This is a genomic window from Streptomyces lincolnensis (assembly GCF_021173675.1).
In the GTDB taxonomy this organism is placed as follows: Bacteria; Actinomycetota; Actinomycetes; order Streptomycetales; family Streptomycetaceae; genus Streptomyces; species Streptomyces lincolnensis_B.
In genome coordinates this window covers 112132-227474 of the sequence record NZ_JAIHON010000014.1, presented here as the reverse complement: position 1 = coordinate 227474, position 115343 = coordinate 112132, and the positions used below count along the sequence as shown (strand labels likewise).

Genomic DNA, 115343 nt, shown 5'->3' with positions numbered 1-115343 from the left:
GCGGGAGAGATCGCCGTCGACAAGCTGAGCGTGGGCCGTACGGCCGCGGAGGACGGCAATCTCCTGCTGGTGCCGACCAGCCTCGGCTGGCCGCACCTGTCCATCCTGTACCGCACCGGCTGGCAGCCGGTGCTGCACTACCCGGTCGGCTCCCCGGAGCTGGCGGCTTCGTCCTCCGTCGAGCAGCTCGCCCTGCGGATGACGGCCCTGTCCCATCCCGTCCGGATGCGGATCTGCCGCTATCTGGCCCGCAGCGCGTACACCACGAGCGAGCTGGCCCAGGCGCACGGCATGACGGCCCCGGAGATATCCCGCCACCTGAGCGTCCTGAAGAAGGCCGGCCTGATCACCACGCGCCGTCGCGGCCGGTACGTCCAGCACCAGCTGGACATAGCCATCGTGGCCCGCCTGGGCAGCGACTTCCTGGAGGGAATCCTGCGCTGACCGGCCGGCTCAGTCGAACCGGATGTGCCGCACGCCCACCCGTACCTGCCGCAGCCGTGTCCGCAGCGCGCCCTCGCGGTTCGGCACGAGCGGCAGTCCGGCCAGGACGGCGATGCGGTCGGCCGTCTTGGGCACGGTCGAGTGGTCGGTCCACAGATGCTCGGCGAACTCCGGTTCGCGCAGCCGCTCCAGGCAGTGGTCGAGCTGCCCCACGGCCCAGCTCTCCCTGCCCGGACCGGAGTTCTTGCCGGAGACGAACTGAAGGAGGTGCCCGAAGCCCCGCTCGCGCAGCCGCCTCAGCACGGTCTCGCGCTCGGCGAGGAGAGTGAAGTGCCGTACGTCATGGCCGAGTTCCCGCAGCCGGCCCACGGTCTGGGCGAAGTAGTCGGAGTCCGTGACCGTCATGGGCACGATGACGACACCGTCGCGCCGGGTGAGGGCGAGGTCCAGCACCTCGACCACGCCCTGCCGCCAGGACGTCAGGTCCTGGAAGTCGCCGCGCAGTTCGGGAGGCATCATGCGGCGCAGACCGAAGCCGGCGTGCTCGGGATCGCAGACCACGCTGCCGGGCAGCCGCCGCTGGATCTCGTAAGCCGACAGCGTCTTGATGGATCGCCGCCCCCGAAGGGACCGTTGATCCACAGGAGCATGCGCAGACCCTAGTGGGAGCGGGTTACGCGCAGGTCACCTGCCCCCCTCAGCCCTGCCCGCCCTCAGCCCTGCCCGCCCGCGCGCACCAGCCCGGTCTCGTAGGCCAGGACGACCACCTGCACCCGGTCCCTGAGTCCCAGCTTGGTCAGGATGCGGCCCACATGGGTCTTCACCGTCGCCTCGGACAGCACCAACCGGGCCGCGATCTCGCCGTTGGACAGCCCCTGCGCGACGAGCATCATGACCTCGCGCTCACGGTCGGTCAGCCGCTCCAGCTCCTTGCGCTGGGGCTCCTTTCCGGTGGTCGGCAGCATCGGCGCGAACCGGTCCAGGAGCCGCCGGGTCGTGGAGGGCGCGACCACCGCGTCACCGCTGTGCACGGCACGGATGGCGCCCAGGAGCTCGCCGGGCGGCACGTCCTTGAGCATGAAGCCGGAGGCACCCGCCTTCAGCCCGGAGAAGGCGTACTCGTCGAGGTCGAAGGTGGTCAGGATCAGCACCTTCGGCGGGTCGGGCTCCGAGCAGATGCGGCGGGTGGTCTCCACGCCGTCCAGCTTGGGCATGCGCACGTCCATCAGCACCACGTCGACGGCGGTGGCGCGCAGCACCTGAAGGGCCTCGACGCCGTCGCCGGCCTCGGCGACGACCTCCATGTCCGGCTGGGCCGCGAGCACCATCCGGAACCCGGTGCGCAGCAGCACCTGGTCGTCGACGAGCATCACGCGGATCGTCATCGGGAGCCTCTTCCGTTTCCGTGGGGTCGTGCGGCGGGGTCGTTACAGGTGTCAACACAGAGCGTGCGGCGGTGTCAGTGCGCGGGTTTGAGCGGGAGCAGCGCGCTGATGCGGAATCCTCCGCCCGGGCGCGGGCCCGCGTCCAGGGTGCCGCCGACCATGCCGACGCGCTCGCGCATGCCGATCAGGCCGTGGCCCGCGCCGTCGGCGCCGCCCTCCTCGTACAGCTCGTGCGGGGCGCCCTTGCCGTCGTCCTCGACGAGCAGGCCGAGGCCGTCGTCGAAGTAGACCAGTCGCACGCTCGCGCCCGCGTTCGGCCCGCCGTGCTTGCGCGTGTTGGTCAGCGCCTCCTGCACGATCCGGTACGCGGTGAGTTCGACACCGCTGGGCAGCGGGCGCGGAGTGCCCTCGATCTTGAAGTCGACGGGCAGTCCGGAGCCCCGGCACTGCTCGACGAGGTCCTCGATCTGCTCCACGTCCGGCTGCGGGACGTACTCGCCGCCCTCCTGGTGCTCGCCGGTGCGCAGCACGCCCAGCAGGCGGCGCATCTCGGCGAGGGCCTGGCGGCCGGTGGAGGAGATGGTCTCCAGGGCCTTCTTGGCCTGGTCCGGGGCGGCGTCCAGGACGTAGGCGGCGCCGTCGGCCTGGACCACCATCACCGACACGTTGTGCGCGACGACGTCGTGCAGTTCGCGGGCGATCCGGGCGCGCTCGGCGGCCACCGCGACCTTCGCCTGCGCCTCGCGCTCCTTCTCCAGGCGCGCGGCCCGCTCCTCCAGCTGCGCGAAGTAGGCGCGGCGGGTGCGGATGGAGTCGCCGAGCACCCAGGCGAGGGCGAACGGCACGGTCATGAAGACCATGAGCGCGACGGTGCCGAAGACCCCGGCGTCCGCCTCCTGCCAGCGCAGCTGCGCCAGGGGGGCCGCGCCGAGACCGACGACCAGCGCCAGCCGTGAGGCCCAGCGGGCCCCGGTCGCCGCCACGGTGTAGGTGATCACCAGCAGCGCGAAGTCGGCGGGCATGGTCGCCACGTCCAGGACCAGCTGCCCGACGCCGAGGGCGATGCCCAGCAGCAGCATCTTCTCCGGCATACGCCGTCGCAGGGCCACCACCAGGCACAGCAGCAGGACGATCGGGAGGATGAGCGTCTCGGCCTTGGTGCCCGGCGTGTCGCTCGGGGTGGACCCGACGAAAACCACCGAAAGCCCGAGGAGGAAGACGGCCCAGAAGCCGTCGACCCATGTCGGGTGCCTGCGGAGGAAGTCGTAGAGGCTCTGCACGTAACCCAGCGTAGGGAAGCGTGATGCGTGCAGGGGTCAACCGGAGGACCGATCCGTATCCGACGCACGTACTCCCCAAGGTGGAGTTTTGGTTATTGCGGTCGCTTAGCCTGAGCCGGTGACGGCGGACACTGCGGGTGAGTGGCGAGGCTGGCGGGCGGCCACGGAGGCCGCCCTGTACGGCCCGGAGGGCTTCTATCGCAGGCCGGAGGGGCCGGCCGGGCACTTCCGTACGTCCGTGCACGCGTCGGCGTTGTTCGCCGGGGCCGTGGCACGGCTGCTGTGCCGGGTCGACGAGGCGCTGGGGCGGCCGGCGGAGCTCGGGTTCGTCGACATGGCGGCGGGGCGGGGCGAGTTGGCGGCCGGGGTGCTGGGCGCGCTGCCCGCCGAGGTGGCCTCCCGCGCGCGGGGGTACGCCGTCGAGATCGGCGACCGGCCCGCGGCCCTCGATCACCGGATCGAGTGGCTGGCCGAACCGCCGAAGGGGATCACCGGGCTGCTGTTCGCCAACGAGTGGCTGGACAACGTCCCCCTGGAGATCGCGGAGGTGGACCCCGAGGGGGTGCCCCGACGCGTCCTCGTACGGCCGGACGGGCACGAGCGGCTCGGGGAGCGGCTCTCCGGTGCCGAGGCGGGCTGGGTCGCCCGCTGGTGGCCGCTGCCGGCCGAGGAGGGGCTGCGCGCGGAGATCGGGCTGCCCCGGGACGAGGCGTGGGCGTCGGCGGTCGCGAGCGTGGAGCGGGGGCTCGCGGTGGCGGTGGACTACGCGCACACCAGGGACGCGCGCCCGCCCTTCGGGACGCTCACCGGCTTCCGGGAGGGGCGCGGGACAGCACCCGTGCCGGACGGGTCGTGCGACATCACCGCGCACGTCGCGCTGGACGCGTGCGCGCTGCCCGGCGGACGCGTTCTGACCCAGCGGGACGCCCTGCGCGCCCTGGGTGTCACCGGCGCACGCCCTCCACTCACGCTGGCCTCCACGCGACCCTCCGCATACCTGCGCGCCCTCGCGAGCGCCGGCGAGGCGGCCGAACTCACCGCACCGGGCGGACTCGGCGACTTCGGGTGGCTGCTCCAGCCGGTCGGGCTCGCGGGCGCGTCTCCCGATGCCCCGCCCGTCCTCGACGCGCTCCTTGCCGATGCCCTACTTGTCGATGTCCCCGACCACGAAGAACAGTGATCCCAGGATCGCCACCATGTCCGCCACCAGCGTCCCCGGCAGCAGCACCGCCAGCGCCTGGATGTTGTTGTAGGAGGCGGAGCGCAGCTTCAGCCGGTACGGCGTCTTCTCGCCCTTGCTGACCAGGTAGTAGCCGTTGATGCCGAGCGGGTTCTCGGTCCACGCGTAGGTGTGGCCCTCGGGCGCCTTCAGGACCTTCGGCAGCCGCTGGTTGATCGGACCTGGCGGCAGCTCGGCGAGCCGGTCCAGGCAGGCGTCGGCGAGGTCGAGGGCGTTGTGGGTCTGCGCCAGGAGGACCTCGAAGCGGGCGAGGCAGTCGCCCTCCGTCCGGGTCACCACGCCGAGCGTGTCCTGGAGCTCGCCGTAGGCCAGGTACGGCTCGTCGCGGCGCAGGTCGAAGTCGACGCCCGAGGCGCGCGCGATCGGGCCGCTCACGCCGTAGGCGTGCACCGCCTCGGGCGCGAGGACGCCCACGCCCCGCGTGCGCCCGCGGAAGATCTCGTTGCCGAGCACCAGGTCGTCGTGGACGTCCATGCGTGAGCGCACGGCGGCGACCGCGGCACGCGCGCGCGTGGTCCAGCCGGCCGGCAGGTCCTCCTTGAGGCCGCCGACGCGGTTGAACATGTAGTGCATACGGCCGCCGGAGACCTCCTCCATGACGTTCTGGAGGACTTCGCGCTCCCGGAACGCGTAGAAGACCGGGGTGATCCCGCCGAGCTCCAGCGGGTAGGAGCCGAGGAACATCAGGTGGTTCAGGACCCGGTTCAGCTCGGCGAGCAGGGTGCGCGTCCACACCGCGCGCGGGGGGACCTCCATGCCGAGCATGCGCTCCACGGCGAGGACCACGCCCAGTTCGTTCGAGAACGCCGAGAGCCAGTCGTGGCGGTTGGCGAGCATGATGATCTGGCGGTAGTCGCGCGCCTCGAAGAGCTTCTCCGCGCCCCGGTGCATGTAGCCGATCACCGGCTCCGCGTGCGCGATGCGCTCACCGTCCAGGACCAGCCTGAGGCGCAGCACTCCGTGCGTGGACGGGTGCTGGGGTCCGATGTTGAGCACCATGTCGGTGCTCTCCGCGGCGCCGCCGATGCCGACCGTGGTCTCCGTCGTAGGAGTCATGGACCAAGTCTCTCCTACGTACGCTGGCCCTATGGAGACGGGGAGCCCGGACGACACGCAGACCACGGGGAACGAGCCGGTGTGGACCGGGTTGCCGCCGAGGCTGCTGACCATGCGACGCCTGCTGCTGGTGGTGTGGCTGGGCCTGCTGGCCCTGGCCCTCGGCCTGCTGCTCGGGCTGCTCGCCGGGCCGGCCTGGTCCGCGTTCGCGCTGCTGCCGCTGGCGCTCATGGCCTGGGGCTGGGTGCTGCTCGGCCGCAACTGGGCCTCCTGGCGGTACGCCGAACGCGCCGACGACCTGCTGATCAGCCGGGGTGTGCTGTGGCAGGAGGAGACGGTCGTGCCGTACGGCCGGATGCAGCTGGTGGAGGTCACCTCCGGGCCCGTCGAACGGCACTTCCGGCTGGCCAGCGTGCAGCTGCACACCGCGGCCGCCGCGACCGACGCGACCATTCCCGGCCTCGACCCGGCCGAGGCGGAACGGCTGCGCGACCGGCTCACCGAGCTCGGCGAGGCCCGATCGGCGGGCCTGTGACGGCTCCGGGCGTCGACGACGCCGTACAGCAGAAGCCTCCGCCGACCGAGCGGCGGCTGCACCCCGTGACGCCGCTCAGGCGGGCGTGGGCGCCGGTCGCCGTGCTCATCGGGTGGGCCGTGCACGACCCCGACCAGACGCAGCGCCAGCTCGCCCGGCTGACCACCACCACGCTGCTGCTCGCGCTCGCCGTACTCATCCCCGCCGCCGCCCTCTACGGCTTTCTGACCTGGTGGTTCACCCACTTCTCAGTGACCGAGAGCGAGCTGCGCATCCGGACCGGGCTGGTGTTCCGGCGCACCGCGCACATCCGGCTGGAGCGGATCCAGGCCGTCGACGTCACCCAGCCGCTGCTCGCCCGGGTCGCGGGTGTCGCGAAACTCAAGCTGGACGTCGTGGGCGCGGACAAGAAGGACGAGCTCGCCTTCCTCGGGGAGCGCGAGGCGCGTGCGCTGCGCGCGGAACTCCTCGCGCGCGCCGCCGGTTTCGCCCCCGAGACGGCGCACGAGGTCGGGGAGGCTCCGGCGCGCGAGCTACTGCGCACGCCTCCACGCGATCTCGCGCTCTCCCTCGTGCTGACGGGCGCCACCTGGGGCACCCTGGCCGCCGCCCTCGTCGTACCGCCCCTGCTGTGGCTGGCCACCCACAGCGTGTGGTCGGTCCTGGCGACCGCGCTGCCCCTGCTGGGCGCGGCGGGCGCGAGCAGTGTGGGGCGGTTCGTCAGTGAGTACGACTGGACGGTGGGCGAGTCCCCGGACGGGCTGCGCATCGACCACGGCCTCCTGGACCGCACCCACGAGACGGTGCCGCCGGGGCGCGTGCAGACCGTACGGATCGTGGAGCCGCTGCTGTGGCGGCGGCGCGGCTGGGTGCGGGTGGAACTCGACGTGGCCGGCTCGTCCAACTCCGTGCTGGTGCCGGTCGCCCCGCGCGCGGTCGCCGAAGCCGTCGTCGCGCGCGTGCTGCCCGGTGTGGTCGTGCCGCCCCTGTCCGCGCTCTCCCGGCCGCCCCGACGGGCCGCGCGCTGCCTGCCGCTGTGGTGGCGGGGCCACGGACTGGCCGTCACCGACGCGGTGTTCGCCGCGCGCCAGGGGCTGCTGCGGCGGAGCCTGGCTCTCGTCCCGCACGCCAAGGTCCAGAGCGTACGGCTCACCCAAGGGCCCTGGGAGCGCCTGTGGCGGGTCGCGGACGTGCGCGTGGACACGGGAGCCAACAAGACCGTCTCGGCGCGGCTGAGGGACGCTCAGGAGGCCGCGGAACTGCTCGGGGCGCAGGCGGAGCGGTCCCGGACGGGACGGGAAGGGGCACGGCCCGACCGCTGGATGGTCTGACCGTGCCCCGTCGGGTACGTGTCGGCCCGTGTCGGTCCGTCAGGAGACCGCGCTGCGCAGCCCCTGCACGTCGATCTGCTCCGTCTCGTCGTGGGCCGTCAGGTCGATCACCTGGCCGACGCCGCGCGACTCCTCGTCCGCGGGCTTGAACTCCGCCTCGGACTCGGCCTTGTGGAGGGCGAGCGCCTCCTGCCCGACCACGTCGGCCAGGTCCTCGTTCTGGACGGCCTCCAGGGCGGCCGGCGCGGCCCCCGACTTCGTACCGAAGAAGTCGAAGCCGCCCTCGACCGAGGGGCGCCGCACGGGCGTCTGCGGGACGACCGCCACCGCGGTCGGCGCGATGAAGTGCCCGGAGGGCTGCTGGGCGGGGCGTCCCGTCCCGGCCGAAGTGGTGGCGGCCGCGCGCTCGTGCCCGTCGGCCGCCACGGGCTTCCCCTGCGCCTCGTCCTCCTGCGCGGCCTCCGGCCGGGCGGCGGCCGCGCGGGCCGCGCCCTCGACGGTGGTGACCTTCACCGGCTCACCGTTCGCGACGGTCTTCGGGTTCCCCGCCACGTGGGGGGAGTCGGTCTTCACGCCGTTCCTGGCCGCCGCCTTGGGGGCGTCGTCGGGCTCGTGGCGATCCGGGGTGCCGGGCCCGTCCCCGTCCTGAACCGTTTCCTCAGGTTCGGCCTCGGAGACGTTCTCGACCTCGGCCTCGATCTCGACCTCGGCCTCGACCTCGGAGACGTGCTCGCCGGTCTCGGCGTCGAGGTCCTCGGCGTCGCCGTCGTCAGCTGCGCCGTCGTCGGCCGCGCCCTCGCGGTCGCCGGCGAAGCGTGCCAGCGCCCCCTTGGCCCGCAGGAACAGCCGCGAGCCCTCGGGGGAGAAGATCGCGGGCCGGTCCGGAGTCTCCTCGACGGCCTCGGTCCGCGCACCGGCGACATCCTTGTCGCCGTCCGTCCCTGCGGCGGTCCCGGCCTCGACGTCGGTGTCGGTCTCTGCGTCGTCATCGGTGTCGGTGTCGGCCGGGGCAGCCACAGCCCCCGCCTCCTCCGCGGCGGAGACCTGTCCGGGCGGCAGCGCGCGCGCCGCCGGCCCGGACGTCTCTATCTCCAGCAGACGGCGGCCCTCCAGGGCGCTCGCCCGCTCGGTCTCCGCCGTGGCGTACCGGCGCAGCAGAGCCGCGTGTTCGTTGCGCAGCCCCGCCAGCTCCGTGCGCTTGGCGCGCAGCCGCTGCTCCAGCTTCACGCGCAGCTCACGCGACTCCTCGAGGTCGGTCTCCAGCTCGGCGACCCGTTCCTCGTGACGCCACTCGTCGCTCGCACGCGCGCGCGTGAGGTCGGCGACCTGCTTGCCCGCCTGGGTGTCCCAGCGGCGCATGACGGCCGCCCCGACAACCGCCGTCGCCGCGGCCACCGCGGCGACGACCCGGAGCACGCCCGGCTCGGAGAAAACCCAGGGGCCGAACGCACAGACGACGGAGACGCCTGCGATCGCCGACGGAGGCAGCAGCCTGTGCAGAGGTGGGGAATGACGATGACGTCCACGTGGCATGGCCAGAAACTTACCGCGCGTAGGCGAATGATGGCGCCCCGCCCCGTAAAAAGACAGCCATCCCGAAGCCTTCACACCTCATCAGGAATCAGACGGGCCCCTGAATTCGACAGAAGCGACAGGCCAACGGCGAGAAGAGCCACGACTATCTCCAAGATCATTTCCGCTGGTCGCCCAGCCGTCCGCTGATCCACTGGAGGGTCCCCGGAATCTCCCGCCTCCAGGTGTTGAAGTTGTGGCCGCCGCTTTCGAGGATGATCGACGAGATACGGGTCAGATTCGTGTCCTTCGCCCGCTCGATGAACTCCAGCGTGTCCTTGTAGTTCGACTCCCCGACCTTGCTGCTGGTGACGAGCAGTGAAGTGTCGGGCGCGGGCATGTGCTTGAGGTACCACAACAGGTCCGCGCGGTTGCGCAGCGCCTTGTCGCCGTGGAAGAGGTCGCCCGTCGTCGCGTCGATCGGCGCCTTGTAGTAGGCCGACAGACCCGCCCCGGCGGCGTACACACGGGGATGGTGCATGGCGATCTTCAGCGCGCAGTACCCGCCCGTGGAGTCGCCGATGATCCCCCAGGAGCCCGGCCCCCTGTTCACCCTGTAGTGGTCCCCCACGGCCTCGGGCAGGTCATGGGCGAAGAAGGTCTCCGTCTGCGGCCCGTCCGGGATGTCCACGCACTCCGTGTCCCGCGGGGGTGCCACCGTCGGCCGCAGCATCACCAGGATCATCGGCTGCATACGGCCTTCCTCGGCGAGCTTCAAAGCCGTCCCAGGGAAGCGGAGTTTGTCCACCAGGGCCCGGGCGGTGCCCGGATAACCGGTGAGGACGACGGCCGCGGGAAACGTGCGGTCGCGGTACTGCGGCCGGAAGTACTCCGGCGGCAGGTACACGTACGCCGGCGTGGCGATATGACTCTTGCGGCCGACGATGTCGACCTTCTGGACCTGCCCTCCGATGTGTGGCCGGAAGTCGCCCCCTTCTCGCGCCTTTCGCGTCTCGGTCACCCGCAGGGAACCCCCGGAACGGACGCCCGGAGTGTGGTCGACGACCACACCCTGGTCCTTCTCCTGCCCGAACAGGTCCGCCCAGCTCGCATAGAAACCGAAGGCCTGGTTGGCGGCCAGCCCCACCGAGGCGAACAGCATCAGCTGTGTGGCCAGCAGCAGGCCGACCCGCCCGCCGACCGCCCGCCAGCCGCGCCGGGCCAGCCGTGGCCAGCACCACACCGTGCCGACGAACAGCAGCACGGCGAACGCCACCGCCAGCACCAGAACCGTCGTACTCGTAAGACCCATTCCTGCTTCCTGCCTGCCCTTCCACCCGCGCCACGGCCGGTCCCGCGCACTCACCTCCCTCACACCTTCGCGAGGGCTTGCCCGGGACTTTCCACGGCCTTTGAACCGGCTTTGGGGACGTGAGTGAACCTCTCCCCCCAAGACACCGTCCTAGAGGGCGCAATGTCGCCGGATGCCCGAATGGGGCCCGGATCCAAGGTCTCTCGCAGAACTACGGGATGCGATGTCTGTCAGGACAGATGAGGAAATGTCGGGTGGGGTTCCTGCCCGATCACATCGGATGCGCCGCCTTCTGCGCGGTCCGCGGCCCGAGGCCGTACCCGCCCTCGTCGGCAGAGCCTGTGCCCTCGTGGGGCTCCTGGACATCGCCGCGGGCGTCTTCCCGCGCTTCCGGCACAGCCGGATGCACACGCTGGCCGAGGTGCTGCCGGGTGCGTTCGGCCCGTTCGCGGCCGCGCTCTCACTGAGCGCGGGCGTCCTGCTGCTCCTGCTCGCGCACGGGCTCAAGCGCCGCAAGCGCCGGGCCTGGCGGGCGGCCGTGGCCCTGCTCCCGGTCGGCATCGTGGCGCAGTTCACCTACCGGCACTCCCCGGTGGGCATGCTCATCTCACTCGTCCTGCTCGCGCTCCTGCTGATCCACCGCGACGAGTTCTCGGCCCTGCCCGACCCGCGCAGCCGGTGGCGCGCGCTGGCCAACTTCGTCCTCATGAGCGCCGGTTCCCTCGCCCTCGGCCTGGTCATCGTCAGCGCCCACCCCAAGACCCTGGTCGGCAACCCGAGCATGGCCGACCGCATCACCCACGTCCTGTACGGCCTGTTCGGCTTCGAGGGCCCCGTGGACTACCAGGGCAACACCTCCTGGACGGTGGCCTTCTCCCTGGGCGCCCTCGGCCTCCTCACCGCCATCACCACCATCTACCTGGCCTTCCGGCCCGAGCACCCGGCCGCGCGCCTGACCGAGGAGGACGAGTCCCGGCTGCGCGCCCTGCTGGAGAAGCACGGCGCCCGCGACTCCCTCGGCCACTTCGCGCTCCGCCGCGACAAGGCCGTCGTCTTCTCGCCCAGCGGCAAGGCCGCCGTCACCTACCGGGTCGTGTCCGGCGTAATGCTCGCCAGCGGCGACCCGATCGGCGACGTCGAGGCCTGGCCCGGCGCCATCGAACGCTTCATGGACGAGGCCAAGGCCCACTCCTGGACCCCCGCCGTCATGGGCTGCTCCGAGACGGGAGGCGAGGTGTGGACCCGCGAGACCGGACTCGACGCCCTCGAACTGGGCGACGAGGCGGTGGTGGACGTAGCGGATTTCTCCCTGGCCGGCCGCGCGATGCGCAATGTGCGCCAGATGGTCAAGCGCATCGAGCGGGCCGGTTACGAGACCCGGGTCCGGCGCGTCCGTGACCTCGGGGAGCTGGAGCTGGAGCGGATCCGGCAGGCCGCCGAGGACTGGCGCGGCACCGACACCGAACGCGGTTTCTCCATGGCGCTCGGCCGCATCGGCGACCCCGCCGACGGCGACTGCCTCATCGCCACCGCCCACAAGGCGGACGACCACCCCGGTCCCTACGGCGATCTGAAGGCGATCCTGCACTTCGTGCCGTGGGGCACCGACGGCGCCTCCCTGGACCTGATGCGCCGCGACCGCTCCGCGGACCCCGGCATGAACGAACTGCTGATCGTGGCCGCCCTCCAGGCCGCCCCGAAGCTCGGCATCACGCGCGTCTCGCTCAACTTCGCGATGTTCCGCTCGGCCCTCGCCCGCGGCGAGAAGATCGGCGCCGGTCCGGTGCTGCGCGCCTGGCGCGGGCTGCTGGTCTTCCTCTCGCGCTGGTTCCAGATCGAGTCCCTGTACAAGTTCAACGCCAAGTTCCAGCCGCGCTGGGAGCCCCGCTTCGTCGTCTACCGCGCCTCCGGCGACCTGCCCCGCATCGGCTTCGCCGCCATGCAGGCCGAGGGCTTCGTCAACCTCGCCCTGCCCCTCCCCCGCTTCCTGCGCCGCCGCACACACACCGCACGCGCGTGTGCCCACGCCGTCACGGAACGGGAGGCCCGCGCGGCCTGAGCGCCGAGGCGGCATCGGACAGGCCCGAGCGGACGCCCCATCCCCCCGGGGCTTCCGCTCGGGCCGCAGCTCTCGCGGCCCCACGCTGGGCCTAGGCTGAACGTATGAGCAAGCAGAACGGACGCGGGCGCGTCGCGGGCCTTCCGGAATGGGACCGCTGCGCGGTCATGGGAGTCGTGAACGTCACCCCCGACTCCTTCTCCGACGGCGGCCGCTTCTTCGACACCACCGCCGCCGTCAAGCACGGCCTCCACCTCGTCACCGAGGGCGCCGACCTGGTCGACGTCGGCGGCGAGTCCACCCGCCCCGGCGCCACCCGGGTCGACGAGGCCGAGGAGCTCAAGCGCGTCGTCCCGGTCGTCCGCGGCCTCGCCTCCGAGGGAGTCACCGTCTCCGTCGACACCATGCGCGCCTCCGTCGCCGCCCAGGCCCTCGCCGCCGGCGCCGCCCTCGTCAACGACGTCAGCGGGGGCCTCGCCGACCCCGCGATGATCCCGGTCGTCGCGGAGTCCGGCGCCCCCTTCGTCGTCATGCACTGGCGCGGCTTCCTGGAGGGCGGCAACGTCAAGGGCGTCTACGACGACGTCGTCACCGAGGTCGCCGACGAACTGCACGCGCGCGTGGAGGCCGTCCTGGCCGGCGGCATCTCCCCCGACCGCGTCGTCGTCGACCCCGGCCTCGGCTTCTCCAAGGACGCCGAGCACGACCTCGTCCTCCTCGCCCACCTCGACCGCCTGCTCGGCCTCGGCCACCCCCTCCTCGTCGCCGCCTCCCGCAAGCGGTTCCTCGGCCGCGTCCTGGCCGGCCCGGGCAGCGCCCCGCCGCCCGCCCGCGAGCGCGACGCGGCCACCGCCGCCGTCTCCGCCCTCGCCGCCCACGCCGGCGCCTGGGCGGTACGCGTCCACGAGGTGCGCGCGACGGCGGACGCGGTACGGGTCGCACGCGCCGTGGAACAGGCGCGCACCGAGGGGAACGCGCCGGGACCGGATGCCCCCGAAGGAGCCCGGTGAGCGCCCCCCACACCGACGTCGAACAGGTGGAAGCCGCCAACACCGCCTTCTACGAGGCCCTGGAGCGCGGTGACTTCGAGGAGGTGTCCTCCCTCTGGCTCACCCCCGCCGACCTGGGCGTCGACGAGCAGTTCCACGACCCGGCCGACGTCGGCGTGATCTCCTGCGTGCACCCCGGCTGGCCGGTGCTCACCGGCCGCGGCGAGGTCCTCAGGTCGTACGCCCTCATCATGGCGAACACGGACTACATCCAGTTCTTCCTCACCGACGTGCATGTGTCCGTCACCGGCGACACCGCCCTGGTCACCTGCACCGAGAACATCCTCAGCGGCGGTCCGGCCCCCGAGGGCGGCGAGGAGCTCGGTCCGCTCGTCGGGCAGCTGGTGGTCGCCACGAACGTGTTCCGCCGCACCCCCGACGGCTGGAAACTCTGGTCCCACCACGCCTCCCCCGTTCTGGCCGAAACCGACGAGGACGACGGCGACGACTCCCCCGCCTGAGTGGGTAGGCGGTCCACAGCGAGCAGGTGGGCCGCCCGTGGGGACGCAGAAGTGGTTGGAATCACGAACCCCTGGGTATGGGCGGCTACCAGCCCGTGAGCCGCCGGGTTCCCCAGGGGAAACGCAAGGTGAAACCTCCTGGCCCCGGCCCGGGCCCCGCTGTCGCGGCAGGGCCCTGTCAGTGCCCGCAGGTAGATTCGTGTGAGGCCGGTGTGCCGCCCGCACACGGTACGGACCGGCCGTGACCGACGATTGCAGGAGTGATTCGCGTGGATCGTGTCGCGCTGCGCGGCCTGAAGGCCCGCGGGCACCACGGTGTGTTCCCCAAGGAACGCGAAGAGGGCCAGACCTTCCTCGTGGACCTGGTCCTGGGCCTGGACACCCGGCCGGCCGCCGCCGACGACGACCTGACGAAGACCGTGCACTACGGCATCGTGGCGGAGGAGGTCGTGGCCGTCGTCGAGGGCGAGCCCGTCAACCTCATCGAGACCCTCGCCGAGCGCATCGCCCAGGCCTGTCTGAAGCACGAAGGGGTCCGGGAGGTCGAGGTCTGTGTCCACAAACCGGACGCGCCGATCACCGTCCCCTTCGACGACGTGACCGTCACCATCACCCGGAGCCGAGTATGACTGCCTTTGCCAAGGGTCCCACCGACCCGACCGTACAGCCGGTACCCGCCTCCGTCGTCGAGAAGGTCGACGCCGCCGACACCACCCTGCACAACCCGAAACGGGCCGTGATCTCCCTCGGCGCCAACCTCGGCAACCGCCTGGAGACCCTGCAGGGCGCCATCGACGCCCTGGAGGACACCCCGGGCGTCCGCATCAAGGCGGTCTCCCCCGTGTACGAGACGGAGCCGTGGGGCGTCGAGCCCGGCAGCCAGCCCTCGTACTTCAACGCGGTCGTGGTCCTGAAGACCACCCTGCCCCCCTCCTCCCTGCTGGAGCGGGCGCACGCCGTCGAGGAGGCCTTCCACCGCGTCCGCGACGAGCGCTGGGGCGCCCGCACACTCGACGTCGACATCGTCGCGTACGCCGATGTCGTCGCCGACGACCCGCACCTCACCCTCCCCCACCCGCGGGCCCACGAACGCGCCTTCGTGCTCGTCCCCTGGCACGACGTGGAGCCGGCCGCGCAGCTGCCCGGACGGGGCGCGGTCGCCGACCTCCTGGACACCGTCGCCCGGGACGGCGTGGAACCGCGCAAGGACCTGGAACTCCGGCTGCCCGAATAGTCGTTAAGGTCAAGACGACAGGGTCGTCACGACCACAGCCCGGCCCAGAGCGGGGACCCGGGGGAGCTGAAGGGACACCGTGAGAGAGCTGCGCATCAGGGTGCTGGCCGGCGTCTTCGCCGTCGCCGGCATCCTGTCCTGGGCGGGAGCCCGCCTGTGGAACTCGGTCGGGACCCTGCCGAGCGTCCCCCTGGCCGCCCCCATCGTCCTCGCCCTGATCGCCGCGGTGCTGCTGTCCACGGCCCTGTCGATCCGCACCCGCCTCAAGGCCCAGCGCGACCGCGTCCCCGGGGCCAAGGGCGTCGACCCTCTGATGGCGGCCCGCGCCGTCGTCTTCGGCCAGGCCAGCGCCCTGGTCGCCGCCCTGGTCTCCGGCATGTACGGCGGCACCGGGGTCTTCCTCCTGGAGTCCCTGGACATCCCCGCCCGACGGGACCAGGCCATCTACGCCGGCTTCTCCGTCCTGGCGGGCGCCGCCGTCATAGCGGCGGCCATCTTCCTGGAGCGCGTGTGCAGACTCCCGGAGGACGACGACCGCAACACGGGAGCCACGTCCACGGCGTGACGCGCCGACCGGCCGGCGGGGCGCCCAGCGGGATGTTCGGCAGGGCGTTCAGCGGGCCATGATGAGGCTCATCGCCTCGTTGCGCGTCGCCGCGTCCCGCAGCTGCCCGCGCACGGCCGAGGTGAGTGTCTTGGCTCCGGGCTTGCGGATGCCCCGCATCGACATGCACATGTGCTCGCACTCCACGACGACGATCACGCCGCGCGGCTCCAGGATCTCCATCAGGGAGTCCGCTATCTGCGTGGTGAGTCGTTCCTGCACCTGCGGGCGCCGCGCGAAGACGTCCACGAGACGGGCCAGCTTGGACAGCCCCGTGATCTTGCCACTGGTGGCCGGAATGTAACCCACATGGGCCACGCCCCTGAACGGCACCAGATGGTGCTCACAGGTGCTGTAGACCTCGATGTCCTTCACGAGCACCATCTCGTCGTGCCCCAGGTCGAACGTCGTGGTCAGCACGTCCTCGGGCTGCTGCCACAGGCCCGCGAAGATCTCCCGGTACGCCCGCGCCACCCGTGCCGGCGTCTCCCTCAAGCCCTCCCGGTCGGGGTCCTCTCCGACCGCGATCAGCAGTTCGCGTACGGCGTTCTCGGCTCGCTTCTCGTCGAATTCGCCTATGGAGCCCTCGCCGTCCAGCGTCACGGGGTCGGTCATCTGGTGCCTCGTTCCTCGATGTCCTGCATGCGCGGCTGAAAAACGCCGCGCCCCCCAGGCTAGATCCTGGGGGGCACGGCATCCATTCCGGGCCTGATGGGGTCACCGGGGTCCGAGAGTCAGCTCTCGGGGCGATCCTCGGGGGCCGGTTCGGCCACCGGGGCGGGCTCCGCCGCGGTGGACTTCGCGGTGGTGATCGCCGGCGTCGCGCCGTTGGCGCCGTTCGTCAGTGCGAGCTCCTTGGGGGAGAGCACCGGCGGACGGGTGGACGGCGTACGACGGGACGAACCGGTCCAGGCCGGCCGCGGGGGACGCTTGACGATGGGGGCGAAGATCTCGGCGATCTCCTCCTTGCCCAGCGTCTCCTTCTCCAGCAGCTGAAGCACCAGGTTGTCGAGGACGTCGCGGTTCTCGACCAGGATCTCCCAGGCCTCGTTGTGCGCCGTCTCGATGAGCTTCTTGACCTCTTCGTCGACCAGCGCGGCGACCTCTTCCGAGTAGTCGCGCTGGTGAGCCATCTCACGTCCGAGGAACGGCTCGGTGTTGTCGCCACCGAACTTGATGGCACCCAGGCGCTCGGTCATGCCGTACTGCGTGACCATCGCGCGGGCCGTCGCCGTGGCCTTCTCGATGTCGTTCGCGGCACCCGTGGTCGGGTCGTGGAAGACCAGTTCCTCGGCCGCGCGACCGCCCAGCATGTAGGCGAGCTGGTCCAGCATCTCGTTGCGCGTGGTCGAGTACTTGTCCTCGTCCGGCAGGACCATCGTGTAGCCCAGAGCACGGCCCCTCGACAGGATCGTGATCTTGTGGACCGGGTCGGAGTTCGGGGAGGCCGCCGCGACCAGGGCGTGTCCGCCCTCGTGGTACGCGGTGATCTTCTTTTCCTTGTCCGACATGATCCGGGTCCGCTTCTGCGGGCCCGCCACGACGCGGTCGATCGCCTCGTCCAGCATGTGGTTGTCGATCAGCTTCTGGTTGCTGCGCGCCGTGAGGAGCGCCGCTTCGTTCAGCACGTTCGACAGGTCCGCGCCGGTGAAGCCCGGGGTGCGGCGGGCGACGGCCGAAAGGTCGACGTCCGGTGCGACCGGCTTGCCCTTCTGGTGGACCTTGAGGATCTCCAGACGGCCCTGCATGTCCGGACGGTCGACCGCGATCTGGCGGTCGAAGCGGCCGGGACGCAGCAGCGCCGGGTCGAGGATGTCCGGACGGTTCGTGGCGGCGATGAGGATCACACCGCCCTTGACGTCGAAGCCGTCCATCTCGACGAGCAGCTGGTTCAGGGTCTGCTCGCGCTCGTCGTGACCACCGCCGAGGCCGGCGCCGCGGTGGCGGCCGACCGCGTCGATCTCGTCGACGAAGACGATCGCCGGGGCGTTCGCCTTGGCCTGCTCGAACAGGTCACGGACTCGGGAGGCACCGACACCGACGAACATCTCGACGAAGTCGGAACCGGAGATCGAGTAGAACGGCACGCCGGCCTCGCCCGCGACAGCTCGCGCGAGCAGCGTCTTGCCGGTGCCGGGAGGGCCGTACAGCAGTACGCCCTTGGGGATCTTCGCCCCGACGGCCTGGAACTTCGCAGGTTCCTGGAGGAACTCCTTGATCTCGTGCAGTTCCTCGACGGCCTCGTCCGAGCCCGCGACGTCCGAGAACGTCGTCTTCGGGGTGTCCTTGGTGATGAGCTTCGCCTTGGACTTCCCGAAGTTCATGACCCGGGAGCCGCCGCCCTGCATCTGATTCATCAGGAACAGGAAGACGACGACGATGAGGACGAAGGGGAGAAGGGACAGCAGGATCCCGACGAAGGCGTTCTGCTTCGTCGGCGAGACGGTGTACCCGTCCGGGATCTGCTTGTCCTGGTACTTGTTCTGCAAGGTGCCGGCGAGGGTCGCGCCCTGGTCGCCGATGTAGCTCGCCTGGATCTTCGAGCTGCCCTCGACCTTTTCGCCGTCCTTGAGCTGAACCTTGATGGTCTGCTCGTCGCCGGTGGTCAGCTTGGCCGAATCGACCTTGTTGTCATTGATCGCCTGGATCACCTGGCCGGTGTCCACCGTCTTGTAGCCACCGGACGAGCCGACGACCTGCATCAACACGACCACGGCAAGGACGGCCAGCACGATCCACATGACCGGCCCACGGAAGTATCGCTTCACGTCCATCCATACGGAGCGGTGCCGCCCCGTCCCTCCTGCCATAGTGAGTTTGATAAGACAGTTCTTCTGACGGTACCCCAGCATTGTGGCCCGAAGCCGCACGGAGCCGCTCGGGACGGCTGGCAAATCCCGTCTCTTCATGCTCCAACGCCGCGGAGCCCGCTGGGGTTCCCGATCGTCCTACAGGGCTTGGGCCGTCAGGCTCAGCCCGGTTCAGCCACCGTAGACGTGGGGCGCGAGCGTACCGACGAACGGGAGGTTGCGGTACTTCTCGGCGTAGTCGAGGCCGTAGCCGACGACGAACTCGTTGGGAATGTCGAAGCCGACCCACTCCACGTCGATGGCCACCTTCGCGGCGTCCGGCTTGCGCAGCAGGGTGCACACCTTCAGCGACTCCGGCTCGCGCGAACCGAGGTTCGACAGCAGCCAGGACAGCGTCAGACCGGAGTCGATGATGTCCTCGACGATCAGGACGTGCTTGCCCTTGATGTCGGTGTCGAGGTCCTTCAGGATCCGCACCACACCGGAGGACTGGGTGCCCGCGCCGTAGGAGGACACGGCCATCCAGTCCATGGTCACGGGGGTGGACAGCGCCCGGGCGAGGTCGGCCATGACCATGACCGCGCCCTTGAGGACACCGACGATCAGCAGATCCTTGCCCGCGTACTCCGCGTCGATCTTCGCGGCCAGCTCGACCAGCTTCGCGTCGATCTCTTCCTTGGTGATGAGCACCTCTTTGAGGTCGGTGCCCATGTCTTTCGCGTCCACCCGCATCACTTTCGGTCGTCCAACCGGCTGCCCCCGGCCTCCGAAGGAGTCCGGATCCCTCACCCGAGGGGAGGAGATTCAGCCTTGCCGAATCACCAGTCTGCCACCCTGCCGCTGGGCGACGACTTTGCCGGGGAGATTGATGGCCCCCTGGCCGCGCCAGCCGGTGATCAGCCGGTCGACTTCCTCGATGTGACGGGCGAACAACGAGCCGGCGGGGGCGCCCGCCTCGATGGCGGCCTGGCGCAGGACACGGCGGCGCACGGCGGGCGGCAGGGCGTACAGCTTGGCGCACTCCAGCAGGCCCGCGGCGTCGCGCACCGAGGCCTCGGCCTGGCGGGCCCAGGTGTCGAGGGCGTCGGCGTCGTCCCGGGAGAGCTGGGCCGTACGGGCGAGCGCCTCCACGACGCCCTTGCCGAGCGCCTTCTCCAGGGCGGGCAGGCCTTCGTGGCGCAGCCGGGAACGGGTGTAGGCCGGGTCGGCGTTGTGCGGATCGTCCCAGACGGGCAGAGACTGGACCATGCAGGCCTTGCGGGCGGTCTGCCGGTCGATGAGGAGGAAGGGGCGGCGGTAGCGGCGGGCGGCCCCCGGTCCTCCGGAAACGGCCGCCATTCCGGACAGGGAGCGGATGCCGGAGCCGCGGGCGAGGCCGAGCAGGACCGTCTCGGCCTGGTCGTCGCGGGTGTGGCCGAGCAGGACGGCGGCGGCGCCGTGTCGTTCGGCGGCGGCGTCGAGGGCGGCGTAGCGGGCGTCGCGGGCGGCCGCTTCGGGACCGCCTTCGCGGCCGACGGTCACGGCGGTGGACTCGACCGGGTCGAGGCCGAGTTCACGCAGGCGCAGGACGACCTCGTCGGCGCGCAGGCCGGAGCCGGGCTGGAGGCCGTGGTCGACGGTGATGCCGCCGGCCCGGATGCCGAGTTTGGGCGCTTCGAACGCGAGCGCGGAGGCGAGCGCCATGGAGTCGGCGCCGCCGGAGCACGCCACGAGCACGAGCGGCGACGGCGGGCGCTCGTGCGGGGTGTCGACGGAGGCGGGGAGCTCTCCGGTCGCTCCGGTCGTACGGCTGTACGCCACCGTACGACTGGCTTCGTTGAGGATGTCGTGGAGGACGCGGCGGACCGCCAGGCGTATCGCCGCGACCGCAGGATGGGGACCCATGTCCGGTTCCCTTCATGAAGTTGTCGGGGGGTGAGCCCGAGTTTCGGTCACTCAGAGTGTGTAGATGGTGACAGAAACGGGCCGTTCCCCGAGCATTGCACGCCTACCGATCGCTCACGCTCCCTCGGACGGGTGATTGCAGGGGCGTTCGCCTGCCGTCGGCCGGATTCGTTTCACGACGTACGCGCCGCGTTCGCGACGCGTCCCGCCGGTTTCACGACTCCGCCTTGCGGTGCACCCGCGCGATCCAGTCCGCCGGTTTGGCGATCTCCGTCTTGGTGGGGAGGGTGTTCGGGGACGTCCACACGCGGTTGAAGCCGTCCATGCCGACCTGGTCGACGACGGCCCGCACGAACCGTTCGCCGTCCCGGTACTGCCTGAGCTTGGCGTCCAGGCCCAGCAGCTTGCGCAGGGCGAGGTCCAGACGCGAGGCGCCCTTGGCGCGGCGCTGCTGGAACTTCTCGCGGATCTCCCCGACGGTCGGGACGACCGAGGGACCCACGCCGTCCATCACGAAGTCGGCGTGGCCCTCCAGGAGGGACATCACGGCGGTGAGTCGGCCGAGGATCTCCCGCTGGGCGGGCGTCTGCACGATCTCCACGAGGGAGCGGCCGCCGTCGTCCTCCTCGCCCTCGGGGCGTCCGCCGGCCAGCGACTGGGCGGCCTCGCGAATGCGTTCGAGGACGGTCATGGGGTCGACCTCGGTCTCCCCCAGGAACGACTGGATTTCGCCCTCCAGGTGGTCCCGCAGCCAGGGCACGGCCGTGAACTGGGTGCGGTGGGTCTCCTCGTGCAGGCACACCCACAGGCGGAAGTCGTGGGGCTGTACGTCGAGTTCGCGCTCCACGTGCACGATGTTCGGGGCGACCAGGAGCAGGCGGCCGCCGCCGTTCTCCCCGGCGGGGAGTTCGCGGGTGGACGGGGCGAAGGTCTCGTACTGCCCGAGGACCCGGGAGGCGAGGAAGGACAGCAGCATCCCCAGCTCCACGCCGGTGACCTTGCCGCCGACGGCGCTCATGACCGCGCCGCCGGGAGTGTTGCCGCGACGTTCCTGCATCTTGTCCAGCAGCGGCTTGAGGATCTCCCGGAAGCCGGCGACGTTCGCCCGGACCCAGCCGGGGCGGTCGACGACCAGGATCGGGGTGTCGTGGATACCCTCCGTACCCATACGGGTGAAACCGCGGACGTGTTCCTCCGAGGCCTTGGCGTGCCGACGCAGTTCCGCGACGACGGCCCTGGCCTCGTCTCGGCTCACGTCGGGGCCCGGCCGTACGAGCCGGGTCGCGGTCGCCACCGCGAGATTCCAGTCGACCATCTCGGCACCACCGATGCTCGTCATGCGTCAACCGTACGTGGTCGCTCCCGCTTGGGGCAGGCCGTGGAGCTGTGCGGTGCTGAAGCTTGGTGTTCACGGCACCCGGTGGTGCAGGCCGTGCCCACCCGTTCCGCCCTGCGGAACGACTGCCCACGGTGGCAGGAGCGGCAGCCCTCGGCGGTGGGAGGGGCAGCTCTCGGCGGTGGGAGCGGCACTCGGTGGCAGGCCGGCCGGCCTCGGTCGTCGTGTGGTCGGCTCCGTGATTAGCGGCAGCCGCAGGCCGCCAGGGCCGTTGCCGTTCTGTCCAGGGCCGACTGGGCCGCGTCCTTGTTCGTCGTGCCGGAGGCGAGGAAGGCGAAGGCGAGGAGGCGGCCGTTCTGGTCGACGACCGTGCCGGCGAGGGTGTTCACGTTGCTCAGCGTGCCGGTCTTGGCCCGGACGATGCCGGCCGCGCCGTCGGCGTAGCGGGTGGTGAGGGTGCCGGTGAAGCCGGCGACGGGCAGGCCGGTGAGGGCGGGGCGCAGGTCGGGGCGGGCGGGGTCGCCGGCCTTGGCGAGCAGGGCGGTGAGGAGGTCGGCGGTGAGGCGGTCGGTGCGGTCGAGGCCGCTGCCGTCGTGGAAGGCGACGCCCCTGACGGGCAGTCCGAGTTTCTTCAGCTGGGCGGCGATCGCCCGGCCGGCGCCGTCGAAGTCGGCGCGTTCGCCGGTGGCGACGGCGGTCTGGCGGGCGAGGGCCTCGGCGATGTCGTTGTCGCTGTTGGTCAGCATGCGCTCGACGACGGCGGAGAGCGGCGGCGAGGAGACCGCGGCGAGGTTCTCGGCGCGTCCGGTCGCCTTGGAGGGGCCGGGGGCGGTGGTCCCGATGCCGCGGGCCGCGAGGAGGCCGGCGAACTGCCGGGCGGCCTGCGCCGCCGGGTCCTCGAAGCGGTCGGCGGTACCGCTCGTGGAGTCGTCCGTGCGGCCCTCGTCCACCATGAGGGCGGTGACGGGGGCGAGGTTCTCGTTCTCCCCGATGGGGTGAAGTTCGTCACCGGCGTAGAACGTGGTGTCGTAGGACAGCGTCACCTGGCGGATGTCGCGCTTCTTCAGGGCGGCGGCCGTCCGGTCGGCGAGGGTGCGCAGGCTCGCCCAGCCCTCGGAGTCCCGGTGGGCGGTGAGCGTGGGGTCGCCGCCGCCGACGAGGACGAGCTCCTTGGTGTCGGCCTCGAAGGCGGCCCGGGTGGTGAGCCGGTGGTCGGCGCCCAGGGCGCCGAGCGCGGCGACGGCGGTGGCGATCTTCGTGGTGGACGCGGGGGTCAGGGGCCGGTCGGCGCCCTCGCCGTAGAGGCGCTTTCCGGTGGCGACGTCCACGACGACGGCCGAGCGGCTGGTGCCGAGGGCAGGGTCCTTCAGGAGCGGGCCCAGGACCGCGGCGAGGGCGGGGCCGGTCGGGGCAGACCGAACGGTGTTCGACGCGCCGCCCAGTCCGACCAGCACGGACGCGGCGCTGGGGGCGGGCTCGGGCGCCCCGTCCGCCGTGTCGGACGAACCGTCGTGATCTGCGCCACCCGTGTGGTCCAGGGCAACCGCCCGGTCCCGCTCGGCCGTACGCTGACCGGTGGAGTCCCAGGGGCCGGCCACGGTCACCACGGAGGCGGCCAGTGCCAGTCCGGCGGTGGCGGCGCCCGCGGTGTAGTGCCAGGTCTTGGCGGTCTTCGGCCTCGGAATCCGACCGAGCTGCGGCTTCACAGCCTGCGCAAGCCGTGTGACCTGCGGTTTCGCGGCCGTCGTGGCACGGACGAGACGAGGCCGTACGACGTCCGCGGCTCGCGTGATCCGAGGCCGTACGGCGTCGGTGGCGCGCGTCAGACGCGGTCGTACGGCGTTCGCGATCCGCGTCATACGCGGTCCCGCGGCTCGCCAAGGCCTCAGCTCCGGCACGACCACCAGCCCCTTTCGCGATCACACACCGGCGTGAGGGACACTTAACCACCAGAACTATGTGTTGATCATGGAGGAGCCACCGGTGGAGTTCGACGTCACGATCGAGATCCCGAAGGGTTCGCGGAACAAGTACGAGGTGGACCACGAGACCGGTCGGATCCGCCTGGACCGTCGACTCTTCACCTCGACCGCCTACCCGACCGACTACGGCTTCGTCGAGAACACTCTCGGCGAGGACGGTGACCCGCTGGACGCGCTCGTCATCCTGGACGAGCCCACGTTCCCGGGCTGCCTCATCAAGTGCCGTGCGATCGGCATGTTCCGGATGACGGACGAGGCCGGCGGCGACGACAAGCTGCTGTGCGTCCCGGCGACGGACCCCCGGGTGGAGCACCTGCGGGACATCCACCACGTGTCGGAGTTCGACCGCCTGGAGATCCAGCACTTCTTCGAGGTCTACAAGGACCTGGAGCCGGGCAAGTCCGTCGAGGGTGCCGACTGGGTGGGCCGTACGGAGGCCGAGGCCGAGATCGAGCGCTCCTACAAGCGGTTCAAGGACCAGGGCGGCCACTGATCACCGTTGTGCCCCGCGGGCCGCGTGACCTCGTGCGAGGTGGCGCGGCCCGTTCGCGTATCTGTGCGCATACTGAGGCGGGCTGAACGTGTCGTACAGGGAGCGCTACGCAGTGACGCAGGCGGAGGACCGCAAGCCGCAGACGGACGAGGCGAGGGGCGTCTTCGACCCCGAGATCACGTCCGAGTTCGCCCTTCCCGACGGGCTCGCCGTGCCCAGGACGGGGGCCGAGCCGGAGACCACCTCCGAGTTCGCGCTGCCCGACGGGCTCGACGTGCCGCACACGCCCGTCGCCGAGCCGGAGGGCTCGGCCTTCACCCCGCCGCGCACCTACAGCGCCCGGCACGCGCCGCCCGCCTTCACACCGCCGACCGGCATCCCCGTGGTGAGTTTGACCAAGGACCTGCCCTGGCAGGACCGGATGCGCACGATGCTGCGGATGCCGGTGGCCGAGCGGCCCGCCCCCGAGCCGGTGCACAAGGCGGAGGAGGAGGGCCCGGCCGTTCCGCGCGTGCTCGACCTGACGCTGCGTATCGGCGAGTTGCTGCTCGCGGGCGGTGAGGGCGCCGAGGACGTGGAGGCGGCGATGTTCGCCGTCTGCCGGTCCTACGGGCTCGACCGCTGCGAGCCGAACGTCACCTTCACCCTGCTGTCCATCTCGTACCAGCCGTCGCTGGTCGAGGACCCGGTGACGGCGTCCCGGACGGTGCGCCGCCGGGGCACCGACTACACGCGGCTCGCGGCCGTGTTCCAGCTCGTCGACGACCTCAGTGACCCCGAGGCGCACATCTCCCTGGAGGAGGCCTACCGGCGGCTCGCCGAGATCCGCCGCAACCGGCACCCGTATCCGGGCTGGGTGCTGACGCTGGCCAGCGGGCTGCTGGCGGGCGCGGCATCCGTGCTCGTCGGCGGTGACCTGATCGTCTTCGTCGCGGCGGCGCTCGGCGCGATGTGCGGCGACCGGCTGGCCTGGCTGTGCGCGGGGCGCGGGCTGCCGGAGTTCTACCAGTTCACGGTGGCCGCGATGCCGCCGGCGGCGATAGGGATCGCGCTGACGCTCGCCCATGTGGACGTCAAGGCGTCCGCGGTGGTCACCGGTGGGCTCTTCGCTCTGCTGCCCGGACGGGCGCTGGTGGCGGGCGTGCAGGACGGTCTGACCGGCTTCTACATCACCGCCGCCGCGCGTCTGCTGGAGGTCATGTACTTCTTCGTGGGCATCGTCGTCGGGGTACTGCTGATGCTCTACGTGGGCGTTCAGCTGGGTGCCAGCCTCGACCCCGACGCGGCCTTCGGCGACAACAACAGGCCCCTGTGGCAGATCTCCGCGTCGATGCTGCTGTCGCTGACCTTCGCGGTCCTGCTCCAGCAGGAACGATCCACCGTGCTGGCCGTGACCTTGAACGGCGGTGTCGCCTGGTCGGTGTACGGCGCGATGCACTACGTGGGCGAGATCTCGCCCGTCGCCTCCACGGCGGTGGCGGCGGGGCTGGTGGGGCTGTTCGGGCAGTTGCTGTCCCGGTACCGGTTCGCGTCGGCGTTGCCGTACACCACGGCGGCGATCGGGCCCCTGTTGCCCGGTTCCGCCACGTACTTCGGACTGCTGGCCATCGCTCAGAACAACGTCGACGCGGGGTTGGTGTTCCTGTCGCAGGCTGCGGCTCTGGCGATGGCCATCGCCATCGGGGTCAACTTCGGGTCGGAGATCTCCCGGATGTTCCTGCGGGTCGGCTCCGCCGAGAAGCGGAAGTCCGCGAAGAGGACGCGGGGGTTCTAGCGAGGGTGCCCCAGGGGGTGCTCCGGTTCTAGTAGCCCTGGTTGTTCGGGTACTGCTGCTGGTTGTTCGGGTACTGCTGGTTCTGCCCGCCGTAGCTCTGCGGGTACTGCTGGGCGTACGGCTGCTGTTGCTGCGGGGGCTGGCCGTAGTACTGCTGGTCGTGGCCGTTCTGCTGGTGGCCCGGCCGGCTCTGGTTGCCGTGGTTGCCGTAGGGCTGCTGCGGCTCGTCGGAGGACGGGATGCGGCGCAGCTGGGTCGTGGCGTCGTCCATCATCTGGGGGTACTGCTGGGCCGGGGGCGGGGCCGCGGCGCGCTTCTTCTTTCCGCGCTCGCGCAGGTACTCGATGATGATCGGGACGACCGAGACGATGACGATCAGGACGAGGATAGCCTCGACGTTGGTCTTGATGAACTCGATCTGGCCCAGCCAGTAGCCGGCGAGGGTGACACCGCAGCCCCAGGCCACACCGCCGATCACGTTGTACGTGAGGAAGGTGCGGTACTTCATGCGGCCGGCGCCCGCCACGATCGGGGCGAAGGTGCGCACGATGGGCACGAAGCGGGCCAGGACGATCGCCTTGGGGCCGTACTTCTCCATGAACTCGTGGGCCTTCTCCAGGTTCTCCTGTTTGAAGAGCTTGGAGTTGGGGCGGCTGAAGAGCTTCGGCCCGAAGAACTTGCCGATCATGTAGCCGACTTGGTCGCCGATGACGGCGGCCAGCACGATCAGCGTGCAGACCAGCCACAGGGGCTGGCTGATGAAGTTCCCCTCGGCCACAAAGAGACCCGCCGTGAACAGCAGGGAGTCTCCGGGCAGGAACGCGAAGAGACCCGACTCGGCGAAGACGATCAGCAGGATGCCGGGCAGGCTGAAGGTCTCGATCAGATAGTCGGGGCTGAGCCACTCGGGGCCGAGCGCGAGCGTGGTCACGGGAATGTGGCTCCTGCGTGTGGGGGTCGGGCTGGGACTGGCTGCCCAAAACTATCAACGCAGCCGCGGTGACCCAGGTTCCATGGGCGCCCACAGGATGCACTGTGGACGCGCTGGGACAAAGCTGTGGGCCATGGGTATCGAAGAATACGGCGGTGGTCAGGGGCCCCGGCCCGACGTGCTCGTGGTGACGACGAACGACGTGCCCGGCCATCGGGTCCAGGAGGTGCTGGGGGAGGTCTTCGGGTTGACCGTGCGGTCCCGGCATCTCGGCAGTCAGATCGGGGCCGGCCTGAAGTCGATGATCGGCGGTGAGCTCAAGGGGCTCACCAAGACGCTCGTGCAGACCCGCAACCAGGCCATGGAACGGCTGGTGGAGCAGGCCCGCGCGCGGGGCGCGAACGCCGTGCTGATGTTCCGCTTCGACGTCACGGAGGCTGCGGACGTGGGGACGGAGGTGTGCGCCTACGGCACGGCGGTGGTCCTGGTCCGGGAAGAGAAGTGATCCAGGCCCGGGAGGAGGGGGTACCGGCCCGGGAGTGAGAGTGGTCCCGGCCCGGGAGGAGGCCGTCCTCCCGGGCCGGGTGTCACGCGGCGCGGCGGGCGGCGTTCGCCAGGATCGCGTCCTTGAGGTGCTCGGCGAGCCCCGGGCGCATGGAGTCGTAGAACGCCTTGAAGCGCTCGTCGGACACATACATCTCGGCCAGGCACCGGTGCATCTCGTACGGGCATTCGTAGTACCAGGTGCCGATGTGCTGCCGGTGCTCCTCGGCCAGCTCCATGGCCCGCTCGCCGTCCGGCGATTCGCCCTCGGCCATCAGGGCCGAGTAACGCTCGGCCCAGTCGTTCGCCTCGGCCTGAAGGCGCTTCCAGTCCTCCTTGGTGTAGCGGGCCGCGCGGCGCTGTGACTCGGCGTACGCCTCCGTGCCGCCCCAGCGTCGCTCCGCCTCCTCGGCGTACTGCTCCGGATCCTTGTCGCCGAAGACCTCGAACCGCTCCTCCGGCGTGAGATTGATCCCCATCCTGCGTGCCTCCATGGCGTGCTCCACGGCCTCCGCCATCTGCCGCAGCTTCTCGATCCGGGCGGTCAGCAGTTCGTGCTGGCGGCGCAGGTGCGCGCGCGGGTCCGCGGCCGGATCGTCGAGCAGGGCGGCGACCTCGTCGAGCGGGAAGCCGAGCTCCCGGTAGAACAGGATCTGCTGCAACCGGTCGAGGTCGGCGTCGCTGTAACGCCGGTGTCCCGCGTGGTTGCGCTCGCTCGGGACGAGCAGGCCGATGTCGTCGTAGTGGTGCAGTGTGCGCACCGTCACTCCGGCGAAACCGGCGACCTGTCCCACGGGATAACTCACTTCTCCGCTCCCTTCTCGGTACGCACTCCACGGTGGATCCTCACGCCGCGTGAGGTGCAAGCCCGCTGCCCGGTCCCTGCGGATGTGGGGCTCCTTGTGCCCGCTTATCGTGAGCCCGTCGCCCAGGACACCGCGCGGCAGGACGGAACCCCGGGCCGTCGAGCGACGTCGATCCCTTCAGGAGGCACGCACATGCCGCTGCACCAAGGGCCGGAGAAGCCCGACGAGCGCCCGTTGTCCGTCAATCCCTTCTACGGCGAGGCCGACCCGGTCGGAGGAATGGCCGAGGCCCCGCCCAAGCACCGGCTCCCCGCCGTCCCGCTGCCGCCCTCGACCGCGTATCAGCTCGTGCACGACGAACTGATGCTGGACGGCAACTCCCGGCTGAACCTCGCCACCTTCGTCACCACCTGGATGGAGCCCCAGGCCGGCGTCCTGATGGATGAGTGCCGGGACAAGAACATGATCGACAAGGACGAGTACCCGCGCACCGCCGAGCTGGAGCGGCGCTGCGTGGCGATGCTCGCCGACCTGTGGCACGCGCCCGATCCCTCGGCGGCCGTGGGCTGTTCCACGACCGGGTCCAGCGAGGCCTGCATGCTCGCCGGGATGGCGCTGAAGCGGCGCTGGGCGCGGCGCAACGCCGACCGGTATCCGTCCAGGGACGTCCGCCCGAATCTGGTCATGGGTGTCAACGTCCAGGTCTGCTGGGAGAAGTTCTGCACCTTCTGGGAGGTGGAGGCCCGTCAGGTCCCCATGGAGGGTGACCGCTTCCACCTCGACCCGCAGGCCGCCGCCGAGCTGTGCGACGAGAACACCATCGGGGTGGTGGGCATCCTCGGCTCCACCTTCGACGGGTCCTACGAGCCGATCGCCGAGCTGTGCGCCGCCCTGGACGCCTTGCAGGAACGGACCGGCCTCGACATCCCGGTGCATGTCGACGGGGCGTCCGGCGCGATGATCGCGCCGTTCCTCGACGAGGACCTGGTGTGGGACTTCCGGCTGCCGCGGGTGGCCTCGATCAACACCTCCGGGCACAAGTACGGCCTGGTCTACCCGGGCGTCGGCTGGGCGCTGTGGCGTGATCAGGAGGCCCTGCCCGAGGAGCTCGTCTTCCGCGTCAACTACCTGGGCGGGGACATGCCGACCTTCGCGCTGAACTTCTCCCGGCCGGGCGCCCAGGTCGTGGCGCAGTACTACACGTTCCTCAGGCTGGGGCGCGAGGGCTACCGGGCCGTGCAGCAGTCCACGCGGGACGTGGCCCGGGGGCTCGCCGGGCGGGTGGAGGCGCTCGGCGACTTCCGGCTGCTGACCCGGGGCGAGGAGCTGCCGGTCCTGGCCTTCACGACCGCGCCCGGTGTGGAGGCGTACGACGTCTTCGACGTGTCCCGGCGGCTGCGCGAGCGGGGCTGGCTGGTGCCCGCGTACACCTTCCCGCCGAACCGGGAGGACCTGTCCGTCCTGCGGGTGGTGTGCCGCAACGGGTTCTCCGCCGACCTCGCCGAGCTGTTCGTGGAGGACCTGGGCCGCCTGCTGCCCGAGCTGCGCCGCCAGCCGCACCCCCTGACCCGGGACAAGGAGGCGGCCACCGGCTTCCACCACTGAGACGGCCGCCGCCACCCAGCCCCTGATCCTCCCGACCCCGCTCATGGAACCCTCCCCCGACGCGTCCTGCGCGATGCACTGTCATCTCTGGTACACCGCTCACCGCGCCGGGGTTCCCGTTCCAGCCGGACGACTTCGCGACCGGCCGACCACATCCCCGGCCGACCACGTGCCCGGCCGAGCCCTCAGCCGTACTACGACGTCCGGCCCTACTTGTTCAACGCCCCGAACCTGCGCACCGCCAGCGGAAGGAACACCGCCAGCAGCGCCAGCGGCCACAGCACCGCCGGCCAGACGTGCCCCGGCTCGCCGCCCTGCCCGCCGAACAGGTCCCGCACGGCGGTGGCCGTGTGGGACATGGGGTTCCACTCGATCACCGTGCCCAGCCAGCCGGGCATGGAGTGGGGGGTCGCGAAGGCGTTGGAGAGGAACCCGACCGGCCAGACCAGGATCTGCACGGCCTGCACCACCTCGGGTTTCCCGGCCACCATCGCCAGGTGGATGCCGATCCACAGCATGGCGAAACGGAACAGCAGCAGAAGCCCCAGGGCGCCGAGGAACCCCCCGGCCCCGCCGTGGGCCCGCCAGCCGAGCGCGAGGGCCACCCCGGTCATCACCAGCAGGCTGACCGCCGACTCCAGCATGTCGGCGACCGAACGGCCCACCAGGACCGCGCCGTTGGCCATCGGCATCGAGCGGAAGCGGTCGATGACCCCCTTGTTGAGGTCCTGCGTGACGGCCAGCATGGTCCCTTCGAGGCCGAACGCCATGGTCAGCGCGAGCATCCCGGGGACCAGGTAGTCGACGTAGTCCCCCTCGACGCCCCGGCCGCCGCCGACGAGGTAGCCGAACATCAGCAGGAGCATGACGGGGAAGGCGAGCTGGACCACGACCTGCACGGGCTGCCGTGCCCAGTGGGCGAGTTCGCGGCGGGTCATGGTCCAGGAATCGGTCAGCACATACGTGCTCACACGGCCTCCTTCACTCGGTCGTCGCCCGTGAGGTGCAGGAACACCTCGTCCAGCGTCGGGCGGCGCAGGGCCACGTCCTCCGCCTCGATACCGGCCTCCTCCAGCGCCCGTACGACACCGGAGAGCGCGGCCATCCGGTCGGTGACCGGGGCGCTGAGCAGCCGGCGGTCGGTGTCGACGGACACCTCCGACGCGGGCAGCGGCAACAGGGCCACCGCCGCGCCCAGCTGACCGGCGTCCCGCAGCACCACGTCGATGCGGTCGCCGCCGATCACCGCCTTCAGCTGGTCCGGTGTGCCGTCGGCGACGATCCGGCCCAGGTCGACCACGGAGACGCGGTCGGCGAGCTGGTCGGCCTCCTCCAGGTACTGGGTGGTCAGCAGGACCGTCGTACCGCCGCCGACGAGGGAGCGGACGGCGGCCCACACCTCCGTGCGGCCGCGCGGGTCGAGGCCGGTGGTCGGTTCGTCCAGGAAGAGCACCTCCGGTTCGGTGATGAGGGAGGCCGCCAGGTCCAGCCGGCGCCGCATGCCGCCGCTGTAGAGCTTGACGGCCTTGCGGCCGGTGTCGGCGAGGCCGAAGCGCTCCAGGAGCTCGTCGGCGCGCACGCGCGCGTGCCGGGCGCCCAGGTGGTAGAGGCGGCCGAACATGTCCAGGTTCTGCCGGCCCGAGAGCCCCTCGTCGAGGGCCGCGTGCTGGCCGAGGAGGCCGATGCGGAAGCGGACCGCCTGGGCCTCGGCCACGGCGTCGTGTCCGGCCACCTCGACCCGGCCGGCGTCGGGCCGCAGCAGGGTGGACAGGATCCGGACCAGGGTCGTCTTGCCGGCGCCGTTCGGGCCGAGCACGCCGTGGACGGTGCCGCGCGCCACCCTGAGGTCGAGTCCGTCCAGGGCGGCCTTGTCCCCGTACCGCTTGCGAAGGCCTTCGGCGACGATCGCGTCGGTCATATGGCTCCCTTCGGATCACGGAGCCTTGGTAATCAAGTTTGACTACCGGCATCCGGTGACGGAGAGTACGCCCGCGCGGGCGATTGGTCAAACTTGATTAGAAGTCGTCCTCCGGATGCCGCGCCCCCGTCGCGTACGGGTTCGGATCCGGGGTGCGGACGTCGACGAACGGATCGCCCTCGTCCGCGAAGGTGTAGGCGCCGCCCTCGATGCGCTCGATCAGCCCGTGGGTCCACTCGGCCTCGGAGTCGGCCGTATGGACCCACATGTTCATGATCTCGCCGATGTGCCCGAGCTGCTCGGGCCCCTCCTCGGGCACGTAGTGCTCGAGAACCCCGGACCGCCACTCCACGATCCGCCGGGTGCGCTCCTTGAGCAGGGCCACCGCCTCGGCCCGCGGCAGGTCTACGAGGAAACCGACGGCCGCCGTCTTCACGTCCCCGCGCTGGTCATAGGTGACCAGCGCCTCGCGCAGCATCCGGTAGTACTCCTCGATGCCCTGCTCGGTGATCTCGTACTCGGTGCGCGGCGGCCCGCCGACCGTGGACGGTGCGATCTCGTGCGCGTGCAGCAGACCCTGCTTGGCCATCTGCTTCAGGGCGTGGTAGATCGAGCCGGGCTTGGCGTTGGACCACTCGTGCGCGCCCCAGTACTCCAGGTCGCCCCGCACCTGGTAGCCGTGGGCCCGCCCGTGCATACGCACCGCGCCGAGCACGAGGAGACGGATCGCTGACATGCGGTCCAGCGTAGAACCAGAGGCCTCACCCCCAGTCGCTGCCCTGCTCCTTCGCCACCAGTTCGAAGGCCGTGGCGCCGTCCAGGGACTCGCGGACGATGTCGGCGTGGCCGGCGTGCCGGGCCGTCTCGCGGATCAGGTGCAGGACCAGCCAGCGCACGGAGACCGCCTCGCCCTGCGGGAACCAGGGCTCGTCCGGGAGCGGGAAGGTGTCGTCGAGGCTGGGCGCCGAGCGGACGAACGCCTCCGTCTCGGCGGCCACCTTCTCCCAGTACGCGAGCTGCTGCTCGACACTCTCGCCGTCGACCAGGGTGAAGCACTCGTGCCAGTTCGACTCGTCCCGCTTCACCGCGGGCGGCTCACCCTTGGCCCGGGCCACCCAGCCCTGTTCGACCTCGGCGACGTGCTTGAGCAGTCCGGCCAGGGACAGCTCACTCGCGCTGGGCCGGGACGAGGCCTGCTCGTCCGTGAGACCGAGCACCGACCGGCGGATGCCGCCGCGCTGCTCGGCCAGGAAGGAGAGCAGTGCGCCGCGCTCGTCGCCGTACGCCTCGGCTCGCACGTGAGTGACCATGACCGGCCGCCTTTCATGGGGTCCGTTTCCCTGACACCCATGACGTTACGGACCCTTGCGGTCAGGTTCTGTCCGCAAGGGTCCGAAGGCGTGCCGTCAGAACGGGAACCCGCTCCGCCCGTGCTGTACCGAGATCCACTTCAGCGTGGTGAAGGAGTCCGCGGTCGTGTCGCCGTTCAGGCGGCCGACGCCGGAGTGCTTCTCGCCGCCGAAGGGGACGAGGGGCTCGTCGTGGACGGTGCCGTCGTTGACGTGGAACATCCCGGTGTCGATCTGCTTGGCGAAGGCGACACCGCGCTCGATGTCACCGGTGTGGACGGCGCCGCTCAGACCGTACGGCGTGTCGTTGACGAGGCGGACGGCCTCCTCCTCGCCGTCGAAGGGGATGAGGAAGGCGACCGGGCCGAAGACCTCCTGCCGCAGCAGGGCGGAGTCGGCGGGGACGCCGGTGAGGACCGACGGCTCGACCAGGTTGTCGGTGGTGGTGCCGTGCACGAGGGCCGTGGCGCCCTCGGCGATGGCCTGCTCGACGACGCCCGACAGCGCGTCCGCCTGCGAGGAGTTGATGACCGGGCCGATGACGGTCTCGGGGTCGCGCGGGTCGCCCGTCTTGAGGGTCTTCACCTTGGCGACGAACTTCTCGGTGAACTCCTCCGCGACCGAGCGGTCCACCAGGATCCGGTTGGCGGCCATGCAGACCTGGCCCTGGTGGACGTAGCGGCTGAAGACCGCCGCGTCGACCGCGTAGTCGACGTCGGCGTCGTCGAGGACCACCAGGGCGCTGTTGCCGCCCAGTTCGAGGACCGAGCGCTTGAAGTTCGCGGCGCAGACGGTGGCGACGTGGCGGCCGACCTTGTCGGAGCCGGTGAAGGAGATGACCTTGGGGACCGGGTGCTCGATGAAGGCGTCGCCGATCTCCGCGATGTCGGTGATGACGACGTTCAGCAGACCGGCGGGCAGCCCGGCGTCCTCGAAGATCTTGGCGACCAGGGAGCCGCCGACGATCGGGGTGTTCTGGTGCGGCTTGAGGACGACGGCGTTGCCGAGGGCGAGCGCCGGGGCGACCGACTTGATGGAGAGCAGGAAGGGGAAGTTGAAGGGGCTGATCACGCCCACGACCCCGACCGGCACCCGGTAGAGGCGGTTCTCCTTGCCGTCGGTCGGCGACGGGAGGATCCGGCCCTCGGGGCGCAGCGCCAGGTGGATCGACTCGCGCAGGAACTCCTTGACGAGGTGGAGTTCGAAGGCGGCCTTCAGCCGGGTGCCGCCGAGCTCGGCGATGATCACCTCGGAGATCTCCTGCTCGCGCTCCTCGACGAGCCGGAGTGCCTTCTCGAACACCCCCCGGCGGGCGTACGGGTTGGTCGCGCCCCACGCCTTCTGGGCACGGGCGGCGGCCCGGTACGCCTCGTCGACCTCGTCGACCGTGGCTATCGTGATCGACGCCAGCTTCTCGTTGTCGTACGGGTTGAAGTCGATGATGTCCCAGGAGCCGGTGCCCGGGCGCCACTCACCGTCGATGTACTGCTGGGCCAGGTCGGTGAAGTACGACGACATGTGATCCCCAAATCGCTAGCAGACGCACGATCGACGTCACGGTCTGATCACGCGTCATCGTACTTGCGCGGCAAGCGAGTTGGGGACGCCGAGCAATGTTCTGGGGAGAACCCTAGGAGAGTTGGAGGAGACCGCGTAGAAGATCGCGGCTCTCGTCCGGCCCCGGACTGTCCTGCTGGAGCTCCTTGAGCGCCTTCTCGTACTGGGTGACGTCCTCGCGCTTGTCGAGGTAGAGCGCGCTGGTGAGCTGCTCCAGGTACACGACGTCCGACAGGTCGGAGTCCGGGAAGGACAGGATCGTGAACGCGCCGCTCTCGCCGGAGTGCCCGCCGAAGCCGAACGGCATGATCTGCAGGCGCACATTGGGCCGCGCGGAGATCTCGATCAGGTGCTGGAGCTGACCGCGCATCACCTCGCGGTCGCCGTAGGGCCGGCGCAGCGCCGCCTCGTCCAGGACGATGTGGACCTCCGGCCCGTTCTCGTCGACCAGGTACTTCTGCCGCTCCAGGCGCAACGCCACCCGGCGTTCGACGTCGGCCTCGCTCGCGCCCTGCATACCGCGCCGCACGACCGCGCGCGCGTACGCCTCGGTCTGGAGCAGACCGTGCACGAACTGCACCTCGTACGCCCGGATCAGGGCGGCGGCGCCCTCCAGGCCCACATAGGTGGGGAACCAGCTCGGCAGGACGTCCGAGTAACTGTGCCACCAGCCCGCCACATTGGCCTCCCGGGCGAGAGAGAGGAGAGAGGTGCGCTCCTGCTCGTCCGTGATGCCGTACAGCGTCAGCAGATCCTCGACGTCCCGTGTCTTGAAGCTCACCCGGCCCAACTCCATCCGGCTGATCTTCGACTCGGACGCGCGGATCGAGTAGCCCGCCGCCTCGCGCGTGATGCCCCGCGCCTCACGCAGTCGCCTGAGTTGCGAGCCGAGCAGCATGCGTCGCACCACCGATCCGGGCTCTCCCGCGCTCACGTTCGCCAGCCTCCCCAACCGTCTTCAGGGCCCGAAGTCTGCCACTAAAACACTCCGAGCAGTACTCGTCCGATTACAGAGATGGAAAGAAGCCAAAGTTTCCGCACAGGCCTGGGACAGGTTGTGGGAAGGAAAGGGCAAGAGGTAGGGGAGAGAGTGGCGGAAAAAATGACCAACAAGCGGTACGGGAGGGTCCAATTCGGTCGCGTGCACGTGCATCTGCCCTTGCATCTGCCGTACGCATCAGAAACCATGGTCTCGCGCCACCGCTGCATCGCAACGACCGCGAATTCCCGGGAGTGCCACGCATGGCTACGAATGGATCGACCATGCTCAAGCCGTTACGGCAGGGCCTTCCCCCGCTGGATCCCGCGGCCGTCTCCAGCGCCGCCTCCTGTGCTCTGCCCGCCCGCTACGAAGCGGTGCGCGAGGCACGGCAGTTCACCCGCAGAACGCTGGACCAGTGGGACCTGGGCGACCGCTTCGACGACGTGTGCCTGGTGGTCTCCGAGCTGGTCACCAACGCCCTGCGACACGCGCTGCCCGCCAACACCCCGCGCCCGGCCGAGCAGAGCGCGCCCGTTCGGCTGCATCTGATGCGCTGGACCGAGCGGTTGGTGTGCGCGGTGCGCGACCCCAGTGACGAGAGTCCCGTGGCGCGCGACACCGACGACTTCTCGGCGGAGTCCGGCCGCGGGCTGTTCCTGGTCGACTCCTTCGCCGACAGCTGGGGCTGGCACCCGCTCGCGGGCACGATCAGCGGCAAGGTCGTGTGGGCGATGTTCCGGCTCCAGCAGCCGCCGTCGGCCGAGTGAGGCCCCCGGGCGCTTTTTCGCGCCCGGGTTCTACGCGCGTTACGTAGCGCGAGGTGCCGATCGCCCTTTGTTACCGGGGGTGTTACCGGTCGGTCAGCCCGCTATGAGGTGATCGAACTCGCCGTCCTTGATCCCCAGCAGCATCGCCTCGATCTCGGCCCGGGTGTAGACGAGCGCGGGACCGTCGGGGAAACGCGAGTTGCGGACGGCGACGTCACCGCCGGGCAGCCGGGCGAACTCCACGCAGGAACCCTGCGAGTTGCTGTGCCTGCTCTTCTGCCACGCCACCCCGTTCAGCCGGGTGGCGGCCATGCCGTTGTACACGCCGGACGCGTCAACGTCGTACACGTCGTGGTCCACAGGTCGCTCCCCGGTGGTGCACTGGCTGGTGAGGCCATTGATGCCATTGAAACGGTGGTCAACTGATCCGGATCATAGCTCTGTTCATGTGCTGATGCATGGGCAGATGCACTCGCAGATGCACGTGCACGCGGGGTGTTCCCGCGGTTACAGCTTTGACGGGCGCTGTGCCGCTCCTACGCGCCTCTCAGGGAAGAGACGCGTAAGAGCCCGATCCTGTTCCACCTACTGCTCTGCGTGGGGGCCTCGGGGCCTGCGGCCGCGGGGGTCTTCAGCGGCTGGAGCTGGAGTACGGCAGCAGCGCCATCTCCCGCGCGTTCTTGATCGCTCGGGCCAGCATCCGCTGCTGCTGGGCGCTCACCCGGGTGACCCGCCGGCTGCGGATCTTGCCGCGGTCGGAGATGAACTTCCGCAGCAGATCGGTGTCCTTGTAGTCGATGTAGGTGATCTTGGCCTGGTCCAGCGGGTTGGGACGGTTCTTGACGGGCTTGCGCTCGGGCTTGCGGGGCATGGCGGGGTCAGACCTCCAGGAGGGTGTCGAAGGCGGGCGGCAGCTGCTTCCAGGCGTCGCGGCCCGCGGCGTACTCGGCGTCGGTCAACAGGCAGGACTCCAGCAGCCGTTCGAGTCCGTCGCGGTCGAGCCCGGGGGACGTGAAGACCAGGTGCTGGCAGCAGTCGCCGTGCTCGGCGTGCCAGTCCATGGCGGCCGCCGCCCGGCGCACGGGCGGGACCATCTCCCAGGCCGCGTCCGGCAGGGAGGCGAGCCAGGGGCCCACGCTCTCCACGCACAGGGCGCCGCCGGCCGCGTCCCAGTGCAGCAGGACGTCCGGCTTGTCGGCGAGCCAGAACCGGCCCCGGCTGCGGGCGGCGGCGCAGGTGATGTCCTCCAGGGCCGCGTAGAGCCGCTCCGGGTGGAAGGGGCGGCGGCGGTGCCAGACGAAGGTGGCGACGCCGTGCGCGTCGGCCTCGGCCGGGAGCAGGGCGCAGGCCGGGTGCTGGGCGGCCGCCGCGGCCTCCACGTCGAAGCCGGCCAGGGCGGCCCGGACCAACGGCGGTTCCGCCGGGCCGCGCCGCGGGTACCGGGTGCCCGCCAGGTCCGTCGGGTGGCCGCTCCCGATCGGGACCTGGCGGGCGGTCGGGTGCAGCTGGGCGAGCAGCTCGCGGTCCTCGTCGTCGGCCTCCGGGGAGTCGGCGATCGCCAGGACGGGCGCGTACTCCAGCTGGCGTGCGAAGGTGTCGGCGACCGTCCGCTGGTCGGTGGCCGCGGCGGCCAGGCCGCCCTCGGCGAGGTCGTCGCCGTTGGCGAGGTAGGGCAGCACGAGCGCCGGGTCGACGGCGGTGATCACGCCGGTGACGATGAGCCCGCCGGCCGCGACCACCTCCGCCATCGCCTTGGGCTCGACGGAGTCCCACAGCTCGACGATCGCGAGCCGGGTCGTGCCGTCCTCGGCGAGCAGGCGCAGCTCGGGCACCAGGTCTTCCCTGAGCGCACAGCACGCGCAGTCGTTGACGAGGGGCGTCTCGCCCGCGGACAGGACGCCGCAGGCGTCGCGAATCGTCCGTACGACCGTGCCGGCCGCGGCCGTCGACAGGTCGTGGTGGAGTACGACGCTGCCCGGGACGTCGGCGAGCAGCTGCTCGACGGCTGCCTTGCGGGCGTCGGCGTGCAGTCCGCCGACGATCACGACGGAGAGCATCAGCCCTTCTTTCCGTACCGGCGCTCGAAGCGCTCCACGCGGCCCGCGGTGTCCAGGACGCGAGCCGTGCCGGTGTAGAAGGGGTGGCTGACGTCCGAGATCTCGACGTCGACGACCGGGTAGGTGTTGCCGTCCTCCCACTCGATCGTCTTCTCGCTGGTCATCGTGGACCGGGTCAGGAAGGTGTAGTCCGCGGCACGGTCACGGAAGACGACCGGACCGTACTCGGGGTGGATTCCCTTGCGCATGACGGATCAGCGCTCCTCTCGGAAGTCGACGTGACGGCCGACCACCGGGTCGTACTTGCGCAGGGTCAGCCGGTCCGGGTCGTTGCGACGGTTCTTGCGCGTCACGTAGGTGAAGCCGGTCCCCGCGGTGGACCGCAGTTTGATGACCGGACGGAGTTCGTTGCGTGCCATGCTGCTATCTTACTGAAAATGAATTCCATTTACGACACCGGCTCAGGAGAGGTGCATCACCCGTGTCCGCCCACTGCATGCTGACCGGAGCCCAGCCCGGCTTCGGCAACCGCATCTCGCACTCCCACCGGCGCACCTCGCGCCGCTTCGACCCCAACATCCAGTCCAAGCGCTACTGGCTGCCGAGCGAGGGCCGCCACGTACGGCTGAAGCTGAGCACCAAGGGGATCAAGACCGTCGACACGATCGGCGTCGAGGCGGCCGTGGCCCGGATCCGCGCGCGGGGGGTGCGTGTCTGATGGCGAAGAAGAGCAAGATCGCGAAGAACGACAGGCGCCAGGAGGTCGTCGCCCGGTACGCCGAGCGCCGCGCCGAGCTCAAGGAGATCATCCGGCGCCCCTCCTCCACGGAGGACGAACGGCTCGCCGCCCAGCAGGAGTTGCGCAAGCAGCCACGCGACGCCAGCGCCACCCGGGTACGCAACCGCGACCAGGTGGACGGACGGCCGCGCGGCTACTTCCGCACGTTCGGACTGTCCCGGGTGAACCTGCGCGGACAGGCGCACGCCGGGTATCTGCCGGGGGTGCGCAAGTCGTCCTGGTGAGGACCGGCGCTCGGGGGCTCCGCCTTCTAAAGGTGCCCTGGTAGCTTGCTGCGGTCCTCCCGGTCATCGGGCGACCGCAACAGCTTGGGGGCTTCCATGACGTGGGCGACTTCGGATGCGCGCCGGCGGGTGCGGGTCGTCGCGGCGGCCGCGGGGCTCGCCGGTGCGCTCGTCCTGACGGCGTGCAGCGACGACGGCGGTTCCGACGACGGCAAGGCCTCGGCCACGCCCAGTGCGTCCGCCTCCGCGAGCGCGGACACCGGCGGCGGGAGCGTGTCCGGGTCCGGCGGCTCGGACGGCTCCACGGGCGCCGCCGGAAAGCTGGCCGGGAGCTGGGTCACCACCTCCGGCGGCAAGATCGTGGCGCTCGTCGTCAACGGCAGCGAGGCCGGGCTCTTCGCCACCGGCGGCAGCGTGTGCAGCGGTACCGCGGGCACCGACACGGTCCGCCTCACCTGCACGGACGGCAGCAAGGACCGGGCCGACGGCACGGTCGACTCCGTCAGCGGTACGACGCTCAAGGTGACCTGGAAGAGCGGGCTCGGCACGGAGACGTACACCAAGGCGGAGGGCGGGTCACTGCCCAGTGGGCTGCCTACGGCGAGTTCGGGGTCGTAGGCGGGCAGTTGGACGGGGGGCGGCGGCCGTCTCGCGCGCTTTGTGCGTGATGATCCTCGGGTACCGCCGTTTCGGATGCTTCGGAGACCCCCATGCGCGCCACTTCCCTCGTCGTCACCGCTCTCGCCGCCGCACTCCTGCTGACCGCCTGCGACAGCGGCGGCAGTGACGACAACGGAGGCGGTGGGAGCGGCGGCGGAGGTGCCAAGAAGGACGGCGGTGCCTGCGCGATCGGCACGATGGGCGTCGAGGTCGGGCCGGCCGACGTCGCGCCGGCCGTCGGGGACACGGGCAACGTCCCCGTGTCGCTCACCAACCAGAGCGCGCCGTGCACGCTTCAGGGCGTCCCCGGGGCCACCCTCAAGGGTGGCGGCACCTCCGTGCTCGTCGGGGCCGCCGCGGGCGCCGGGAAGGAGAAGGTGACCCTCGCCAAGGGCGAGAGCGCCACCTTCACCCTCACCTACGTCAAGGGCGGCGGCGCAGACGGCAAGAGCCTCGCCGCGACGAGCCTGCGGATCGGCCTCCCCGGCACCGACGAGGTGAAGGACTTCCCGTGGAAGTACGGCGCGGTGGCCCTGAAGTCCGGCACGCCGCAGGCACCGGACGCGTCGGTGGGCCCCTTCACGCGCGCGGGTGACTGAGCGGGTCGCCGAGGACGTGCGGGTCGCCGAGGACGTCAGCGCAGCGGTCGTCGGGCCCTGACCTGGGCCCGGTCGGCCGCCTCCGTGCCCTCAGTCCAGCCGGCCTCGTCGCTGACGCCGCGCAGCCGGGTGGTCGTCGTCTCGGGGAACATGCGGTCCAGGCGGTCGGTCACGGCGACCTCGCGGGTGGCCAGGACGGGCAGCAGGTCCTCGCTCACGGGGGTCTCGGCGGCGGCGCGCAGCCGGGTGCCGACGTGGTGGGCGTAGGCCGCGAGGAACGACTGCCGGAAGGTCTTGGTCCGCCTGCGGCCGCCCGCGCGCTGTGCCGCCTCCGCCTTCGTCATGGCGGACTGCGCCTGCACGAGCAGCGAGGTGTAGAGCAGTTCGACCACCTCCAGGTCCGCCTCGAAGCCCACCACGGTGGAGAAACCGAGGGGCTCGTTCCACACGGCTCGGCAGTGGTTGACGGTGGCGACCGCGTCCAGCAGCACCGCCTTGGCCTGTTCGTACGGCGGTTCGACCCCGATACGGCAGGCTCCGGGCGCGTCGTGCGTGGGCGCCCGGGCGTCCAGCAGCGCCTCGTCCACGCTGTAGCGGGCCGTCAGCTCCTGTGCCTTGGCGGTGAGCGCCTCGGCCTCCTCGGGGAAGCCGGTGGCCTCCGCCTTGGCGAGGAGCGCGCGGATGCGGGCCAGCATGCGGGAGTCGCCGTGCTCCCGCCGCGCTCCCCGCCCCGGCTCCGCCGGCGAGTCCTCCAGCGGCTCCAGCGCGGGCAGCCGTAGCAGCAGCCGGTACAGCTCCAGGACCGCGGTGGCGTGGGAGAAACGGTCGGCGCGGGGCGCGGTGTCGGGCGTGAGCGCCTCCAGCTGCGCCCTCCAGCGGGGCCCGCGCGCCCGGTCGTCCGCCGCCTGCGCGCGGATCAGCTCCGACACCAGGCGCAGGTGTACGTCGTCCAGCTCGCGCCGCACGATCCGTACGACGTCGGCGGGCTGCCAGCCGCGCCGCCAGGCCGCCGCCACGAACTCCCGGCCCCGGCGGGCGAGTTCGGCGTCGCAGGCCGGGTCGGCGGCGAGAAGGGAGGCGCCGGTGTCGAGGGCGCTGTCGTCATCGGCGTAGAGGCAGGCCTCGAAGGCGCGGTCGACGGTGCTGGTCACGGACCGATCGTCTCACTCCTCGAAAATCGGTCGCTCCCCCATACCCCGGCTCGAAACATGGCCCGCATGGTGGACATGAATCTGTATGTGGCGTTCCTGGTCGCCGCCTTCGCGCTGTGCATCACCCCCGGCCCCGACATGATGTTCATCGTGGCGATGGGCGGACGCGGCGGCCCCACCGCCGGGGTGATGGCCGCGTTCGGGGTGGCCTGCGCCATGCTCGTGCACGCGATCGCCGCGGCGCTCGGCCTGTCGGCGCTGTTCCTGACGCTGCCGACGCTGTACCACGTGCTGCGCTGGGCGGGTGCGGCCTATCTGCTCTATCTCGCCGTGAAGGCGTTCCGGGACCGGTCGATGCCGGGCGAGGAGGGGGCGCCGGCGGGGCCGGGGATGCGGCGGGCGTTCTGGCAGGGGGCCGTCACCAATCTGCTCAACCCCAAGGTGATCCTCTTCAACGTGGCGTTCCTGCCGCAGTTCGTGGACCCCTCGCTCGGTCACGTGCGGGGCCAGTTCCTGGTGCTCGGCGTGACGATCGTCGTCATGGGGTTCCTGTGGGACGGGTTCGTGGGACTGCTGTCCGGGCGGCTGGCCGGGCTCCTGCGGCGCAGCAGGCGGGTCAACCGGGCGCTGAACATCGTCTCGGGGACGGTGTTCGCGGGGCTGGCGGTGCGCTTGGCCGCGACACCCAAGTAGAGGCAACCTCTGGTTGACACCCTTCCACTGTCAACCTAAGGTTGACAGCATGACGAACTCCGACATCACGTCGTCCGTACGGCTCGACGACCTCATCGCGGCCATCAAGAAGGTGCACGCCGAGCCCCTCGAACAGCTCCAGGACGCGGTGATCGCCGCGGACCACCTCGGGGACGTGGCCGACCACCTGATCGGCCACTTCGTGGACCAGGCCCGTCGCTCGGGGGCCTCCTGGACCGACATCGGCAAGAGCATGGGGGTGACCCGGCAGGCGGCGCAGAAGCGGTTCGTGCCGAAGGAGTCGGCGGACCTCGATCCCAGCCAGGGCTTCCAGCGGTACACCCCGCGCGCCCGCAACGTCGTCATGGCCGCCCACAACGAGGCCGTCGCCGCCCGCAACCCCGAGGGCCGCCCCGAGCACCTCGTCCTCGGCCTGCTCGCCGAACCCGAGGGCCTGGCCGCCAAGGCGATCACCGCGCAGGGCGTCCTCCTCGACGCCGTACGCCAGGCCGCCGCCGCCGTGCTGCCGCCGGCCGCCGAGGAGGTCCCGGAGCTCATCCCCTACGGCACCGAGGCCAAGAAGGTCCTGGAACTCACCTTCCGCGAGGCTCTGCGCCTCGGCCACAACTACATCGGCACCGAGCACATCCTGCTGGCCCTGCTGGAGTTCGAGAACGGCGAGGGCGTCCTGTCCGGCCTGGGCATCACCAAGCCCACGGTGGAGGAGAACATCACGGCGGCGATCGCCAAGATCCAGGTGAAGTTCGAGAACGAGAGCTGAGACGCGTCCACGAGGGCCGTTGTCAGACCCCCCTGCCACACTCGCCATCATGACCGACCGGTGGGCTCTCGCGCCGGCCGAGGGCGGTGGCGTGGAGTTCGGCCCCCTCGGCCCCGACGGGCTGCTCGCCGGGCCCGTACACCGGGCCCCGGACGCCGCCGAGGCCGTACGGGGCCTGCCGGAGGTCATGCGCTGGGTGTGGCGGTCGACGGCCGAGACGTATCCGCGCCTGCTCGCCACGGGGGTGCGAGTGGAGCGGTGCTACGACGTGGAGGACGCCGAGACGCTCCTCCTCGGTCACGAGGGTCGCTCCGGCGAACCCCGGTCGGCGGCCGCCGCCCTGGCCCGGCTGCGCGGCGGACCCGTCCCGCCGGACCCACCGCAGCGCTCCGCCGAACCGGGCGCCCAGTCCTCCCTGTTCGAACCCGAGGACGTGCATCTGCCGCTCACCGACCTCGTCGCGGTGTACACCGAGCAGCAGCGCCGCCACGACGCCACCGCGCACCCCGACCGGATGCGCCTGCTGACGGCCGCGGAGTCCGCGGGGATGCTGGTGGCCGCCGAGATGAACCGCGCGGGGCTGCCCTGGAGCGCGGAGGTGCACCGCCGGGTCCTGCACGACCTGCTCGGCGAGCGGTACGCGGGCGGTGGCGAGCCCCGGCGGCTGGCCGAACTCGCCGACGAGGTGTCCGCCGCCTTCGGCCGCCGGGTCCGCCCCGACCTGCCCGCCGACGTCGTCAAGGCCTTCGCGCAGGCCGGGATCAAGGTCCGGTCGACCCGGCGCTGGGAGATCGAGTCGATCGACCATCCGGCCGTGAAACCCCTCGTCGAGTACAAGAAGCTGTACCGCATCTGGGTCGCCCATGGCTGGTCCTGGCTCCAGGACTGGGTGCGCGAGGGCCGTTTCCGGCCCGGCTTCCTCGCGGGCGGCACCGTCACCGGCCGCTGGGTCACCAACGGCGGGGGCGCCCTCCAGATCCCCAAGGTGATCCGGCGGGCCGTGGTCGCCGACCCCGGCTGGCGGCTGGTGGTCGCCGACGCCGACCAGATGGAGCCGCGCGTCCTGGCGGCGATCTCCCGCGACCCCGGCCTCATGGAGGTGGCCGGCCGCGAGAGCGACCTCTACCAGTCGGTGTCCGACCGCGCCTTCTCCGGCGACCGCGCCCAGGCCAAGCTCGCCGTGCTCGGCGCGGTCTACGGCCAGACCTCCGGCGACGGCCTGAAGAACCTCGCCGCGCTCAGACGCCGCTTCCCGAAGGCGGTGGCCTACGTCGACGACGCGGCCCGCGCCGGCGAGGAGGGGCGGCTGGTGCGCACCTGGCTCGGCCGCACCTGCCCTCCGGCCGCCGGAGCGGGCGAGGACATGGCGGACGAGGCCGGCATCCCCACGGCCGAGGACGACTCCGAGCAGCGGTGGGTGCCCGGCTACGCCTCCACCGACGCCCGTGCCCGGGGCCGCTTCGCCCGCAACTTCGTCGTCCAGGGCAGCGCCGCGGACTGGACGCTGCTGCTGCTCGCCGCTCTGCGGCAGTCCTGTGCCCAGATGGCGGCCGAGCTGGTCTTCTTCCAGCACGACGAGGTGATCGTGCACTGTCCCGAGGAGGAGGCCGAGGCGGTCGTGGCGGCGATCCGGGAGGCCTCCGCGCTCGCGGGACGGCTGACGTTCGGGGAGACGCCGGTGCGGTTCCCGTTCACGACGGCGGTGGTGGAGTGCTATGCGGACGCGAAGTGATCAGCGTGGTGGGTGGGGCGGGTGGGTGAGCAGGTCTCGGAGTTCCTGAAGGACCGTGTTCTCGTCCGTGCCCTCCAGTGCGTCGAGGGCCGCGCGCCACTGCTCCCGTGCCTCCCGGGGGCGTCCGCGCTCCCACAGCAGAAGTCCGTGCTGGTGGCGGGCGAGACCGCCGGTGTAGCCGTCGCCGCGGGCGTCCGCGCGGCCGAGCAGCTCGGCGCACTCCAGACCGGCCCGTTCGGTACGGCCGAGCAGGCGCAGGGCGCGGACCAGGCCGAGCCGGGTCTGCGACTCGCCGGGCCAGTCGCCGTGCCGCCCGAGGATGCGCAGGCTCTCCTCGAAGTGCCCGGCCGCCTCGGCCGGTTCGCCCAGGGTGAGGTGGGCGTAGCCGATGTTGCAGTGCGCGGAGTGCTGCACGATGACGTTGCCGATCTCGTCGCCGATCGCGAGCGAGAGGCGGTGCTGCTCGATGGCGGCCCGCGGGTCGGTGTGCTCGTACAGGTTGCCGAGGTGGCTGTGGGTCACGGCCTCCCCGTACCGGTCGTCCAGCCGCCGTGAGTACGCGAGGCTCTGGCGCAGCGCCCGCTCCGACTCGGGGTGTCGGCCGAGGCCTTCGAGGAGCAGCCCGCGGTTGTTGAGGCACCGGCGGATCCAGGAGACCGCGCCGAGCCGCCGCCAGATCGCCAGAGCACGGTCGTTGAGGTCCAGGGCCTCGCTCTGCCGCCCGGTCAGGAAGTGCAGGCCCGCGAGGTCGCCCAGCGCGTACGCCTCGCCCGACTCGTCGCCCAGCCGCCGTGCGAGCCCCAGGGCGGCCTCCCCGAGCACCTCCATCTCGGCCACGCGGCCGGCGCGTTGGAGGAACGGCACGAAGAGGCGGAGCAGGGTGGAGAGGTGGGCGGCCGTGCGCTCGTCGGGCGCGTCCGCGTACCGCTCGACCAGGGCGACGATGTTCTCCAGCTCCGACTCGCCCCAGGTGAAGGCTTCCTCGGAGGAGGCGAACGGCGGTACGGACAGCACGTGGGCCACGTGCTCGGGCGGCTGGACCGCGGTCGGCCCCAGGCGGTCGTCCCGGTCGAGGCCGGGTTCGACGATCGCGGTGAGGGTGCGCTCGGCGACGGCCGTGTACCAGCGCACGGCGGTGCGGGCGATGTCGGGGGCGTGCCGTGCGTCGGCCAGTTCGCGGGCGAAGTCGCGGACCAGGTCGTGCGGTGCGTAGCGGCCGTACGCCGTCTCCTCCAGCAGCGCCACGTCGACAAGGCGGTCCAGCGCCTCCTCGGCGCGGCACTCCTCGGCGCCGAGGAGACGGGCGACGAGCGGGACGCCGTAGGTGGGGAGGTCGAGGGCGCCGATCCGGCAGAGGATCAGCGCCGCGTCGCGGTCGGTGCGGCGGCCCGAGGCGGCGAGCGCGTCGTGGGCGACGGCCAGGGAGCGGCGTACGGACAGGTCGTCGTACTCCAGATGCCGCAGCCTTCCCTCCGTCGCGGCCAGTTGGTCGGCGAGCACGTCGGGGGTGAGGGCGCGGCGTGCGGCGAGGCGGGCGGCGACGATGCGTAGGGCGAGGGGGAGGCGGCCGGTTAGTTCGATGAGGGGGTGGGTGGCGTCGATCTCGTCGCCGCCCTCGCCGTCCTGACCGTCGCCGTCCTGACCGTCCTGGCCGTCGTCGCCGCCGCGTCCGGAGGCCGCGCGCAGCAGGGCCGCGCTCTCCTCGTGCGAGAGCGGGGCGAGCGGGAAGCGGTGGGCGCCGTCCAGGGCGGTCAGGGGGGAGCGGCTGGTGACGATCACCGCGCAGCCCGCCCCGGCCGGCAGCAGCGGCCGCACCTGCGCGGCGCTCTCGGCGTCGTCCAGCACCATCAGCGTGCGCGTCGGCGCGAGCAGCGAGCGCAGCAACGCGGCGGCCGCGTCCGGGTGTTCGGGGATGCCGCGAGGATCGGTGCCGAGGTCGCGCAGCAGCGTGGTGAGGGCCTGGGCCGCGGTGAGGGGGGTCATGCCGGGGGTGGCGCCGTGCAGATGGACGTAGAGCTGGCCGTCAGGGAAACGTTCCCGCAGGCCGTGTGCGGCGTACAGCGCGAGCGCGCTCTTGCCGACGCCGGCCATGCCGCTGATCACGGCGATGGAGGGGGGCGCGGTGGGCGTGAGGAAGGAGATGGGGGTGAGGGCTTGGTACAGGTCGTTCAGTACGGCTGTGCGGCCGGTGAAGTGGCCCGGGAATGGGGGGAGTTGGGCGGGGCGGGGTGGTGGTTGAGGGGGTGAGGGTGGGGGGTCTTCTTCGCGCGTAGCGTCGGGGCCGGAGGGGGGCGTGGGAGCAGGGCTGGGAGTGAGAGCTGTGCTCGGTGTGGACGCGGGGGCGGAATCGGGCGTCGGGGAGGAGGCCGGAGCGGCGGTCGGGGCGGGGGTCGGTGCCCCGCTCGCCGTGCCGGGCTCGGATGCCGAGGTCTCACGTGCCGTCGCGGGCATGGGCGCCGGAGTCTCACCCGCCGTGCCGGGCTCGGATGCCGAGGTCTCACGTGCCGTCGCGGGCATGGGCGCCGGAGTCTCACCCGCCGTCCCCGGCGCGGACGCCCGGGCCTCCCCCGCCGCCGTGTCCGTCACCACGCCGCGCAGCACCTCGACGTGGGCCTCGCGTACCGCGGGGCCCGGTTCGATGCCGAGTTCCTCGACGAGGCGGGTGCGCAGGTCGCGGTGGACGGCGAGGGCCTCGGGCTGGCGGCCGGTGCGGTGCAGGGCGAGCATCAGCTGACGGTGGTAGGCCTCGCGCAGCGGATGCTCGGCGGCCAGCGCCGCCACCTCCGGTACGAGGGCGCCGAGCCGGGCGCCGCCGAGGGCGAGTTCGGCGTCGTAGCGCCACTCCATGAGCAGCAGCCGCGCCTCCTGGAGGCGCTGAACGAAGGCGTATCCGCCCACCTCGGACGGCAGCCCGCTCAGGGGCGTGCCGCGCCACAGCGCGAGCGCCGCCGTGCTCTCGCGCACCACCCGCTCCCAGTTCTGCGCGGCGTGCGCGCCCCGCGCGGCGGCCATGTGCCGTTCGAAGACATGGACGTCCAGCTCGCCGTGTTCGACGCGCAGCAGATAGCCGGGCGGTACGGCCCGCAGCCGCCCGGAGTCGTCGAGCAGCCGGCGCAGCCGGGTCACGTGGTTGTGCAGCGAGGCCTGGGCGGACGCGGGCGGAGCGCCGCCCCACAGCGCGTCCTTGAGCGACTCGACGGAGACGGTACGGCCGGCCTCCAGCAGCAACGCGGCCAGCAGGGCACGTGCCTTGGGACTCCGCACGGTCCGGACACCGAGGTCGTCGGTCCGGACATCGAGGTCGCCGGTCCGGACGCCGAGGCCGTCGAGGTCGCCGCGCCCGCCACCGCCCTGACGCTCGTCGTCGCCCCGGCCGTCGTACAGCACGGGCGGCCCGAGCAGTCCGAACCGCAGCTCGTACCGCAGTCCGCAGCACCCCCTCACGCCCACTGCCTTCCCGCACGCCGCGCCCGAGCGCGCTCCGGGGAGTTCCTCGGAACCCCGCCGTCCTTGGCGGATTTCCGCCCTGCTTACGACGGTTTCCCGCCACACTCCCCTACGGGGGTTTCCGCCGGAACCCGCTACAGTTCCGCCATTCACCGCCACCGCCCGGCGATTTCGGGCCACCCTCACATCGAGCGGCCGATAGCTGAACGCGGAACTGTTGGCCATATGTTAGCGATTCGTTGGCGCGGCCTGATGTGATCACTACATCGGATCTGGCCCGAGGGGGCGCGCGCAGAGCGCGCAACTCGGGGGAGTGTCACCGTCGCGGCCGGATCCGAGGACGTGTGCGGGTCCCGGTCGGCGGAGGTGACCGACCGGGCCCCCCGTCCGTCGCATCCCGTGCCGGGCTCAGATGACGGGCGGTCGCCCCAGCCGCGTCAGCCGCCACACCGTCCCCCACCGCATGGGCCGTCGTTCGCCCGCGGACTGCCGTACGCCTTCCACGAACCCCCCGACCCAGGCGCGCAGTCCGGCCGCCGACCGCATCCGCAGCAGCGTGAGCAGTGTCCAGACGCCCAGGTGCACCGGGATCAGCGCGAGCGGGAGGCGGCGGCGGACCAGCCAGACCCGGTTGCGCGCGTTGACCCGGTAGTAGATGGCGTGGCGGGCGGGCGAGGTCCTCGGGTGCTGGAGCAGCAGTTCGGGCGTGTACAGGATCCGCCAGCCCCGGTCGACGGCCCGCCAGGACAGGTCGATCTCCTCGTGGGCGAAGAAGAACTCGGCCGGCCAGTCCCCGGTCTCCTCCAGCATCGCCGTACGGAAGGCGTGCCCGCCGCCGAGGAACCCGGTGACGTACCCGCCGCGCAGCGGGTCGGAGGAGCCGACCCGCGGCACGTGCCGCTGCTGTGTCTCCCCGTACTCGTCGGCGATGCGGAAGCCGACGATGCCGAGGCGCGGGTCGGCGGCGAACAGGTCCCCCACGTGCCGCAGCACGTCGGCGTCGACCAGCAGCCCGTCGTCGTCCAGCTCCACGACGATGTCGACATCCCCGAACTCCCTCAGCCGGGCCAGGGCCACGTTCCGTCCGCCGGGGCAGCCGAGGTTCTCGTCGAGCTCGACCGGCGTGACCTCGCCGGGCAGCGAGAGCCGCTCGGCGAACTCGGGCAGCGGGGAGCCGTTGCCGACGATCACGATGCGGGTGGGCGGCAGGTCCTGCTTGGCCACGGACCGCAGCAGCGCGTCGACCTCCTCGGGCCGATTGCCCATGGTCACCACGGAGACGGCGATCCTCGGCGTGCCCAACGTCCTCACCCCGCACCCATCACGCACCACGGCCGGCCACTGAGTCAGTGATGCTAGCCGTTCACGACAACGACGTCTTGAGTACGCTCCCGCGCCCCGAGACCGCTCAGTGTCGAGGGCAACTTCACAAGAACCACCCGTGTCGTCCGGCACGTCCTGATCTACGGTGCCACCAGTCACCTACGACGGGGAGAAGCCGTGGAGGACACAAGGACAGCGCTCGCCCAGCGAATCGCCGAGCGGAGAAGGGGAGCCGGTGACCCTCGCGCGCTGATCGGCGAGATGCGGCGCTCGGTCCTCCTGGTGCCGACGACCGGTGGCGGCCTCTGGTCGGCGCGGTCGGGCGGGGTGCGGTGGATCTGCGGATTCACCGACGAGACCGCGCTGGCCCGGTTCGCCCTGCACCACGCCCCCGGCGACCGGCCCACGGACTACGCGGCGCTGCTGGGCGCACGCATCGTCGACGAGGTCGTGCCGTCCCTGCACGAGCCCGCCGGACTCGCCGTCGACATCGCCACCGAGGACGGGTCGATGTTCTTCCCGCCGGTCGTCGGTGTCGTCCCGGCCGGCTTCGCCGTCGATTCCGACGAGGCCGGGGAGGCCGACAAGGCCGGGTCGACTCCGGCCAGGACCGAGGAGGGGCGCGGCCATGGGCGGTGAGCTCCAGTTCGACAAGGCCGCCGTAGCGAAGTTCACGCAGGGAGTGGGCGCGACCATCGACGCGCTCGGTGATCTCGGCGGCGCCACCGGCTCGGTGATGGGCAAGGGCTTCTCGGAGCTGTCGATGACCGGGATGGAGGCCGGGCACCACGGCCTCTCGGTCGACTTCGAGGACTTCTGCGAGCGCTGGGAGTGGGGTGTGCGCGCCCTGGTGAAGGACGCGAGCGAGATCGCGAACCGCCTCGGTCTGGCGGCGGGCACCCAGTGGGAGCACGACCAGTACGTCGAGGGTGCGCTGAAGGTGGGCGTCAACTCCGTGATGGGCGGCAACCCGCACGCCACCGAGGAGGAGATCGCCCGGCAGGACTGGGGAGACGTGTTCACGCCGGACGCCCTGAACCCGGACTACAGCGCCGAGTCGTTCGAGCGGGCCGGCCAGGACATCGAGCAGACCTGGAAGGACACCGGCCGCACGGTCCTCACCGAGGGCCAGGGCGGGCAGCGCTCCGAGGTGCTCAAGGACACGCTCGGCATCTCCGACGACCGGTGGAACCAGGCGCTGGACGACACTTTCGGGCCGTCGCCGGAGGAGCGCGCCCAGCAGGCGCAGGAGACACCGCAGGCACAGCAGCAGGGTGAGTCCGGGGGGAACTGACCATGGGCATCGGCGACTTCATCAGCGACATCACGCCCGACTCGGTCGAGAACGCGGTCGAGGACGGCGTCGAGTGGGTCGGCAACCGGATCGAGGACGCCGGGAACTGGACCGCCGACCGGCTGGACGACGTCGGCTGGGAGTCCGGCGCCGACTGGGTGCGCGAGCAGTCCCGTTCGATCGCCAACCGCATGGGCGCCGAGGTCGACGAGATGGACCTCGGGCAGACCGAGGACAAGACCAAGCTGGTCCACGGCAGCGCGAGCAAGATCAACGACACCGCCGCGAAGCTCCGCACCTTCCAGTCGGCCTTCGACGACACCGGCGACGGTCTCAAGGGCCTCGACTCGTCCCGGCTCAAGGGCGAGGCGGCCGAGGCGCTGCGCACCGCGGTGAGCACCCAGCCGCCCAAGTGGTACGCCGCCGCCGATGCCTCCGCGAAGGCGATCGGCGCGCTGGAGGCCTTCGCCTCCACCGTCACCTGGGCGCAGGGACAGGCGCAGACGGCGATCGACAAGTGGAAGGAGGGGGTCAAGGCCTCCGAGGAGGCCGCCGACGCCCACCGCAAGAAGGTCGACGACTACAACGGCGCCGTCGACCGCTACAACGCCCAGCCCGCCGACAAGCGCGACCCCGCCTCGCTTCCCCCCAAGCCCGCGGCGACGTTCGACGACCCCGGCAAGAAGCTGATGCAGGACGCGCAGGACATCCTCGCCGAGGCGCGCACGCAGCGGAACTCGGCGGCGGAGACCGCGCGCACCGCGGTCCGCGCCGCCCGCGACATGGCCCCGGAGAAGCCGTCGTACGCCGAGCAGTTGAACGACGGTGTCCAGGAGCTCCAGATCATGGGCGACCACGTCGGCGGCGGCATCATCAAGGGCACCGCGGGGATCCTCAACTTCGTCCGCAGCGTCAACCCTACGGACCCGTACAACCTGACGCACCCGGCCGAGTACGCCACCTCGCTCAACAGCCTGGCCGCGGGCCTGGTGGTCGCCGCCAACGACCCGGTCGGCACCGGCAAGCAGATGCTCGACACCTTCATGAAGGACCCGGCCGAGGGCTTCGGCCGGCTGGTTCCCGACCTCGCGCTGACCCTCGCCACCGGTGGCGGCGGCGCCGCGGTGAAGGGCGTGCGGGTCGCCGAGGAGGCCGCCGACGCCGCACGGCTGCGCAATCTGGTCGACGAGGCCCCGGACGGAACCCACAACACCCCGGACGGCGACCGCAAGCAGGGCGGCGACCCGGTCGACCTGGCCACCGGCCGGATGTATCTGCCCCAGACCGATGTCGTCCTGCCCGGCATCCTGCCGCTGGTCTTCAGCCGGCGCACCGAGTCGGGCCTCGCGATCGGCCGCTTCCTGGGGCCCGCCTGGACGTCGACCGTCGACGAGCGTCTGACGATCGACGCCATCGGTGTCGTCCACGCCACCGCCGAGGGCCTCCTGGTCACCTACCCGCACCCGGTCCCGGGCGCGCCCACCACCCCGGAGAGGGGCCGGGCCCGCACTCTGCTGGCCCGCGACACCGACGGCGACTACACGCTCACCGACCTCGACAGCGGCCTGGTGTTCCGCTTCACCGCCCCGCCCGGCGGCGAACCGGGAGGCGACGGAATCGCCTGGCTGACCTGCGTCACCGAACGCAACGGCCACTCGATCACCATCGACCGGGGCGCGGACGGCCTGCCACTGGCCCTGGTCCACTCGGCGGGCCACCAGGTGAAGCTGTCCGTCGCCGACGGCCTGGTCACCGCCCTGTCCCTGGCGGGCGCGGGCGAGGGCGGCGCGGACCAGCCCTTGATGGGCTACGGCTACGAGGACGGCAACCTCACCACGGTCACCAAGCCCTCCGGCGCCACCACCACCTTCGAGTACGACGCACGCCGCCGCGTCACCGCCTGGACCGACTCCAACGGAAGCCGCTACGACTACGTCTACGACGACAGCGACCGTGTCGTGGCGGAGGGCGGCGAGGCCGGCCACGTCCGGATCACCCTGGCCTACACCGGGCCCGACCCCGAGACGGGCCGCCGCACCACCACGCTCACCACCGCCGACGGCCACACGACCCGTCACCTGTTCGGCCCCGGCTGCCGCCTCCTGGCCCTCACCGACCCGCTCGGCCGCACCACCCGGTTCACCTACGACCCGCGCGGCAACCTCCTGACCCGCACCGACCCGCTGGGCCTGACCACCGTCTTCTCCTACGACGAGGACGGCCGGGTGGTCTCCGCCGCCCGCCCCGACGGCAGCGAACTGCGCACCGTGCGCGGCCCGTTCGCCCTGCCGGTGGAGGTCGTCGGCCCGGACGGCACCCGCGTGCTCCACGCGTACGACCGACGCGGCAACCGTACGGCGGTCACCGACGAGGCCGGCGCCACCACCCGCTACACCTACGACGACGCCGGCCGGCTCACCTCGGTCACCGACGCCCTCGACGCCACGACCCACGTGGTGTGCGACGCGGCAGGACTGCCCGTGGAGGTGACCGCCCCCGACGGCGCCGTCACCCGCACGCAGCGGGACGCCCTCGGCAGACCGGTCCGCATCACCGACCCGGTGGGCGGCGTCACCCTCCTTCAGTGGCACCCCGACGGGCAGCTCGCCCGGCGCACCGGCCCCGACGGCGCCACCGAGTCGTGGACCTACGACGGCGAGGACAACTGCCTCACCCACACCGACCCGTCCGGTGGCGTCTCCCGCTTCGAGTACACCCATTTCGACCTGCCGCTCGCCCGCACCGGACCCGACGGCGCCCGCCACGAGTTCGAGCACGACGCCGAGCTGCACCTCACCCGCGTCGTCAATCCGCAAGGGCTGACCTGGAGTTACGAGTACGACGCCGCCGGCGACATCGTCTCCGAGACCGACTTCGACGGCCGTACCCTCACCTACCGGGTGGACGCCACAGGCCGGCTCGCCGCCCGCGTCGACGCCCTCGGCGGCACCATCGCCTTCGAGCGCGACCAGCTCGGCCGGGTGGTCCGCAAGGACGTCGACGGCAGTGTGACGACGTACGCCTACGACCGGGCGGGACGCCTGACGGAGGCGATCGGACCGGACAGCGAACTCCGTTACCAGTACGACCGGCGCGGCAAGGTCAAGACCGAGCTGGTGAACGGCCACCCCGTCTCCTACTCCTACGACGCCCTCGGCCGCCGTACGAAGCGCACCACACCCACCGGCCACGTCACCTCCTACGCCTACGGCACCGACGGACAGCCCCGGCGCCTGACCACCGGCGGTCACCGCGTCGACTTCACCCACGACGCCGCCGGCCGCGAACTCGCCCGCGTCTTCGGCGACTCGGTCACCGTCTCCTCCGCCTGGGACGAGGCGGGACGGCTCACCGCGCGGCACATCACCGCCGGAACACGCGCTGTCACCGGCCGCGCCTACACCTACCGTGCCGACGGCCACCCGATCTCCGTGGCGGACCAGCTGTCGGGCACGCGCGCCTTCGATCTCGACCGCGCGGGCCGCGTCACCGCCGTCCACGCCCGCGGCTGGACGGAGCGCTACGCCTACGACGACGCCGGCAACCAGACCTCGGCCTCCTGGCCGTCCCGCCACCCCGGCGGCGAGGCCACCGGCCCCCGCGCCTACACCGGCACCGCGCTCACCCGCGCCGGGGACGTCCGCTTCGAGTACGACGCCCTCGGCCGGGTCACCCTGCGTCAGAAGACCCGCCTCTCCCGCAAGCCGGACACCTGGCGCTACACCTGGGACACGGAGAACCGTCTCACCTCGGTCACCACCCCCGATGGGACCCGGTGGCGGTACCGCTACGACCCACTGGGCCGCCGCACCGCGAAGCAACGCCTGTCGGCCGACGGCGAGAGCGTGGCGGAGGAGACCCGCTTAACCTGGGACGGTCTGACCCTGTGCGAACAGACCAGCCACCACCCGGACGCCCCGAACACGGTCGCCCTCACCTGGGACCACCGCGACGTCGTCCCGCTGGCCCAGACCGAACGCATCCTCACGGCCGACGACCGCCAGGAGGAGATCGACCGCCGGTTCTTCGCCATCGCCACCGACCTCATCGGCACCCCGACCGAACTCGTCGACGAGACGGGCGACATCGCCTGGCGCAGCCGCAGCACCCTCTGGGGCACCACGGCCTGGTCCCGCGACAGCAGCGCGTACACCCCGCTCCGCTTCCCCGGCCAGTACCACGACCCCGAGACCGGCCTCCACTACAACTACTTCCGCCACTACGACCCGGAGACCGGCCGCTACACCTCACCGGACCCGCTCGGCCTCGCCCCCGCCCCGAACCCCGTCGCGTACGTGGGGAACCCGCTCAGCGTGTGCGACCCGCTGGGCCTCATGCCCAAGTACACGAAGGAGGAGAAGGCACAGAAGCGGATCGACAAGATCCTGGACACCATCTCCGCGAGGGCGGAGAACGGTGAGATCAACAAGCACGCCAAGTACCACGGGGACTCGGGGCACGGCTTCTCCGACGAACGGGTCCTGGAGATCCTGAAGGAGCCCGATGCCGTCTACCAGTCGTCGGGCCAGGCGGGAAACTTCATCTTCCGCAAGGACAACGACATCGCCGTGGTCTACGGGCCCGGCTCCAAGCAGGGTCAGGCCATCACGGCCTACGGAGAGTCCGGCATCAAGGGCGACTCCGGTGCGAAGGCACTCGGCGGCAGTCCGACCGACCCCGGCAGTCCGGTGACCCACGACGACATCGTGCAGGGCAGGATTCCCACCGAGGACGGTTATCTGGCCCCGGCGAAGCAGATCAGATGAGAGCCGATGATCGGTTGAGGGCAGATCAGGTGCGGGCAGCTCGGACGAGGGCAGATCACATGCGGGCAGATCAGATGAGGCAGGAATGACCACGAACGTGTCGTTCGACGGCGACTGGCGCGCAACGGTGACGGACGAGCCGCTCCCCGTCACCCCCCGTTTCACGGGTGACTCCGTGGACATCGCGCCGTACGCGGACAGGGAGGAGCGTGAGCGCTTCCTCGCGGCCACCTTCGGCAGCGACGAGTGGCTGTGGGACACCCCTGACACCCTCCGGTTCGACCCGGACAGCCGGAAACTGGTCGGGGCCGAACTCCGCTTGCCGTACGTCTCCGCGAACGCCGAGACCACCTTCCGCGTTCCCGCCCTGCCCCCCGTGCGCCAGGGCGGGCTCCGCGCGGACGAGGTCCGGGACTTCCGCCACGAGATGTGCGCGGTGCTGTGCCGCGCCCCCGAAGACGCCGAACTGGCGTGCCTGCGCGACCTCGACGTCCTGGACGCCCCTCTGGACGCCCGCATCGGCATCGCCCCCGACCTCGCGCTCCTCGTCCAGCACGGCACCGTCGTCGGCTGGAGCCTCACCGACCCCGCCCGCCACCTGACCACCCCCTTCACGGAGCCCTCCCCCACTCCCCCGTCCCCCGCCACCCGCCGTCTCCTCACCGAGTGCCTGAACCTGGTCACCCAGCCACTGTTCGACGCCCTGGAGGACGACGACCCCACCGCCCTCGCCCGCCTGCACGCCACCGCCCAGGCCCTCCGCACCCAACCCACCGACCGCCCCCGAGCCGACACCCTCCTCACCCTCATCGCCAACCTCCTCGAGGACCACCCCGACGGGACGACCGGGCGGAACCCCTGAGAGCGTCACCACGTCCAGACACGAAAAACCCCAGGTCAGGAGTGCCTGACCTGGGGTTTCATTGGAGCCGCCTTCGGGATTCGAACCCGAGACCTACGCATTACGAGTGCGTTGCTCTGGCCATCTGAGCTAAGGCGGCGCGCTGTCCGCACCATGGTGCGATCAGCAACGCCGGTAAGTCTACACAGTTTCGGAGGGTGCTCCGAACCAGCCCGGACCAGCCCGCCGCCCCCGCTACGAGCAGCGCTTGCCGTCCGTCGGAGGGGTCCCGCGGAGCAGGTACGCGTTGATCGTGGAGTCGATGCAGGCGCTGCCGCGGCCGTAGGCGGTGTGGCCGTCGCCCTCGTAGGTGAGGAGGCGGGCGGAGGTGAGCTGGCGGGAGAGGGCGCGGGCCCAGCGGTAGGGGGTGGCCGGGTCGCGGGTGGTGCCGACGACGACGATCGGGGCGGCGCCCTCGGCCTCGATGCGGTGCGGTTCGCCGGTGTGCCGCACCGGCCAGTACGCGCAGTTCAGGGAGGCCCAGGCGAGGCCCTCGCCGAAGACGGGGGACGCCTTCTCGAAGGCGGGGAGGGCTTCGCGCACCTCGTCGGGGCTGTCGAAGGCCGCCGGGAGGTCGAGGCAGTTCACGGCGGCGTTGGCGAACATCAGGTTCGCGTAGCGGCCGTCGGCGTCCCGCTCGTAGTAGCTGTCGGCGAGGACCAGCAGCCCCGCGCCGTCCTTCTCCTTCATCGCCGTCGACAGCGCCTCGCGGAGTTGGGCCCAGGCACCCTCGTCGTAGAGCGCGGCCGTGACGCCGGTGGTGGCCAGGGCCTCGCCGAGCCGGCGCCCGTCGGCGTCGCCGGTGGGGATCGGACGGGCGTCGAGCTTCCGGAAGAAGGCCTTGAGGTTCCTGCCGACCTCGGCGGGCGTGGTGCCCTTCGTGCCGAGCGGGCAGTCCGGCTGCTGCACGCAGTCCTTCGCGAACGACTGGAACGCCGTCTCGAAGCCCGCCGTCTGGTCCAGGTTCAGCCGGCGCGCGGGCAGCGAGGGGTCCATCGCGCCGTCCAGCACCAGCCGGCCGACCCGGTCCGGGAAGAGTCCCGCGTACGTCGCTCCCAGGAACGTCCCGTACGACGCCCCGACGTAGTGGAGCTTCCTGTCGCCCAGCACCGCGCGCACGATGTCCATGTCCCGGGCCGTCTCCACGGTGGAGACATGCCGCAGCAGCTTCGGCGACCGGGCGCCGCAGCCCTCGGCGAACCTCTTGTACGCGTCGACGACGGCCGTCCGCTCGCGCTCGTCGTCGGGCGTGAGGTCGGTCTGCGTGTACGTGTCCATGGCCCGCCCGTCGAGACATTCGACGGGTTCGCTGCGGGCGACGCCGCGGGGGTCGACCGCGACCATGTCGTACCGCGCGCGGATCTCGGCCGGGTAGCCGATCCCGGCGTACGCCTGGAGGTAGCCGATCGCCGAGCCGCCCGGTCCGCCCGGGTTCACCAGCAGCGAGCCCAGCCTCTTGCCCGGACCCGTGGCCTTCTTGCGGGCGAGGGCCAGGCGGACCGCGCCGGCGCCCGGCTCGGCGTAGTCCAGCGGCGCCTTCACCGTGGCGCACTCGAAGCCGGGGACTCCGCAGGAGCGCCAGCTCGGCTTCTGTCCGTAGTACGACGCGAGGGCGGCCGGTGTGGCCCTCGGCAGCGGGTCGAGCGCCGCCTCGGCCACCGCGCCGCCGGAGCTCGTCGCGCTCCCCGAGGAGCAGGCGGAGACGAGCAGCGCGGCCGCCGCGAGGAGGGCGCCGCCGGTGCGGAGTCCGCCCGGTCGGGAGCTGAACAGTGAGGTGCGCCTGGTGTGCATCGATCGAGCGTAACTCTGCGCAGCGATCCGAATGCTCTCAGTGCACGCCATTCCCCGTACGAGGGACACCGTCAACCTCCTGTGATCGAGCCCCGCCTTCCTCCCGCGCCCCGACGACGCCGTGCCGACGGTCCCCGGTCAGCCATCGGCCCGTCAGTCCGCCAACCGGCGAACCCGTCAGCTCGCCAGTCCGCCAGTCCGCCAACCGACGAAGCCATCAGCCCGCTCTGAGCGCCATCGTCATCGCCTCGACCGCCAGCAGCGGCGCCACATTGCGGTCCAGGGCCTCGCGGCAGGCGGCGATCGCCTCGATGCGGCGGAGCGTGGACTCGGGGGAGCCGGCGCGGGCGAGTCGTTCGAGGCTGTCCTCGACGTCCGCGTTGGCGATCGCCACCCGGGAGCCGAGCTGGAGGGCGAGGACATCGCGGTAGAAGGCGGTGAGGTCGGTGAGGGCCAGGTCGAGGCTGTCGCGCTGCGTCCGCGTCCTGCGCCGCTTCTGCTTGTCCTCCAGGTCCTTCATCACGCCCGCGGTGCCGCGCGGCATCCGGCCGCCCTGGGAGGCGCCCATCGCCGCCTTGAGTTCCTCGGTCTCCTTGCCGTCCCGCTCCTCGGCGAGCTGCTTGGCGTCCTCGGCCGCCGCGTCCACCAGCTCCTGGGCGGACCGGAGGCAACCGCCGATGTCGTCGACGCGCAGCGGCAGCTTGAGGACGGCGGCCCGGCGCTGGCGTGCTGCCGGGTCGGTGGCCAGGCGGCGGGCCCGGTCCACGTGGCCCTGGGTGGCGCGGGCGGCGGCCATGGCGGCGGCGGGCTCCACGCCCTCCCGGCGGACGAGCATGTCGGCGACGGCGTCGACGGAGGGCGTGCTCAGGTTCAGGTGGCGGCAACGGGAGCGAATGGTCGGCAGGACGTCCTCGATGGAGGGTGCGCACAGCAGCCACACGGTGCGCGGGGCGGGTTCCTCCACGGCCTTGAGGACGGCGTTGGCCGACTTCTCGTTCAGCCGCTCGGCGTCCTCGACGAGGATGACCTGCCAGCGGCCGTTCGCCGGCGAGGTGAACGACTTGCGGACGGTGTCCCGCATGTCGTCGGCGAGGATCTGCGTACCGACGGCGGCCACGGTGCTGACGTCGGCGTGGGTGCCGATGAGCGCCGTATGACAGCCGTCGCAGAAGCCGCAGCCGGGGGCTCCCCCGAGGGCGCGGTCGGGGCTGACGCACTGGAGGGCGGCGGCGAAGGCCCGAGCCGCCTGGTTCCTGCCCGCGCCGGGCGGGCCCGTGAACAACCAGGCGTGGGTCATCTTCGACGCCTCGGGCGGCGGTGTGTCGGCGGTGACCGAGGTGACCAGGGCGTCGGCGTCCCGAGCGGCGGCGCCGAGCTGCGCGCTCACCCTCTCCTGGCCCACCAGGTCGTCCCAGACGCTCATCGCTCACCCCGCCCTTCCGTCACGCCCCATGTCACGGAACCCATTGTGCGGGCTGCCACTGACAACCAGGTCGGCGGCGACCGCCGGGCGGGCCTCAGCGCCCCCGGCCCCGGCGGCGCCCGCGGTCGCCCTCGTCGCCCTGCTCGTCCCCGTGCGGTCCGAGCAGCTCGTCCGCCAGCGTGGGCAGATCGTCCAGCGGCGTCTCCTCGGCCCAGTCGGACCGGGGCCGCCGCCGAGGCGCCGGCGCGCCCGTCTCGTCGACCTGCGGCAGCTCACGCGTACGGTCCTCGGTGCCGTCCGGCCTGGCGATCGGCCGCTCGGTCCCCGGCCGCTCGGTCCCCGGCCGCTCGTCCCGGAAGTACCCCGGCGGCACCCGGTCCGAGGGGCCCTCGTCCCGGACGGGCGGCAGCACGGCCGTCTCGTCGGCGGCACCGGGCGGCACCACCGGAGGCAGCACCGCGGTCTCGTCGGCGGCCCCCGGCGGAACCGGCGGCAGCACCGCCGTCTCATCCGCGGCGCCCGGCGGAACCGGCGGCTGCGGCGGCACAGGCGGCTGCGGCAACTCGGCCGTCACCTCGGCGTCCGACCCGCCCGGAGCGGCACCCTCGGAAGAAGCACCCTCAGAAGAAGCACCCTCGGAAGAAGCACCCGCCGAACGGCCGTCGGCCCCCTCCGCCCGCTCGTCCCGCACCCGAGGCAGCACCGCCGTCTCGTCCACCGGCCCGCCCGACGCGTTCGTCGGTGTCACCACCGGCGTGGGCACGGTCATCGCTTCCGTCGCGGTTCCCGCGGCCGTGGATCCGGGTCCGGGCTCGGGGCCCGCCTCGGCCGCGGCCGCCGCCTGCTCGGCGAGGCGCCGTGCCTCCTCGGCACGCATCAGCGCCTGCTCGGCCTTGCGCTGCTTCTCCAGGCGCCGCGCCTCGGCCTCGGCGCGCAGCCGGGCCTCCTCCTCGGCCTGCTTGCGGAGCCGGTCCGCCTCGGCCTGCCGACGTGCCTCCTCCTCGGCCCGCGCCTTCTCCTCGGCGAGGAGCCGGGCCTGCTCCTCCTCGGCCCGTCGACGCGCTTCCTCGGCGCGCAGCCGGGCCTCCTCGGCCTGCCGTTCGGCCTCGCGGCGCTGCGCCTCCTCCAGCTCGCGCTGCTTGCGCTCCTCCTCCTCGGCACGCAGCCGGGCGAGCTGCTCCTGGCGCTCACGCTCCAGGCGCTCCTCCTCAGCCTTGCGGCGCGCCTCCTCCTCGGCCTTGCGCCGGGCCTCTTCCTCGGCCTTGCGGCGCGCCTCCTCCTGGGCCTGGATCTCGGCCTCGGACAGCGGCAGCATCTGGTCGAGCCGATGCCGTACGACGGTGGTGACGGCCTCGGGCTCCTGGCCCGCGTCCACCACCAGGTACCGGCTGGGGTCGGCGGCGGCGAGCGCGAGGAAGCCGGACCGCACGCGCGCGTGGAACTCGGCCGGCTCCGACTCCAGGCGGTCCGGCGCCTCGGTGAACCGCTCGCGCGCGATCTCCGGCGAGACGTCGAGCAGCACGGTCAGGTGCGGCACGAGGCCGTTCGTCGCCCATCGGTTGATGCGGGCGATCTCGGTCGGGGACAGGTCGCGGCCCGCCCCCTGGTAGGCGACCGAGGAGTCGATGTAACGGTCCGAGACGACCACCGCGCCGCGCTCCAGCGCGGGCCGCACCACCGTGTCCACGTGCTCCGCGCGGTCCGCCGCGTACAGCAGGGCCTCCGCCCGGTGCGACAGTCCGGCGCTCGACACGTCCAGCAGGATCGACCGCAGCCGCTTGCCCACGGGGGTTGCCCCGGGCTCGCGGGTGACGACGACCTCGTGTCCCTTGGCGCGGATCCACTCGGCGAGCGCCTCGGCCTGGGTGGACTTCCCGGCCCCGTCGCCGCCCTCCAGGGCGATGAAGAAGCCGTTCGACGCGGGCACCGTCTCCGGGTCGTCCCCGCCGAGCAGCGCGTCCTTGAGGTCGCTGCGCAGCGGTACGCCGGAGCGGTCGTCGATCTTGGCCAGCACCAGCGCGGCCACCGGCAGCAGCAGCGCGCCCACCAGCATCAGCGTGAAGGCGGCGCCGCCGTGGGCGAACACGAACTTGCCGTTGTCCAGGCGGTGCGGGCCGATCGCCGCCGCCACCACGGGCGCGATCACCGCGCCGAGCGCCACGCACACGCGTACGACGGCGTGCAGGTGCTCGGTGGTCCGCGCCCGCCGGAACTCCTCGGCCTCCTGGTCCAGCAGCGTGTGCCCGGTGTTGGCGGCCACGCCCGCGCCGGCGCCCGCGAGGGCGAGGATCAGCACGACGCTGGTGACGTCCGGGACGAGGCCCGCGGCCAGCAGCGCGACACCGGTGAAGGCGATCGCCAGCGCCAGCAGCCGGCGCCGCGACAGCGTCGGCAGGATCCCCGGCGCGGTACGGATGCCGACGACGACTCCGCCGGTCAGCGCGCCCACCAGCAGGCCGTACAGCACCGGCCCGCCGCCCAGGTCCTTGGCGTGCAGCACGGCCGCGGCGACCGCGGCCGCCACCGCCCCGGCGACGGCCGCGCCGGAGAGCACCAGCAGCGGCATGGCGCCGGTACGGCCCTTGTCGGCACCCGTGCCGCTCCGGGGCCGACGCAGCCCTTCCAGCGGCGAACGCGCGCGCGGGGTGCGGGTGTCGGGCAGTTCCAGGAAGGTCAGCACCGACAGGGACGCGGCGAACAGCCCGGCCGCGACGTACGAGCCGAGGGCCGCCTGGTGCTGGGCGAACCAGGCGATCCCGGAGCCCAGCAGGTTGTTGAGCAGACCCGCGGCGACCAGGACGGCGGCGGCGAGCGGGATCGCCACGAAGCCGGTCCGCAGCGACAGGCGGCGCAGCGCGTCCATGTGGTCCGGCAGCGGTCGTACCGTCGCGCCCTCCGGCGGCGGGGCGGGCAGCAGCGCGGGCGCCGCGCTCTCCCGGCACACCGTCCAGAAACGCTCGGCGACCCCGGTCACGAAGGCGGTGACCAGCACGATCGCCAACGCGTCCTGGGGCGTCCAGTCGATCCACAGGGGCGCCACGATCAGCACCACGACCCGCAGTCCGTCCGCGCCGACCATGGTCCAGCGGCGGTCGAGGGGGCCCTCCTGGGAGGTGAGCGATGTCAGCGGGCCGAGCAGCACCGCGCCGAAGAGCAGCGTCGCCAGGATGCGCACACCGAAAACGGTCGCCACTGCGAACGCCACGCCCCGGTACCCACCGCCGAACGAGCCCTCGGCGATCGCCGCCTGGAGGGCGAGCACGACCAGCACCAGAAGGGCGAGCGTGTCGCCGATACCGCCCACGAGTTGGGCGCTCCACAGCCGTTTCAGCTGCGGTCGGCGCAGCAGGGCGCGGACGGCGCGCTCGCGGGAGTCCGCGACCAGGGCGTCGTCGGGGGCCGGGTGAGGGGCCGTTGGCTGCTCGGCTGGGGTCATGCTTTCAGCCTATCGGGAGCCACCGACAGCCTGGAGCGCCCGTCCGAACGTGCGCACGCCCCGACACCAAAGTGATGCCGGGGCGTTCGTTTCGCGAAGCCTGCGTGATGGAAGAGGGCTCGGCTCAGTCCTCGGACGCCGTCTTCGAAGCCGTCGCCTTCTTGGCGGTGGTCTTCTTCGCCGTCGTCTTCTTCGCGGTCGTCTTCGCGGCCGTAGTCTTCTTCGCCGCGGTCTTCTTGGCGGCCGTCGCCTTCTTGGCCGGGGCCTTCTTCGCGGGCGCCTTCTTCGCCGTCTTCTTGGCGGGGCCCTTCGCCCGCTTCTCGGCGAGCAGTTCGAAGCCGCGCTCCGGGGTGATCTCCTCGACGCTGTCGCCCGAGCGCAGGGTCGCGTTGGTCTCCCCGTCGGTCACATACGGCCCGAAACGACCGTCCTTGACCACCACGGGCTTCTCGCTGACCGGGTCCACGCCCAGTTCCTTCAGCGGCGGCTTGGCGGCGGCCCGGCCGCGCTGCTTGGGCTGGGCGTAGATCGCCAGCGCCTCTTCGAGGGTGATCGTGAAGAGCTGCTCCTCGGCCTGGAGGGAGCGCGAGTCCGTGCCCTTCTTCAGGTACGGCCCGTACCGCCCGTTCTGCGCGGTGATCTCCTGGCCCTCGGCGTCGGCGCCGACCACACGCGGCAGCGACATCAGCTTGAGCGCGTCCTCGAGCGTCACCGTGTCCAGCGACATCGACTTGAACAGCGAGGCCGTACGCGGCTTCACGGCGTTCTTGCCGGTCTTCGGGGTGCCCTCGGGGAGCACCTCGGTGACGTACGGGCCGTAACGGCCGTCCCGGGCGATGATCTGGTGGCCGGTGACCGGGTCCGCACCCAGCTCGAAGTCGCCGCTCGGCTTGGCGAGCAGTTCCTCCGCGAACTCGACGGAGAGCTCGTCCGGGGCCAGGTCCTCGGGCACGTCGGCCCGCTGGTGGTTCTCGGAGTCCTTCTCGCCGCGCTCGATGTAGGGGCCGTAGCGCCCGACCCGCAGCACGATGCCACTGCCCACCGGGAACGACGAGACCTCGCGGGCGTCGATCGCGCCCAGGTCGGTCACCAGCTCCTTGAGGCCACCGAGGTGGTCCCCGTCGCCGTTGCCGGCCTCGGCCGCGCCGCTGCCTCCCGCGGCGAAGCCGCTGTCGGGCACGGTCTCGCCGAAGTAGAACCGCCTCAGCCACGGCACGGCCTGCGCCTCGCCGCGGGCGATGCGGTCGAGGTCGTCCTCCATCCTGGCCGTGAAGTCGTAGTCGACGAGCCGGCCGAAGTGCTTCTCCAGGAGGTTGACCACGGCGAAGGACAGGAAGGACGGCACCAGGGCGGTGCCCTTCTTGAAGACGTAGCCGCGGTCGAGGATCGTGCCGATGATCGACGCGTACGTCGACGGGCGGCCGATCTCGCGCTCTTCGAGCTCTTTGACCAGGCTGGCCTCGGTGTAGCGGGCCGGGGGCTTGGTGGCGTGCCCGTCGACCGTGATCTCCTCGGCGGACAGCGCGTCGCCCTCGCTGACCTGGGGCAGCCTGCGCTCGCGGTCGTCCAGCTCGGCGTTCGGGTCGTCGGCGCCCTCGACGTACGCCTTGAGGAAGCCGTGGAAGGTGATCGTCTTGCCGGAGGCGCTGAACTCGACGTCCCGGCCGTCGGCGGCGGTGCCGCCGATCTTCACCGTCACGGAGTTGCCGGTCGCGTCCTTCATCTGCGAGGCGACGGTCCGCTTCCAGATCAGCTCGTAGAGCCGGAACTGGTCGCCGGTCAGGCCGGTCTCGGCGGGCGTGCGGAAACGATCACCCGAGGGGCGGATCGCCTCGTGCGCCTCCTGCGCGTTCTTCACCTTCCCGGCGTAGGTACGCGGGGAGGAGGGCAGGTAGTCGGCGCCGTACAACTGCGTGACCTGGGCACGAGCGGCGGCGACGGCGGTGTCGCTGAGCGTCGTGGAGTCGGTACGCATGTACGTGATGTAGCCGTTCTCGTACAGCTTCTGGGCGACCTGCATGGTCGCCTTCGCGCCGAAGCCGAGCTTGCGGCTGGCCTCCTGCTGGAGGGTCGTCGTACGGAACGGGGCGTACGGCGAGCGGCGGTACGGCTTGGACTCGACCGAGCGGACCGCGAACCGCGTCTGCTCCAGGGCGGCGGCCAGGGCGCGGGCGTTCGCCTCGTCGAGGTGGAGGGTGTTCGCGCTCTTGAGCTGTCCCAGGGAGTCGAAGTCGCGGCCCTGCGCGACGCGCCTGCCGTCGACGCTCTGGAGGCGGGCGATCAGCGACGACGGGTCCGAGGGGTCCCCCGCGCGGCCGGTCGCGAAGGTGCCCGTCAGGTCCCAGTACTCGGCGGAACGAAACGCGATGCGGTCGCGTTCCCGCTCCACGACGAGCCGGGTGGCGACGGACTGGACACGGCCCGCGGACAGCCGCGGCATGACCTTCTTCCACAGGACCGGCGAGACCTCGTAGCCGTAGAGGCGGTCGAGGATACGGCGGGTCTCCTGGGCGTCGACCATGCGCTGGTTGAGGTCGCGCGGGTTGGCGACGGCCTCGCGGATCGCGTCCTTGGTGATCTCGTGGAAGACCATCCGCTTGACCGGGACCTTGGGCTTGAGCACCTCCAGGAGGTGCCATGCGATGGCCTCGCCCTCGCGGTCCTCATCGGTGGCGAGGAAGAGCTCGTCGGAGTCGCGCAGCAGGTCCTTGAGCTTCTTGACCTGGGCCCGCTTGTCAGCGTTGACGACATAGATCGGCTGGAAGTCGTGTTCGACGTCCACACCGAGGCGACGGACCTCGCCGGTGTACTTCTCGGGTACCTCGGCGGCGCCGTTGGGGAGGTCGCGGATGTGCCCGACGCTCGCCTCGACGACGTATCCGGGGCCGAGATAGCCCTTGATCGTCTTCGCCTTGGCAGGCGACTCGACGATGACGAGTCGGCGGCCGCCCTGTGCGGTCTCGCTGGTCGGGGACAACTTCGCTCTTCTCTCCGGTCGACGCTGGGATCTCTCCCCAGGCCTTGGATCCCGGGGTCGGGTCATGCTGACGCTGCGGAGTGTGACGGTACATCCCGCCCCCGTGTCAAACGGGAAAAGCCCGCAACGGCCACTCGAACGGTAACCCGACTACCGCCATTCCTGCCGCCCGGAGTACCCACCGGCCTTTTCGCGCCCATCCGGAGGGTGATCTCCCAGTTACCGGCGCGTCCGCCTCGCCGTGACCCCCGTAGGGGGTTTCACAGGCGGCTGAAGCACCACGTTCCGAGGGCGAGGGCGAGCAGCGCGAAGAGGGTCGCGAGGGTCGCGGATGCGACAGGGCTCACACCGAGGGCCACCGGTTGGCGGTGTCGTACACGGATCACCGTCCACACCAGCAGGCCGCCCCCGAACAGGGAGAACACCACGCCCGCGAAGATCGCCGGTCCGCTCTCCATGGCCTGTGCCGCCCCTTCGCTCTCCGACCGCGAGTGTCCAGTGCGTGGAGGCTGACACGCGTGGGCGGCGCCCAGGAGAACCCTGGGTGAACGGGGGATCGACAAGGTCGCGGACTCCCCCGTTCCGCCCCGGGAGCATCCCGCGCGGCTCGGCCAGAGGCGCCTCGGACCGAGCCGGGCGCACGTGTATTTCCGGTCGTCCTACCGTTGTCGGCCCGGCTCACGGTGCATCTCATGGTGCATACGGCCTTGGTGAAGCCCTTCTCGTAGCTCATGTCCGGGGGCGCCTCCTCGTAGTCCCAGCAGTCGCCGACGCTCATCCGGCCCACCCCCATATTCGTGCCGGCGTCGCGGAAGCGGCCCGCTTCGCCGCCTGTCGCGGCATGGCGGCCGAGTACGAGACAGAACCGGGCGTGCCGAGGATGCCGGCGGTGGCGGTGAGCCGGGGCTCGTGGGACTCGGGCCGCAGTGCGATGCCGTAGTCGGTGAGCAGCACGCGCGCGCAGGGGTCGCCCGAGGAGGCCGGTGCCAGAGGAATGGAGGGATGTTGGCCGGTTTCACATCCCGGTGAAGGATGCCGACGCGGTGTCCCGGCGTGAGCGCGTCGAGGACGGCGAGTCCGATCCGCGCCACCTCGGACGGCGGCAGCGGCCCCGGACGCCGTACGACGACCTGGAGGCCGAGCGCGTCCGGGACGTACTCCATGACGATCCACGGCAGCCGCTCGTGCACCTCCACGTCGTGCACCGTCGCCCCATGCGGATGGCCGCGCAGCCGTGCCGCGTGCCGGGCCTCGCTGCGAGCGGGGGCGCGGGCACGCGCGACGCGGTGTGCGGGCTGGCCCGCGTCCATCGCCCCGTCCGGAAGCGCGATCTCCTTCAGCGCGACTTCGCGGGCCAGTTCCTCGTCGTGCGCGAGTCATGCGTGAGTCATGCGCGGGCCATGCGCGAGCCGCACCCGGCCCATGCCACCCGCGCCCAGGGCCCGCGGCAGCCGGTACCGGCCGTCGACGACCCTGCCCCCACCTCGGCGAGGTCACGCCGGCTCGATGAACCCCTGTTCCACCAGCAGCCGGATCTGCGCCGGCGTACGGTCCCGCAGCAGCACCGGATCCTCGCCGACCAGTTGGGCGATCGCGTCCAGAATGCGGCCGGCGCTCAGCGAGCCGTCGCACACGCCCGCGAAGCCCGCGCCGACGGTGTCCACCTTGGTGGCCCGGCGCATCCCGCGGTTCTGACGCAGCACCACATGCTCCGGGTCCTCGGCGCCGGGCAGCCCGACCTGCTCCTGGACGACCTCGGTAACGAGCCTGAAGTGCGCTTCGAGCAGCGACGCGTCGTCGTGCGCCCGCAGGTAGTCGAGGCGCTCGAAGTGCGCCCGCACCGCGTCCCCGAGCGGCTGCTCGACCGGATGCGGCCACTCCTCCACGGTGACGGAGGGCACGGCGGCGCCGGTCTTCCGCAGGGTGATCCAGCCGAAGCCGACCGCCTTCACCTTGCGCGCCTCGAACTCGTCCAGCCAGGCGTCGTAGCGCGCCTGGTACTCGCTCACGTCACCGCGGTGGTCGCCGGAGTCCCGCAGCCACAGCTCGGCGTACTGCGTGACGTCCTGCACCTCGCGCTGCACGATCCACGCGTCGCAGCCGCGCGGCACCCAGGACCTGAGCCTGTCCTGCCAGTCCTCTCCTTCCACGTGCTGCCAGTTGGCGAGGAACTGCGCGAACCCGCCTTCGACCAGTCGCTCCCCCGCCCCCTGAACGAGCGAGCGGCACAGATCGTCCCCGCCCATGCCCCCGTCCCGGTACGTCAGCCGCGCACCCGGCGAGATCACGAACGGCGGGTTGGACACGATCAGGTCGTACGTCTCGTCGTCCCGGACCGGCTCGAACAGCGAGCCCTCGCGCAGGTCGGCGGCGGGAGCGCCGGACAGGGCCAGGGTGAGCGCGGTGATGTGCAGGGCACGCGGGTTGAGGTCGGTCGCCGTCACCCGGGTGGCGTGCTGGGCGGCGTGCAGCGCCTGGATCCCCGAGCCGGCGCCCAGGTCGAGGGCGGCCGAGACGGGCGTACGGACGGTGATGCCGGCCAGGGTCGTGGAGGCGCCGCCGACGCCGAGGACGACGCCCTCGTCGCGGCTGCCGATGCCGCCGGCGCCGCCGACCGCGCACCCCAGGTCGGACACGATGAACCAGTCCTCGCCACCGGGTCCGCCGTACGGCCGTACGTCCACGGCCGCCGCCACCTCGTCGGCGCCGGCCGGAACCAGCCACCCGGTCTCCAGGCACGCGGCGACCGGCAGAACGTCCGCCACGCGCGCGTGCGGCACGGGCTGCTGCAGCAGGAACAGCCGTACGAGCGTCTCCAGCGGCGTGTCCCCGCGGGTCGCCCGGAGCGCGGGCACGGTCTCGCTCCGGGCGAGCGCCGCGTACGCGGGCGCGCCGAGGAGGTCGAGCAGCCCGTCGGCGGTGAAGGACGCCCCGAGCAGGGCGTCCCTCAGCCGGGCGCTGACGTCGGGGCGGTCGGAAGCGGGCAGGGCGTGCAGGCCGGTGTCACTCACGCCCCCATTGTGACCCGCGGACCGGCCGGAGCGCTCGGCCCGCCGGCCGGCCCGGGACGGTGGAGCCGCGCCGCCTCAGCCGGTGCAGGCGCGCCGCCTCAGCCGGTGCAGGCGCGCCGCCTCAGCCGGTGGTCGCCGACGGCGTGGAGGAGGCCGACTTGCAGCTCTCCTGCTTGGCCATCGCCTTGCCGACGTCACCCTCCTCCAGGGTCTTCAGGGCGTCGTTCCCGGTCTGGCTCAGCTTGTCCAGCGAGGTCGCGATGTCCTTGAGGCCGTCCGCGAACTTCGCCTGGTCCTTGGTGTCGAGCTTGTCGACCTGCGCCTTGAGGGAGGCGTACGACGTGGACAGCCCGTTGAGCTCCTTGACCGCGTCCTGCTGCTTCTTCTCGCCGTTCTCGACGTCCGGCGCCCCGGCCTTGGTCACGGCGGCCCCGATCGCCTTGTAGGCGTCCGACATGTCCTGGAAGGCCTGCGCGTCGGTCTTCTGGACCTGGTCCGGCGTGCTGTTGTCCGAGGTCTCCTTCTGGATCGCGGCGTTGGCGGCCGCGATCTTCTTGGCCTGCGGCTGTACGGCGTCGCAGACGTCCTTGGCCCAGGAGTTCAGCTTTTCGCTGCTGTCGTCACTGCTGCATCCGGACAGCGCCAGTACCAGTACCGCACCGCCGGACAGTGCGGCCGCGAGCTTCTTGTTCACCGGATTGGTCCCTTCCATGGCTCTCGGCCCCGGAACATACACGCCAAGGGGACGACACCCTCACGCCGAGCATCCCTTATGCCCATCATTGAAGCCATTTGCACCAAGAGAGAGAAGGCTCACGGCCAGGGCGCGCACACGCACAAGGCGGGCGGGCGGCGCGTCAATTCGCGCCGCCCGCCCGCCCCTTGAACTGGGCCTCGGAAGAACCCGCCTACGAAACCACTGCCGGATCGGCCGACTTGGACTTCCGGTCGGCGTTGTCTTCGTCACCCATGGCGATCCCGCGCCGTTTGGAGACGTAGACCGCGCCGGCGATCACCAGGAACGCCAGCACGGCGATGGTGATCCGCACACCGAGGTTCTCGTCGTCGCCGTAGCTGAACTTGATGACCGCGGGCGCGATGAGCAGCGCCACCAGGTTCATCACCTTCAGCAGGGGGTTGATCGCCGGACCCGCGGTGTCCTTGAAGGGGTCGCCGACCGTGTCGCCGATCACCGTGGCGGCGTGGGCCTCGCTGCCCTTGCCGCCGTGGTGGCCGTCCTCGACGAGCTTCTTGGCGTTGTCCCAGGCGCCACCGGAGTTCGCCAGGAACACCGCCATCAGCGTGCCCGCACCGATCGCGCCCGCGAGATACGAGCCGAGCGCGCCCACGCCGAGCGTGAACCCGATGAAGATCGGCGCCATCACGGCGAGCAGCCCGGGCGTGGCGAGTTCCCGGAGCGCGTCCCTCGTACAGATGTCGACGACCTTGCCGTACTCCGGTTTCTCGCTGTAGTCCATGATCCCGGGATGCTCGCGGAACTGCCGCCGCACCTCGTAGACCACGGAACCCGCCGACCGCGACACGGCGTTGATGGCGAGCCCCGAGAAGAGGAAGACGACCGCCGCGCCCGCGATGAGCCCGACGAGGTTGTTGGGCTGGGAGATGTCCATCATCAGACTCATGGGCGCGCCGTCGCCGGACACCTTCTCGCCGACGTCCCGCGCGCCCGTGAGAATCGCGTCACGGTACGACCCGAAGAGCGCCGCCGCCGCCAGGACGGCGGTGGCGATGGCGATGCCCTTGGTGATGGCCTTGGTGGTGTTGCCCACCGCGTCCAGGTTGGTGAGCACCTGCGCGCCCGCGCCCTCGACGTCGCCGGACATCTCGGCGATGCCCTGCGCGTTGTCGGAGACGGGCCCGAAGGTGTCCATCGCGACGATCACGCCGACCGTGGTGAGCAGGCCGGTGCCGGCCAGCGCCACCGCGAACAGCGCCAGCATGATGGACGTACCGCCGAGCAGGAACGCCCCGTAGACACCGAGGCCGATCAACAGGGCGGTGTAGACGGCCGATTCGAGGCCGACGGAGATACCGGCGAGGACAACGGTGGCCGGGCCGGTGAGCGAGCTCTTGCCGATGTCCTTGACCGGACGGCGGTTGGTCTCCGTGAAGTACCCGGTCAACTGCTGGATGACGGCGGCGAGCAGGATGCCGATCGCCACGGCGACGAGCGCGAGGACCCGCGGGTCGCCGGCGTGCCCGATGATGTCCCGGTCCGTGACGCCGTCGAGGTCCGCGTACGACGACGGCAGATAGACGAAGACCGCGACCGCCACCAGCACCAGCGAGATCGCCGCGGAGATGAAGAACCCGCGGTTGATCGCCGACATGCCGCTGCGGTCACTGCGGCGCGGTGCCACGGCGAAGATGCCGATCATCGCGGTGACCACACCGATCGCGGGGACGAGCAGCGGGAACGCGAGCCCGAAGTCGCCGAAGGCCGCCTTGCCGAGGATCAGCGCGGCGACGAGCGTCACGGCGTACGACTCGAAGAGGTCGGCCGCCATGCCCGCGCAGTCGCCGACGTTGTCGCCCACGTTGTCGGCGATGGTCGCGGCATTGCGCGGATCGTCCTCCGGAATGCCCTGCTCGACCTTGCCGACCAGGTCGGCGCCGACGTCGGCGGCCTTGGTGAAGATGCCGCCGCCGACCCTCATGAACATCGCGATGAGCGCCGCGCCGAGACCGAAGCCCTCCAGGACCTTCGGCGCGTCGGCCGCGTACACCAGCACCACGCAGGAGGCGCCCAGCAGACCGAGCCCCACCGTGAACATGCCGACGACGCCGCCCGTGCGAAATGCGATCTTCATCGCTTTGTGCGAGACGGCGGTGAGATCTTTTTCCGGTTCACCTTCCGCCGGAGTCGCCTCGCGTGCGGCGGCGGCGACGCGCACATTGCTCCGTACGGCGAGCCACATGCCGATATAACCGGTGGCCGCCGAGAACGCCGCGCCGATCAAGAAGAACACCGATCGGCCGATGCGCTGATTCCAGTCGTCCGCGGGCAGCACCATGAGCAGGAAGAACACGACGACGGCGAATACGCCGAGCGTGCGCAACTGCCGTGCCAGATAGGCGTTCGCGCCTTCCTGGATCGCGGTCGCGATCTTCTTCATGCTGTCGGTGCCCTCGCCCGCCGCGAGTACCTGGCGTACCAGGACTCCGGCCACCACCAGGGCGGCCAGGGCCACGACGCCGATCACCGACACCATGACCCGGTTGCCGTCGGTCAGTACCGCTGCCGCGAGGGCTGTGGAGTGGTCAAGCTGATCTGGGGAAGAAAGCCCCGCCATTCGTCCTCCTTGACGCTTGGGCTGAGCTCAAGATGTGGACGGAGTCTAGAGATCTGTTCCTGATCAAAACAGTACGCGGTAAACGGAATCTGCCACACCCTGCGGACAGACCGGAGATCAGATCGGAGATCAGACCGGCGGGCATCCCGGTAACGCCTCGAACGCATTTTCACCCGATCGGCTGATCAACTGATCAGAAATTGATCGTGAATTCCTTCACGAATTCAAAATGCTCTTGAAAATGCAACGAGGGCCCCTGCTGAGCAGGGGCCCTCGCAAGCGACGGGAGACGGAAGGTACAGCCTCAGGGAAGCACCGCGACCGGCGGTGTGGTCGGCCAGGTCATCCGGATCGACCCGCCGTGTTCCCCTGCCGTGACCTCCACGTCGTCGACGAGTCCGCTGATGACGGCGAGACCCATCTCGTCCTCCTCCATCTCCGCGTCCGGGTCCTCGCCCGCGGCACCGGGGGCCCGGTCGCCGGGGGCATGACGCGGCGCTTCGTCGCCGACCTCGATGGAGAACTGCTTCTCCTCCTCGATCAGCAGCACCTTCACCGGCGCGGTGATGCCGCCGTTCTGGTGCAGTCCGACGGCACGGGTGCAGGCCTCACCGACGGCGAGCCTGACCTCGTCGAGGACAGCCTCGTCCACCCCGGCCCTGCGCGCCACCGCTGCCGCCACCAGTCGGGCGGTCCTGACGTGCTCGGGCAGCGCGCTGAAACGGAGTTCAACGGTGGCCATGCATCCCCCTCGGTACTACGGGCGTGCGGTCGGGGGACCGGGCTGCCGAAAGCCCGGACCCCCTTGTTTCAACGTCGGCCGTCCGGGCGTGGACCCTTGCGCCACGCCCGGAGCGGTGGTCAGTCGGTTGCCGCAACCGCTTCCTCGACCGAGGTGTGGATCGGGAACACCTTGGTGAGGCCGGTGATACGGAAAATCTTCAGAATGCGCTCCTGGTTGCAGACCAGGCGCAGCGAGCCCTCATGGGCGCGCACCCGCTTCAGTCCGCCGACCAGGACGCCGAGACCGGTGGAGTCGAGGAAGTCCACGCCCTCCATGTCGACGACAAGGTGGAAACTGCCGTCATTCACCAGCTCGACCAGCTGCTCGCGCAGCTTGGGCGCGGTATATACGTCGATTTCGCCACCGACCCTGACGATCGTGCGATCGCCGATGGTCTCGGTCGACAGGGACAGGTCCACGGATCCTCCAGCACCTTGCTATCGAGCGGTCGCCCCTCGGGACACCTCGGCTTGAAGCCCCCAGGACGGTTCGCCAGCCGCGATGGCATTCAATCACTTACCGGCAGGCGTGCACGACGCCTTGGTCCCATTGTCCGTCACGCCGGTGACACACTCGGTGCCGATGGCCAAGAATCACCGATCCGATCAGCCCTCGGCGGACCCCGTGTCCCGCCTCGCACCGAGCACGGTCCTCGACCGGCTCGCCGCGGGGCCGAGCCGGGCTTCGCGCATCACTCATACGGAGCACTTGCCCCCGCGCGAGGGCCGCCATGCCGTCTGGCCGGACCGGATCCGAGCCGAGGTCATCGCCGCCGTGCAGGCATGCGGTATCGCGCATCCCTGGGCCCATCAGGCCCTCGCGGCCGAGCACGCCCTGGACGGCGACTCGGTGGTCGTCGCCACCGGAACCGCCTCCGGCAAGTCCCTGGCCTACCTCGTCCCGGTCCTGTCGACCCTCCTGGACGGCTCCGAGGCGCCCAACGGCCGCGGCGCCACCGCCCTCTACCTGGCCCCCACCAAGGCGCTGGCGGCGGACCAGTGCCGTTCCGTGAAGGAACTTTCACAACCTCTGGGCACCGCGGTGCGCCCCGCCGTGTACGACGGCGACACCCCGGTCGAGGAACGCGAGTGGGTCCGCCAGTACGCCAACTACGTCCTGACCAACCCCGACATGCTGCACCGGGGCATACTCCCGTCCCACCCCCGCTGGTCGTCCTTCCTGCGCTCTTTGAAGTACGTCGTCATCGACGAATGCCACACCTATCGCGGCGTCTTCGGCTCCCACGTCGCCCAGGTGCTGCGCCGTCTGCGCCGCCTGTGTGCCCGCTACGGCGCCTCTCCCGTCTTCCTGCTGGCCTCCGCGACCGCCGCGCGGCCCTCGGTCGCCGCGGGCCGTCTCACCGGCCTCCCGGTGGTCGAGGTGGCCGACGACGCCTCGCCCCGCGGTGAACTGGTGTTCGCCCTCTGGGAGCCCCCGCTCACCGAGATGCAGGGCGAGAAGGGCGCCCCGGTCCGCCGTACGGCCACCGCCGAGACGGCCGATCTGCTGACCGACCTCGCCGTGCAGGGCGTCCGGTCGGTGGCCTTCGTCCGCTCCCGGCGCGGCGCCGAGCTGATCTCGGTGATCGCCCAGGAACGCCTCGCCGAGGTCGACCGCTCCCTGGCCCGGCGCGTGGCGGCCTACCGCGGCGGCTACCTCCCCGAGGAGCGCCGCGCCCTCGAACAGGCCCTCCATTCCGGCGAACTCCTCGGCCTCGCCGCGACGACCGCGCTGGAACTCGGCATCGACGTGTCGGGGTTGGACGCCGTGGTGATCGCCGGCTACCCGGGCACGCGCGCGTCCCTGTGGCAGCAGGCCGGCCGCGCCGGACGGGCCGGACAGGGCGCCCTCGCCATCCTGGTCGCCCGCGACGACCCCCTGGACACCTTCCTCGTCCACCACCCCGAGGCGCTGTTCCAGCAGCCCGTGGAGTCCACGGTCCTGGACCCCGACAACCCCTACGTCCTGGCTCCGCACCTGTGCGCGGCTGCCGCCGAACTACCCCTCACCGATGAGGACTTGGAGCTGTTCGGCCCGGCCTGCGAGGAACTGCTCCCCCAGCTGGAGGCCGCGAAGCTGCTGCGTCGCCGGACCAGGGCCTGGCACTGGACCCGCCGGGAACGGGCCGCCGACCTCACCGACATCCGCGGCGAGGGCGGCCGACCGGTCCAGGTCGTCGAGACCGGCACGGGCCGGCTGCTGGGCACGGTCGACGCCGGCGCCGCCCACACCTCCGTCCACGAGGGCGCGGTCCACCTCCACCAGGGCCGTACCTATCTCGTCCGCTCCCTCGATGTGGAGGACTCCGTCGCCCTGGTCGAGGAGGCGAGCCCTTCGTACTCGACGATCGCCCGCGACACGACCTCGATCTCCATCCTGGAGACGGACATCGAGGTCCCCTGGGGCGACGGACGCCTCTGCTACGGCTCCGTCGAGGTCACCAACCAAGTGGTCTCCTTCCTGCGCCGCCGGCTCATCACCGGCGAGGTACTGGGCGAGACGAAACTCGACCTCCCTCCTCGTACGCTCCGCACACGCGCCGTGTGGTGGACGGTCACCGAGGACCAGCTCGACGCCGCCCGGATCAACCCGGAGATCCTCGGCGGCGCCCTGCACGCCGCCGAACACGCCTCGATCGGCCTGCTGCCCCTCTTCGCCACCTGCGACCGCTGGGACATCGGCGGGGTGTCGATCCCCCTCCACCCCGACACGCTGCTGCCCACCGTCTTCGTCTACGACGGCCACCCCGGCGGCGCGGGCTTCGCCGAACGGGCCTTCCACACCGCCCGCGAGTGGCTCACCGCCACCCGAGAGGCCATCGCCTCCTGCGAGTGCGACGCCGGCTGCCCGTCCTGCATCCAGTCCCCCAAGTGCGGCAACGGCAACGACCCGTTGCACAAGAGGGGCGCGGTACGGCTGCTCACGGTGTTGTTGCGGGGGGCTCCGGGGGAGAAGCCGGGGGAAATGCCGGAGGAGAGGCCGGGAGAGCAGGTCAGGGAGGAACCGGAGCCGGAGCGGGAACCCGCGCGGGAGCCGGTGCAGCGGCCGGGGCGTCCGCCGGAGACGGCTCCGGCGCCGGGAGCGGGTCCTGCGCCGGGACCGAGCCCTGCCCGGGGATCGAGTCCGACGCCTGGGCCGAGTTCGACGCCAAGTCCGAGTCCGGCCCCGGAGGTCCCGCCCGGGCCCTGACCTCCGTCACGAACGGTCCCCCTCCCGCCGCCGCCGTCACGTCGGAGGTCTCGCCGACGAGCACGCACCGCACGAGCCGGGTCCCCTGAGCCCGCGCCACCCGGTCCGCCCGGGCGCAGGCCCCCGTGGTGCCGTCCGCCCAGTGGTCCGCCGCGGCGAGGGCCGCGAGGTCGGCACCGCCGGCGGCGCGATGCCGGTTCACCACGGCCTGCCCGAGGGCGAGGACGACGACGAACACCACGCCGAAGACGGCGATCACCCCGAGACTCCAGACGGTGGCGGACCCACGGTCCGAGGAGTCGTCCCTCCGCCAACCGGCCCTCCTCCAGCGCGCCTTCTTCCAACCGGCCCTCATCCGACCCCCTCCGGGGTCTCACCCGCGGTCCGGGGCGCCGCCTCGACGGAGGCCACGGCCTCCTCCCGTACCTCGAACGGCAGGCCGTGCAGAAGCGGGGGCTTCGCCTGCACAGCGACCCGGACCTGGCCGCCCTCCCGGACGACGGTGACCTTCGCGCCCCGCGGTGCCGTCCCTCGGGCCACCGCGACGACCGCACCGTCGGGATCCTGCCGGGCCGCCGCGCGGGCCCCGGTCCTCGCCGCGTCCACGCACTGGATCTGCGCGGCCACCACCAACAGCGTCCACACCAAGGCCGTCGCGACCATCACCAGCGCGGGCAGCACCATGGCAGACTCCATCGTGACGAACCCGGAGTCCGAGCGGTGACGCGATCCCCGTCCCAGGCCCGCGCCGCCCCCTCTCCCCCGCTCACACGCCCGCATCGAGCGCCCGCTTCACGATGCCCTGCAGCTCCGCGCTGACCTGACCGCTCGTCACGACCTTGTACAGGACCACCGCGAACGCCACCGCCGCGACGATTCCCATGGCGTACTCGGACGTGACCATCCCCGCGTCCTTCCGGGCCGCACGCACCCCGAACACCGCCCATACCAGCGCACGCAGCCGCGCCCATCCCGCCTTGTACATCGCGGTGTTCGTCGCCCTGTTCCTTGCCCTGTTCGTCGCCGTGCGCATCGCTTCGTTCATCGCCCTGCTCATCTCAACCCCCGTGGGTTTCCGTTCCGTTGATTGACCACTTGCTCGACCGACTCCCTGCCGACCGACGCACTCCCGACCGACCCACCCCCGTCATCCACCACCCCCTCCGCCTCCCAGCGCTCCCCCCGCCAGCCCGATCACCACGGGCACCACACCGACCGTGATGAAGGCGGGCAGGAAGCACAGCCCCACCGGCGCGGTGACCATCACGGCCGCCCGCCGTGCCCGTGCCGTCGCGTCGCGTGCCCACGCGGCGCGGGCGTCGGAGGCGAGCCGGGCGACGGGCCCGGCCGCGGGCAGCCCGGAGACATCGGCTCGTTCCAGCAGCCGCGCCAGGTCGCCCGCCCCCGGTGTCGCGGCGAGCCGTCGCCACGCCTCTCCCGGTTCGCCGCCCAGCCGTACCTCCGCTGCGCCGCGCGCCAGCCCTTCGCCGACCGAGCCGCCGAGAGCCTCACCGACGGCTTGCGCCGCGATCACCGGCCCTGCGCCAACCGTGATGCAGGCGGCCAGCAGATCGGCGGCGAGCGGCAGTTGCCGAGCGGCCTCACGGGCCTCGGTCTCCCGAGCGGCTCCGGTCACCGCCTGCCGAAGGTGCCACCGCCACAGGCCCGCCGCGACAACCGGTCCGACCACCGCGCCGATGACACCGCCGACGAGCATCCACACGGCAGCCGCCACGCACACCACCGGCAGCCACCGCCGGACGAGCTCCCGCACCTCGAAGCGCGGACCGGCCCGATGCACCTCCGCGACCGCCACCACCGCGGCCAGCCGCCGCCGTATCCTCCGTTCGCCCCGCGCCTCCGCCACCCGGCGCACCAACCACCCGAGGACGAGCACCGCCCCCAGAACAACCCCCAGCCTGTGGACAACTTCCCCGTTCACACCGCCTCCTGCCACGAACCGAACCGAACCGAACCGAACCGAACCGAACCGAACCGGAACCCGAGCCGGACCCGAACCGACTCCGCCGACGCCCACACGCACGCCCACCCCCGCACGCCCACCCCCGCTCCCCGCCCGCCCGTCACACCTCCTCGGCCCCCCGCACGATCCGCGCCGCCCACCACACCCCCAGCCCCTCCAGCACCCCACCCACGAGCAGGCAGCCGACCCCCGCACCGGTGTGCAGCAGCACGTGCAGCGGATCGGCGCCCAGAGCCGTGCCCAGGGCCAGGCCCAGGACCGGCAGCCCCGCGAGCATCACCGCCGTCGACCGCGCACCCGCCAACTGGGCGCGCAGATCCGCACGCTGGTCCCGCTCGACGCGCAGGGCTCCTTCGAGCCGGTCGAGTCCGGCCGCGAGGCCGGCGCCCTGGTCCACGGCCACCCGCCAGCACGCGGCGAGGCCCAGCAGTCCCTCGGCGCCCGGCTCCCGCGCGGCCGTCGCGAGCGCACCCGGCACATCGCCGCCGAACCGGGCCGCGGCCAGCACGGCCGCTTGTACGTCACCGAGCCCGCCGGAGTCCCGGGCGGCCGACAGCAGCGCCTCACCCGGCTGCCGTCCGGCGCGCACCTCCCCGGCGAGTGCCGCGCACAGCGCGATGACCGCGTCCCCGCGCCGTTCCCGCGCCCGTCTCGCCTCCCGGGCCAGCCGCACGCGCCGCAGCAGCGGCACCCCGGCCAGCCCCGCGACGGCCGGCAGGACCGAGGCGCCGAGCACGGCCAGCACCAGCCCGGCCGCCGCCGACCACCACTCGGCCCGCAGTCGCCCCCGGATCCTCCGCAGCTCCCCGACCAGGTGCCGCCAGGGCGGCGGCCCGGCGCCCACCACCCCGCCGCCCGCGAGCAGCAACTGCGCCCGCCGCGCCCCGGAGTGCCGTCCGCCCAGCAGCCAGACGGCGGCTCCCACGCACACCGCGGCCGCCCCCATCGACATCTCACTCGCCCCGCTCATCGCGCCGCCCCCCGTCCAAGAAGTCGGTGTCGGTGCGCAGCAGCCCCCGCAGCCGCTCCCACCCCCGCTCGGAGACGAACGCCCGCGCGCCCCACCGCAAGGCGGGCACCGTCCGGACCAGACCCGACGGATCCCGCTCCAGCACATGCACCTCGGCGATCCGCCGCCGTCCGGCCCGGTCACGCACCAGATGCAGGACGACCGCCAGGGCCGCCGCCACCTGGCTGTGCAGCGCGGCCCGGTCGAGGCCCGCGGCCGTGCCCAGGGCCTCCAGCCGGGCCGGCACATCGGCCGCCGCGTTCGCGTGGACGGTGCCGCAGCCGCCCTCGTGGCCGGTGTTCAACGCGGCCAGCAGGGAGACCACTTCGGGCCCGCGCACCTCACCCACGACCAGCCGGTCCGGTCGCATCCGCAGCGCCTGCCGGACAAGGTCCTGGAGGGTGACCAGTCCTGCGCCCTCCTGGTTGGCGGGCCTGCTCTCCAGCCGTACGACGTGCGGGTGGTCGGGCCTGAGCTCCGCCGAGTCCTCGGCGAGCACGATCCGCTCGTCCGGCCCGACGAGCCCCAGCAGCGCGCTCAGCAAGGTCGTCTTGCCGGTGCCGGTGCCGCCGCTGATCAGGAAGGACAGCCGTGCCTCCAGCAACGCCCGCAGCACCCGGTCCCCGCCCGGCGGCACGGTCCCCGCCGCCACCAGTTCGTCGAGCGTGAACGCCCGCGGCCGGACGACGCGCAGCGACAGGCAGGTGCAGCCGACGGCCACCGGAGGCAGCACCGCGTGGAGCCGGGTCCCGTCGGGCAGCCGGGCGTCCACCCAGGGCCGCGCGTCGTCCAGGCGCCGTCCGGCCACCGCGGCCAGACGCTGCGCGAGCCGCCGTACCGCTGCGGCGTCCGGGAAGGAGACCGCGGTCAACTCCAGTCCGCCGCCCCGGTCCACCCAGACCCGGTCCGGGGCCGAGACCAGCACATCGGTCACCGACGGATCGGCGAGCAGCGGTTCCAGCGGGCCGCTGCCGACCAGCTCGGACCGCAACTGCTCGGCCGCGCCGAGTACTTCGGCGTCCCCGAGGACCCGCCCCTGTTCCCGCAGCGCCTGCGCCACGCGCGCGGGCGTCGCCTCGGCCCCGCTCTCGGCCAGCCACTGCCGCACCCCGTCGAGCAACCCCGCCGAGGTCGTCCCCCGTCCTGCACCAACCCCTGTGCTCGTCCTCACGCCGCCCTCGCCTCCAGCAACGCCCGCTCCCAGAACTCCTTGCAGAAGCGCGCGAGGGGTCCGCGCGGGGCCGAGGCGGGAGGTTCCTTGCCGCCGTGCGGACGCAGCAGGGCGGTCTCCACGGGCATCTCGCCGGCCAGCGGCAGCCCGAGCAGTCGGGCCACCTCGCGGTCGTCGAGTCCGGGGGCGTACGGCCCGCGCACCACCACCCGCAGGTCGCGCAGGACCATGCCGACGGCGGACGCCATACGGCCTGCCGCGGCGACGGCACGCAGTTCCGCGGGGACCACGAGCAGCCCCACGTCGACCTGGGCGAGGACCTCGGCGACTCCGTTGTCCATACGGCGGGGCAGGTCGACGACGACCGTGCCGCCCCGGCGCCGGGCCGCGGCGAGCACCGCACGGACCGCCTGGGGCGGGACGGCGACACAGTCACCGCGGTCCCAGCTGAGCACCCGCAGCTCGTGCAGCCGCGGCAGGGACTCCTCCAGGGCTCCGCCGCCGACCCGTCCGCGAGAGGCGGCGAACGCGGGCCAGCGCAGCCCCTCGGCCGTCTCCCCGCCGAGCAGGACGTCGAGACCGCCCCCGAGCGGGTCGGCGTCCACGAGGAGCGTGCGCAGCCCTTCGCGCGCGGAGGTGACGGCGAGGGCGCAGGCCAGCGTGGACGCCCCGGCCCCGCCGCGGCCGCCGATGACGCCGACGGTCAGCGCGGGCCTGCCGACGCCCTCGGCCACGTCGGCGATGCGGTCGACCAGCCACTGTTCGCCGTCGGGCAGCATCAGGACGTGGTCGGCGCCGATCTCGACGGCCCGCCGCCAGATCCCGGAGTCGTCCTGGTCACGGCCGACCAGCACCACGCCGTCCCTGCGCGCGGTCCCCCGCACCCGCCGGGCGGCGTCGTCGCCCACCAGGACGAGCGGTGCCGTCTCCCAGCCGGCCCTGCCCTCCGGTACCCCGTGGTGGACCTCGGGTGTGGCGCCCGCCGCCGCGCACAGGCGCAGCAGGTCGTCCAGCAGTTCGGTGTCCTCCGTGACGATCAACGGCCTGCCCTGCCGCCCTCCGGCGGTGGGCGGCGGATCGTGTGTGACGGCTGCGGCCATGATGTCCATCCCCCTTCGCTGCGCCCCGCGCGGCCACTGCGGACCCCGCGAGTCGTTCCGCTCGCGCGGCCCCTGCGGTCACGCGATTCCCAGCCATGTGGAGAACCGGCAACCGGCCTCCATATGAACGGCCGATACGAACCGGCCAAACCCGCCCGCCCAATCGGAACCAGCCATGAAGTCGGCCCGAGCGGGGCGTGCTGGAATCACGGTGCAGCGATCCCGGAAATCGTGTGGATCTTGGTCGATAACTGTGGACAACTCGGCGGTTGTGAATATCGCCGTCACCCATACCGGTGACCCCTGTACCACCCCCTGTGCGACCTCCGCAGAGCAGCGCGACAGCTACACAGAGTGACGGATCATGGGTATGCGAAAGAGGCGGCCGCAGCCGCCTCATCTCGGCCTCACGACCGCCTGCAGAAGAGGAAAAACCCATCCGGACATGCGACGACCCCCGCCGGGGGGGAGAGCGGGGGTCGTCTCCACGGCCGACTCGGGGGGGGAGGAGTCGGACCGGGTTAGCACGGTCGCGAACGATCCGTGACTTCCATGGTGTACCCGAGAGCCCTCTCAGGCAAACCCACGCGCCCACCTTACGCCGAATGGGCTGCGCCTATGCTCGGGGTTGTGGAAAACCACTCGTTGCCCCGCACAGCCGCCTTCTTTGACCTGGACAAGACGGTCATTGCGAAGTCGAGCACGCTCACCTTCAGCAAGTCCTTCTACCAAGGCGGGCTGATCAACCGCAGGGCCGCCTTGCGTACGGCGTATGCCCAGTTCGTCTTCCTCGTGGGCGGCATGGACCACGACCAGATGGAGCGGACCCGCGAGTACCTCTCCGCGCTCGTGCGCGGCTGGAACGTCCAACAGGTCAAGGAGATCGTCGCCGAGACCCTCCACGACCTCATCGACCCGATCATCTACGACGAGGCCGCCTCCCTCATTGAGGAGCACCACACCGCCGGCCGCGACGTGGTGATCGTGTCCACCTCGGGCGCCGAGGTCGTCGAGCCGATCGGTGAACTGCTCGGCGCGGACCGCGTCGTCGCGACCCGCATGGTGGTGGGCGACGACGGCTGCTACACGGGCGAGGTGGAGTACTACGCCTACGGTCCGACGAAGGCCGAGGCGATCAAGGAGCTCGCCGAGTCCGAGGGATACGACCTGGAGCGCTGCTACGCCTACAGCGACTCGGCGACCGACCTGCCGATGCTGATGGCCGTCGGCCACCCCCATGCCGTGAACCCGGATCGTGCGCTGCGCCGCGAGGCCGTCACGCGCGGGTGGCCGATTCTCGATTTCCACCGCCCGGTCCGGCTCAAGCAGCGGTTCCCGGCGTTCTCGGTACCGCCCCGCCCGGCGCTCGTCGCGGTCGCCGCCATAGGAGCGGCGGCGGCCACCGCGGGTCTCGTCTGGTACGCCAGCCGGCGCCGGTCCGCCACGGCCTGACCTGCCCTTGGGCCGCCGTACGGGATTGTTCGATATCCCGGCGCCCGTTTAGCTCACATTTGAACCTAAAAGTAAAGAAGTACAGCAAGGGCTTCCGCTTGCTCCGGTCCTGGAGTACAAAGGGTTTAACGGCCCGCGGGACCAAGGACATCCGAGAGGATCACCTTTAAATCGCATTTGGCCACACGGACCGAGCATGAACACTGGGCACCCACGCGACGTCGACCCGTCGATTACGGGCCAGCCGCACCAGGTGACGGGCAAAGTTCCCGACCTGATGGGCATATATCGAGGACGCTTGGTACCCCGGTGAACATGCCAGCGGCGGTACGAATCCTCGTACCGCCGCAACCCTTTTCCAGGGACCTCTACGCCGCCCCACGCTGAAGCGCCTCGCACACCGCCGCCGACTCGCGCGCCCCCAGCTCGACCGCCCTGCCGCAGTGCGCGATCCAGGCGCTCATGCCCTCCGGAGTGCCGGAGACATAGCCGTCGAGGGCCGCCAGGTAGGCCGCGCGACCCAGTTCGGCATGGCCCACCTCGGCCGCGCAGACGGACTTCGGGTCGAGACCGCTGCCGACCAGGACGACGCGCTCGGCCGCGCGCGCGACCAGGCCGTTGTGGGAGGTGAAGGGCCTGAGCGCGAGCAGCTCGCCGTGCACGACGGCGGCCGTGACCAGCGCGGGGGCCGAACCGCCCGCGATGATCAGCTCGGACAGCCCCTCCAGCCGGCCGGAGACCTCCGCCTCGCCCGGCAGCGGCAGCTCGACCAGCGGCTCGTCGACGGGCTCGCCCGCCTGCCGCGGACGGCCCACCCCGTCGCCGTTCGTGGCGGCCGCCACCAGATGCAGCCGGGCCAGCACCCGCAGCGGCGACTGCCGCCAGATGGACAGCAACTGGCCCGCCTCGGCGGTCAGCCGCAGCGCCGCGCCCACGACGCGCGCCTCGTCGTCACCACTGAAGTCGGTGCGCCGGCGCACCTCTTCGAGCGCCCAGTCCGCGCCGGACAGTGCCGCCGAACCACGGGCGCCGCGCAGGGCCGCCTCGGAAGTGACCGCGTTGCTGCGGCGCCGCATGATCCGGTGTCCGTAGACCCGGTCCACGGCCTTGCGCACGGACTCCACGGACTCGGCCACACCGGGCAGCGAGCCCAGGGCCGCGAGCGGATCGGCGGTCGCGCCTGTCGTACTCATAAGTACGACCCTACGCAAGACGGTCGCGCACCCCACGATGGAGTGGTCTTCTTCACGGACGCCTGCCACTTACAGCTATGGCGCCACTACGCTTGGTGAACATGAAAATTGCTTTCGTCGGGAAGGGCGGCAGTGGCAAGACCACCCTGTCCTCCCTGTTCATCCGCCATCTCGCGGCCACCGGCGCGCACGTCGTCGCCGTCGACGCCGACATCAACCAGCACCTGGGCCCGGCCCTCGGGCTGGACGAGGCGGAGGCTGCCGCCCTGCCCGCGATGGGCGATCGGCTGCCGCTCATCAAGGAGCACCTGCGCGGATCCAACCCCCGCCTCTCCTCCGCCGACACGATGATCAAGACGACCCCGCCCGGCGAGGGCTCGCGGCTGCTGCGGGTGCGCGAGGACAATCCGGTCTACGACGCCTGCGCCCGGCCGGTGGAACTCGACGGCGACACCGTCCGTTTGATGGTCACGGGCCCCTTCACGGACGCCGACCTCGGGGTCTCCTGCTACCACTCCAAGACCGGAGCGGTGGAGCTGTTCCTGAACCACCTGGTGGACGGCCCCGACGAGTACGTCGTGGTCGACATGACGGCGGGCTCGGACTCCTTCGCCTCCGGCATGTTCACCCGTTTCGACATCACGTTCCTCGTCGCCGAGCCGACCCGGAAGGGGGTCTCCGTCTATCGCCAGTACAAGGAGTACGCCGCCGACTACGGCGTCGTCCTGAAGGTCGTCGGCAACAAGGTGCAGGGCCAGGACGACCTCGACTTCCTCCGCGCCGAGGTCGGGGACGACCTGCTCGTGACGGTCGGGCAGTCGAACTGGGTGCGGGCGCTGGAGAAGGGCCGGCCGCCCCGGTTCGAGCTCCTGGAGGACGTCAACCGTCGCGCCCTGCACCGGCTGCGAACGGCCGCCGACGCCACGTACGAACTGCGGGACTGGGAGCGCTACACCCGCCAGATGGTGCACTTCCACCTGAAGAACGCCCGGTCCTGGGGCAACGAGCGGACCGGGGCCGACCTGGCGGCGCAGGTCGACCCCTCCTTCGTACTCGGCGAAAGCCTCATCACCCTCGTGTGAGCACGGCCCTCACCGGGCTCCGGACACCGGACCTCGTCCGACTCCTTGTACCAGCGCCCTTACCGCTTGGCCGCCGGCGCCCCGGGCACGCCCTTCGGGGCCGGGGCGGGGTGGCCGGACAGGAAGGACGGCCAGTCCTGCTTCGGGGCCTCGCCCACGCCCAGGGTGCGCAGCTTCGCCAAGATCTTCGGGTCCTGCGCGTCCAGCCAGTCGGCGAGTTGCCGGAAGGACACGCAGCGCACGTCGGGCTTGTTGCACACCCGCTCGATGGTCTCCTCCACGGCCCGCATGTAGGTGCCGCCGTTCCAGGACTCGAAGTGGTTGCCGATGATCAGGGGCGCTCGGTTGCCCTCGTAGGCCCGGCGGAAGCCCATGAGCAGGCCGTCGCGCATCTCGTCGCCCCAGCGCTCGTACTGGGCGGGGTTGCCCTGGGTGGTGCCGCCCGACTGGTTGACCATGAAGTTGTAGTCCATGGTGAGCTGCTCGTAGCGGTGCCCGGGGAAGGGCACGAGCTGCATCGACAGGTCCCACAGGCCCTGCTTCTTCTTCGGCCAGACCTGGTCGTTGACGCCGCTGGTGTCGTAGCGGAAGCCCAGCTCGCGGGCGGCCTTCATGAAGTTCTTCCGGCCCTCCAGGCAGGGCGTGCGGGCCCCGATGAGTTCCTTGTCGTAGTCGAAGGGCAGCGGGGCGGCCTTGTGCATGCCCGTGTTGGTCTTCCAGGACTTCACGAAGTGCTTGGCCTGGGAGATCTCGTCCTTCCAGTCCTCCACCGACCACTCGCCGACCCCGCCGCCGCTGCCGCAGAAGTGGCCGTTGAAGTGGGTGCCGATCTCGTTGCCCTCCAGCCACGCCAGGCGTAGCTGCTCCGCGGTCGCGGCGATGCCCTCGTCGTCGTTGAAGCCGATGTCGGAGCGGCCCGGGGAGTGCTGCGGGGGCCGGTAGAGGTCGCGCTTGTCCTCCGGCAGCATGTACACGCCGCTCAGGAAGTACGTCATCGTCGCGTTGTTCGCCCGGGCCACCTTGCGGAAGTGGGAGAAGAGCCGCTGGCCGTCCTCACCCGCGCCGTCCCAGGAGAAGACCACGAACTGCGGGGGCTTCTGGCCCGGCTTGAGGCGCTCGGGTCTCGGCAGGTGCGGCTGCGCCCCGGTGTACGAGGTGGAGCCGTCGCCGATCAGGCGGACCACGCTCTTGGGCGGCGCCTGGGCCGGCTTCGCCTTCTGCGGACCGGGTGCCCCCGTCTCGGAACCGTCGGTACCGATCGCGCAGCCGGCGAGCGACGCGGCACAGGCCGCGGCGGCCACGGCGCCCGCGGTGATCCTCTGGGTGGCGGCCATGTTCCGCCCACCTTCTTCCTTATCTCGGGGCCAACGACAGCGCCGCCACGTTCACACGGGACCGAGAAGGAATTAGTACGACAAGCCGATGAAATTGCCACTTCACCCGTGCGAGTTACTTATTAGCCCATTTGCCGGGAAAGTCTATGCCTGCCCTTTACTCTGCATTACGATCCATTTACCGAGCGTTGAATCATCCCGCCGCTGCACGCCGTGACCCACGGCCGCCGACCCGACCCCCCGCCATCGACGGGGGACCACCAGATCCGCGACCGCGCCGCCCCGGAGGAGACGGGAAAATGCCAGCCTGCCTACCCACTCGCGCCGCCCACTCGAATCGGACGAAGCGCATCCATCAGCCCCACAGCCCGCCACCGGGCCCCCGCCGCCGTCTGCGCATCGCGGGCGCCGACGTGTCGGCCTCCATCGCGGTCTTCCTGATCGCCCTTCCGCTGTCCCTCGGCATCGCCCTCGCCACCGGTGCGCCCCTCCAGGCCGGGCTCGTCGCCGCCGCCGTCGGAGGGATCGTCGCCGGACGGCTCGGCGGCTCCCCGCTCCAGGTCAGCGGCCCGGCCGCCGGCCTCACCGTCGTCACCGCCGACCTCATCCACCGCTACGGCTGGCGGACCACCTGCGCCATCACCGTCCTGGCCGGGCTCGCCCAACTGGGCCTGGGCTGCCTGCGCGTGGCCCGCAACGCCCTCGCCGTCAGCCCCGCGATCGTGCACGGCATGCTCGCCGGCATCGGTGTCACCATCGCCGTCGCCCAGTTGCACATCGTCCTCGGCGGCACCCCGCAGAGCTCCGTCCTCGACAACCTGCGCGCGCTGCCGGCCCAGTTGGCGGACCTGCACCCCGCCGCGATGTCGGTGAGCGCGGCGACGCTGGCGCTGCTCTTCCTCTGGCCGCGCCTGCCCGGCCGCGTCGGAAGACTCCTGCGCAAGGTTCCGGCCGCGCTCGTGGCCGTCACCGGGGCCACCGCCGCCGCCTCGCTCGCCGGGCTGACCCTGCCCAAGGTCGACCTGCCGTCCTGGAGCAGCCACGCCCTGGCCGGACTTCCCGAGGGCCCTGTGCTGGGCCTGGTCGCCGCCGTACTCACCACCACACTGGTGTGCAGCGTGCAGTCGCTGCTCGGCGCGGTGGCCGTGGACAAGCTGATCGCCGGACGTCCCGGCCTGCCCGGCCGCGTCGGGCGCTCCGACCTGGACCGTGAACTGCTCGGCCAGGGCGCCGCCAACATCGTCTCCGGCACACTCGGCGGACTGCCCGTCGCCGGTGTGGCCGTGCGGAGTTCGGCGAATGTGCACGCCGGTGCCGTCAGCCGGAACTCCACGATGCTGCACGGCGTTCTCGTAGTGATCGCCGCGCTGCTGATGGTCCCGATCCTGGAGTTCATCCCCCTCGCCTCGCTCGCCGCCCTGGTGATGGCCGTCGGCATCCAGATGGTGTCCCTGCACCACATCCGCACGGTGACCCGCCACCGCGAGGTGCTGGTGTACGCCGTCACCACCCTCGGCGTGGTCGTCATCGGCGTCCTGGAGGGCGTGACGCTGGGAATCGCCGTGGCCGTCGCCGTCGCCCTGCACCGCCTCACCCGCACCCGCATCACCCACGACGAGAGGGAAGGAGTCCATCACGTCCACGTACGAGGGCAGTTGACGTTCCTCGCCGTGCCGCGGCTCAGCAGAGCCCTGCATCTCGTGCCCCAGGGCGCCCGCGTCGTCGTGGAGCTGGACGGCTCGTTCATGGACCACGCCGCCTACGAGGCGCTCCAGGACTGGCAGAAGACGCACACCGCGCAGGGCGGTTCCGTGGAGCTGACCGGCCGCCGGTCCGGGATCCGCATCGGTGAGCCCGCAAGCCCGACCGCTTTCCGCGCCGGGCGCGAGGCCGCCGAGCCGACGGCAGAGCCCGCGAGTTGCCGTTGCAGCCCCTGGACGCCCTGGCGCAACCACCAGTGCGAGCCTCCGCGGACAGCACCGGCCGAGGGCGGGCACCTGGACGGACCGGACGGCACCGACGGGCCGAACTCCCACCAACTGGCGCGTGGCATCAGCGCGTTCCAGCGCAACACCGCACCGCTCGTGCGGGGAGAGCTGGCCCGGCTGGCGCGCGAGGGGCAGCGACCGTCGCAGCTGTTCCTCACCTGCGCCGACTCGCGGCTGGTCACCTCGATGATCACCTCCAGTGGTCCGGGCGACCTGTTCGTGGTGCGCAACGTGGGCAACCTCGTTCCGCCGCACGGCCAGGAGAGCGACGACTCGGTGGCGGCCGCGATCGAGTACGCGGTGGACGTGCTGAAGGTACGCTCCATCACGGTGTGCGGGCACTCCGGGTGCGGGGCCATGCAGGCGCTGATGACCACCGAGCCGGGCGGGGCCCAGACCCCGCTGAAGCGGTGGCTGCGGCACGGCCTGCCGAGTCTGGAGCGCATGGCCGACGACGGCCGGCCCTGGGCCCGGCTCGCCGGCCGGTCACCCGCCGACGCGGTGGAGCAGCTCTGTCTGACCAACGTGGTGCAGCAGTTGGAGCACCTGCGCACCCACGACTCGGTCGCCCGCGCCCTCAAGGACGGCGCGCTCCGGCTGCACGGGATGTACTTCCACGTGGGCGAGGCCCAGGCCTACCTGCTCACCGGGGCGGGCGAGGACGAGCTGTTCCACCATGTGGAGGCGGCCGACCTGACGGCGTGAGCCATCGCAAGATCGCCGATGGTGCCCGGCTCTCCCGTCGGTAGTGACCGGCACCCACCCGCCGTGGTGCCGGCCCACCCGCGGATGCTCCAGGACGGCCCCGGTCCCACTTCACCGGGGCCGTCCCCTCGGCGCGCTCCACCCGCACCCCGTCCGGAGTGTGAAAGGCGTTACAGGGGCTGAACTCTGCCTGGTCGGCGTACGTGGGTACGGATGACCCCGGCCGCTGGAAGGGGGCAGGAACGACCCCGTCCACAGGTCTACACCAATCGCCCATCGCCCCTTGTCATCGCACCCCCGGTCTGATGAGCTGTGGCTTGGGACACAACGGACACCCTGGGAAAGGCAGATGCCGTGAGCAACGAAAGCCTGGCCAACCTGCTCAAGGAAGAGCGCAGGTTCGCACCCCCCGCCGACCTGGCCGCGAACGCCAACGTCACCGCGGAGGCGTATGAGCAGGCCAAGGCTGACCGGCTCGGTTTCTGGGCCGAGCAGGCCCGCCGACTGAGCTGGGCCAAGGAGCCGACCGAGACCCTGGACTGGTCGAACCCGCCGTTCGCCAAGTGGTTCAAGGACGGCGAGCTCAATGTGGCGTACAACTGCGTCGACCGGCATGTCGAGGCCGGCCACGGCGACCGGGTCGCCATCCACTTCGAGGGCGAGCCCGGCGACAGCCGCGCGATCACCTATGCCGAGCTCAAGGACGAGGTCTCCAAGGCCGCGAACGCCCTGCTGGAGCTGGGGGTCCGGAAGGGCGACCGGGTCGCGGTCTACATGCCGATGATTCCTGAGACGGCCGTCGCGATGCTCGCGTGCGCCCGGATCGGCGCCGCGCACTCCGTGGTCTTCGGCGGCTTCTCGGCCGACGCGCTCGCCACTCGGATCCAGGACGCGGACGCCAAGGTCGTCATCACCTCCGACGGCGGCTACCGGCGCGGCAAGCCGTCCGCGCTCAAGCCGGCGGTGGACGAGGCGGTCGGCAAGGCGGGCAACGTGGAGCACGTGCTCGTCGTACGCCGTACCGGCCAGGAGGTCGCGTGGGACGACAGCCGGGACGTGTGGTGGCACGAGATCGTGGAGCGGCAGTCCGCCGAGCACACGCCCGAGGCCTTCGACGCCGAGCACCCGCTCTTCATCCTCTACACCTCGGGTACGACGGGTAAGCCGAAGGGCATCCTGCACACCTCCGGCGGCTACCTCACCCAGACCGCGTTCACCCACCACGCCGTCTTCGACCTCAAGCCGGAGACCGACGTCTACTGGTGCACCGCCGACGTCGGCTGGGTCACCGGGCACTCGTACATCGTCTACGGCCCGCTGGCGAACGGCGCCACCCAGGTCATGTACGAGGGCACGCCGGACACGCCGCACCAGGGCCGCTTCTGGGAGATCGTCCAGAAGTACGGGGTGACGATCCTGTACACGGCGCCGACGGCGATCCGTACGTTCATGAAGTGGGGCGACGACATCCCCGCCAAGTTCGACCTGTCCAGCCTGCGCATCCTCGGCTCCGTCGGTGAGCCCATCAACCCCGAGGCCTGGATCTGGTACCGGAAGCACATCGGCGCCGACGCCACGCCGATCGTGGACACCTGGTGGCAGACCGAGACCGGCGCGATGATGATCTCCCCGCTGCCGGGCGTGACCGCGACCAAGCCCGGTTCCGCGCAGACCCCGCTGCCCGGCATCGCCGCGACCGTCGTCGACGACGAGGCGAACGAGGTGCCGAACGGCGGTGGCGGCTACCTGGTCCTGACCGAGCCGTGGCCGTCGATGCTGCGCACCATCTGGGGCGACGACCAGCGCTTCCTCGACACGTACTGGTCGCGCTTCGAGGGCAAGTACTTCGCCGGTGACGGGGCGAAGAAGGACGACGACGGCGACATCTGGCTGCTGGGCCGCGTGGACGACGTCATGCTCGTCTCCGGGCACAACATCTCCACCACCGAGGTGGAGTCCGCCCTCGTCTCGCACCCCTCGGTCGCCGAGGCGGCCGTCGTCGGTGCCGCCGACGAGACCACCGGGCAGGCCATCGTCGCCTTCGTCATCCTGCGCGGCACGGCCAACGCGGAGGACGAGAACCTCGTCGCCGACCTGCGCAACCACGTCGGCGCGGCCCTCGGCCCGATCGCCAAGCCGAAGCGGATCCTGCCGGTGGCGGAGCTGCCCAAGACCCGCTCCGGCAAGATCATGCGGCGACTGCTGCGGGACGTGGCGGAGAACCGTCAGCTCGGTGACGTCACCACGCTGACCGACTCGACGGTCATGGACCTCATCCAGGCGAAGCTGCCCGCCGCGCCGTCCGAGGACTGACGCGGCCCGGGGATGCGGGGGCGCCGAGCCCCCGCATCCCCGGCGTTCGAAGTGCATCCTCCGCCGTACTTAGCTAAACTAAACAACCAAGGTGCGCCGGGAAGTCTGGTCGGCAAGCGTTTCGTGCTGCCCGTCGACCGGAGGTCCCCCTCGTGCCCGCGCCCCGCACCACCCCCGCCCGCAAGGTCTTCGGACGGCTGTCCCTGCCCGAGCGGACCTTCGTGGCGGACGCGCTGCGGACCGAGACGGTCGGTGGCGTACTGCTGCTCATCGCCGCCGTCACGGCGCTGGTCTGGGCGAACGTCCCGGCGCTGCGCGACAGTTACGAGAGCGTCAGCCACTTCCATCTGGGCCCCGAGGCGCTGGGCCTGGACCTGTCGATCGCGCACTGGGCGGCCGACGGCCTCCTCGCGATCTTCTTCTTCGTCGCCGGCATCGAACTCAAGCGCGAACTGGTCGCGGGCGATCTGAAGGACCCCAAGGCGGCCGCGCTGCCCGTGATCGCCGCGCTGTGCGGGATGGTCGTACCGGCGCTGGTCTATGTGCTCACCAATGTCACCGGCGGCGGCTCGCTCCAGGGCTGGGCCGTTCCGACCGCGACCGACATCGCCTTCGCGCTGGCGGTGCTCGCCGTCATCGGCACCTCCCTGCCGAGCGCCCTGCGCGCCTTCCTGCTCACCCTCGCCGTCGTCGACGACCTCTTCGCGATCCTGATCATCGCGGTCTTCTTCACGGCGGACCTCGACTTCCTCGCGCTCGGCGGGGCGGCGGTCGGCCTCGCCGTCTTCTGGCTGCTGCTGCGCAAGGGCGTACGCGGTTGGTACGTGTACGTCCCGCTCGCGCTCGTGATCTGGACGCTGATGTACAACAGCGGCGTCCACGCCACGATCGCGGGCGTCGCGATGGGCCTGATGCTGCGCTGCACCAGGCGCGAGGGCGAGGAGCACTCCCCCGGCGAGCACATCGAGCATCTCGTACGGCCGCTGTCGGCGGGGTTGGCCGTCCCGCTGTTCGCGCTGTTCAGCGCCGGTGTCTCCATCTCCGGGGGCGCGCTCGGGGACGTCTTCACCAAGCCGGAGACGCTCGGGGTGGTCCTGGGGCTCGTCCTCGGCAAGGCGCTCGGCATCTTCGGCGGGACCTGGCTCACGGCCCGCTACACCCGGGCGTCGCTCAGCGAGGACCTGCAATGGGCGGACGTCTTCGCGGTGGCGACCCTGGCCGGCATCGGGTTCACCGTCTCGCTGCTCATCGGCGAGCTGGCCTTCGACGGCGACGCGGCGCTGACGGACGAGGTCAAGGCGGCCGTACTGGCGGGCTCCCTCATCGCGGCCACCCTGGCGACGGTGCTGCTGAAGATCCGGAACGCCAAGTACCGCCGGCTGGTCGAGGCGGAGGAGCGCGACGAGGACCTCAGCGGCGTACCGGACATCTACGAGGAGGACGATCCGGCGTACCACCTGAGGATGGCCGAGATCTACGAGCGCAAGGCCGCCGAGCACCGCCGGATCGCCGAACGGAAGGCCACCGGGCGCGACCCGCTTGCCGAAGTGGCGGGCGGGGCAAGCGATGAGGACGACCGTCCGGCATGATCTGACGGGACGGTACAAAGGACAAGACCATACGCACTTGGTCAGAAGTAGGGAGACCGCGATGAGCGCACCCGACGGCAGCCCGGTCGGCGCCGAACGCAGTATCGGCCAGCTGTTCGCCTCGGCGACGACCGAGATGTCCGCACTGGTGCACGACGAGATCGCCCTGGCGAAGGCACAGCTGAAGCAGGACGTGAAGCGGGGCGCCACGAGCGGCGGCGCGTTCATGGCGGCCGGTGCCGTCCTGGTGTTCTCGCTGCCGATGCTGAACTTCGCGCTGGCGTACGCCATCCGGACCTGGAGCGACTGGAACCTCGCGATCTGCTTCGTGCTGTCCTTCGCGGCGAACGTCCTGGTCGCGGGCCTCCTCGCGCTGATCGGCGTCGTCTTCGCCAAGAAGGCGAAGAAGGGCAAGGGCCCGCAGAAGGTCGCCGCCTCCATGAAGGAGACGGCCGGCGTGCTCCAGAACGCCAAGCCGCACCCGCGCTCCGACACCAAGGTGCTGGAGGAGCGGGTCCGGGACACGAAGGCCATCGAGGCTGTGGCACGCTCGTCGTCATGACGGATCCCGCCACACCTTCGGCCCAACCCCCTTCGGTCGTACGACCGGACGTCCTCCCGGGTGGAAAAAAGGTGACCCACCGGGAGGTCGCCGCCAACGGGGCGCGCTTCCACATCGCCGAGCTGGGCGACGGGCCGCTGGTGCTGCTGCTGCACGGCTTCCCGCAGTTCTGGTGGACCTGGCGGCACCAGCTCACGGCACTCGCCGACGCGGGCTTCAGGGCCGTGGCCATGGACCTGCGCGGTGTCGGCGGCAGCGACCGCACCCCGCGCGGGTACGACCCGGCCAACCTCGCCCTCGACATCACCGGTGTGATCCGCTCCCTCGGCGAGCCGGACGCCGCGCTGGTCGGCCACGACCTGGGCGGCTATCTGGCGTGGACGGCGGCCGCGATGCGCCCGAAGCTGGTACGGCGGCTCACCGTCGCCTCGATGCCGCACCCCCGGCGCTGGCGCTCGGCGATGCTCTCCGACGTCAAGCAGACGCGCGCGGGGTCCTACATCTGGGGGTTTCAGCGCCCCTGGGTGCCCGAGCGGCAGCTGACCGCGGACGACGGCGCGCTCGTCGCCCGTCTCGTCCGGGACTGGTCGGGGCCGCGCCTGCCGGACGACGAGGCGGTGGAGACGTACCGCCGCGCGATGCTCATCCCATCGACCGCGCACTGCGCGATCGAGCCGTACCGCTGGATGGTGCGCTCCATGGCCCGTCCGGACGGCATCCAGTTCAACCGGCGGATGAAGCGCCCCGTGCGGGTGCCGACCCTCCACCTCCACGGCTCGCTCGACCCCGTGATGCGCACGCGCAGCGCGGCCGGCTCCGGGGAGTACGTCGAAGCGCCGTACCGCTGGCGGCTGTTCGACGGGCTCGGACACTTCCCGCACGAGGAGGACCCGGTCGCCTTCTCCACCGAGCTGATCAACTGGCTGAAGGACCCCGAACCCGACCGGTGACCGCACCCGATCGGTGACCGTTTCGCTGCGCCCGGTATCCGAACCTGAACAGCTGTCCTACGAACAGCCACTTGCCCGCCGCATAGGCCAATTGGGGGCCCTGGGGGCGGTTATCGACCTTGGGGCAGGGGCACACGTCGGGGTATGGGCTGGACGCACGACTACAGTGACGCAGCACGCAACCGACGCTCGGCCGGAGGCCTGAGCTCCCACCAACGAGGCGGTGCCCCGCAGCTGCCGGGCGGCACGGACCTCCGGGTGGGCATCCCGCGCATCCTGCGCCGCCGGGCCCGCTGGGTCTCGGTACGCCTGCGTCATCCCCGAGGCTGACGCGCCCGCTCCTCGCACCGCGCCCCTTTTTCGCACTCTCCTGAACCACGGGCGCACCACCCCGGGGTTCACAGTGCGCAGCTGTCGCTGTCCACCTGCTGGTTCGCGGTGCGCCCCTGGGCGATGTCCTGCTGGATCTCGTCCGCGGTGAGTGCGTAGCCCGTCTCCGCGCTGTCCAGGGACTTGGCGAAGACCACGCCGTACACCTTCCCGTCGGGGGTGAGCAGCGGGCCGCCGGAGTTGCCCTGGCGGACGTTCGCGTAGAGGGAGTACACATCGCGGCGGACGGTGCCGCGGTGGTAGATGTCCGGGCCGCTGGCCGTGATGCGCCCCCGTACGCGCGCGGCGCGCACGTCGTACGCCCCGTTCTCCGGGAAGCCCGCGACGATCGCGCCGTCGCCGCTGGCCGCGTCCTCGGTGGTGAACCGCAGCGCGGGCGCGTCCAGATCGGGCACGTCGAGGACGGCGATGTCGCGCTGCCAGTCGTAGAGGACGACCGTGGCGTCGTACTTCCTGCCCTCGCCGCCTATCTGGACGGTGGGCTCGTCGACGCCGCCGACGACATGCGCGTTGGTCATGACACGGCGGTCGCCGAAGACGAAGCCGGTGCCCTCCAGGACCTTGCCGCAGCTCTGGGCGGTGCCCATGACCTTGACGATGGAGCGCTGGGCGCGGGTGGCGACGGCGCTGTTGGCCAAGGCCGGGTCCGGGGGCTCGACCTCCTTGATCGGCTCGTTCGAAAACGGGCTGAAGACCTGCGGGAAGCCGTTCTGCGCGAGGACCGAGGTGAAGTCCTTGAACCAGGTGTCGGCCTCGGTGGGCAGCACCTCCTGCACGCCGAGCAGCAGCTTCGAGTCGCGGACCTCCTTGCCCAGCGTGGGCAGTGTGGTCTGCGCGAGCGCGGAGCCGATCAGCCAGGCGACCAGGAGCATCGCGACGACGTTGACCAGGGCGCCGCCGGTCGCGTCCAGAGCGCGGGCCGGGGACCAGGTGATGTACCGGCGCAGCTTGTTGCCGAGGTGGGTGGTCAGGGCCTGGCCGACGGAGGCGCAGACGATGACGACGACGACCGCGACGACGGCGGCGGTCGTGCCGACCTCGGCCTTGTCGGTCAGCGCGTCCCAGATGACGGGCAGCAGGTAGACCGCGACAAGGCCGCCGCCCAGGAAGCCGATCACCGACAGGATGCCGACGACGAAGCCCTGGCGATAGCCCACGATCGCGAACCACACGGCGGCGACCAGCAACAGGATGTCCAGCACATTCACGAAGTTCACCCTGTCATGCGCGCCAGTCGAGGGGGACCTGCTTGTCCCGGTCCCAGGGCCGCTCCCAGCCCGAGTAATGGAGCAGGCGATCGATGATTCCGGCCGTGAATCCCCACACCAGGGCCGATTCGACCAGAAATGCCGGACCTCGGTGACCGCTGGGGTGAACGGTGGTGGCGCGGTTGCCGGGGTCCGTGAGATCGGACACGGGGACGGTGAAGACGCGCGCGGTCTCGTTCGGGTCGACGACGCCGATCGGGCTGGGCTCGCGCCACCAGCCCAGCACGGGGGTCACGACGAAGCCGCTGACCGGGATGTACAGCTTGGGCAGCACGCCGAAGAGCTGGACGCCGGACGGGTCGAGCCCGGTCTCCTCCTCCGCCTCGCGCAGAGCGGCCCGCAGCGGCCCGTCACCCTTCGGGTCGCCGTCCTCGGGGTCGAGGGCACCTCCGGGGAAGGCGGGCTGGCCGGCGTGCGACCGCAGGGAACTCGCCCGCTCCATGAGCAGCAGCTCGGGGCCGCGCGCGCCCTCGCCGAACAGGACCAGCACGGCGGACTGCCGCCCCGCCCCGTCCTCGGGCGGCAGGAAGCGGCTGAGCTGCAACGGCTCGACCGTCTCCACGGCGTGCACCACCGGATCGAGCCAGGCCGGCAGGCCCGCCTTGCTGAGCGTCACCGGCCCGCCCTGTGTGTTGCCCACGCGCGTCATCTCCACCCCCGTCGTCCTGCTCGGTCCAACGCCCGCCGCCCCCGAGATCGTTCCTGTGAACGTACCCAACGGCGTGTCGCCGCGTGGGTCATCCGGCTCCCAGCGGCGGTGCGGGTTTCCCGCCGGCGTCCAGATAGGCCTGCGGGGGCTTCAGGCGCTGCCCCGGGAAGCCGCCCTTCTCGTACTTGAGGAGCTTCGTGGCCTTCTCCGGATCCGTCTCGCCCTCGCCGTACGCCGGGCAGAGCGGGGCGATCGGGCATGCACCGCAGGCGGGCTTGCGGGCATGACAGATGCGCCGGCCATGGAAGATCACGTGGTGCGAGAGCATCGTCCAGTCGCTCTTGGGGAAGAGCGCCCCTATGGCGGCCTCGATCTTGTCGGGCTCGGTCTCGGTGGTCCACTGCCAGCGCCGCACCAGCCGCTGGAAGTGCGTGTCGACGGTGATGCCCGGCCGTCCGAAGGCGTTGCCGAGCACGACGAAGGCGGTCTTGCGCCCCACGCCGGGCAGCTTGACGAGGTCCTCAAGACGCCCGGGGACCTCACCGCCGAAGTTCTCCACCAGGGCCTTGGACAGCCCTATGACCGACTTGGTCTTGGCGCGGAAGAATCCGGTGGGCCGCAGGATCTCCTCGACCTCCTCCGGGTCGGCGACGGCCAGGTCCTCCGGGGTGGGGTACTTGGCGAAGAGCGCGGGCGTCGTCTGATTGACCCTCAGGTCGGTGGTCTGGGCGGACAGGACCGTGGCGACGATCAGCTGGAAGGAGTTCTCGAAGTCCAGCTCGGGGTGGGCGTACGGGTACACCTCCGCGAGTTCCCGGTTGATACGGCGGGCCCGGCGCACGAGAGCGGTGTGCGACTCGTTCCTCGGGGACGCCACGGCGACGGGCTTGACCGCGCTCGCCTTCTTCACCGGCGCGGCGGCCTTCTTCGGAGCGACGACCGCCTTCTTCAACGGCGCGGACTTCTTCGCTGCGGACTTCTTCGCCGCGGCCTTCGCCGGAGCCTTCTTCGCCGCGGCCCGTGCCGCCGAGCCCCTCTTCACCGGACCGTCTTCCACCGCAGCCTTCTTTGTCGCTTTTGCCGTTTTCTTTCCGCCACCGGGGTCCTGTTCGCCCACAGCGGAATCTCGACGTACAACCACCCGTCCAGCCCCCTTGGCCTGTGCTCTCACCGGCGATTTGGACACCCGGCCAGCCTAGAGCCCGGCACTGACATCTGCCCCGGACCCCGAAGATCGGCCCCCAATTGGCCCCCTGCCGCTTACCCCGGCACAGGTGTGCGGCATCCTTGTGACAGATCACACTGTTTGGACCGTCCGGCAAAATGGGCACCGTGGTCCCCTGGTACCAAGGGGAACAAGATCCCCTGAGCAGGTCGACAAGGAGAGAACTCGTGGACGACGTTCTGCGGCGCAACCCGCTCTTCGCGGCACTTGACGACGAGCAGTCCGCGGAACTGCGCGCCTCCATGAGTGAGGTGACTCTCGCGCGTGGCGACTCACTGTTCCACGAGGGCGATCCGGGCGACCGGCTCTACGTCGTGACCGAGGGCAAGGTCAAACTCCACCGCACGTCCCCCGACGGGCGCGAGAACATGCTGGCCGTCGTCGGCCCCGGCGAACTCATCGGCGAACTGTCGCTCTTCGACCCGGGCCCGCGCACGGCGACCGCCACCGCGCTGACCGAGGTCAAGCTGCTCGGCCTCGGCCACGGCGACCTCCAGCCCTGGCTGAACGCCCGCCCCGAGGTGGCCACCGCGCTGCTGCGCGCCGTCGCCCGCCGGCTGCGCCGCACCAACGACGCGATGTCCGACCTCGTCTTCTCGGACGTCCCCGGCCGCGTCGCCCGCGCCCTGCTGGACCTCTCCCGCCGCTTCGGCGTGCAGTCCGAGGAGGGCATCCACGTCGTCCACGACCTCACCCAGGAAGAGCTGGCCCAGCTGGTCGGCGCGTCCCGCGAGACGGTCAACAAGGCCCTCGCCGACTTCGCCCAGCGCGGGTGGCTGCGCCTGGAGGCGCGGGCCGTGATCCTGCTGGACGTCGAACGTCTGGCCAAGCGCTCCCGCTGAGGTCACCGGGGGCCGTGGCCCCCGGACCTTCGCCGCCGAGACACCCGAACCGGCAGCGAGACAGGACGCTCAACACATGAGACGGCCGACCGAGGCCGTCAGATGAGCCCGTGCTCCTCCAGGTACTCCATCTGCGCCCGCACCGACAGCTCCGCGGCGGGCCAGAGGGAGCGGTCCACGTCGGTGTACACATGCGCCACCACCTCGGCGGGCGTCCGGCAACCGCCCTCCACGGCGGTCTCGACCTGGGCGAGGCGGTGGGCGCGGTGGGCGAGGTAGAACTCGACGGCGCCCTGGGCGTCCTCCAGGACGGGCCCGTGGCCCGGGAGCACGGTGTGCACACCGTCGTCGACCGTGAGGGACCTGAGGCGCCGCAGGGAGTCCAGATAGTCCCCGAGACGGCCGTCGGGATGCGCCACGACCGTCGTACCGCGCCCCAGGACCGTGTCACCGGTCAGCACCGCCCGGTCGGCCGGCAGGTGGAAGCACAGGGAGTCGGCGGTGTGGCCGGGCGTCGGGACGACCCGCAGCTCCAGCCCACCGACCGCCACCACGTCCCCGGCGCCCAGCCCCTCGTCCCCCAGCCGCAGCGCCGGATCCAGCGCCCGCACCTTCGTGCCCGTCAGCTCGGCGAACCGGGCGGCGCCCTCGGCATGGTCCGGGTGCCCGTGCGTCAACAGGGTCAGGGCGACGCGCCTGCCGGCCTTCTCCGCCGTATCGACGACATGCCGCAGATGCCCCTCGTCCAACGGCCCCGGATCGACCACGACGGCCAGCTCCGCGTCGGGCTCGGCCAGGATCCAGGTGTTCGTCCCGTCCAGGGTCATCGCCGAGGCGTTGGGCGCGAGAACGTTGACGGCCCGCGGGGTGGCGGGGCCCGAGAGGACCCCGCCCCGTGGCTGGCCGGGAAGGGCTGCGGCGTCGGTCATGCGGAGGCTCCACCCGTCGGGAGGTCGTTCGGGACGTGCTTGGTGAACTCGTCGTGGCCCGGCCAGGACAGAACGATCTCATCGCCCTCCAGACGGGCCCGCGCCAGCACCGGGGTCAGATCACGCCCAGGGGCCGCAGCGAGCGCCTCGGCGGCCGTGGCGTACGGCATCAGCTGGCGCAGGGTCGCGATCGTGGGCGGCATCATCAGCAGCTCGCCCCTGTCGTACGACATCGCCGCCTCGCCCGGCCGGATCCACACCGTGCGATCGGCCTCCGTGGAGGCGTTCCGCGTGCGCTGCCCCTCCGGGAGCGCGGCCACGAAGAACCACGTGTCATAACGGCGCGGCTCGAACTCCGGCGTGATCCAGCGCGTCCAGGCCCCCAGCAGATCCGAACGGAGCACCAGCCCCCTGCGGTCCAGAAACTCCGCGAAGGACAGCTCACGGCCGACCAGAGCGGCCCGGTCGGCCTCCCAGTCCTCGCCCGTCGTGTCCCCCACCACGGAGTCCGGCGCCGGACCCGCGAGCAGAACACCCGCCTCCTCGTACGTCTCCCGCACGGCCGCGCACACGATGGCCTGCGCCGCCGTCTCCCCCACCCCCAGCCGCTCCGCCCACCACGCGCGCGTGGGGCCCGCCCAGCCGACCTGGTGCTCGTCGTCCCGGGGGTCCACCCCACCACCCGGATACGCGTACGCCCCTCCCGCGAAGGCCATGGACGCGCGTCTGCGCAGCATGTGCACGAAGGGGCCGCTCTCGCCGTCCCTCAGCAGCATCACCGTGGCCGCCCGCCTGGGGGCCGCCGGCGCGAGAGTCCCACTCGCCAGGGCACGGATGCGGTCCGGCCACTCCGGGGGGTACCACTGCCCGTTTGCCATGGGCGGAGGCTAACTCGTACACCCCAGATGTTCGAGACCGGGGCGCTCCGCTTGGGGTGCGGTGTGGGTTGCGTGTCCTGTGCGGGTGGGTGGGGTTGCCGTACGCCTATGGGGGTGCCTCGTGAGGTCGTAGAGCGTCTACAGGCCCGTTGTGGCTGGTCGCGCAGCTCCCCGCGCCCCTGAGGTGAGGGCAGGCGCCCGGCGGATGAAGTGGTCGCCCACGGCGGTGAGGGGACGGGGCGGGGGGTGTCCGCCCGCAGCGGCCGGCGTCCGACACGCAGTACTATCCGGAGACACAGTTCCGCCGGACCGAGGACGGAGACCCCCCGCCCCGGCCCCGACCCACCCCACAACCGTAGGCGCTACGCACGCCCCCACCGGAGCCGCACAGCGCGCCGCAGGCATCACGCCCCGGCCAGCTCCACCTGCACCTCGACCTCAACCGGCGCGTCGAGCGGCAGCACAGCCACCCCCACAGCGCTCCGCGCGTGGACACCCTTCTCGCCCAGCACCTCGGCGAGCAGCTCACTCGCGCCGTTCACAACCCCCGGCTGCCCCGTGAAGTCGGAGGCCGAGGCGACGAACCCCACGACCTTCACGACACGAGCGATCCGGTCCAGATCACCGGCGACGGACTTCACCGCGGCCAGAGCATTCAGCGCACACGTACGCGCCAGCTCCTTGGCCTCCTCCGGCGTGACCTCCGCCCCCACCTTCCCGGTGACGGGCAGCTTGCCCTCCACCATCGGAAGCTGCCCGGCGGTGTACACGTACACCCCACTGAGCACGGCAGGCTGGTACGCGGCAAGCGGAGGCACAACCTCCGGCAACGTCAGCCCCAACTCGGCCAACCGCGCCTCGACCGCGCCGCTCACGCCTTCTCCCGCTTGAGGTAGGCCACAAGCTGCTCGGGGTTGTTCGGCCCGGGCACGACCTGCACGAGCTCCCACCCGTCCTCGCCCCAGGTGTCCAGAATCTGCTTCGTGGCATGGACGAGCAGCGGCACAGTCGCGTATTCCCACTTCTTGGTCATGCGGCCGACTTTAGCCGCTGCCCCACACCCACCCCACGCCCCCGTTATCCACAGCCTCCTGCTTAGTCCGGCCGCCAACTGGTTACGCTCGAATACGTGAGCAGGCTCCAGGTCGTCAGCGGCAAGGGCGGGACCGGAAAGACCACGGTCGCCGCCGCCCTCGCGCTGGCCCTCGCCACCGAGGGGAAGCGGACGCTTCTCGTCGAGGTGGAGGGCCGCCAGGGCATCGCGCAGCTCTTCGAAACGGAAGCGCTGCCTTATGAGGAGCGGAAGATCGCCGTCGCTCCCGGGGGCGGGGAGGTGTACGCACTGGCCATCGACCCCGAACTGGCCCTTTTGGACTACCTCCAGATGTTCTACAAGCTGGGCGGCGCCGGCAGGGCCCTCAAAAAGCTGGGCGCGATCGACTTCGCCACCACCATCGCCCCCGGCCTCAGGGACGTGCTCCTGACGGGCAAGGCGTGCGAGGCGGTCCGCCGGAAGGACAAGTCCGGCCGCTTCGCCTACGACTACGTCGTCATGGACGCACCCCCCACGGGCCGTATCACCCGCTTCCTGAACGTCAACGACGAGGTCGCGGGACTCGCCAAGATCGGCCCGATACACAACCAGGCGCAGGCGGTCATGCGGGTGCTGAAGTCGTCCGAGACGGCCGTCCATCTGGTGACGCTCCTGGAGGAGATGCCCGTCCAGGAGACGGCGGACGGGATCGCCGAACTACGGGCGGCCCGGCTGCCGGTGGGCCGGATCATGGTGAACATGGTGCGGCCGGAGGTGTTGGACGCGACCGATCTGGAACTCGTGCGGGGCACGGCTCGTTCCTCCCTCGCACAGTCACTGTCGGCAGCCGGCCTCGGCGGTGCCCGGCGCGGCGGCCAGGCCGAGCGCCTGGTGGCCCCGCTCCTCGCCCAGGCCGAGGAGTACGCCGAGCGGTACACGCTGGAGCACGAGCAGCGGGCCGTCCTGGGCGAGCTGGGCCTGCCGCTGCACGAACTGCCGCTGCTCGCCGAGGGCATGGATCTGGCGGGCCTGTACGAACTCGCCACCGAACTGCGGGAACAGGGGATGTCATGAGTCCGGACCCGGCCAAGGAGACCAAGGACAGCTCCCGCCACGCCCAGGACGGCACCCGCCACCACCTCTCCCCCGCCCGCACGCTGGACCTCGACCCCCTGATCGACGACCCGAAGACCCGCATCGTGGTGTGCTGCGGCTCGGGCGGCGTCGGCAAGACGACCACGGCGGCGGCACTGGGCCTCAGGGCCGCCGAGCGGGGCCGCAAGGTCGTCGTGCTCACCATCGACCCGGCCCGTAGGCTCGCCCAGTCGATGGGCATCGACTCGCTGGACAACGTGCCGCGCCGGGTGAAGGGCCTCGACGACTCCGCGAGCGGCGAGCTGCACGCCATGATGCTCGACATGAAGCGCACGTTCGACGAGATCGTCGAGGCGCACGCGGACCGCGAGCGGGCGGCAGCGATCCTGGGCAACCCGTTCTACCAGTCGCTCTCGGCGGGCTTCGCGGGCACGCAGGAGTACATGGCGATGGAGAAGCTCGGGCAGCTTCGGGCACGCGACGAATGGGACCTGATCGTCGTCGACACCCCGCCGTCCCGCTCCGCCCTCGACTTCCTGGACGCGCCGAAGCGGCTCGGATCCTTCCTGGACGGCCGGCTGATCCGGCTGCTGACGGCCCCGGCGAAGCTGGGCGGACGCGCGGGGATGAAGTTCCTGAACGTCGGGATGTCGATGATGACGGGCACCCTGGGCAAGCTGCTGGGCGGCCAGCTGCTCAAGGACGTGCAGACCTTCGTGGCCGCGATGGACACGACGTTCGGCGGCTTCCGCACCCGGGCGGACGCGACGTACAAGCTGCTCCAGGCGCCCGGCACCGCGTTCCTGGTGGTGGCGGCGCCGGAGCGGGACGCGCTGCGGGAGGCCGCGTACTTCGTGGAGCGGCTGGCGGCGGAGGACATGCCGCTGGCGGGGCTGGTACTCAACCGTGTCCACGGCAGCGGCGCCGCCCGGCTGTCGGCCGAGCGGGCACTCGCCGCCGCGGAAAATCTTGAAGAGCCCCGCATTGTCGATCAGGACGGCGGGAAAGCTGGACTTCGTAACTCTCCCGACACGTACGGCAGTTCAGAACCAGCCGCAGTTCCAGAATCAGCCGCAGTTCCAGAATCTCCCGCATCCGAGCCCGACTCCCCCGTCGACCCGGACCGCACCGTCGAACAACTCACCGCAGGCCTGCTGAGACTGCACGCCGACCGTATGCGACTGCTCTCCCGCGAGCAGCGCACGCGTGACCGCTTCACCGCGCTCCACCCGGAGGTGGCGGTGGCCGAAGTGGCCGCGCTGCCCGGCGATGTCCATGACCTCGCGGGACTGCGGGACATCGGTGACCGCCTCGCGGCGGGCCGCCCGGAACTACCGGAGACGGACGCCTGACCCAAGGCACAAGCCCCCGGCACAAGCCCCCGGCACAAGCCCCCGGCCCAAGGCCGCAAGCCCAGAGAAGCCGAGCGGTGTACCCCTCAGCCCCTCAGCTCACCGCCGCATAGTTCTCGTACACCTCGTCATCGTCGAGGGGCAGAATCCCGGCCCCCCGCTCGTACTCCGTGCGCGCGGTCTCCAGAAGTCGGCGCCATGAAGTGACAGTCGGCCGCCTGCGCAGCAGTGCGCGGCGCTCCCGCTCCGTCATCCCTCCCCACACGCCGAACTCGACGCGGTTGTCCAGCGCATCGGCCAGGCACTCCGTACGCACCGGGCAACCGGTGCACACCGCCTTGGCCCTGTTCTGCGCTGCTCCCTGAACAAACAGTTCATCCGGATCGGTAGTGCGGCAGGCCGCCTGCGCACTCCAGTCGGTTACCCAGCCCATACCGGCGCCGTCCTCTCCCGAATCGAGGCTCCCCCACGGCGGCAGCGGCATATTCACCGCCGCCAGTTGAGGACGTTACGGAAGGTGGGCACAGCGCAACACCCCCTTCGGGCCCAATCTTGAATGGCCCGAACGGACTATGCGTAAGCGGCAGATCACCCGGGGGAGTGAGCTGGCGACATGCGTGATTATCCCGGCAAACCGGGACAGTTGTGTTGCGTCACAACGGGCACCTGATGACACACGAGGCGGATTCGGACACGCCCCCACCAAAAAAGTTGGGGAACCTCCGGAACGATTCGGGGTCGCCGGACGTATTGATACGTGGCCCTACTGCTGTGACAGTTGAGAGCAGCTTAGGCCAAGGCCTTCGCGCGTGTCCGGCGATTGAGAAGGTAGGCGGCTGACCTTGCCCTGCCTTGGACCCACCTTTGCCCTGAGCACAGCACGGCCCACCCACAAGTGACCTCGGCCACCCCGCACGTCACGATCCCGGTACGGGAACCTCCCGAGGGCCCTCGCTCCTTCGGAACGTTCATGAGTACGGATTAGGCTGCCCCCATGCCAAAGAAGCGCTCGGGCGGAGGCCTGTCCTCCACGCAGCAGGCCGCCAAGTTCCTCGGTGTCAGTGTGCTCGCGGGAGCCGTGATGGCCGGCATCGCCCTGCCGGCGGCCGGTGCGCTCGGACTCGCGGCCAAGGGGTCGGTGGAGAGCTTCGACGAGCTCCCGGCCAACCTCAAGACGCCTCCGCTGAGCCAGCGCACCACGATCCTCGACGCCAAGGGCGGCCAGATCGCCACGGTCTACTCGCGTGACCGCACGGTGGTCGGCCTCAAGGACGTCTCGCCGTACATGCAGAAGGCGATCGTCGCGATCGAGGACTCGCGCTTCTACCAGCACGGCGCGATCGACCTGAAGGGCGTCCTGCGGGCGCTCAACAAGAACGCGCAGAGCGGCGGCGTCTCGGAGGGCGCCTCGACGCTCACCCAGCAGTACGTGAAGAACGTCTTCGTGGAGGAGGCCGGCGACGACCCGACGAAGGTCGCGCAGGCCACACAGCAGACCCTCGGCCGCAAGATCAAGGAACTGAAGTACGCGATCCAGGTCGAGGAGGAGCTCGGCAAGAAGAAGATCCTCGAGAACTACCTGAACATCACGTTCTTCGGCCAGCAGGCCTACGGCGTCGAGGCGGCCTCCCAGCGCTACTTCTCCAAGCACGCCAAGGACCTCACCCTCGCCGAGTCCGCGCTGCTCGCGGGCATCGTCCAGTCGCCCAGCCGGTACGACCCGGTCAACGACGAGGCGGAGGCCACCAAGCGGCGCAACATCGTGCTCCAGCGCATGGCCCAGGTCGGTGACATCTCCCGGACCGAGGCAGCCGAGGCGACGAAGCAGCCGCTGGGCCTGAAGATCAGCCGGCCCAGGAACGGCTGCATCACGGCCGTCCAGGGCGCCAGCTTCTTCTGCAAGTACGTGGAGCGCGTCTTCAAGAGCGACCCGGTCTTCGGCAAGACCAAGGAGGACCGGGCGAAGATCTGGAACCAGGGCGGTCTGACGATCCGTACGACGCTCGACCCGCAGTCGCAGAACTCGGTCGAGGAGTCCATCAAGGACCACGTCTACAAGGACGACAAGGTCGCCGCGGCCTCCACCCTCGTCGAGCCCGGCACCGGCAAGATCCTCGCGATGGGCCAGTCGAAGCCGTACGGCTACGGCAAGAACGAGACCGAGTACAACTTCTCGGTCGACGCGGCCTACGGCGGCTCCAACTTCGGCTTCCCGACCGGTTCGACGTTCAAGCCCTTCGTGGCGGCGGCCGCGCTGGAGGAGGGCCGGCCGGCGTCGCAGGAGTACTCGTCGCCGTACCAGATGGAGTACCCGAGCCCGGTCCAGACGTGCGACAGCAAGCCGTGGGTGAACACCCGCGGCGAGAAGCTGGAGAACGAGGCCGAGTCGGAGAAGGGCCCGTACCGGCTCCAGAAGGCCATGGAGCTGTCGGTCAACACCTACTTCGTGCAGATGATCTCCGACATCGGGCTGTGCCCGGTCATGAAGATGACCGACGGCCTGCACGTCCGGCAGGGCAACGGCGACAAGCTGCCCGAGACGCCCTCGATCGCCCTGGGCGCCATCGGCCTCTCGCCGCTGACGATGGCCAACGCGTACGCGACCTTCGCCGCCCGCGGCATGTACTGCACCCCGGTCGCCATCGAGTCGATCACGCAGAAGGTCGGGGACGAGCGCAAGTCGCTGGAGGTCCCGAAGTCGACGTGCTCGCGGGCCATGGAGGAGAAGACCGCGGACACGATCAACACGCTGCTGCGCGGTGTGGTCGACTCCGGTACCGGTAAGGAGGCCGGTCTGACGGACGGCCGCCAGAGCGCCGGCAAGACCGGTACCACCGACTCCCGCAAGAACGCCTGGTTCGTCGGCTACACGCCGAACATCTCGGGCGCGGTCTGGGTCGGCAGCGCCATGCAGAACGTCGAGATGACCGACATCCGCATCGGCGGCGTCTACCACGGCGAGGTCTACGGCGGTGACACCCCCGGCCCGATCTGGCGCGACGCCGTCAGCGGCGCCCTGGAGGGCAAGCCGGTGGAGACCTTCAACCTCGTCTCCATTCCCAACCCGAACCCCGACAAGGGCCGTGGTGACGGCAACGGAAACGGGAACGGCAATGGAAATGGGAACGGCGACAACGACGGGGACAATGGCGACAACGGCGACGGTGACAACGGCGGCCTGACCGACGGCGGTACCGACCAGGGCCAGACCGGAGGCGCCTTCCCGGACCCGACCTTCTCCATCCCGGAGAACTGGTTCCAGGGCCAGACCGGAGGCAACAACGGCAACGGCGGACGGGGCTGACGGCTGACGTCCGGATTGCCGCACGAGCTCCGGATCGCCTTTTCGAGCACGACACAACATGCGGTCACCCCTAGGGGTGACCGCATGTTTCAGGTCAGCCGAAGACCCGGTTTGGCCTGATCAGGCCACCTACCTTGCACCGGATTGATCACCTTGGTGGGATTTATTCCGCTTTCGCTTTCCTCGAATTTTCCATAAGCTGCACACAATGTGATGGGACCGTTTGACGGGGGCGCATGACATTGCCTGAGGTGCTGGAGATAAGCGAAATCGAGAGCAAGATTCTCAATATGATGTATTCAGGTCTTGACGACGCCACAATTGCCCGGCGTCTGAATATCGGGTATCGCACGGTGCAACGCCGAGTACAGGGCCTGATGCTGCGGGTCGGAGCTACGGGCCGGGTCGCCCTGGGCGCCCGGGCACAGGAACTCGGACTGCTGGAAATCGGCTGACGACGTATTCACGCCCGCCGCCGAGTCTCCCGAGCGGGCCGGCTGGCCGGCTGGCTGAGCACCTTGGCCGCCGACCCGCTCGGGTGGTGCTCAGCCGGCGAGGAGCCTCTTCACGACCGCGGCGACACGACCGCCCTCGGCCTGCCCGGCCACCTTCGGGTTCACGATCTTCATGACGGCGCCCATGGCCCGCGGCCCCTCGGCCCCGGCCGCCTTCGCCTCCTGGACGGCCTGGCCGACGATGTCGTTCAACTCCTCGTCGCTGAGCTGCTTCGGCAGGTACGCGGCGAGCACCTCGCCCTCCGCCTTCTCCCGCTCGGCGGACTCGGCACGACCACCCTGCGCGAAGGCGTCGGCCGCCTCGCGGCGCTTCTTCGCCTCCTTGGTGATCACCTTGAGGACCTCGTCGTCGGAGAGCTCGCGCTTCTCCTTGCCCGCGACCTCCTCCTTGGTGATCGCGGCGAGCGTCAGCCGGAGCGTCGAGGAGCGGAGCTCGTCGCGCTCCTTGATCGCGGAGTTGAGGTCTTCCTGCAGCTTCGACTTGAGCGTGGTCATGGGGTCGATTGTCGCAGGTGTGCGACGGCGGACGCCCGTGCATTTCCGGGGCCCCGGACGAACGGTCCGGAATGGCTCCGCGGTCCGACACACCTCCGCGGTCTGACACGATGGACACATGCGCGCGCGATACGGAGTCCCCCTGGGAATTGCGGCGGTTGGCGCCGCCGGACTGGCCTACTCGGCGGGCTTCGAAGCCCGTTCCTTCCGTCTGCGACGGGTGACGGTCCCCGTCCTGCCCGCGGGCATGCGCCCGCTGCGGGTCCTCCAGGTCTCCGACATCCACATGGTCGGCGGCCAGCGCAAGAAGCAGCGCTGGCTCCGCTCGCTGGCCGGCCTGCGTCCGGACTTCGTGATCAACACCGGTGACAACCTGTCGGACCCGGAGGGCGTGCCGGAGGTCCTGGACGCCCTCGGCCCCCTGATGGAGTTCCCGGGCGCCTATGTCTTCGGCTCCAACGACTACTACGGCCCCACACTCCGCAACCCGGCCCGCTACCTGTTCGAGAAGGCCCAGGGCCGCCACGGCCTCAACGGCAACGCACCCGCCGTAGGCGTGATCCACAACCCGTGGGAGGACCTGCGGGACGGCTTCGACGCGGCGGGCTGGCAGAACCTCACGAACACGCGCGGCATGCTCAAGATCGAGGGCGTGTCGGTGGAACTCACGGGCCTGGACGACCCCCACATCAAGCGCGACCGGTACGCGGAGGTGGCCGGCGGCCCGTCGGCCGGCGCGGACTTCTCGATGGGCGTCGTCCACGCCCCGTACCTCCGGGTGCTGGATTCCTTCACGGCGGACGGCTATCCCCTGATCCTCGCGGGCCACACCCACGGCGGTCAGATCTGCCTCCCCTTCTACGGCGCCTTCGTCACCAACTGCGACCTGGACACGGACCGGGTGAAGGGCCTGTCCCGACACCTGGCGGACGGCCGTGGGGCGTATCTGCACGTGTCGGCGGGGTGCGGGGCGAGCCGGTACACGCCGGTGCGGTTCGCGTGCCCGCCGGAGGTGACGTTGCTGACGTTGGTGGGGCGGGAGTAGGGACGGGTGTGCGGCTGATGCCGACGGGGCGGGGCCGGATAGGTCACTGAGACGCCGGACCGGGGATGGCACTTGAGATGCCGGACCGGGGATGGCCACCGAGGCGGCGGACCGGGGACGGCCACTGGGGTGCCGGACCGGGGATTAACCCGCACGGCCCGCCCGTATCGCCCCTTTTGTCGGCCCTGCCTAGCGTGAGGGCATGACCGCCCCCATACCCAGGGACATCCCGGATCTGCCCGCCCTCCCCGGTGTGCCCGCGCTGCTGCCCTCCCCCGTCCCCGCCACGGCGGTGGTGACCCCCGTGCGCCGCCCGCTGGCCGCCACGTACCGCCTGCTGGTGGCACTGCTGGCGGCCGCGGGGGTGACGCTGGCCCTGCTCCTCGGCAGCCCGACCCGGGTCCTGAGCTTCTTCTCGGTCCAGAGCGCCATCCTGCTGACCCTGGTCACGCTGGCCTCGGCCCGCCGCGCGTGGAGCGCCCGCCGCCCCCTGCCGTCGGCCATGACCGGCGCGGTCCTCCTCTACGTCACGATCACGGCGCTGGTGCACCACCTGCTCCTGGCGAACGAGGCGAGCCCCTTCGCGACGACGAGCCCCCTGACAGACGGCGCCACGACCTCGACAGGCTGGGGCTGGACCTGGCACACCCTCGCCCACCACCTCATCCACACAGCGGTCCCCGCCACGGCCCTCCTGGACTGGCTCCTGCTGACCGCCCCCGGCCGCCTGCACCTCCGCCAGGCCGCACCCTGGCTCCTCTACCCCCTCGCCTACCTGGCCTTCTCCCTCGGCCGCGGCGAACTGCTCCTCCCCGGCACCCCCGACCGCTACCTCTACCCCTTCCTCGACGTCGACCAGCACGGCTACAAGAGCGTCCTCGGCAACGCCCTCCTCCTCGGCCTCAGCTTCTACGCCCTCGCCGTCCTCCTCGTCGCCCTCGACCACGCCCGCCCCAACCCCGTCCGCCACCGGGCCAAAACCGGATTTCGTCTCCGGCCACCGGTGGGCTAAAGTAAACGACGTCGCCGCGACGAGCAGCGACAATCGGGGTGTAGCGCAGCTTGGCAGCGCGCTTCGTTCGGGACGAAGAGGTCGTGGGTTCAAATCCCGCCACCCCGACAGATGAAACACCAGGTCAGGGGCCTGATCCGCATCGCGGGTCGGGCCCCTGAGTGGTTTGGGGGATTGCCGGGGGCGGTTCTGTGGATCACGGCCTTCTTTCTGGGGGTTCGCCGGTCAGGACGGAGAGCGGATCGTCCAGTCGATCAGGGCAGGGCCCGTGGCGTGAGGGCGGTTGGCGACGGGAGCGGGGCGGCGTCCAGGGGCGGGCCGTTCGGGCTCTTCGAGGAGTAGCGTGCATTCATCGGGAGCATTTCGCACACCGGCTCCGATGCCGGTTTCGTTCCCGGTGAGCAACGACACCGGGCGGCTGCCCTCGCGCAGGGGTCCGGAGACGGGTTCGCGCGATGTCCGCGACGACCTCCCATCCTCCGCTACGGTCCGTTCCCTTCAGGGCACCGACCGCGCGCCTCGCGCTGAAGCCCGTGAGTCCCGCGCCAGGACGCGTCGGGCTGGACGGGGCCTGGTGGCCTCGCTCACGTGACCTGGCTCATGAACTCTCCGCTCTGGCGGACGTGCTGGATCCGCTGTGGGGACGGATCACCCACATCTCCGTCGACCCGCGCCTCTGGCCGACCCTCCCGCGCAAGATCCTCGTCAACGACCATGTGGTGAAGGTCGGTTGGTTCACGTCGGAGCGGGATCCGCACAGGATCCTGCTGCTGTCCTATACGGCGGGCCGCTGGGACCTCCTGGTGATACCCCCGGAGACCGACGCCCGTTCGGCCGCACGGCTGATGGCCGTCACGAGTACGGACACCGGCCCGCCGACGACCGCGACCACCCCTGTGACGGCGGAACCCGCCGGGCAGCCCGTGGCGGACCTGATCAGACGCGACCGTTTGTCGCGGCCGCCACGAGCGGTTCCGCGGCGGCGGCGTGCGCGGCGGACGCCGCCGGGTTCCCGCGCAGCCGTACGACCTGGTGGGAGACGAGCATCCGGCCGGGCACCGCGGACCACACCGCCCCGCCGGCCGTGACACTCGTGACGCGCCCCCAGGCGCGCGGCAACCAGGCGAGCAGCCGGGGCAGTTCCACGAGGGTCGCAGGGGCGCGGCCACCACGCCCGGAGGCTGTGGACGGACGACTCCGCCGCCGCGGCTGAGCGCGGAGTACTGTGGAGGGTACCGAGAGCATTTCGCACACCGGCTTCCACGCCGGGTCGTTCTCGGTGAACCATGAAACCCGGGCTGCCGCAGAGGCGGCCCGGAGACAGGTCTGCATCATGTCGGCGACCTTGCATCCGTTCCCGTCGCACCACGAGCCCGTCGCCGCCCCGGCCGCGCGTCTCGCGCTGAAGGCCGACGGCACCTCCCGCGGACTCCTGGACGGTGCCTGGTGGCCCCGCTCCCGGGATCTGCTGAGCGAACTGCCCTCACTGACCGACGCGTTGGACCCCTTGTGGGGCCGCATCACCCGTGTCGCCGTGAACCCGACGCACTGGCCGATCATCCCCCGCAAGGTTCCCGTGCACGGCCGCGTCGTCAAGGTCGGCTGGTTCACGACGGAGATCGACCCGCACAAGCTGCTGCTGCTCTCCTACGGCACCGGCCGCTGGGACCTGCTGGTCATCCCGCCCGAGACCGGGGCGGAGGCGGCGGCCCGGCTGATGGCTGCCGCGTCCGACTACGACGGCCCGCCACTGACCGCGAGCGCCCTCGTCGCCGCGGACGAGGCCCTGCACGGCGTCTCCGTGACCGACGAGTCCTTGGACTCATCGGACCGGGACGAGGCATGGGAGGACGAGGGCGGCGCGGCAGCGGTGTCCGCGGCCGTTCCGCGACAGACCGGTCCGGCCGGTCGGGTCGGCCCCCTGATCGTCGGTATGTGAGGCGGCCACGATGAACGCCTTCCTGACAGCCGTCGCCTTCGTGGTTCTCATCGCGGCCGCGGCGTACGTGATCCACCGGCTCAACCTCCAGCACGCCGACAGAATCGCCGTGCACCGGTACAGCGCCCCTCGGCCGGGCCACCGCGGCCGCGGCGCGCCGCAGCCCCCGGTGGGGCCGGACCGGTCCGAGGCGCCGGTCAGCAGTGAACGGCGGGACCAACGGGACGGGGGCCGCGGCCGCTTCCCGTCGCGCCGCCGTCGTACTCCTCACCCCAGGTGACCTGCCGGTCTCCGTCGCCGGACCATCGGCTGGACCACGAGTGGCCGGGTCCCGTGAAACGGGGCAACTGGCGGGCCCCACCGCCCCGTTCACCGACGGACTGATCGAGGAGCACGCAGCGAGGGAGTACGAGCGGTGGTGCGCTCACTCCGCCGGGTGCGCACGCCGTCGTCTCCGGTCCGCAGCGTGGAGGTGCCTCAGCGCTCGGCGCAGCTCCCGCTGTATCGGTTCCGGGAGCGTCCGGGCCGTACCGTCGCCATGGCCGGTCACCTGCGGTGTGCGCGGTCCCGGCCGTCCTCGCGCCGCCAACGCGCCCGGTTCTGACGGCTGTGGCGACGGTCCCAGCGCTCCTGACGATCCCGGCGCTAGACCAGCACCGCCGCGGCCACCCACCAGAGGGGATACGGTGCGACGTCAGCGCGTCCTGCCCCGCACGCCTGACTGCTCGACGCCTGTCTGCACGGCTGTCGGCCGTCAGGGTCGATACCGTCGCCGCGCGAGGGCGCGACGCGGACGTTCCCGGATAATCTGGAAGAACAGACGGCTACCGGGCTCAGTGGGCGGCGACTTCCGCAAGGGGCGGCTCGCACCGACCCTGATCAACGGCTCAGGAGGCAGGCCATGATCCATGCAGCCGACATCCGCGAGTGGCGCAACCGCAGCGTCGTCGACCCCAAGGGCCACAAGATCGGCGTACTCGAAGCGGTCTACGTCGACACCAGCACCGACGAGCCGGCCATGGCGACGGTGCGGACCGGACTGCCCACCCGCCACCAGCTGTCCTTCGTACCCCTCGACGAGGCGATCCTCGGGCCCGGATACGTCAAGGTCTCCTACGCCAAGAGGCTGGTGAAGAAGGCACCCTCGGTCGGCAGCGACGCCAGGGAGGCGTACGCGTCATGGCCCTCTTCCTGTTTCTCGTTCTGGTCGCCGTCGTGCTGGGAATCATCGGAGTGGCCGCGGAAGGTCTGGGCTACTTGTTGATCATCGGTGTCGTGGTCCTTGTGGCCGCGCTGGGCCTCATCGCTCTCCGCTGGTCCCGGCGCACCGGTCGCCGCCCTCTTCGACAGCGACTTCGACACAACGGCCTCGACGCAACGGCCTCGACGACGGACGGCACCCTGTACTCGTCGGTTCAGGGCGTCGGTTCGTCCGTCGCGGACGGGTGGAGGTAGCGGTCCTCGGCGAACGGGGTGAACCAGGAAGCGAAGGCCACGGGGGTCGTGGGGGCGATGCCGAGGGCGGCGGCGTCGCTGAGGGGGCGTTCGTCGTCGGTGTCCGTCGGGTCGCCGTAGAGCCACTCGTGGTCCATGCCGTCGTAGACGGTGTCGGCGAAGGTGTCGAGGGCGCAGGAGACGTCGTCGTCCAGGAGGTTGTAGAGCTCCAGGACGGTGGTCGCCTGGCCGAGCAGGAAGCGGAGGGCGAGTTCCTCGGCCACGCAACTGAGCCGGCGGAAGCTGCCGTCGGTGAAGCGGGTGGTCATGGCGATCACGGTGACCAGGAAGCGGCGGGCGAAGGGGGCGTCGTAGCGGAGGGCGTACCGGTCGGGCAGGTGTTCCAGGTGCCACAGGGGGCCCTCGCACTCGGCGACGTTGGTGTCCTCCTGGGTGAGGACCTGGACGTCCTCGAACAGTTCGTCCACCAGGAGGCCGGTCGCGTGGACCAGGGCGCCGGCGGCGAGTCTGGCGCTGTCCGGCGGGACGCCGTGCTCCTTGTCACCGGTGTCGCGCACACCGAACACCGCCGGGGAGAACGACCGCAGTTCGTCCGCCAGCGCCAGCATCCGGTCCCGTACGGCCGTGGCCTTCGTGTCGGTGTCGTGGCTCTCTTCGGTGCTCCCGGCGGTCGCGCGCTCGGCGTGCCGGGCCTTGCGGGCGGCCGGGTCCTCGGGCGGGGCGTCGGGGCCGTCGGCCGCGTCGAGGCTCTCCTTGGCCAGGCCCTGGTGGAGTTCGACCTCGCACCGGTCGATCCGCCAGTCCGCCAGCAGCTCGGAACGTTCCAGCAGTTCGTCCACCAGCGCCTGCACCGCGTCCTCGGCGAACTCCAGCGCCGGAGCGTCCACCACGACC

General features: G+C 71.3%; 101 protein-coding genes, 2 tRNA genes and 4 pseudogenes (2 of these 107 only partly in view). 47 read left to right on the top strand and 60 right to left on the bottom strand.

The features are described 5' to 3' along the window. Positions 1–444: the 3' end of a DUF5937 family protein gene (locus tag K4B79_RS36635; RefSeq protein ID WP_232031739.1), read on the top strand. It extends 660 nt beyond the left edge of the window; the window shows 444 of its 1104 coding nt (coding positions 661–1104); the start codon falls outside the window, past its left edge; the stop codon is at positions 442–444. A gap of 9 nt (positions 445–453) precedes the next feature. On the opposite strand, the pseudogene K4B79_RS36630 reads toward K4B79_RS36635, so the two are convergent. The 3 genes and pseudogenes from K4B79_RS36630 to K4B79_RS36620 all read right to left on the bottom strand — a co-directional run bounded on the left by K4B79_RS36630 (position 454) and on the right by K4B79_RS36620 (position 3109). Next, positions 454–1094, bottom strand: a pseudogene (locus K4B79_RS36630) (ATP-binding protein). Between the two features lie 63 nt (positions 1095–1157). Continuing rightward, positions 1158–1829, bottom strand: a complete 672-nt coding sequence (locus K4B79_RS36625) for a response regulator transcription factor (protein ID WP_232031738.1) — start codon at positions 1827–1829, stop codon at positions 1158–1160. Positions 1830–1903: 74 nt separating this feature from the next. Continuing rightward, entirely contained in the window at positions 1904–3109 is a 1206-nt protein-coding gene (locus K4B79_RS36620; RefSeq protein WP_232031737.1) for a sensor histidine kinase, read from the bottom strand. A gap of 118 nt (positions 3110–3227) precedes the next feature. On the opposite strand from K4B79_RS36620, the gene K4B79_RS36615 reads away from it, so the two are divergent. Continuing rightward, positions 3228–4289 (top strand): SAM-dependent methyltransferase, encoded by a 1062-nt coding sequence (locus tag K4B79_RS36615; protein ID WP_232031736.1) that lies wholly within the window; start codon positions 3228–3230, stop codon positions 4287–4289. Here K4B79_RS36615 and K4B79_RS36610 read toward each other — a convergent pair. Beyond that, positions 4254–5405 (bottom strand): NADH-quinone oxidoreductase subunit D, encoded by a 1152-nt coding sequence (locus K4B79_RS36610; protein WP_232031735.1) that lies wholly within the window; start codon positions 5403–5405, stop codon positions 4254–4256. The two genes, K4B79_RS36615 and K4B79_RS36610, sit on opposite strands and share 36 nt — an antisense overlap. A 31-nt stretch (positions 5406–5436) precedes the next feature. Between K4B79_RS36610 and K4B79_RS36605 the strand changes: the two genes are divergently transcribed. Together K4B79_RS36605 and K4B79_RS36600 are read left to right on the top strand one after the other, a co-directional pair. Next, positions 5437–5940 carry a PH domain-containing protein gene (locus K4B79_RS36605; RefSeq protein WP_232031734.1) on the top strand — a complete coding sequence of 168 codons (504 nt, stop codon included), beginning with the start codon at positions 5437–5439 and terminating at the stop codon, positions 5938–5940. Further along, positions 5937–7271, top strand: coding sequence for a PH domain-containing protein (locus K4B79_RS36600; RefSeq protein WP_232031733.1), 1335 nt, complete (start codon positions 5937–5939; stop codon positions 7269–7271). Before K4B79_RS36605 ends, K4B79_RS36600 begins: the two co-directional genes overlap by 4 nt. A 39-nt stretch (positions 7272–7310) precedes the next feature. Here K4B79_RS36600 and K4B79_RS36595 read toward each other — a convergent pair whose 3' ends face one another. After that, a complete protein-coding gene (locus tag K4B79_RS36595) occupies positions 7311–8804 on the bottom strand; it encodes a hypothetical protein (protein ID WP_232031732.1) in 1494 nt (497 codons plus the stop codon). Positions 8805–8961: 157 nt separating this feature from the next. Further along, the gene (locus K4B79_RS36590; protein WP_232031731.1) at positions 8962–10095 is read right to left on the bottom strand and encodes an alpha/beta hydrolase; all 1134 of its coding nucleotides are present in this window, start codon (positions 10093–10095) and stop codon (positions 8962–8964) included. A gap of 247 nt (positions 10096–10342) precedes the next feature. Between K4B79_RS36590 and K4B79_RS36585 the strand changes: the two genes are divergently transcribed. From K4B79_RS36585 to K4B79_RS36560, 6 genes are all read left to right on the top strand, one after another. Beyond that, complete coding sequence (locus K4B79_RS36585; RefSeq protein WP_232031730.1) at positions 10343–12154, top strand: phosphatidylglycerol lysyltransferase domain-containing protein; 1812 nt, start codon at positions 10343–10345, stop codon at positions 12152–12154. A 104-nt stretch (positions 12155–12258) separates the two neighbouring features. Then, positions 12259–13164, top strand: a complete 906-nt coding sequence (gene folP / locus K4B79_RS36580; protein ID WP_232031729.1) for a dihydropteroate synthase — start codon at positions 12259–12261, stop codon at positions 13162–13164. Beyond that, on the top strand, positions 13161–13664 hold the full coding sequence (locus K4B79_RS36575) for a nuclear transport factor 2 family protein (RefSeq protein WP_232031728.1): 504 nt from the start codon (positions 13161–13163) through the stop codon (positions 13662–13664). Before folP ends, K4B79_RS36575 begins: the two co-directional genes overlap by 4 nt. Before the next feature lie 269 nt (positions 13665–13933). Further along, on the top strand, positions 13934–14293 hold the full coding sequence (gene folB, locus K4B79_RS36570) for a dihydroneopterin aldolase (protein ID WP_232031727.1): 360 nt from the start codon (positions 13934–13936) through the stop codon (positions 14291–14293). Next, positions 14290–14898 carry a 2-amino-4-hydroxy-6-hydroxymethyldihydropteridine diphosphokinase gene (gene folK, locus K4B79_RS36565; RefSeq protein ID WP_232031726.1) on the top strand — a complete coding sequence of 203 codons (609 nt, stop codon included), beginning with the start codon at positions 14290–14292 and terminating at the stop codon, positions 14896–14898. The genes folB and folK overlap by 4 nt, the downstream gene beginning before the upstream one ends. Positions 14899–14977: 79 nt before the next feature. After that, entirely contained in the window at positions 14978–15463 is a 486-nt protein-coding gene (locus tag K4B79_RS36560) for a DUF3180 domain-containing protein (protein ID WP_232031725.1), read from the top strand. 48 nt (positions 15464–15511) lie between these two features. Here the strand turns inward: K4B79_RS36560 and folE are convergent, their stop codons facing one another. The 6 genes from folE to dacB form a co-directional block, all read right to left on the bottom strand. Continuing rightward, positions 15512–16117 carry a GTP cyclohydrolase I FolE gene (gene folE / locus K4B79_RS36555; protein WP_232031724.1) on the bottom strand — a complete coding sequence of 202 codons (606 nt, stop codon included), beginning with the start codon at positions 16115–16117 and terminating at the stop codon, positions 15512–15514. 119 nt (positions 16118–16236) lie between these two features. Then, positions 16237–18276, bottom strand: coding sequence for an ATP-dependent zinc metalloprotease FtsH (gene ftsH / locus K4B79_RS36550; RefSeq protein ID WP_232031723.1), 2040 nt, complete (start codon positions 18274–18276; stop codon positions 16237–16239). Positions 18277–18483: 207 nt separating this feature from the next. Beyond that, positions 18484–19044 carry a hypoxanthine phosphoribosyltransferase gene (gene hpt, locus K4B79_RS36545; protein WP_030043337.1) on the bottom strand — a complete coding sequence of 187 codons (561 nt, stop codon included), beginning with the start codon at positions 19042–19044 and terminating at the stop codon, positions 18484–18486. Between the two features lie 72 nt (positions 19045–19116). Then, positions 19117–20196 (bottom strand): tRNA lysidine(34) synthetase TilS, encoded by a 1080-nt coding sequence (tilS, locus tag K4B79_RS36540; protein ID WP_232031722.1) that lies wholly within the window; start codon positions 20194–20196, stop codon positions 19117–19119. Between the two features lie 214 nt (positions 20197–20410). Continuing rightward, positions 20411–21535, bottom strand: coding sequence for a zinc-dependent metalloprotease (locus tag K4B79_RS36535; protein ID WP_232031721.1), 1125 nt, complete (start codon positions 21533–21535; stop codon positions 20411–20413). A 239-nt stretch (positions 21536–21774) separates the two neighbouring features. Next, positions 21775–23391 carry a D-alanyl-D-alanine carboxypeptidase/D-alanyl-D-alanine endopeptidase gene (dacB, locus tag K4B79_RS36530; RefSeq protein WP_232031720.1) on the bottom strand — a complete coding sequence of 539 codons (1617 nt, stop codon included), beginning with the start codon at positions 23389–23391 and terminating at the stop codon, positions 21775–21777. Positions 23392–23515: 124 nt separating this feature from the next. Here dacB and K4B79_RS36525 point away from each other — a divergent pair, with 124 nt between their 5' ends. Further along, on the top strand, positions 23516–24007 hold the full coding sequence (locus tag K4B79_RS36525) for an inorganic diphosphatase (protein ID WP_031487466.1): 492 nt from the start codon (positions 23516–23518) through the stop codon (positions 24005–24007). Between the two features lie 112 nt (positions 24008–24119). Further along, positions 24120–25781, top strand: a complete 1662-nt coding sequence (locus tag K4B79_RS36520; RefSeq protein WP_232031719.1) for a threonine/serine exporter family protein — start codon at positions 24120–24122, stop codon at positions 25779–25781. Positions 25782–25809: 28 nt separating this feature from the next. On the opposite strand, the gene K4B79_RS36515 is transcribed toward K4B79_RS36520, so the two are convergent. Next, on the bottom strand, positions 25810–26712 hold the full coding sequence (locus K4B79_RS36515; protein WP_232031718.1) for a DedA family protein: 903 nt from the start codon (positions 26710–26712) through the stop codon (positions 25810–25812). Between the two features lie 133 nt (positions 26713–26845). On the opposite strand from K4B79_RS36515, the gene K4B79_RS36510 reads away from it, so the two are divergent. Next, positions 26846–27217: a YbjQ family protein gene (locus K4B79_RS36510; RefSeq protein ID WP_232031717.1), complete on the top strand. Its 372-nt coding sequence runs from the start codon at positions 26846–26848 to the stop codon at positions 27215–27217. 82 nt (positions 27218–27299) lie between these two features. Here K4B79_RS36510 and K4B79_RS36505 read toward each other — a convergent pair whose 3' ends face one another. After that, positions 27300–28061: a MerR family transcriptional regulator gene (locus K4B79_RS36505; RefSeq protein WP_232031716.1), complete on the bottom strand. Its 762-nt coding sequence runs from the start codon at positions 28059–28061 to the stop codon at positions 27300–27302. A 192-nt stretch (positions 28062–28253) separates the two neighbouring features. Here K4B79_RS36505 and K4B79_RS36500 point away from each other — a divergent pair, with 192 nt between their 5' ends. Next, entirely contained in the window at positions 28254–29666 is a 1413-nt protein-coding gene (locus tag K4B79_RS36500; protein ID WP_232031715.1) for a glutamate decarboxylase, read from the top strand. Between the two features lie 209 nt (positions 29667–29875). Here K4B79_RS36500 and K4B79_RS36495 read toward each other — a convergent pair whose 3' ends face one another. From K4B79_RS36495 to K4B79_RS36470, 6 genes are all read right to left on the bottom strand, one after another. After that, complete coding sequence (locus K4B79_RS36495; RefSeq protein ID WP_232031714.1) at positions 29876–30637, bottom strand: ABC transporter permease; 762 nt, start codon at positions 30635–30637, stop codon at positions 29876–29878. Further along, a complete protein-coding gene (locus tag K4B79_RS36490) occupies positions 30634–31584 on the bottom strand; it encodes an ATP-binding cassette domain-containing protein (protein WP_232031713.1) in 951 nt (316 codons plus the stop codon). The genes K4B79_RS36495 and K4B79_RS36490 overlap by 4 nt, the downstream gene beginning before the upstream one ends. A gap of 97 nt (positions 31585–31681) precedes the next feature. Next, on the bottom strand, positions 31682–32320 hold the full coding sequence (locus tag K4B79_RS36485; RefSeq protein WP_232031712.1) for a PadR family transcriptional regulator: 639 nt from the start codon (positions 32318–32320) through the stop codon (positions 31682–31684). A gap of 25 nt (positions 32321–32345) precedes the next feature. Continuing rightward, the gene (locus K4B79_RS36480) at positions 32346–32894 is read right to left on the bottom strand and encodes a DinB family protein (RefSeq protein WP_232031711.1); all 549 of its coding nucleotides are present in this window, start codon (positions 32892–32894) and stop codon (positions 32346–32348) included. 96 nt (positions 32895–32990) lie between these two features. Then, positions 32991–34451, bottom strand: a complete 1461-nt coding sequence (locus tag K4B79_RS36475; protein ID WP_232031710.1) for an aldehyde dehydrogenase family protein — start codon at positions 34449–34451, stop codon at positions 32991–32993. A gap of 112 nt (positions 34452–34563) precedes the next feature. After that, positions 34564–35388, bottom strand: coding sequence for a helix-turn-helix domain-containing protein (locus tag K4B79_RS36470; RefSeq protein WP_232031789.1), 825 nt, complete (start codon positions 35386–35388; stop codon positions 34564–34566). A gap of 344 nt (positions 35389–35732) precedes the next feature. On the opposite strand from K4B79_RS36470, the gene K4B79_RS36465 reads away from it, so the two are divergent. Beyond that, positions 35733–36239 carry an ATP-binding protein gene (locus K4B79_RS36465; RefSeq protein WP_232031709.1) on the top strand — a complete coding sequence of 169 codons (507 nt, stop codon included), beginning with the start codon at positions 35733–35735 and terminating at the stop codon, positions 36237–36239. Between the two features lie 93 nt (positions 36240–36332). Here K4B79_RS36465 and K4B79_RS36460 read toward each other — a convergent pair whose 3' ends face one another. From K4B79_RS36460 to rpmG, 5 genes are all read right to left on the bottom strand, one after another. Next, positions 36333–36599 carry a DUF397 domain-containing protein gene (locus K4B79_RS36460; protein ID WP_232031708.1) on the bottom strand — a complete coding sequence of 89 codons (267 nt, stop codon included), beginning with the start codon at positions 36597–36599 and terminating at the stop codon, positions 36333–36335. 271 nt (positions 36600–36870) lie between these two features. Then, positions 36871–37110, bottom strand: coding sequence for a 30S ribosomal protein S18 (rpsR, locus tag K4B79_RS36455; protein ID WP_067437428.1), 240 nt, complete (start codon positions 37108–37110; stop codon positions 36871–36873). Positions 37111–37117: 7 nt separating this feature from the next. After that, positions 37118–38296, bottom strand: a complete 1179-nt coding sequence (locus K4B79_RS36450) for a CobW family GTP-binding protein (RefSeq protein ID WP_232031707.1) — start codon at positions 38294–38296, stop codon at positions 37118–37120. Further along, on the bottom strand, positions 38296–38544 hold the full coding sequence (locus K4B79_RS36445) for a type B 50S ribosomal protein L31 (protein ID WP_232031706.1): 249 nt from the start codon (positions 38542–38544) through the stop codon (positions 38296–38298). The genes K4B79_RS36450 and K4B79_RS36445 overlap by 1 nt, the downstream gene beginning before the upstream one ends. A gap of 6 nt (positions 38545–38550) precedes the next feature. Further along, positions 38551–38715: a 50S ribosomal protein L33 gene (gene rpmG, locus K4B79_RS36440; RefSeq protein ID WP_033321692.1), complete on the bottom strand. Its 165-nt coding sequence runs from the start codon at positions 38713–38715 to the stop codon at positions 38551–38553. Between the two features lie 62 nt (positions 38716–38777). Between rpmG and rpmB the strand changes: the two genes are divergently transcribed. The 4 genes from rpmB (at position 38778) to K4B79_RS36420 (ending at position 40578) form a co-directional block, all read left to right on the top strand. Then, positions 38778–39014 carry a 50S ribosomal protein L28 gene (gene rpmB, locus K4B79_RS36435; RefSeq protein ID WP_232031705.1) on the top strand — a complete coding sequence of 79 codons (237 nt, stop codon included), beginning with the start codon at positions 38778–38780 and terminating at the stop codon, positions 39012–39014. Further along, complete coding sequence (gene rpsN, locus K4B79_RS36430) at positions 39014–39319, top strand: 30S ribosomal protein S14 (RefSeq protein WP_232031704.1); 306 nt, start codon at positions 39014–39016, stop codon at positions 39317–39319. Before rpmB ends, rpsN begins: the two co-directional genes overlap by 1 nt. A 96-nt stretch (positions 39320–39415) precedes the next feature. Beyond that, entirely contained in the window at positions 39416–39937 is a 522-nt protein-coding gene (locus tag K4B79_RS36425; RefSeq protein ID WP_232031703.1) for a hypothetical protein, read from the top strand. A 92-nt stretch (positions 39938–40029) separates the two neighbouring features. After that, the gene (locus tag K4B79_RS36420) at positions 40030–40578 is read left to right on the top strand and encodes a DUF4232 domain-containing protein (RefSeq protein ID WP_232031702.1); all 549 of its coding nucleotides are present in this window, start codon (positions 40030–40032) and stop codon (positions 40576–40578) included. Between the two features lie 35 nt (positions 40579–40613). Here K4B79_RS36420 and K4B79_RS36415 read toward each other — a convergent pair whose 3' ends face one another. Beyond that, entirely contained in the window at positions 40614–41729 is a 1116-nt protein-coding gene (locus K4B79_RS36415; protein WP_232031701.1) for a DUF2786 domain-containing protein, read from the bottom strand. 66 nt (positions 41730–41795) lie between these two features. Between K4B79_RS36415 and K4B79_RS36410 the strand changes: the two genes are divergently transcribed. From K4B79_RS36410 to K4B79_RS36400, 3 genes are read left to right on the top strand one after another with little or no spacing between them, the layout of a single operon-like run. Further along, positions 41796–42422 carry a LysE family translocator gene (locus tag K4B79_RS36410; protein WP_232031700.1) on the top strand — a complete coding sequence of 209 codons (627 nt, stop codon included), beginning with the start codon at positions 41796–41798 and terminating at the stop codon, positions 42420–42422. 49 nt (positions 42423–42471) lie between these two features. Then, the gene (locus K4B79_RS36405) at positions 42472–43203 is read left to right on the top strand and encodes a Clp protease N-terminal domain-containing protein (protein WP_232031699.1); all 732 of its coding nucleotides are present in this window, start codon (positions 42472–42474) and stop codon (positions 43201–43203) included. A gap of 49 nt (positions 43204–43252) precedes the next feature. Continuing rightward, the gene (locus K4B79_RS36400; RefSeq protein ID WP_232031698.1) at positions 43253–44935 is read left to right on the top strand and encodes a bifunctional 3'-5' exonuclease/DNA polymerase; all 1683 of its coding nucleotides are present in this window, start codon (positions 43253–43255) and stop codon (positions 44933–44935) included. Here the strand turns inward: K4B79_RS36400 and K4B79_RS36395 are convergent, their stop codons facing one another. Further along, positions 44936–48361 (bottom strand): BTAD domain-containing putative transcriptional regulator, encoded by a 3426-nt coding sequence (locus K4B79_RS36395; RefSeq protein WP_269464405.1) that lies wholly within the window; start codon positions 48359–48361, stop codon positions 44936–44938. It lies immediately after the preceding gene. 429 nt (positions 48362–48790) lie between these two features. Beyond that, positions 48791–49684: a glycosyltransferase family 2 protein gene (locus K4B79_RS36390; RefSeq protein ID WP_232031696.1), complete on the bottom strand. Its 894-nt coding sequence runs from the start codon at positions 49682–49684 to the stop codon at positions 48791–48793. Positions 49685–49882: 198 nt separating this feature from the next. Between K4B79_RS36390 and K4B79_RS36385 the strand changes: the two genes are divergently transcribed. From K4B79_RS36385 to K4B79_RS36370, 4 genes are all read left to right on the top strand, one after another. Continuing rightward, positions 49883–50344, top strand: coding sequence for a hypothetical protein (locus tag K4B79_RS36385; RefSeq protein ID WP_232031695.1), 462 nt, complete (start codon positions 49883–49885; stop codon positions 50342–50344). Further along, positions 50334–50999, top strand: a complete 666-nt coding sequence (locus K4B79_RS36380) for a hypothetical protein (RefSeq protein ID WP_232031694.1) — start codon at positions 50334–50336, stop codon at positions 50997–50999. Before K4B79_RS36385 ends, K4B79_RS36380 begins: the two co-directional genes overlap by 11 nt. Before the next feature lie 2 nt (positions 51000–51001). Then, on the top strand, positions 51002–55765 hold the full coding sequence (locus K4B79_RS36375) for a putative T7SS-secreted protein (RefSeq protein WP_232031693.1): 4764 nt from the start codon (positions 51002–51004) through the stop codon (positions 55763–55765). An 85-nt stretch (positions 55766–55850) separates the two neighbouring features. Further along, complete coding sequence (locus K4B79_RS36370; RefSeq protein WP_232031692.1) at positions 55851–56627, top strand: hypothetical protein; 777 nt, start codon at positions 55851–55853, stop codon at positions 56625–56627. Between the two features lie 62 nt (positions 56628–56689). On the opposite strand, the gene K4B79_RS36365 is transcribed toward K4B79_RS36370, so the two are convergent. From K4B79_RS36365 to bldG, 12 genes and pseudogenes are all read right to left on the bottom strand, one after another. Next, a tRNA-Thr gene (locus tag K4B79_RS36365) sits at positions 56690–56766 on the bottom strand. A gap of 95 nt (positions 56767–56861) precedes the next feature. Continuing rightward, positions 56862–58457 carry an alpha/beta hydrolase gene (locus tag K4B79_RS36360; RefSeq protein WP_232031691.1) on the bottom strand — a complete coding sequence of 532 codons (1596 nt, stop codon included), beginning with the start codon at positions 58455–58457 and terminating at the stop codon, positions 56862–56864. Positions 58458–58674: 217 nt separating this feature from the next. Continuing rightward, positions 58675–59880 carry a DNA polymerase III subunit delta' gene (locus tag K4B79_RS36355; protein WP_232031690.1) on the bottom strand — a complete coding sequence of 402 codons (1206 nt, stop codon included), beginning with the start codon at positions 59878–59880 and terminating at the stop codon, positions 58675–58677. A 94-nt stretch (positions 59881–59974) separates the two neighbouring features. Continuing rightward, entirely contained in the window at positions 59975–63316 is a 3342-nt protein-coding gene (tmk, locus tag K4B79_RS36350; RefSeq protein ID WP_232031689.1) for a dTMP kinase, read from the bottom strand. A gap of 124 nt (positions 63317–63440) precedes the next feature. Beyond that, complete coding sequence (gene topA / locus K4B79_RS36345) at positions 63441–66293, bottom strand: type I DNA topoisomerase (RefSeq protein WP_232031688.1); 2853 nt, start codon at positions 66291–66293, stop codon at positions 63441–63443. Between the two features lie 260 nt (positions 66294–66553). Further along, positions 66554–66751 carry a hypothetical protein gene (locus tag K4B79_RS36340; RefSeq protein WP_232031687.1) on the bottom strand — a complete coding sequence of 66 codons (198 nt, stop codon included), beginning with the start codon at positions 66749–66751 and terminating at the stop codon, positions 66554–66556. A gap of 340 nt (positions 66752–67091) precedes the next feature. Next, positions 67092–67717: pseudogene (locus tag K4B79_RS36335) on the bottom strand (protein kinase domain-containing protein); the annotation flags it as partial. A 69-nt stretch (positions 67718–67786) separates the two neighbouring features. Then, entirely contained in the window at positions 67787–69304 is a 1518-nt protein-coding gene (locus K4B79_RS36330; RefSeq protein ID WP_232031686.1) for a DUF7059 domain-containing protein, read from the bottom strand. Positions 69305–69425: 121 nt separating this feature from the next. Beyond that, positions 69426–70016 (bottom strand): small secreted protein, encoded by a 591-nt coding sequence (locus K4B79_RS36325; protein ID WP_232031685.1) that lies wholly within the window; start codon positions 70014–70016, stop codon positions 69426–69428. Between the two features lie 196 nt (positions 70017–70212). After that, the gene (locus K4B79_RS36320) at positions 70213–72618 is read right to left on the bottom strand and encodes a sodium-translocating pyrophosphatase (RefSeq protein WP_232031684.1); all 2406 of its coding nucleotides are present in this window, start codon (positions 72616–72618) and stop codon (positions 70213–70215) included. Positions 72619–72922: 304 nt separating this feature from the next. After that, complete coding sequence (locus K4B79_RS36315) at positions 72923–73360, bottom strand: ATP-binding protein (protein ID WP_232031683.1); 438 nt, start codon at positions 73358–73360, stop codon at positions 72923–72925. 119 nt (positions 73361–73479) lie between these two features. Further along, positions 73480–73821: an anti-sigma factor antagonist BldG gene (gene bldG / locus K4B79_RS36310; protein ID WP_024885807.1), complete on the bottom strand. Its 342-nt coding sequence runs from the start codon at positions 73819–73821 to the stop codon at positions 73480–73482. A gap of 82 nt (positions 73822–73903) precedes the next feature. Here bldG and K4B79_RS36305 point away from each other — a divergent pair, with 82 nt between their 5' ends. Beyond that, complete coding sequence (locus K4B79_RS36305; protein ID WP_232031682.1) at positions 73904–76591, top strand: DEAD/DEAH box helicase; 2688 nt, start codon at positions 73904–73906, stop codon at positions 76589–76591. Positions 76592–76631: 40 nt separating this feature from the next. On the opposite strand, the pseudogene K4B79_RS36300 reads toward K4B79_RS36305, so the two are convergent. The 7 genes and pseudogenes from K4B79_RS36300 to ssd all read right to left on the bottom strand — a co-directional run. Further along, positions 76632–76946: pseudogene (locus tag K4B79_RS36300) on the bottom strand (Rv3654c family TadE-like protein); the annotation flags it as partial. Further along, positions 76943–77371, bottom strand: a complete 429-nt coding sequence (locus tag K4B79_RS36295) for a TadE family type IV pilus minor pilin (protein ID WP_374208552.1) — start codon at positions 77369–77371, stop codon at positions 76943–76945. The pseudogene K4B79_RS36300 and the gene K4B79_RS36295, both read right to left, overlap by 4 nt. Next, positions 77358–77576, bottom strand: coding sequence for a DUF4244 domain-containing protein (locus K4B79_RS36290; protein ID WP_232031788.1), 219 nt, complete (start codon positions 77574–77576; stop codon positions 77358–77360). Before K4B79_RS36290 ends, K4B79_RS36295 begins: the two co-directional genes overlap by 14 nt. A 162-nt stretch (positions 77577–77738) precedes the next feature. After that, a complete protein-coding gene (locus K4B79_RS36285; protein ID WP_232031680.1) occupies positions 77739–78533 on the bottom strand; it encodes a type II secretion system F family protein in 795 nt (264 codons plus the stop codon). Positions 78534–78675: 142 nt separating this feature from the next. Next, positions 78676–79545, bottom strand: a complete 870-nt coding sequence (locus K4B79_RS36280) for a type II secretion system F family protein (protein WP_232031679.1) — start codon at positions 79543–79545, stop codon at positions 78676–78678. After that, the gene (locus tag K4B79_RS36275; protein WP_232031678.1) at positions 79529–80755 is read right to left on the bottom strand and encodes a TadA family conjugal transfer-associated ATPase; all 1227 of its coding nucleotides are present in this window, start codon (positions 80753–80755) and stop codon (positions 79529–79531) included. Before K4B79_RS36275 ends, K4B79_RS36280 begins: the two co-directional genes overlap by 17 nt. Continuing rightward, positions 80752–81864, bottom strand: a complete 1113-nt coding sequence (gene ssd, locus K4B79_RS36270; RefSeq protein ID WP_374208551.1) for a septum site-determining protein Ssd — start codon at positions 81862–81864, stop codon at positions 80752–80754. The genes K4B79_RS36275 and ssd overlap by 4 nt, the downstream gene beginning before the upstream one ends. A 609-nt stretch (positions 81865–82473) precedes the next feature. On the opposite strand from ssd, the gene K4B79_RS36265 reads away from it, so the two are divergent. Beyond that, on the top strand, positions 82474–83307 hold the full coding sequence (locus K4B79_RS36265; RefSeq protein ID WP_232031676.1) for an HAD family hydrolase: 834 nt from the start codon (positions 82474–82476) through the stop codon (positions 83305–83307). A gap of 368 nt (positions 83308–83675) precedes the next feature. On the opposite strand, the gene K4B79_RS36260 is transcribed toward K4B79_RS36265, so the two are convergent. Further along, positions 83676–84500 (bottom strand): oxidoreductase, encoded by an 825-nt coding sequence (locus K4B79_RS36260; RefSeq protein ID WP_232031675.1) that lies wholly within the window; start codon positions 84498–84500, stop codon positions 83676–83678. Positions 84501–84601: 101 nt separating this feature from the next. Here K4B79_RS36260 and K4B79_RS36255 point away from each other — a divergent pair, with 101 nt between their 5' ends. Next, positions 84602–85582 (top strand): ATP-binding protein, encoded by a 981-nt coding sequence (locus K4B79_RS36255; RefSeq protein ID WP_232031674.1) that lies wholly within the window; start codon positions 84602–84604, stop codon positions 85580–85582. A gap of 59 nt (positions 85583–85641) precedes the next feature. Here the strand turns inward: K4B79_RS36255 and K4B79_RS36250 are convergent, their stop codons facing one another. After that, positions 85642–86916, bottom strand: a complete 1275-nt coding sequence (locus K4B79_RS36250; RefSeq protein WP_232031673.1) for a hypothetical protein — start codon at positions 86914–86916, stop codon at positions 85642–85644. A 299-nt stretch (positions 86917–87215) separates the two neighbouring features. Between K4B79_RS36250 and K4B79_RS36245 the strand changes: the two genes are divergently transcribed. The 6 genes from K4B79_RS36245 to K4B79_RS36220 all read left to right on the top strand — a co-directional run bounded on the left by K4B79_RS36245 (position 87216) and on the right by K4B79_RS36220 (position 95353). After that, positions 87216–89609 (top strand): bifunctional SulP family inorganic anion transporter/carbonic anhydrase, encoded by a 2394-nt coding sequence (locus K4B79_RS36245; RefSeq protein ID WP_232031672.1) that lies wholly within the window; start codon positions 87216–87218, stop codon positions 89607–89609. Between the two features lie 354 nt (positions 89610–89963). After that, the gene (gene acs / locus K4B79_RS36240) at positions 89964–91922 is read left to right on the top strand and encodes an acetate--CoA ligase (RefSeq protein WP_232031671.1); all 1959 of its coding nucleotides are present in this window, start codon (positions 89964–89966) and stop codon (positions 91920–91922) included. A gap of 152 nt (positions 91923–92074) precedes the next feature. Beyond that, complete coding sequence (gene nhaA / locus K4B79_RS36235; RefSeq protein ID WP_232031670.1) at positions 92075–93511, top strand: Na+/H+ antiporter NhaA; 1437 nt, start codon at positions 92075–92077, stop codon at positions 93509–93511. Positions 93512–93572: 61 nt separating this feature from the next. Next, positions 93573–94073 carry a phage holin family protein gene (locus K4B79_RS36230; protein ID WP_232031669.1) on the top strand — a complete coding sequence of 167 codons (501 nt, stop codon included), beginning with the start codon at positions 93573–93575 and terminating at the stop codon, positions 94071–94073. Further along, a complete protein-coding gene (locus K4B79_RS36225) occupies positions 94070–95023 on the top strand; it encodes an alpha/beta fold hydrolase (protein ID WP_232031668.1) in 954 nt (317 codons plus the stop codon). Before K4B79_RS36230 ends, K4B79_RS36225 begins: the two co-directional genes overlap by 4 nt. A 144-nt stretch (positions 95024–95167) precedes the next feature. Next, positions 95168–95353, top strand: coding sequence for a hypothetical protein (locus K4B79_RS36220; RefSeq protein ID WP_232031667.1), 186 nt, complete (start codon positions 95168–95170; stop codon positions 95351–95353). 68 nt (positions 95354–95421) lie between these two features. On the opposite strand, the gene K4B79_RS36215 is transcribed toward K4B79_RS36220, so the two are convergent. The 3 genes from K4B79_RS36215 to nth form a co-directional block, all read right to left on the bottom strand. After that, positions 95422–96621 (bottom strand): MarP family serine protease, encoded by a 1200-nt coding sequence (locus K4B79_RS36215; RefSeq protein ID WP_232031666.1) that lies wholly within the window; start codon positions 96619–96621, stop codon positions 95422–95424. 13 nt (positions 96622–96634) lie between these two features. Beyond that, positions 96635–97330, bottom strand: coding sequence for an NUDIX hydrolase (locus K4B79_RS36210; RefSeq protein ID WP_232031787.1), 696 nt, complete (start codon positions 97328–97330; stop codon positions 96635–96637). Positions 97331–97418: 88 nt separating this feature from the next. Then, complete coding sequence (gene nth / locus K4B79_RS36205; protein WP_374208550.1) at positions 97419–98387, bottom strand: endonuclease III; 969 nt, start codon at positions 98385–98387, stop codon at positions 97419–97421. Positions 98388–98722: 335 nt separating this feature from the next. On the opposite strand from nth, the gene K4B79_RS36200 reads away from it, so the two are divergent. Beyond that, complete coding sequence (locus K4B79_RS36200) at positions 98723–99397, top strand: Crp/Fnr family transcriptional regulator (RefSeq protein ID WP_015658871.1); 675 nt, start codon at positions 98723–98725, stop codon at positions 99395–99397. A gap of 98 nt (positions 99398–99495) precedes the next feature. Here the strand turns inward: K4B79_RS36200 and K4B79_RS36195 are convergent, their stop codons facing one another. The 4 genes from K4B79_RS36195 to K4B79_RS36180 all read right to left on the bottom strand — a co-directional run bounded on the left by K4B79_RS36195 (position 99496) and on the right by K4B79_RS36180 (position 102237). Next, positions 99496–100326: an MBL fold metallo-hydrolase gene (locus tag K4B79_RS36195; protein WP_232031665.1), complete on the bottom strand. Its 831-nt coding sequence runs from the start codon at positions 100324–100326 to the stop codon at positions 99496–99498. Then, positions 100323–101204, bottom strand: a complete 882-nt coding sequence (locus K4B79_RS36190) for an NUDIX hydrolase (protein ID WP_232031664.1) — start codon at positions 101202–101204, stop codon at positions 100323–100325. The genes K4B79_RS36195 and K4B79_RS36190 overlap by 4 nt, the downstream gene beginning before the upstream one ends. 404 nt (positions 101205–101608) lie before the next feature. Then, positions 101609–102079, bottom strand: coding sequence for a RidA family protein (locus tag K4B79_RS36185; protein ID WP_232031663.1), 471 nt, complete (start codon positions 102077–102079; stop codon positions 101609–101611). After that, on the bottom strand, positions 102076–102237 hold the full coding sequence (locus K4B79_RS36180) for a DUF4177 domain-containing protein (protein ID WP_232031662.1): 162 nt from the start codon (positions 102235–102237) through the stop codon (positions 102076–102078). Before K4B79_RS36180 ends, K4B79_RS36185 begins: the two co-directional genes overlap by 4 nt. Positions 102238–102333: 96 nt before the next feature. Between K4B79_RS36180 and K4B79_RS36175 the strand changes: the two genes are divergently transcribed. Both K4B79_RS36175 and K4B79_RS36170 read left to right on the top strand, forming a co-directional pair. Then, the gene (locus tag K4B79_RS36175) at positions 102334–103311 is read left to right on the top strand and encodes an ArsA-related P-loop ATPase (RefSeq protein WP_232031661.1); all 978 of its coding nucleotides are present in this window, start codon (positions 102334–102336) and stop codon (positions 103309–103311) included. Further along, positions 103308–104684: an ArsA family ATPase gene (locus K4B79_RS36170; protein WP_232031660.1), complete on the top strand. Its 1377-nt coding sequence runs from the start codon at positions 103308–103310 to the stop codon at positions 104682–104684. Before K4B79_RS36175 ends, K4B79_RS36170 begins: the two co-directional genes overlap by 4 nt. Before the next feature lie 94 nt (positions 104685–104778). Here K4B79_RS36170 and wblA read toward each other — a convergent pair whose 3' ends face one another. After that, positions 104779–105117, bottom strand: coding sequence for a transcriptional regulator WblA (gene wblA, locus K4B79_RS36165; protein ID WP_067033339.1), 339 nt, complete (start codon positions 105115–105117; stop codon positions 104779–104781). Between the two features lie 561 nt (positions 105118–105678). Here wblA and K4B79_RS36160 point away from each other — a divergent pair. Beyond that, positions 105679–107988 (top strand): transglycosylase domain-containing protein, encoded by a 2310-nt coding sequence (locus tag K4B79_RS36160; protein WP_232031659.1) that lies wholly within the window; start codon positions 105679–105681, stop codon positions 107986–107988. Between the two features lie 236 nt (positions 107989–108224). Further along, complete coding sequence (locus K4B79_RS36155) at positions 108225–108443, top strand: LuxR C-terminal-related transcriptional regulator (protein ID WP_232031658.1); 219 nt, start codon at positions 108225–108227, stop codon at positions 108441–108443. Between the two features lie 90 nt (positions 108444–108533). Here the strand turns inward: K4B79_RS36155 and K4B79_RS36150 are convergent, their stop codons facing one another. Next, entirely contained in the window at positions 108534–108998 is a 465-nt protein-coding gene (locus K4B79_RS36150; protein WP_232031657.1) for a GatB/YqeY domain-containing protein, read from the bottom strand. A gap of 118 nt (positions 108999–109116) precedes the next feature. Between K4B79_RS36150 and K4B79_RS36145 the strand changes: the two genes are divergently transcribed. From K4B79_RS36145 to K4B79_RS48400, 4 genes and pseudogenes are all read left to right on the top strand, one after another. Further along, on the top strand, positions 109117–110043 hold the full coding sequence (locus K4B79_RS36145; RefSeq protein WP_232031656.1) for a metallophosphoesterase: 927 nt from the start codon (positions 109117–109119) through the stop codon (positions 110041–110043). A gap of 202 nt (positions 110044–110245) precedes the next feature. Beyond that, positions 110246–111055, top strand: a complete 810-nt coding sequence (locus tag K4B79_RS36140; protein WP_232031655.1) for a Pr6Pr family membrane protein — start codon at positions 110246–110248, stop codon at positions 111053–111055. Between the two features lie 34 nt (positions 111056–111089). Then, a tRNA-Pro gene (locus K4B79_RS36135) sits at positions 111090–111163 on the top strand. Positions 111164–111510: 347 nt separating this feature from the next. Beyond that, a pseudogene (locus K4B79_RS48400) lies at positions 111511–111846 on the top strand (DUF5994 family protein); the annotation flags it as partial. 145 nt (positions 111847–111991) lie between these two features. Here K4B79_RS48400 and K4B79_RS48395 read toward each other — a convergent pair. Beyond that, complete coding sequence (locus K4B79_RS48395) at positions 111992–112201, bottom strand: DUF5994 family protein (RefSeq protein WP_308280574.1); 210 nt, start codon at positions 112199–112201, stop codon at positions 111992–111994. 79 nt (positions 112202–112280) lie between these two features. Between K4B79_RS48395 and K4B79_RS36120 the strand changes: the two genes are divergently transcribed. The 3 genes from K4B79_RS36120 to K4B79_RS36110 all read left to right on the top strand — a co-directional run bounded on the left by K4B79_RS36120 (position 112281) and on the right by K4B79_RS36110 (position 114258). Further along, a complete protein-coding gene (locus K4B79_RS36120) occupies positions 112281–112994 on the top strand; it encodes a DUF5994 family protein (protein WP_232031654.1) in 714 nt (237 codons plus the stop codon). 10 nt (positions 112995–113004) lie between these two features. After that, entirely contained in the window at positions 113005–113274 is a 270-nt protein-coding gene (locus K4B79_RS36115) for a hypothetical protein (protein ID WP_232031653.1), read from the top strand. Between the two features lie 621 nt (positions 113275–113895). Continuing rightward, a complete protein-coding gene (locus K4B79_RS36110; RefSeq protein ID WP_232031652.1) occupies positions 113896–114258 on the top strand; it encodes a PRC-barrel domain-containing protein in 363 nt (120 codons plus the stop codon). 151 nt (positions 114259–114409) lie between these two features. Here K4B79_RS36110 and K4B79_RS36105 read toward each other — a convergent pair whose 3' ends face one another. Beyond that, positions 114410–115343, bottom strand: the 3' portion of a protein-coding gene (locus K4B79_RS36105; protein ID WP_232031651.1) for a hypothetical protein. It continues 194 nt past the right edge of the window; the window shows 934 of its 1128 coding nt (coding positions 195–1128); its start codon lies beyond the right edge, outside the window — the gene reads right to left on this strand; it ends in the stop codon at positions 114410–114412.

Coding starts and splice junctions, on each gene's coding strand:
- K4B79_RS36625 (WP_232031738.1), bottom strand. CDS start 1,829: ATGACGATCCGCGTGATGCTCGTCGACGACCAGGTGCTGCTGCGCACC.
- K4B79_RS36610 (WP_232031735.1), bottom strand. CDS start 5,405: ATGACTCCTACGACGGAGACCACGGTCGGCATCGGCGGCGCCGCGGAG.
- K4B79_RS36605 (WP_232031734.1), top strand. CDS start 5,437: ATGGAGACGGGGAGCCCGGACGACACGCAGACCACGGGGAACGAGCCG.
- K4B79_RS36595 (WP_232031732.1), bottom strand. CDS start 8,804: ATGCCACGTGGACGTCATCGTCATTCCCCACCTCTGCACAGGCTGCTG.
- K4B79_RS36590 (WP_232031731.1), bottom strand. CDS start 10,095: ATGGGTCTTACGAGTACGACGGTTCTGGTGCTGGCGGTGGCGTTCGCC.
- K4B79_RS36585 (WP_232031730.1), top strand. CDS start 10,343: ATGTCGGGTGGGGTTCCTGCCCGATCACATCGGATGCGCCGCCTTCTG.
- folP (WP_232031729.1), top strand. CDS start 12,259: ATGAGCAAGCAGAACGGACGCGGGCGCGTCGCGGGCCTTCCGGAATGG.
- folK (WP_232031726.1), top strand. CDS start 14,290: ATGACTGCCTTTGCCAAGGGTCCCACCGACCCGACCGTACAGCCGGTA.
- folE (WP_232031724.1), bottom strand. CDS start 16,117: ATGACCGACCCCGTGACGCTGGACGGCGAGGGCTCCATAGGCGAATTC.
- ftsH (WP_232031723.1), bottom strand. CDS start 18,276: ATGGACGTGAAGCGATACTTCCGTGGGCCGGTCATGTGGATCGTGCTG.
- hpt (WP_030043337.1), bottom strand. CDS start 19,044: ATGCGGGTGGACGCGAAAGACATGGGCACCGACCTCAAAGAGGTGCTC.
- tilS (WP_232031722.1), bottom strand. CDS start 20,196: ATGGGTCCCCATCCTGCGGTCGCGGCGATACGCCTGGCGGTCCGCCGC.
- K4B79_RS36535 (WP_232031721.1), bottom strand. CDS start 21,535: ATGACGAGCATCGGTGGTGCCGAGATGGTCGACTGGAATCTCGCGGTG.
- dacB (WP_232031720.1), bottom strand. CDS start 23,391: ATGACGCGGATCGCGAACGCCGTACGACCGCGTCTGACGCGCGCCACC.
- K4B79_RS36510 (WP_232031717.1), top strand. CDS start 26,846: ATGGGTATCGAAGAATACGGCGGTGGTCAGGGGCCCCGGCCCGACGTG.
- K4B79_RS36500 (WP_232031715.1), top strand. CDS start 28,254: ATGCCGCTGCACCAAGGGCCGGAGAAGCCCGACGAGCGCCCGTTGTCC.
- K4B79_RS36490 (WP_232031713.1), bottom strand. CDS start 31,584: ATGACCGACGCGATCGTCGCCGAAGGCCTTCGCAAGCGGTACGGGGAC.
- K4B79_RS36485 (WP_232031712.1), bottom strand. CDS start 32,320: ATGTCAGCGATCCGTCTCCTCGTGCTCGGCGCGGTGCGTATGCACGGG.
- K4B79_RS36480 (WP_232031711.1), bottom strand. CDS start 32,894: ATGGTCACTCACGTGCGAGCCGAGGCGTACGGCGACGAGCGCGGCGCA.
- K4B79_RS36475 (WP_232031710.1), bottom strand. CDS start 34,451: ATGTCGTCGTACTTCACCGACCTGGCCCAGCAGTACATCGACGGTGAG.
- K4B79_RS36470 (WP_232031789.1), bottom strand. CDS start 35,388: ATGCTGCTCGGCTCGCAACTCAGGCGACTGCGTGAGGCGCGGGGCATC.
- K4B79_RS36465 (WP_232031709.1), top strand. CDS start 35,733: ATGGCTACGAATGGATCGACCATGCTCAAGCCGTTACGGCAGGGCCTT.
- rpsR (WP_067437428.1), bottom strand. CDS start 37,110: ATGCCCCGCAAGCCCGAGCGCAAGCCCGTCAAGAACCGTCCCAACCCG.
- K4B79_RS36450 (WP_232031707.1), bottom strand. CDS start 38,296: ATGCTCTCCGTCGTGATCGTCGGCGGACTGCACGCCGACGCCCGCAAG.
- K4B79_RS36445 (WP_232031706.1), bottom strand. CDS start 38,544: ATGCGCAAGGGAATCCACCCCGAGTACGGTCCGGTCGTCTTCCGTGAC.
- rpmG (WP_033321692.1), bottom strand. CDS start 38,715: ATGGCACGCAACGAACTCCGTCCGGTCATCAAACTGCGGTCCACCGCG.
- rpsN (WP_232031704.1), top strand. CDS start 39,014: ATGGCGAAGAAGAGCAAGATCGCGAAGAACGACAGGCGCCAGGAGGTC.
- K4B79_RS36425 (WP_232031703.1), top strand. CDS start 39,416: ATGACGTGGGCGACTTCGGATGCGCGCCGGCGGGTGCGGGTCGTCGCG.
- K4B79_RS36420 (WP_232031702.1), top strand. CDS start 40,030: ATGCGCGCCACTTCCCTCGTCGTCACCGCTCTCGCCGCCGCACTCCTG.
- K4B79_RS36410 (WP_232031700.1), top strand. CDS start 41,796: ATGGTGGACATGAATCTGTATGTGGCGTTCCTGGTCGCCGCCTTCGCG.
- K4B79_RS36405 (WP_232031699.1), top strand. CDS start 42,472: ATGACGAACTCCGACATCACGTCGTCCGTACGGCTCGACGACCTCATC.
- K4B79_RS36400 (WP_232031698.1), top strand. CDS start 43,253: ATGACCGACCGGTGGGCTCTCGCGCCGGCCGAGGGCGGTGGCGTGGAG.
- K4B79_RS36380 (WP_232031694.1), top strand. CDS start 50,334: ATGGGCGGTGAGCTCCAGTTCGACAAGGCCGCCGTAGCGAAGTTCACG.
- K4B79_RS36375 (WP_232031693.1), top strand. CDS start 51,002: ATGGGCATCGGCGACTTCATCAGCGACATCACGCCCGACTCGGTCGAG.
- K4B79_RS36370 (WP_232031692.1), top strand. CDS start 55,851: ATGACCACGAACGTGTCGTTCGACGGCGACTGGCGCGCAACGGTGACG.
- K4B79_RS36360 (WP_232031691.1), bottom strand. CDS start 58,457: ATGCACACCAGGCGCACCTCACTGTTCAGCTCCCGACCGGGCGGACTC.
- K4B79_RS36355 (WP_232031690.1), bottom strand. CDS start 59,880: ATGAGCGTCTGGGACGACCTGGTGGGCCAGGAGAGGGTGAGCGCGCAG.
- tmk (WP_232031689.1), bottom strand. CDS start 63,316: ATGACCCCAGCCGAGCAGCCAACGGCCCCTCACCCGGCCCCCGACGAC.
- K4B79_RS36340 (WP_232031687.1), bottom strand. CDS start 66,751: ATGGAGAGCGGACCGGCGATCTTCGCGGGCGTGGTGTTCTCCCTGTTC.
- K4B79_RS36325 (WP_232031685.1), bottom strand. CDS start 70,016: ATGGAAGGGACCAATCCGGTGAACAAGAAGCTCGCGGCCGCACTGTCC.
- K4B79_RS36320 (WP_232031684.1), bottom strand. CDS start 72,618: ATGGCGGGGCTTTCTTCCCCAGATCAGCTTGACCACTCCACAGCCCTC.
- K4B79_RS36315 (WP_232031683.1), bottom strand. CDS start 73,360: ATGGCCACCGTTGAACTCCGTTTCAGCGCGCTGCCCGAGCACGTCAGG.
- K4B79_RS36305 (WP_232031682.1), top strand. CDS start 73,904: ATGGCATTCAATCACTTACCGGCAGGCGTGCACGACGCCTTGGTCCCA.
- K4B79_RS36295 (WP_374208552.1), bottom strand. CDS start 77,371: ATGCGGGCGTGTGAGCGGGGGAGAGGGGGCGGCGCGGGCCTGGGACGG.
- K4B79_RS36290 (WP_232031788.1), bottom strand. CDS start 77,576: ATGTACAAGGCGGGATGGGCGCGGCTGCGTGCGCTGGTATGGGCGGTG.
- K4B79_RS36280 (WP_232031679.1), bottom strand. CDS start 79,545: ATGAGCGGGGCGAGTGAGATGTCGATGGGGGCGGCCGCGGTGTGCGTG.
- ssd (WP_374208551.1), bottom strand. CDS start 81,864: ATGGACATCATGGCCGCAGCCGTCACACACGATCCGCCGCCCACCGCC.
- K4B79_RS36265 (WP_232031676.1), top strand. CDS start 82,474: ATGCTCGGGGTTGTGGAAAACCACTCGTTGCCCCGCACAGCCGCCTTC.
- K4B79_RS36260 (WP_232031675.1), bottom strand. CDS start 84,500: ATGAGTACGACAGGCGCGACCGCCGATCCGCTCGCGGCCCTGGGCTCG.
- K4B79_RS36255 (WP_232031674.1), top strand. CDS start 84,602: ATGAAAATTGCTTTCGTCGGGAAGGGCGGCAGTGGCAAGACCACCCTG.
- K4B79_RS36250 (WP_232031673.1), bottom strand. CDS start 86,916: ATGGCCGCCACCCAGAGGATCACCGCGGGCGCCGTGGCCGCCGCGGCC.
- K4B79_RS36245 (WP_232031672.1), top strand. CDS start 87,216: ATGCCAGCCTGCCTACCCACTCGCGCCGCCCACTCGAATCGGACGAAG.
- K4B79_RS36230 (WP_232031669.1), top strand. CDS start 93,573: ATGAGCGCACCCGACGGCAGCCCGGTCGGCGCCGAACGCAGTATCGGC.
- K4B79_RS36225 (WP_232031668.1), top strand. CDS start 94,070: ATGACGGATCCCGCCACACCTTCGGCCCAACCCCCTTCGGTCGTACGA.
- K4B79_RS36220 (WP_232031667.1), top strand. CDS start 95,168: ATGGGCTGGACGCACGACTACAGTGACGCAGCACGCAACCGACGCTCG.
- K4B79_RS36210 (WP_232031787.1), bottom strand. CDS start 97,330: ATGACGCGCGTGGGCAACACACAGGGCGGGCCGGTGACGCTCAGCAAG.
- K4B79_RS36195 (WP_232031665.1), bottom strand. CDS start 100,326: ATGACCGACGCCGCAGCCCTTCCCGGCCAGCCACGGGGCGGGGTCCTC.
- K4B79_RS36190 (WP_232031664.1), bottom strand. CDS start 101,204: ATGGCAAACGGGCAGTGGTACCCCCCGGAGTGGCCGGACCGCATCCGT.
- K4B79_RS36180 (WP_232031662.1), bottom strand. CDS start 102,237: ATGACCAAGAAGTGGGAATACGCGACTGTGCCGCTGCTCGTCCATGCC.
- K4B79_RS36170 (WP_232031660.1), top strand. CDS start 103,308: ATGAGTCCGGACCCGGCCAAGGAGACCAAGGACAGCTCCCGCCACGCC.
- wblA (WP_067033339.1), bottom strand. CDS start 105,117: ATGGGCTGGGTAACCGACTGGAGTGCGCAGGCGGCCTGCCGCACTACC.
- K4B79_RS36160 (WP_232031659.1), top strand. CDS start 105,679: ATGCCAAAGAAGCGCTCGGGCGGAGGCCTGTCCTCCACGCAGCAGGCC.
- K4B79_RS36155 (WP_232031658.1), top strand. CDS start 108,225: ATGACATTGCCTGAGGTGCTGGAGATAAGCGAAATCGAGAGCAAGATT.
- K4B79_RS36150 (WP_232031657.1), bottom strand. CDS start 108,998: ATGACCACGCTCAAGTCGAAGCTGCAGGAAGACCTCAACTCCGCGATC.
- K4B79_RS36145 (WP_232031656.1), top strand. CDS start 109,117: ATGCGCGCGCGATACGGAGTCCCCCTGGGAATTGCGGCGGTTGGCGCC.
- K4B79_RS36140 (WP_232031655.1), top strand. CDS start 110,246: ATGACCGCCCCCATACCCAGGGACATCCCGGATCTGCCCGCCCTCCCC.
- K4B79_RS36115 (WP_232031653.1), top strand. CDS start 113,005: ATGAACGCCTTCCTGACAGCCGTCGCCTTCGTGGTTCTCATCGCGGCC.
- K4B79_RS36110 (WP_232031652.1), top strand. CDS start 113,896: ATGATCCATGCAGCCGACATCCGCGAGTGGCGCAACCGCAGCGTCGTC.